The organism is Companilactobacillus zhongbaensis (assembly GCF_003946515.1).
Classification (GTDB): domain Bacteria; phylum Bacillota; class Bacilli; order Lactobacillales; family Lactobacillaceae; genus Companilactobacillus; species Companilactobacillus zhongbaensis.
In genome coordinates, this window is sequence record NZ_RHOM01000001.1 from 1 (window position 1) to 115,343 (window position 115,343).

General features: G+C 40.1%; 114 protein-coding genes and 6 tRNA genes (1 of these 120 running past the window's edge). 105 read left to right on the plus strand and 15 right to left on the minus strand.

Annotation, left to right across the window (positions count from 1 at the left end):
- Positions 1–663 precede the first annotated feature (663 nt).
- Positions 664–1,497 carry a 2-keto-4-pentenoate hydratase gene (locus EKM69_RS00005; RefSeq protein WP_404825380.1) on the minus strand — a complete coding sequence of 278 codons (834 nt, stop codon included), beginning with the start codon at positions 1,495–1,497 and terminating at the stop codon, positions 664–666.
- 552 nt (positions 1,498–2,049) lie between these two features.
- Between EKM69_RS00005 and EKM69_RS00010 the strand changes: the two genes are divergently transcribed.
- The 3 genes from EKM69_RS00010 (at position 2,050) to EKM69_RS00020 (ending at position 4,455) form a co-directional block, all read left to right on the plus strand.
- Positions 2,050–2,697, plus strand: coding sequence for an ABC transporter ATP-binding protein (locus EKM69_RS00010; RefSeq protein WP_125706849.1), 648 nt, complete (start codon positions 2,050–2,052; stop codon positions 2,695–2,697).
- Positions 2,690–3,463, plus strand: coding sequence for an ABC transporter permease (locus EKM69_RS00015; protein ID WP_125706851.1), 774 nt, complete (start codon positions 2,690–2,692; stop codon positions 3,461–3,463). Before EKM69_RS00010 ends, EKM69_RS00015 begins: the two co-directional genes overlap by 8 nt.
- Positions 3,464–3,534: 71 nt before the next feature.
- The gene (locus EKM69_RS00020; RefSeq protein ID WP_125706853.1) at positions 3,535–4,455 is read left to right on the plus strand and encodes a Ppx/GppA phosphatase family protein; all 921 of its coding nucleotides are present in this window, start codon (positions 3,535–3,537) and stop codon (positions 4,453–4,455) included.
- Here EKM69_RS00020 and EKM69_RS00025 read toward each other — a convergent pair.
- Positions 4,452–4,961, minus strand: a complete 510-nt coding sequence (locus tag EKM69_RS00025) for a YbhB/YbcL family Raf kinase inhibitor-like protein (protein ID WP_125706855.1) — start codon at positions 4,959–4,961, stop codon at positions 4,452–4,454. The genes EKM69_RS00020 and EKM69_RS00025 overlap by 4 nt on opposite strands.
- A 38-nt stretch (positions 4,962–4,999) precedes the next feature.
- Here EKM69_RS00025 and EKM69_RS00030 point away from each other — a divergent pair, with 38 nt between their 5' ends.
- The 11 genes from EKM69_RS00030 to EKM69_RS00080 all read left to right on the plus strand — a co-directional run bounded on the left by EKM69_RS00030 (position 5,000) and on the right by EKM69_RS00080 (position 16,794).
- Positions 5,000–5,956: a hypothetical protein gene (locus EKM69_RS00030; RefSeq protein ID WP_125706857.1), complete on the plus strand. Its 957-nt coding sequence runs from the start codon at positions 5,000–5,002 to the stop codon at positions 5,954–5,956.
- A gap of 24 nt (positions 5,957–5,980) precedes the next feature.
- Positions 5,981–6,682: an NAD-dependent protein deacylase gene (locus tag EKM69_RS00035; RefSeq protein ID WP_164505804.1), complete on the plus strand. Its 702-nt coding sequence runs from the start codon at positions 5,981–5,983 to the stop codon at positions 6,680–6,682.
- A 58-nt stretch (positions 6,683–6,740) separates the two neighbouring features.
- The gene (gene metG / locus EKM69_RS00040; protein WP_125706861.1) at positions 6,741–8,762 is read left to right on the plus strand and encodes a methionine--tRNA ligase; all 2,022 of its coding nucleotides are present in this window, start codon (positions 6,741–6,743) and stop codon (positions 8,760–8,762) included.
- Complete coding sequence (locus tag EKM69_RS00045) at positions 8,762–9,526, plus strand: TatD family hydrolase (protein ID WP_125706863.1); 765 nt, start codon at positions 8,762–8,764, stop codon at positions 9,524–9,526. Before metG ends, EKM69_RS00045 begins: the two co-directional genes overlap by 1 nt.
- A 1-nt stretch (position 9,527) precedes the next feature.
- Positions 9,528–10,103, plus strand: coding sequence for a ribonuclease M5 (gene rnmV, locus EKM69_RS00050; protein ID WP_125706865.1), 576 nt, complete (start codon positions 9,528–9,530; stop codon positions 10,101–10,103).
- On the plus strand, positions 10,090–10,980 hold the full coding sequence (rsmA, locus tag EKM69_RS00055; RefSeq protein ID WP_125706867.1) for a 16S rRNA (adenine(1518)-N(6)/adenine(1519)-N(6))-dimethyltransferase RsmA: 891 nt from the start codon (positions 10,090–10,092) through the stop codon (positions 10,978–10,980). The genes rnmV and rsmA overlap by 14 nt, the downstream gene beginning before the upstream one ends.
- An 81-nt stretch (positions 10,981–11,061) precedes the next feature.
- Positions 11,062–11,337: a Veg family protein gene (locus EKM69_RS00060; RefSeq protein ID WP_125706868.1), complete on the plus strand. Its 276-nt coding sequence runs from the start codon at positions 11,062–11,064 to the stop codon at positions 11,335–11,337.
- A 1,053-nt stretch (positions 11,338–12,390) separates the two neighbouring features.
- Positions 12,391–13,233, plus strand: coding sequence for a pur operon repressor (gene purR, locus EKM69_RS00065; protein ID WP_125706870.1), 843 nt, complete (start codon positions 12,391–12,393; stop codon positions 13,231–13,233).
- 72 nt (positions 13,234–13,305) lie between these two features.
- Positions 13,306–14,694, plus strand: a complete 1,389-nt coding sequence (gene glmU / locus EKM69_RS00070; RefSeq protein ID WP_125706872.1) for a bifunctional UDP-N-acetylglucosamine diphosphorylase/glucosamine-1-phosphate N-acetyltransferase GlmU — start codon at positions 13,306–13,308, stop codon at positions 14,692–14,694.
- A 14-nt stretch (positions 14,695–14,708) separates the two neighbouring features.
- Entirely contained in the window at positions 14,709–15,692 is a 984-nt protein-coding gene (locus EKM69_RS00075) for a ribose-phosphate diphosphokinase (RefSeq protein ID WP_125706874.1), read from the plus strand.
- A 700-nt stretch (positions 15,693–16,392) separates the two neighbouring features.
- On the plus strand, positions 16,393–16,794 hold the full coding sequence (locus EKM69_RS00080) for a hypothetical protein (RefSeq protein WP_125706876.1): 402 nt from the start codon (positions 16,393–16,395) through the stop codon (positions 16,792–16,794).
- 308 nt (positions 16,795–17,102) lie between these two features.
- On the opposite strand, the gene mscL is transcribed toward EKM69_RS00080, so the two are convergent.
- Positions 17,103–17,501, minus strand: a complete 399-nt coding sequence (mscL, locus tag EKM69_RS00085) for a large conductance mechanosensitive channel protein MscL (protein ID WP_125706878.1) — start codon at positions 17,499–17,501, stop codon at positions 17,103–17,105.
- Between the two features lie 169 nt (positions 17,502–17,670).
- On the opposite strand from mscL, the gene EKM69_RS00090 reads away from it, so the two are divergent.
- On the plus strand, positions 17,671–18,204 hold the full coding sequence (locus EKM69_RS00090; protein ID WP_125706880.1) for an SLAP domain-containing protein: 534 nt from the start codon (positions 17,671–17,673) through the stop codon (positions 18,202–18,204).
- A 118-nt stretch (positions 18,205–18,322) separates the two neighbouring features.
- Here the strand turns inward: EKM69_RS00090 and EKM69_RS00095 are convergent, their stop codons facing one another.
- The 5 genes from EKM69_RS00095 to EKM69_RS00115 all read right to left on the minus strand — a co-directional run bounded on the left by EKM69_RS00095 (position 18,323) and on the right by EKM69_RS00115 (position 25,109).
- Positions 18,323–19,648, minus strand: a complete 1,326-nt coding sequence (locus EKM69_RS00095; RefSeq protein ID WP_125706882.1) for a cupin domain-containing protein — start codon at positions 19,646–19,648, stop codon at positions 18,323–18,325.
- On the minus strand, positions 19,641–20,501 hold the full coding sequence (locus EKM69_RS00100; RefSeq protein WP_125706884.1) for an SIR2 family NAD-dependent protein deacylase: 861 nt from the start codon (positions 20,499–20,501) through the stop codon (positions 19,641–19,643). The genes EKM69_RS00095 and EKM69_RS00100 overlap by 8 nt, the downstream gene beginning before the upstream one ends.
- 646 nt (positions 20,502–21,147) lie before the next feature.
- Complete coding sequence (locus tag EKM69_RS00105; protein ID WP_125706886.1) at positions 21,148–22,842, minus strand: glycerol-3-phosphate dehydrogenase/oxidase; 1,695 nt, start codon at positions 22,840–22,842, stop codon at positions 21,148–21,150.
- A 111-nt stretch (positions 22,843–22,953) separates the two neighbouring features.
- Complete coding sequence (locus EKM69_RS00110; RefSeq protein ID WP_125706889.1) at positions 22,954–24,294, minus strand: HD domain-containing protein; 1,341 nt, start codon at positions 24,292–24,294, stop codon at positions 22,954–22,956.
- Entirely contained in the window at positions 24,294–25,109 is an 816-nt protein-coding gene (locus EKM69_RS00115; RefSeq protein ID WP_125706891.1) for a lipoate--protein ligase family protein, read from the minus strand. Before EKM69_RS00115 ends, EKM69_RS00110 begins: the two co-directional genes overlap by 1 nt.
- A gap of 60 nt (positions 25,110–25,169) precedes the next feature.
- On the opposite strand from EKM69_RS00115, the gene EKM69_RS00120 reads away from it, so the two are divergent.
- From EKM69_RS00120 to EKM69_RS00145, 6 genes are all read left to right on the plus strand, one after another.
- On the plus strand, positions 25,170–25,610 hold the full coding sequence (locus EKM69_RS00120; RefSeq protein WP_125706892.1) for a DUF1934 domain-containing protein: 441 nt from the start codon (positions 25,170–25,172) through the stop codon (positions 25,608–25,610).
- Positions 25,611–25,656: 46 nt separating this feature from the next.
- On the plus strand, positions 25,657–26,310 hold the full coding sequence (gene rpoE / locus EKM69_RS00125; RefSeq protein WP_125706894.1) for a DNA-directed RNA polymerase subunit delta: 654 nt from the start codon (positions 25,657–25,659) through the stop codon (positions 26,308–26,310).
- Positions 26,311–26,477: 167 nt separating this feature from the next.
- Positions 26,478–28,097, plus strand: a complete 1,620-nt coding sequence (locus EKM69_RS00130) for a CTP synthase (RefSeq protein WP_125706896.1) — start codon at positions 26,478–26,480, stop codon at positions 28,095–28,097.
- 45 nt (positions 28,098–28,142) lie between these two features.
- Complete coding sequence (locus EKM69_RS00135; protein ID WP_125706898.1) at positions 28,143–29,417, plus strand: UDP-N-acetylglucosamine 1-carboxyvinyltransferase; 1,275 nt, start codon at positions 28,143–28,145, stop codon at positions 29,415–29,417.
- Between the two features lie 730 nt (positions 29,418–30,147).
- Positions 30,148–31,647, plus strand: a complete 1,500-nt coding sequence (gene abc-f / locus EKM69_RS00140; RefSeq protein WP_125706900.1) for a ribosomal protection-like ABC-F family protein — start codon at positions 30,148–30,150, stop codon at positions 31,645–31,647.
- Positions 31,648–31,747: 100 nt separating this feature from the next.
- Entirely contained in the window at positions 31,748–31,996 is a 249-nt protein-coding gene (locus EKM69_RS00145) for a type B 50S ribosomal protein L31 (RefSeq protein ID WP_125706902.1), read from the plus strand.
- 23 nt (positions 31,997–32,019) lie between these two features.
- Here the strand turns inward: EKM69_RS00145 and EKM69_RS00150 are convergent, their stop codons facing one another.
- Positions 32,020–33,246: a multidrug efflux MFS transporter gene (locus EKM69_RS00150; RefSeq protein ID WP_125706904.1), complete on the minus strand. Its 1,227-nt coding sequence runs from the start codon at positions 33,244–33,246 to the stop codon at positions 32,020–32,022.
- A gap of 88 nt (positions 33,247–33,334) precedes the next feature.
- Between EKM69_RS00150 and EKM69_RS00155 the strand changes: the two genes are divergently transcribed.
- From EKM69_RS00155 to alr, 4 genes are all read left to right on the plus strand, one after another.
- Complete coding sequence (locus EKM69_RS00155; RefSeq protein WP_125706906.1) at positions 33,335–34,696, plus strand: UDP-N-acetylmuramoyl-tripeptide--D-alanyl-D-alanine ligase; 1,362 nt, start codon at positions 33,335–33,337, stop codon at positions 34,694–34,696.
- Positions 34,697–34,775: 79 nt separating this feature from the next.
- Entirely contained in the window at positions 34,776–36,320 is a 1,545-nt protein-coding gene (locus EKM69_RS00160; protein ID WP_125706908.1) for a DEAD/DEAH box helicase, read from the plus strand.
- Positions 36,321–36,992: 672 nt separating this feature from the next.
- The gene (gene acpS / locus EKM69_RS00165) at positions 36,993–37,349 is read left to right on the plus strand and encodes a holo-ACP synthase (protein ID WP_125706910.1); all 357 of its coding nucleotides are present in this window, start codon (positions 36,993–36,995) and stop codon (positions 37,347–37,349) included.
- A 3-nt stretch (positions 37,350–37,352) separates the two neighbouring features.
- On the plus strand, positions 37,353–38,474 hold the full coding sequence (gene alr, locus EKM69_RS00170; protein ID WP_125706912.1) for an alanine racemase: 1,122 nt from the start codon (positions 37,353–37,355) through the stop codon (positions 38,472–38,474).
- Positions 38,475–38,860: 386 nt separating this feature from the next.
- Here alr and EKM69_RS12200 read toward each other — a convergent pair.
- Positions 38,861–38,957 (minus strand) — tRNA-Sec (locus tag EKM69_RS12200).
- 273 nt (positions 38,958–39,230) lie between these two features.
- On the opposite strand from EKM69_RS12200, the gene prdC reads away from it, so the two are divergent.
- From prdC to yedF (EKM69_RS00250), 16 genes are all read left to right on the plus strand, one after another.
- Positions 39,231–40,532: a proline reductase-associated electron transfer protein PrdC gene (prdC, locus tag EKM69_RS00175; RefSeq protein ID WP_191988674.1), complete on the plus strand. Its 1,302-nt coding sequence runs from the start codon at positions 39,231–39,233 to the stop codon at positions 40,530–40,532.
- Between the two features lie 46 nt (positions 40,533–40,578).
- The gene (gene prdA / locus EKM69_RS00180) at positions 40,579–42,534 is read left to right on the plus strand and encodes a D-proline reductase (dithiol) proprotein PrdA (protein WP_125706915.1); all 1,956 of its coding nucleotides are present in this window, start codon (positions 40,579–40,581) and stop codon (positions 42,532–42,534) included.
- A 20-nt stretch (positions 42,535–42,554) separates the two neighbouring features.
- Positions 42,555–42,866, plus strand: coding sequence for a CBO2463/CBO2479 domain-containing protein (locus tag EKM69_RS00185; protein ID WP_125706917.1), 312 nt, complete (start codon positions 42,555–42,557; stop codon positions 42,864–42,866).
- Positions 42,856–43,581, plus strand: a complete 726-nt coding sequence (prdB, locus tag EKM69_RS12565; RefSeq protein WP_125706919.1) for a D-proline reductase (dithiol) protein PrdB — start codon at positions 42,856–42,858, stop codon at positions 43,579–43,581. The genes EKM69_RS00185 and prdB overlap by 11 nt, the downstream gene beginning before the upstream one ends.
- Positions 43,582–43,651: 70 nt before the next feature.
- The gene (prdD, locus tag EKM69_RS00195) at positions 43,652–44,392 is read left to right on the plus strand and encodes a proline reductase cluster protein PrdD (RefSeq protein ID WP_125706921.1); all 741 of its coding nucleotides are present in this window, start codon (positions 43,652–43,654) and stop codon (positions 44,390–44,392) included.
- Positions 44,393–44,404: 12 nt separating this feature from the next.
- Positions 44,405–44,884, plus strand: coding sequence for a glycine/sarcosine/betaine reductase component B subunit (locus EKM69_RS00200; protein WP_125706923.1), 480 nt, complete (start codon positions 44,405–44,407; stop codon positions 44,882–44,884).
- Positions 44,885–44,896: 12 nt separating this feature from the next.
- A complete protein-coding gene (locus EKM69_RS00205) occupies positions 44,897–45,913 on the plus strand; it encodes a proline racemase family protein (RefSeq protein WP_125706925.1) in 1,017 nt (338 codons plus the stop codon).
- Positions 45,914–45,926: 13 nt separating this feature from the next.
- A complete protein-coding gene (locus EKM69_RS00210; protein ID WP_125706927.1) occupies positions 45,927–46,850 on the plus strand; it encodes a sulfite exporter TauE/SafE family protein in 924 nt (307 codons plus the stop codon).
- 34 nt (positions 46,851–46,884) lie between these two features.
- Entirely contained in the window at positions 46,885–47,907 is a 1,023-nt protein-coding gene (selD, locus tag EKM69_RS00215; protein ID WP_125706929.1) for a selenide, water dikinase SelD, read from the plus strand.
- A gap of 11 nt (positions 47,908–47,918) precedes the next feature.
- Positions 47,919–48,515, plus strand: coding sequence for a sulfurtransferase-like selenium metabolism protein YedF (gene yedF / locus EKM69_RS00220; protein WP_125706931.1), 597 nt, complete (start codon positions 47,919–47,921; stop codon positions 48,513–48,515).
- Between the two features lie 13 nt (positions 48,516–48,528).
- On the plus strand, positions 48,529–48,795 hold the full coding sequence (locus EKM69_RS00225; protein WP_125706933.1) for a DUF3343 domain-containing protein: 267 nt from the start codon (positions 48,529–48,531) through the stop codon (positions 48,793–48,795).
- Positions 48,796–48,804: 9 nt separating this feature from the next.
- Entirely contained in the window at positions 48,805–50,715 is a 1,911-nt protein-coding gene (selB, locus tag EKM69_RS00230; protein WP_125706935.1) for a selenocysteine-specific translation elongation factor, read from the plus strand.
- A complete protein-coding gene (locus EKM69_RS00235; protein ID WP_125706937.1) occupies positions 50,712–51,866 on the plus strand; it encodes an aminotransferase class V-fold PLP-dependent enzyme in 1,155 nt (384 codons plus the stop codon). The genes selB and EKM69_RS00235 overlap by 4 nt, the downstream gene beginning before the upstream one ends.
- Positions 51,867–51,869: 3 nt before the next feature.
- Complete coding sequence (selA, locus tag EKM69_RS00240) at positions 51,870–53,258, plus strand: L-seryl-tRNA(Sec) selenium transferase (RefSeq protein ID WP_125706939.1); 1,389 nt, start codon at positions 51,870–51,872, stop codon at positions 53,256–53,258.
- Between the two features lie 310 nt (positions 53,259–53,568).
- A complete protein-coding gene (gene yedE, locus EKM69_RS00245; RefSeq protein WP_125706940.1) occupies positions 53,569–54,765 on the plus strand; it encodes a selenium metabolism membrane protein YedE/FdhT in 1,197 nt (398 codons plus the stop codon).
- A gap of 5 nt (positions 54,766–54,770) precedes the next feature.
- The gene (yedF, locus tag EKM69_RS00250; protein WP_125706942.1) at positions 54,771–55,025 is read left to right on the plus strand and encodes a sulfurtransferase-like selenium metabolism protein YedF; all 255 of its coding nucleotides are present in this window, start codon (positions 54,771–54,773) and stop codon (positions 55,023–55,025) included.
- A gap of 520 nt (positions 55,026–55,545) precedes the next feature.
- On the opposite strand, the gene cbpA is transcribed toward yedF (EKM69_RS00250), so the two are convergent.
- Together cbpA and EKM69_RS00260 are read right to left on the minus strand one after the other, a co-directional pair.
- A complete protein-coding gene (cbpA, locus tag EKM69_RS00255) occupies positions 55,546–56,208 on the minus strand; it encodes a cyclic di-AMP binding protein CbpA (protein ID WP_125706944.1) in 663 nt (220 codons plus the stop codon).
- A 771-nt stretch (positions 56,209–56,979) separates the two neighbouring features.
- Positions 56,980–57,963 carry an L-lactate dehydrogenase gene (locus EKM69_RS00260; protein ID WP_125706946.1) on the minus strand — a complete coding sequence of 328 codons (984 nt, stop codon included), beginning with the start codon at positions 57,961–57,963 and terminating at the stop codon, positions 56,980–56,982.
- A 147-nt stretch (positions 57,964–58,110) separates the two neighbouring features.
- Here EKM69_RS00260 and pth point away from each other — a divergent pair, with 147 nt between their 5' ends.
- The 21 genes from pth (at position 58,111) to EKM69_RS00365 (ending at position 86,042) form a co-directional block, all read left to right on the plus strand.
- Positions 58,111–58,668 carry an aminoacyl-tRNA hydrolase gene (gene pth, locus EKM69_RS00265; protein WP_125706948.1) on the plus strand — a complete coding sequence of 186 codons (558 nt, stop codon included), beginning with the start codon at positions 58,111–58,113 and terminating at the stop codon, positions 58,666–58,668.
- A gap of 25 nt (positions 58,669–58,693) precedes the next feature.
- On the plus strand, positions 58,694–62,227 hold the full coding sequence (gene mfd, locus EKM69_RS00270; protein ID WP_125706950.1) for a transcription-repair coupling factor: 3,534 nt from the start codon (positions 58,694–58,696) through the stop codon (positions 62,225–62,227).
- Positions 62,224–63,789: a polysaccharide biosynthesis protein gene (locus EKM69_RS00275; protein WP_125706952.1), complete on the plus strand. Its 1,566-nt coding sequence runs from the start codon at positions 62,224–62,226 to the stop codon at positions 63,787–63,789. The genes mfd and EKM69_RS00275 overlap by 4 nt, the downstream gene beginning before the upstream one ends.
- Positions 63,790–63,792: 3 nt before the next feature.
- A complete protein-coding gene (locus EKM69_RS00280; RefSeq protein ID WP_125706954.1) occupies positions 63,793–64,035 on the plus strand; it encodes an RNA-binding S4 domain-containing protein in 243 nt (80 codons plus the stop codon).
- A 101-nt stretch (positions 64,036–64,136) separates the two neighbouring features.
- The gene (locus EKM69_RS00285; RefSeq protein ID WP_125706956.1) at positions 64,137–64,532 is read left to right on the plus strand and encodes an FtsB family cell division protein; all 396 of its coding nucleotides are present in this window, start codon (positions 64,137–64,139) and stop codon (positions 64,530–64,532) included.
- Between the two features lie 22 nt (positions 64,533–64,554).
- On the plus strand, positions 64,555–64,953 hold the full coding sequence (locus tag EKM69_RS00290; RefSeq protein ID WP_125706958.1) for a S1 domain-containing RNA-binding protein: 399 nt from the start codon (positions 64,555–64,557) through the stop codon (positions 64,951–64,953).
- Positions 64,954–65,015: 62 nt separating this feature from the next.
- Positions 65,016–66,323, plus strand: coding sequence for a tRNA lysidine(34) synthetase TilS (gene tilS / locus EKM69_RS00295; RefSeq protein ID WP_225423796.1), 1,308 nt, complete (start codon positions 65,016–65,018; stop codon positions 66,321–66,323).
- Positions 66,323–66,868 carry a hypoxanthine phosphoribosyltransferase gene (gene hpt, locus EKM69_RS00300; protein WP_125706962.1) on the plus strand — a complete coding sequence of 182 codons (546 nt, stop codon included), beginning with the start codon at positions 66,323–66,325 and terminating at the stop codon, positions 66,866–66,868. Before tilS ends, hpt begins: the two co-directional genes overlap by 1 nt.
- 79 nt (positions 66,869–66,947) lie before the next feature.
- The gene (ftsH, locus tag EKM69_RS00305) at positions 66,948–69,164 is read left to right on the plus strand and encodes an ATP-dependent zinc metalloprotease FtsH (RefSeq protein WP_125706964.1); all 2,217 of its coding nucleotides are present in this window, start codon (positions 66,948–66,950) and stop codon (positions 69,162–69,164) included.
- Positions 69,165–69,211: 47 nt separating this feature from the next.
- Entirely contained in the window at positions 69,212–70,096 is an 885-nt protein-coding gene (gene hslO / locus EKM69_RS00310; RefSeq protein ID WP_125706966.1) for an Hsp33 family molecular chaperone HslO, read from the plus strand.
- A 68-nt stretch (positions 70,097–70,164) separates the two neighbouring features.
- Positions 70,165–71,169: a tRNA dihydrouridine synthase DusB gene (gene dusB / locus EKM69_RS00315; protein WP_125706968.1), complete on the plus strand. Its 1,005-nt coding sequence runs from the start codon at positions 70,165–70,167 to the stop codon at positions 71,167–71,169.
- 56 nt (positions 71,170–71,225) lie between these two features.
- Positions 71,226–72,722 (plus strand): lysine--tRNA ligase, encoded by a 1,497-nt coding sequence (gene lysS / locus EKM69_RS00320; RefSeq protein ID WP_125707264.1) that lies wholly within the window; start codon positions 71,226–71,228, stop codon positions 72,720–72,722.
- Positions 72,723–72,990: 268 nt separating this feature from the next.
- Positions 72,991–73,063: transfer RNA gene (locus EKM69_RS00325), tRNA-Val, on the plus strand.
- Between the two features lie 39 nt (positions 73,064–73,102).
- Positions 73,103–73,185, plus strand: a tRNA-Leu gene (locus EKM69_RS00330).
- A gap of 33 nt (positions 73,186–73,218) precedes the next feature.
- Positions 73,219–73,291: transfer RNA gene (locus tag EKM69_RS00335), tRNA-Thr, on the plus strand.
- A gap of 4 nt (positions 73,292–73,295) precedes the next feature.
- Positions 73,296–73,367 (plus strand) — tRNA-Gly (locus EKM69_RS00340).
- Positions 73,368–73,383: 16 nt separating this feature from the next.
- Positions 73,384–73,457: transfer RNA gene (locus EKM69_RS00345), tRNA-Pro, on the plus strand.
- Positions 73,458–74,547: 1,090 nt separating this feature from the next.
- Entirely contained in the window at positions 74,548–77,067 is a 2,520-nt protein-coding gene (locus EKM69_RS00350) for an ATP-dependent Clp protease ATP-binding subunit (RefSeq protein WP_125706970.1), read from the plus strand.
- Positions 77,068–77,323: 256 nt separating this feature from the next.
- The gene (gene rpoB, locus EKM69_RS00355) at positions 77,324–80,944 is read left to right on the plus strand and encodes a DNA-directed RNA polymerase subunit beta (protein WP_125706972.1); all 3,621 of its coding nucleotides are present in this window, start codon (positions 77,324–77,326) and stop codon (positions 80,942–80,944) included.
- A 34-nt stretch (positions 80,945–80,978) separates the two neighbouring features.
- On the plus strand, positions 80,979–84,653 hold the full coding sequence (gene rpoC / locus EKM69_RS00360) for a DNA-directed RNA polymerase subunit beta' (RefSeq protein WP_125706973.1): 3,675 nt from the start codon (positions 80,979–80,981) through the stop codon (positions 84,651–84,653).
- Between the two features lie 564 nt (positions 84,654–85,217).
- On the plus strand, positions 85,218–86,042 hold the full coding sequence (locus tag EKM69_RS00365) for an alpha/beta hydrolase (protein ID WP_125706975.1): 825 nt from the start codon (positions 85,218–85,220) through the stop codon (positions 86,040–86,042).
- On the opposite strand, the gene EKM69_RS00370 is transcribed toward EKM69_RS00365, so the two are convergent.
- Positions 86,043–86,714, minus strand: a complete 672-nt coding sequence (locus tag EKM69_RS00370; protein ID WP_125706977.1) for a prepilin peptidase — start codon at positions 86,712–86,714, stop codon at positions 86,043–86,045. It lies immediately after the preceding gene.
- Positions 86,715–86,952: 238 nt separating this feature from the next.
- Here EKM69_RS00370 and rpsL point away from each other — a divergent pair, with 238 nt between their 5' ends.
- From rpsL to fusA, 3 genes are read left to right on the plus strand one after another with little or no spacing between them, the layout of a single operon-like run.
- On the plus strand, positions 86,953–87,366 hold the full coding sequence (rpsL, locus tag EKM69_RS00375; protein WP_125706979.1) for a 30S ribosomal protein S12: 414 nt from the start codon (positions 86,953–86,955) through the stop codon (positions 87,364–87,366).
- 31 nt (positions 87,367–87,397) lie between these two features.
- Positions 87,398–87,868 (plus strand): 30S ribosomal protein S7, encoded by a 471-nt coding sequence (gene rpsG / locus EKM69_RS00380; RefSeq protein WP_125706981.1) that lies wholly within the window; start codon positions 87,398–87,400, stop codon positions 87,866–87,868.
- 34 nt (positions 87,869–87,902) lie between these two features.
- Positions 87,903–89,996: an elongation factor G gene (fusA, locus tag EKM69_RS00385; protein ID WP_125706983.1), complete on the plus strand. Its 2,094-nt coding sequence runs from the start codon at positions 87,903–87,905 to the stop codon at positions 89,994–89,996.
- Between the two features lie 424 nt (positions 89,997–90,420).
- Here the strand turns inward: fusA and EKM69_RS00390 are convergent, their stop codons facing one another.
- Entirely contained in the window at positions 90,421–91,578 is a 1,158-nt protein-coding gene (locus EKM69_RS00390) for a CPBP family intramembrane glutamic endopeptidase (protein ID WP_125706985.1), read from the minus strand.
- Between the two features lie 281 nt (positions 91,579–91,859).
- On the opposite strand from EKM69_RS00390, the gene rpsJ reads away from it, so the two are divergent.
- The 37 genes from rpsJ (at position 91,860) to EKM69_RS00575 (ending at position 111,658) form a co-directional block, all read left to right on the plus strand.
- Positions 91,860–92,168 carry a 30S ribosomal protein S10 gene (gene rpsJ / locus EKM69_RS00395; protein ID WP_125706987.1) on the plus strand — a complete coding sequence of 103 codons (309 nt, stop codon included), beginning with the start codon at positions 91,860–91,862 and terminating at the stop codon, positions 92,166–92,168.
- Positions 92,169–92,199: 31 nt separating this feature from the next.
- Positions 92,200–92,835, plus strand: a complete 636-nt coding sequence (rplC, locus tag EKM69_RS00400; protein ID WP_125706989.1) for a 50S ribosomal protein L3 — start codon at positions 92,200–92,202, stop codon at positions 92,833–92,835.
- A gap of 17 nt (positions 92,836–92,852) precedes the next feature.
- Complete coding sequence (gene rplD / locus EKM69_RS00405; RefSeq protein WP_125706991.1) at positions 92,853–93,476, plus strand: 50S ribosomal protein L4; 624 nt, start codon at positions 92,853–92,855, stop codon at positions 93,474–93,476.
- On the plus strand, positions 93,476–93,763 hold the full coding sequence (rplW, locus tag EKM69_RS00410) for a 50S ribosomal protein L23 (RefSeq protein WP_125706993.1): 288 nt from the start codon (positions 93,476–93,478) through the stop codon (positions 93,761–93,763). The genes rplD and rplW overlap by 1 nt, the downstream gene beginning before the upstream one ends.
- Before the next feature lie 16 nt (positions 93,764–93,779).
- Entirely contained in the window at positions 93,780–94,613 is an 834-nt protein-coding gene (gene rplB, locus EKM69_RS00415; protein ID WP_125706995.1) for a 50S ribosomal protein L2, read from the plus strand.
- A gap of 34 nt (positions 94,614–94,647) precedes the next feature.
- Entirely contained in the window at positions 94,648–94,923 is a 276-nt protein-coding gene (gene rpsS / locus EKM69_RS00420; RefSeq protein ID WP_125706997.1) for a 30S ribosomal protein S19, read from the plus strand.
- A 19-nt stretch (positions 94,924–94,942) separates the two neighbouring features.
- On the plus strand, positions 94,943–95,296 hold the full coding sequence (rplV, locus tag EKM69_RS00425) for a 50S ribosomal protein L22 (protein WP_125706998.1): 354 nt from the start codon (positions 94,943–94,945) through the stop codon (positions 95,294–95,296).
- A gap of 17 nt (positions 95,297–95,313) precedes the next feature.
- The gene (rpsC, locus tag EKM69_RS00430) at positions 95,314–95,985 is read left to right on the plus strand and encodes a 30S ribosomal protein S3 (RefSeq protein ID WP_125707000.1); all 672 of its coding nucleotides are present in this window, start codon (positions 95,314–95,316) and stop codon (positions 95,983–95,985) included.
- Between the two features lie 3 nt (positions 95,986–95,988).
- Positions 95,989–96,420, plus strand: a complete 432-nt coding sequence (rplP, locus tag EKM69_RS00435; protein WP_125707002.1) for a 50S ribosomal protein L16 — start codon at positions 95,989–95,991, stop codon at positions 96,418–96,420.
- Positions 96,410–96,604, plus strand: a complete 195-nt coding sequence (gene rpmC, locus EKM69_RS00440) for a 50S ribosomal protein L29 (protein ID WP_125707004.1) — start codon at positions 96,410–96,412, stop codon at positions 96,602–96,604. The genes rplP and rpmC overlap by 11 nt, the downstream gene beginning before the upstream one ends.
- A gap of 23 nt (positions 96,605–96,627) precedes the next feature.
- The gene (gene rpsQ, locus EKM69_RS00445) at positions 96,628–96,900 is read left to right on the plus strand and encodes a 30S ribosomal protein S17 (RefSeq protein ID WP_125707006.1); all 273 of its coding nucleotides are present in this window, start codon (positions 96,628–96,630) and stop codon (positions 96,898–96,900) included.
- A gap of 31 nt (positions 96,901–96,931) precedes the next feature.
- Positions 96,932–97,300: a 50S ribosomal protein L14 gene (gene rplN / locus EKM69_RS00450; RefSeq protein ID WP_048704069.1), complete on the plus strand. Its 369-nt coding sequence runs from the start codon at positions 96,932–96,934 to the stop codon at positions 97,298–97,300.
- Positions 97,301–97,332: 32 nt separating this feature from the next.
- Positions 97,333–97,617 (plus strand): 50S ribosomal protein L24, encoded by a 285-nt coding sequence (rplX, locus tag EKM69_RS00455; RefSeq protein WP_125707008.1) that lies wholly within the window; start codon positions 97,333–97,335, stop codon positions 97,615–97,617.
- Between the two features lie 16 nt (positions 97,618–97,633).
- Positions 97,634–98,176 carry a 50S ribosomal protein L5 gene (gene rplE, locus EKM69_RS00460; protein WP_125707010.1) on the plus strand — a complete coding sequence of 181 codons (543 nt, stop codon included), beginning with the start codon at positions 97,634–97,636 and terminating at the stop codon, positions 98,174–98,176.
- 15 nt (positions 98,177–98,191) lie between these two features.
- Positions 98,192–98,377 (plus strand): type Z 30S ribosomal protein S14, encoded by a 186-nt coding sequence (locus tag EKM69_RS00465; protein ID WP_048704063.1) that lies wholly within the window; start codon positions 98,192–98,194, stop codon positions 98,375–98,377.
- 29 nt (positions 98,378–98,406) lie between these two features.
- Positions 98,407–98,805 carry a 30S ribosomal protein S8 gene (gene rpsH, locus EKM69_RS00470; RefSeq protein WP_125707012.1) on the plus strand — a complete coding sequence of 133 codons (399 nt, stop codon included), beginning with the start codon at positions 98,407–98,409 and terminating at the stop codon, positions 98,803–98,805.
- Positions 98,806–98,835: 30 nt separating this feature from the next.
- Positions 98,836–99,366 carry a 50S ribosomal protein L6 gene (rplF, locus tag EKM69_RS00475; RefSeq protein ID WP_125707013.1) on the plus strand — a complete coding sequence of 177 codons (531 nt, stop codon included), beginning with the start codon at positions 98,836–98,838 and terminating at the stop codon, positions 99,364–99,366.
- 25 nt (positions 99,367–99,391) lie between these two features.
- Positions 99,392–99,748: a 50S ribosomal protein L18 gene (gene rplR, locus EKM69_RS00480; RefSeq protein WP_125707015.1), complete on the plus strand. Its 357-nt coding sequence runs from the start codon at positions 99,392–99,394 to the stop codon at positions 99,746–99,748.
- Positions 99,749–99,766: 18 nt separating this feature from the next.
- The gene (gene rpsE / locus EKM69_RS00485; RefSeq protein WP_125707017.1) at positions 99,767–100,267 is read left to right on the plus strand and encodes a 30S ribosomal protein S5; all 501 of its coding nucleotides are present in this window, start codon (positions 99,767–99,769) and stop codon (positions 100,265–100,267) included.
- A 17-nt stretch (positions 100,268–100,284) separates the two neighbouring features.
- A complete protein-coding gene (gene rpmD, locus EKM69_RS00490; RefSeq protein WP_010624907.1) occupies positions 100,285–100,470 on the plus strand; it encodes a 50S ribosomal protein L30 in 186 nt (61 codons plus the stop codon).
- Positions 100,471–100,500: 30 nt separating this feature from the next.
- Complete coding sequence (gene rplO, locus EKM69_RS00495) at positions 100,501–100,941, plus strand: 50S ribosomal protein L15 (RefSeq protein ID WP_125707019.1); 441 nt, start codon at positions 100,501–100,503, stop codon at positions 100,939–100,941.
- Complete coding sequence (gene secY, locus EKM69_RS00500) at positions 100,941–102,236, plus strand: preprotein translocase subunit SecY (RefSeq protein ID WP_125707021.1); 1,296 nt, start codon at positions 100,941–100,943, stop codon at positions 102,234–102,236. Before rplO ends, secY begins: the two co-directional genes overlap by 1 nt.
- A gap of 24 nt (positions 102,237–102,260) precedes the next feature.
- Positions 102,261–102,914, plus strand: coding sequence for an adenylate kinase (locus EKM69_RS00505; RefSeq protein ID WP_125707023.1), 654 nt, complete (start codon positions 102,261–102,263; stop codon positions 102,912–102,914).
- 101 nt (positions 102,915–103,015) lie between these two features.
- Positions 103,016–103,234, plus strand: a complete 219-nt coding sequence (infA, locus tag EKM69_RS00510) for a translation initiation factor IF-1 (protein WP_010624903.1) — start codon at positions 103,016–103,018, stop codon at positions 103,232–103,234.
- Between the two features lie 32 nt (positions 103,235–103,266).
- Positions 103,267–103,383, plus strand: coding sequence for a 50S ribosomal protein L36 (rpmJ, locus tag EKM69_RS00515; RefSeq protein WP_010624902.1), 117 nt, complete (start codon positions 103,267–103,269; stop codon positions 103,381–103,383).
- 21 nt (positions 103,384–103,404) lie between these two features.
- Positions 103,405–103,770 carry a 30S ribosomal protein S13 gene (rpsM, locus tag EKM69_RS00520; RefSeq protein ID WP_125707025.1) on the plus strand — a complete coding sequence of 122 codons (366 nt, stop codon included), beginning with the start codon at positions 103,405–103,407 and terminating at the stop codon, positions 103,768–103,770.
- A 16-nt stretch (positions 103,771–103,786) separates the two neighbouring features.
- Positions 103,787–104,173 (plus strand): 30S ribosomal protein S11, encoded by a 387-nt coding sequence (gene rpsK / locus EKM69_RS00525; RefSeq protein ID WP_010018549.1) that lies wholly within the window; start codon positions 103,787–103,789, stop codon positions 104,171–104,173.
- A 63-nt stretch (positions 104,174–104,236) separates the two neighbouring features.
- A complete protein-coding gene (locus tag EKM69_RS00530) occupies positions 104,237–105,178 on the plus strand; it encodes a DNA-directed RNA polymerase subunit alpha (RefSeq protein ID WP_125707027.1) in 942 nt (313 codons plus the stop codon).
- A 30-nt stretch (positions 105,179–105,208) separates the two neighbouring features.
- On the plus strand, positions 105,209–105,589 hold the full coding sequence (gene rplQ / locus EKM69_RS00535) for a 50S ribosomal protein L17 (protein WP_125707029.1): 381 nt from the start codon (positions 105,209–105,211) through the stop codon (positions 105,587–105,589).
- Between the two features lie 157 nt (positions 105,590–105,746).
- Positions 105,747–106,577, plus strand: coding sequence for an energy-coupling factor transporter ATPase (locus EKM69_RS00540; protein WP_164505800.1), 831 nt, complete (start codon positions 105,747–105,749; stop codon positions 106,575–106,577).
- The gene (locus EKM69_RS00545) at positions 106,553–107,407 is read left to right on the plus strand and encodes an energy-coupling factor ABC transporter ATP-binding protein (protein WP_125707031.1); all 855 of its coding nucleotides are present in this window, start codon (positions 106,553–106,555) and stop codon (positions 107,405–107,407) included. The genes EKM69_RS00540 and EKM69_RS00545 overlap by 25 nt, the downstream gene beginning before the upstream one ends.
- 3 nt (positions 107,408–107,410) lie before the next feature.
- On the plus strand, positions 107,411–108,211 hold the full coding sequence (locus EKM69_RS00550) for an energy-coupling factor transporter transmembrane component T family protein (RefSeq protein ID WP_125707033.1): 801 nt from the start codon (positions 107,411–107,413) through the stop codon (positions 108,209–108,211).
- A complete protein-coding gene (truA, locus tag EKM69_RS00555; RefSeq protein WP_125707035.1) occupies positions 108,208–108,954 on the plus strand; it encodes a tRNA pseudouridine(38-40) synthase TruA in 747 nt (248 codons plus the stop codon). Before EKM69_RS00550 ends, truA begins: the two co-directional genes overlap by 4 nt.
- Positions 108,955–109,079: 125 nt before the next feature.
- Positions 109,080–109,523 carry a 50S ribosomal protein L13 gene (rplM, locus tag EKM69_RS00560; RefSeq protein ID WP_125707037.1) on the plus strand — a complete coding sequence of 148 codons (444 nt, stop codon included), beginning with the start codon at positions 109,080–109,082 and terminating at the stop codon, positions 109,521–109,523.
- Positions 109,524–109,536: 13 nt separating this feature from the next.
- Positions 109,537–109,929, plus strand: coding sequence for a 30S ribosomal protein S9 (rpsI, locus tag EKM69_RS00565; RefSeq protein WP_125707039.1), 393 nt, complete (start codon positions 109,537–109,539; stop codon positions 109,927–109,929).
- Positions 109,930–110,743: 814 nt separating this feature from the next.
- Positions 110,744–111,064 (plus strand): DsrE family protein, encoded by a 321-nt coding sequence (locus EKM69_RS00570; RefSeq protein ID WP_125707041.1) that lies wholly within the window; start codon positions 110,744–110,746, stop codon positions 111,062–111,064.
- Between the two features lie 24 nt (positions 111,065–111,088).
- Positions 111,089–111,658: an SOS response-associated peptidase gene (locus tag EKM69_RS00575; RefSeq protein ID WP_125707044.1), complete on the plus strand. Its 570-nt coding sequence runs from the start codon at positions 111,089–111,091 to the stop codon at positions 111,656–111,658.
- Positions 111,659–111,737: 79 nt separating this feature from the next.
- Here EKM69_RS00575 and EKM69_RS00580 read toward each other — a convergent pair whose 3' ends face one another.
- Entirely contained in the window at positions 111,738–112,730 is a 993-nt protein-coding gene (locus EKM69_RS00580; protein ID WP_125707046.1) for a zinc-binding dehydrogenase, read from the minus strand.
- Positions 112,731–112,980: 250 nt separating this feature from the next.
- Between EKM69_RS00580 and EKM69_RS00585 the strand changes: the two genes are divergently transcribed.
- The 3 genes in view from EKM69_RS00585 to EKM69_RS00595 are tightly spaced (at most 18 nt apart) and all read left to right on the plus strand, a layout consistent with a single transcriptional unit that may run on beyond the window.
- A complete protein-coding gene (locus EKM69_RS00585) occupies positions 112,981–113,976 on the plus strand; it encodes a phosphate/phosphite/phosphonate ABC transporter substrate-binding protein (protein WP_125707048.1) in 996 nt (331 codons plus the stop codon).
- 18 nt (positions 113,977–113,994) lie between these two features.
- Positions 113,995–114,750 (plus strand): phosphonate ABC transporter ATP-binding protein, encoded by a 756-nt coding sequence (phnC, locus tag EKM69_RS00590; RefSeq protein ID WP_125707050.1) that lies wholly within the window; start codon positions 113,995–113,997, stop codon positions 114,748–114,750.
- Positions 114,750–115,343, plus strand: the 5' portion of a protein-coding gene (locus EKM69_RS00595; protein WP_125707051.1) for an ABC transporter permease subunit. Its footprint extends 210 nt past the window's final position; only the first 594 of its 804 coding nucleotides appear in the window; its start codon is at positions 114,750–114,752; the stop codon falls past the right edge of the window. Before phnC ends, EKM69_RS00595 begins: the two co-directional genes overlap by 1 nt.

Below are 115,343 nucleotides of genomic sequence, written 5' to 3' on the forward strand. Positions count from 1 at the left end.
CTGTCCAGAAAGCTCTGGCTTATTCAGAATGCTTAAATTAATGAACCGCCGTATACGGACCCGTACGTACGGTGGTGTGAGAGGTCGGTAGCCTAGCTACCTCCTACTCGATCGGCTGAGGGCTGTATCCCCGGGCCCCTCCGCCTAGGTAGGGCAATCCCCCCTTTGTTTAGTGGGGAAATAGGTGCCTTCCTATTTTTATGCGCAAGATTTGTTCTTTTTGAGCTCTTGGCTGCTTCTCGGTTCGCGGGACTAAAGCTCCGCTCATTTTGTTTCCTGGCGTACCTTTGGATTGCAATCTTTTCCTTTTTTTCTTGTTGGATAAGATCAAATAATTCTTCTTCATTTCTTACTTTCGCTCTTGGCTTGCGTGCTCGATTCTCTCGCACCCTCGCCTTTGTCGTCGGTTTATTCTGTTTCTTATTTATTGTTGTTTTATTTATTTCATTTCTTGCTCTTGTGTCGTTCCTCCACACTCGCTATGGCGGGACTAAAAAACGGCGCTCCTGATTTTTCCGTTTTTGATCAGGGCGTCGTTTTTAATTTTTGAAGGTATGTAATTTTGTACTGTTTTTACAGTATTTTTGGTATTTTTAATTTTTGAAGGTTTGATATTAATGACAGATTTGAAAGTTTGTTACGTTGGTTTGGTTCGTTGTTTTATTAGTTTACTTTGAGGTCGACGTTTCCTAGTCCATTGTCGAAGCTGGCACGCCATGTTCCTTTTTCTAGTGATGGTGGTAGGACGAATGTTCCTGACGATACTCTTTGATCCTTTAGTAGTTGTTTGCCTTGTTCGTCTAGTTTATTGACTAGCCATTGCAAGGACTTCAATGGATTGCCGAGTACTTCGGATGATTTTCCTGATTTTAGATTTTCGTCGTTGTGGTAAAGGGTGGCACTGACGTTTTCTAGGGCCTTTACGTCTTGGAATTTGTTGGTGTCGAACTCTTCGCCGTAGACTACTAGGCCACTGACTGCTCCGTCTGACATTACCATGTATTTGGATAAGCTAGGGAACCAGTCTTTGAATCTTGAATCGGGTACTTCTAGGGCTGGGGCTACGGTTGTTTTGTTCATTAGGTCTTCTAATGTGTCGTTTGGTGAGAGGTCTTCTTTTGCTCTAAAACACATTTCTACTTCTACCAAAGGCTCCATTAAGTCGTCTAGGTTTACTGTAGCCGGAGCTTTTAAAAAACGGTCGCGCATTTCTGCTCCGTATAGGGGTTCTGTTGAGTCGAACATGTCTTGGGTTTCTTTGCTAGTTAGGGATACTTTGTAGCCGCCTACTTCGCCTGGTTTGAGTCTCGTGAATTCATCTTGGACGTTATAAGCTTCTTGTTCGTTGGTTGCGTTGTTGCTCCAATCTGATTCCGTTAAGGGTTCGCGGTTGTTTAGGGCTGTTGATAGGGCGTTTGCGAAGGCCTTTTGGTTATTTGTTAGTGTTGTTTGGTTTTCCTTTACGGTTGTATTTTGTGTCATGAGTGATTCCTCCATAGAATTTATTTTTATTTAGATTTTTAATCTGAATCTGACTGTCGTTTTTAATGCCACTAATGTTGCTTTCCATAGGGAACCACCTCTTTTTGTTTTGATTTTTTAATTTAATAAAAAAACGCCCAATGATGACTATAGAGTCATCAAAGGACGTTTTCGCGTGTTACCACCTTTTATTTATAGCATTATTGCTAATGCTACCTTAAACAAACTGCAAGCAATTTGTCGGCACTGTAATGGGTGCAACCAGCGACTTCTACTTGAGACAACTCTTTTGAATCGCAACTGGCAGGGGATTGAGTTCGGTGTCTTGTTATTGCCTCGCATCGACCGGCAACTTTCTGAAACAGTTCGACCAACTCGTTTCCTGCTGAACGTTTTTTATTAAATTAATGATTGCTTGTAATTTAGTCCTATTTTGGAATGTTGTCAAGGATTAAATTAAAAAAATATTAGAAAATCTAATCTAATGTCATGAGTTATTTTCTGGCTATTAGTAGTAAAAAAAGCTAGAATTTTGTTAATATAAATTTTTTGTAATGGGGTGACATATTGGATAATGTGTTGGAAATTAAGCATTTAAATTATTCGGTAGAAGGTCAAGATATTTTAAAAGATATTAACTTGGATATTCCTCGAGGAACTTATTTAACTTTTCAAGGTCCATCAGGATCTGGTAAGAGCACCTTGATGCGCATTATTGCTTCGATGATCAATGCTACTTCTGGGGAAGTGTTGTTCAATGGTAAGCATTTGAGTGACTATGAACCGACGCTTTATCGGCAAAAAGTTTCTTATGCGTTTCAACAGCCAACTTTGTTTGGTAAGACAGTCAAGGACAATTTGGAATTTCCCTTTTTAGTCCGCGATAAGGAGTTTGACCAAAAATTAGTGACTAGTTATTTAGAGATGGTCAACTTAAATGAGTCATATATCGATAAGAGCGTTAATGACGTATCCGGTGGTGAAAAGCAGCGGATCGCTTTGTTGCGTAATTTGATTTTTCCACCAGAAGTATTGATCACTGACGAGGTCACAACGGGGTTAGATACTGACAACAAAGTTATCGTGCACGATTTGATCGACCGTTTTAACGAGAAACGTGGCGTTACGGTTTTACGAGTCACACACGATGAATCAGAAATTGCTGCAGCAAGTCACAAAGTTACGATTGAAAGTGGGGAGATCAAAGATGTCTGATTTAACAGTTTCGAATACGACTTTAGCCTTAGGATTTGTCTTAGTATTGATTGCCTTAGGTGTCGGCTATAAGGAAAAATTACATTTCAATAAAGATATTATTATCGGTGTCATCCGGGCAATCATTCAATTGTCGATTGTAGGGTACATCTTAAAATTTGTTATTAAGGCTGATGACATCTGGCTGACTTTAGCTTGTTTTGCCATTATCGTCATTAATGCCGGTTGGAATGCTGGTAAACGTGGTCAAGGGATTCCGAAGGCCATTCCGATCTCACTTTTTGCCATTGCTATCGATACAGTTTTGACCGTGACTATTTTAGTAGTGACTGGTTCGATCAAGTTTATTCCAGCACAAATCGTGCCATTTACCGGAATGGTCGCAAGTAATATCATGGTCGCCATTGGTTTGTGTTACCGCAATATGAAAACAACTTTTGCCGACCGTCATCAACAAGTTTTAGAAAAATTGGCTTTGGGAGCTGATATTAAGATGGCTTCCTCTGACATTTTGCGTGAAAGTATCAAGAGCGGTGTTCAACCAACAGTCGATTCAATCAAGACGATGGGGCTAGTTAGTCTGCCTGGTATGATGTCAGGTTTGATTTTTGCTGGGGTCGATCCAGTTAAAGCAATTAAATACCAAATTATGATTTGTTTTATGCTTTTAGGAAGTACTAGTTTGGGCTCGATTATCGCTTGCTATCTAGCTTACAAGCAGTTTTACAATGAGCAAAAACAACTTAATGATGAACTATTTTCATAAGATTACGAAAAATAGCCTACTATGTGGGCTGTTTTTTTTATATAATTGTCCTTAATAGGATGTGATGTAATGTGAAGTTAGCAGTCATTGAAATTGGATCTAACTCCATTAGAACATCAGTTTATCGCTCTTCAAAAAAGAATCGATTCAAAACACTTGACCGTTGGCGTGAACCCGTCAGATTAGGTAAATCGATCGCTCAAAGTCGACTTTTGACAAATGAACAAATAGAAGAAACAATTGATGTTCTAAAAGAATTTCAAAATAGAATTGAAAAATTTGAAGTAGATCGAATTAGTTTGATTGCTACTGCAGCTGTTCGACTAGCCAAGAATCAATCACAATTGATCTTTGCAGTCTTGAAAGAAACGGGCCTCAGACTTGAGGTCATCGATGAAAAAGAAGAAGCATACTACGATTACGTGGCGGTCCGCAACACCATGCGCATCAAAGATGCTTTAATTGTCGACGTTGGTGGCGGTAGTAGTGAAATCAGTCTCGCAAAGAAGGGACGTTTAAAGCAAGGACTCAGTATCCCGATCGGAGCCATTTCGATCTCGGATGTTTATTTAACGAGTGATCCCATTAAAGAAAGTGAGATCGCCAAAGCGCGTAAGGCAATCAACGAGCATCTAGATAGTTTGACCTGGATGAAGACACCGGCTACTTTTGTTGGGCTCGGTGGCACGATGAGAGCTTTAGCAAGTATTTTGAATCGCGAAGGAAAACGGAAGAAGACGCTCCACAACTCAGTGATCTCTTGTGAACAAGTCGATCAATTATTCGAACGCCTTTTACACGTTAATAACGAAGAAAGAAGTCAGATCAGAGAGCTCAGTGATGGCCGATATGAAGTCATTCTCGGTGGTATCTTGATCTTGTCAGAAATCATCAAAAAAACCCCCTCTAAAGAAATCCGTTTTTCGAATTTCGGTGTTAGAGAAGGTTATGTCTTTAATTACTTTTATAAAGCAGCCAGAAATAAGGATTAGGCCCGGCTTGGGATGATCATCTTAGCTTGATCTAAGATGTGACCGCTCATTTTATGGAGCAGTTCATTCATCCAAAAGCCTTCCTGAATGTCGAGGACTGTGTCCAAAGCGTAAGCTTTGATGACATAGTCGTGCGTTTTATCAGGTGGGTAAGGACCATTATATCCGACCATCAAGTCGGGATCGTTGTTGTCAAGCAAGGGACTAGCAGAACTGTTTTTTCCTTGAACGACAGCACCTGTGTCTACACGACTGAAGTTTTCTGGTAGACTTAATTGTGAAACGGGAATGTTAGCTGCTGTCCAGTGGATCCATTCGAAACCACAAACAGGGATCGAATCGGGATCAGTAAAGGTAAAAGCTAACGACTTAGTACCGTCAGGAATTTCTGAAAATTCAACAGGGAAACTAATTATTGGTTTCCCGTTTTTAATTTGATCACCTGTGGCGTATTTACCATACTTGTCAGGCAATGATCCATTGGTAAGTGATACGTTAATTTTCATAGGGATCTCCTTTGTAAATAGATTTGAGAGGTAATAAAATGGAACGAATAAATATTGATGATTTATCTGACAATATTGTAAAACAAATTAAACAAATAGAGCAAACTAGTAACAAAAAAGTCGAAGTATACAGTGACTTTGAAGATCAAAGTATTTTAACTTTGGATCAAGCTAGTCATACGACTGATGACACGACGATCAAAGTAGAGATCACCAATGAAAAGTTTGCTAGTTTCGTGTTATTGCACGAACTCTACCACATTCAATTAGAATTATCAGATCAACCAAAGATCTATACTGCCGTTACTAGCGGTCAAAATGATGTTGACGGTCGGATCCTTTCGACGGCTAACTCAATCTTTGAGACGTTGGAACATTCATTGATCATTGAGAAGCAATTGGACGATGGCAGTTTTGATGCTGAAACTAAAGAAGCATACTTAGCGGGGATCGAAAAGACGTTGAATCCTAATGTTCAGATCGATGCTGCTAATATGACTTTTTTCCGTGCCTTGATTTTGTTTGATGCCGTTATTTTTGGCAAAAAACGGGGCGATGCCGAATGGAAGCGTAACTATACTGATGCTTTCAAGTTCGTGGATAAAGCCGTTAATATTGCTGATAAAAATGATTTAACAGTGCCATTTGAATTTAGACGAGCACTGGTTAATATTTTGGATGCTTACAATGATCTGATCATTTCTAATGGCTATGAAAGCATGAACTACCACGAATATTTATCGATCACACCAGTCGTTTCGAAACACCAGTTACGTCTGAGCTTGAACCAAGTTTATCAGATCAAGCATTCAGTATTTAAGATGCGTGACACTCGCGAAGATGCTTTTCCATTGCTCGCTATTAATGATGGACAAAGCGTTGCTGCATTAGGATTTGACGTCAACAAGGTCAACCCTGAGTTTTATAAAGAGTTTTACCGACAATCAGTGGAAGAGACCTTTGAAGCCAACAATATCGATTATGTAATTAGATAGGGGATGGATTTCATGACAGAGAAGATTGAAGAATTAAAGGAACTAATTGACAAGGCACACCATATCGCCTTTTTGACAGGGGCAGGTGTTTCGACACCATCAGGTATTCCGGATTATCGTTCGAAGAATGGTTTATATAAGAAAGAAAAGTACGATTTTCCTCCAGAATACATGTTGAGCCACGACAATTTGATCAAGCACCCAGATATTTTTCATGAGTTTGTCGTTGAAAACATGTACTTCCCAGAGGCTGAACCTAACGTCATCCACAAGAAGATGGCAGAGATCAGTAATAAAAAAGGCGTTATTGTGACGCAAAATGTTGATAAATTGCACACTAAAGCCGGAGCTAAACATGTGGTTGAGTTCCACGGCAATTTATATGACAATATTCACTGCTTGAAGTGTGGCAAGGAGTTTGATTACAAACGATACATTAAAGATTATCGTCATCACGAAGACGATGGGATCATTCGTCCTGGTACAACAGTACTTTACGGCGAGGGTATCGATCCTAATAACTTACAAAATGCTATCATGGCAGTTTCTGAGGCAGACTTGATCGTCGTTGTCGGAACTAGTTTTAAGGTCTATCCATTTGCAGGACTACTTGAATACAGAAGTCCTAGTGCTAAATTAGTCGCTATTAATAAGGAAAATCTCGGTTTAGATTCTTCCGTTTTAGCAATCACTGATGATGCCGCAAATGTTTTCGACCAACTATAATAAATAGCTTTAAAAATGATATAATTGAAATCAATTTGATTAAGTGGAGGCTCTCTACATGACTACTGGAGACAAACAAACGTTTTACATCACTACGCCAATTTATTACCCATCCGGTAAATTAACGATTGGTAACTCATATACAACAATTGCTGCTGATACTTTGGCAAGATACAAACGTGCCGAAGGATACGACGTATTCTTCTTAACAGGTACTGACGAACACGGTCTAAAGATCGAAGAAAAAGCCGAAGCTAACCACATGCAACCACAAGAATACGTGGACATGATGGCAGCTAAGATCAAGGATCTTTGGAAATTACTCGAGATCTCAAATGACAAATTCATCAGAACAACTGACGATTACCATGTTAAAGCTGTTCAAAACATCGTTGAACGTCTGATCAAACAAGGCGACGTTTATTTAGGTGAGTACACTGGTTGGTATTCAGTCGACGATGAAGAGTACTTTACAGAATCACAATTGGCAGAAGTATATCGTGATAAAGACGGCAAGGTTATCGGTGGTAAAGCTCCATCAGGTCACGAAGTTCAATTAGTTAAAGAACCTTCATACTTTTTCAGAATGGGTAAATATGCTGACAGATTGTTGAAATATTATGAAGACAATCCGACATTTATCGAACCTGAGATCCGTAAGAACGAAATGATCAATAACTTCATCAAACCAGGCTTGGAAGACTTGGCTATGTCGAGAACTTCCTTCAACTGGGGTGTGCCAATTCCTGATGATCCTAAACACGTCGTTTACGTTTGGGTCGATGCTTTGTTGAACTATATTACTGCACTCGGCTATGGTACAGATGATGATTCATTGTTCAAACGTTACTGGCCTGCTAATGTCCAATTCGTTGGTAAGGAGATCGTTAGATTCCATACGATTTATTGGCCAATCATTTTGATGGCCTTAGGTATCGACCTTCCTAAACAAGTCTTCGGCCACGGTTGGTTGTTGATGAAAGACGGTAAGATGTCTAAGTCAAAAGGTAACGTTGTTTATCCAGAAATGTTAGTTGAACGTTACGGACTAGATTCACTACGTTATTACTTAATGCGCGCCATGCCATTTGGTAACGATGGTGTCTTCACTCCTGAAGACTATGTTGACAAGATCAATTACGACTTAGCCAACGACCTCGGAAACTTGTTGAATAGAACTATTTCCATGGTCAATAAATACGAAGACGGTAAAGTAACGACAGTTGAAAACGTAACTGACTTTGATCAATCGTTGATCGATGCATCAAAAGACGCTATTAAAGAATATCGTCAACACATGGACAAATTTGAATTTCCTGAAGCTTTAGCTAGTGTTTGGGCTTTCATCAGCCGTGCCAACAAGTACATCGATGAAACAAAACCTTGGTTATTAGCCAAAGATCCTGAAGCTAAACAAGAATTAGCTGCAGTCTTAGGTCACTTAGTAGAATCACTTCGTTTGATTGCCTTGATGATCAGCCCAGTCATGACACAATCACCTAAGAAGATTTTTGCTCAATTAGGTTTAGATTATGACAAGGATACCGTATTAGAATTTGGCGAAACTTCTGTTGGAACTACTGTAACTAGTGATCCTAAGCCAATCTTCCCACGTCTTGATGCTGATGAAGAAGTAGCTTACATCAAGGGTAAGATGGCTGAAGAACAAGCTAAAAATGGTAACGGTAAGTTGAGTAAGTCAGCTCAAGCAAAGGCTCAAGAACAAAAAGACAACGATGACGGTTTCCCTAAAGAAATTGAATTCGACGACTTTGCTAAAGTAAAAATGGTCGTGACCGAAGTCTTGGATGTTAAGCCAGTTGAAAACTCAGACAAGTTACTCCAATTCAAACTTGACGATGGTACTGGAATTGACCGTCAGATCCTTTCAGGGATGCACAAATACTATCCTGACTATAAAGAATTGATCGGTAAGAAGATCTTGGCAGTCGTTAACTTGAAGCCTCGGAAGATGGTCGGCGAATGGAGTAACGGAATGCTGCTATCAACTGAAAAAGGCGACGAAGTTAAATTAGCTATCGTTGACAATTCACACAAAAATGGAGCTATCTTAGGATAATGAAAATTTTTGATTCACACACACATTTAAACGATGAAGCTTTCCAAGGTCAGACGAAAGAGTACATTGCTAACGCTAAAGAACTCGACGTTGACGAAATGGCCATCATTGGTTCCAACGAAGAATTCAACATCGAAGCGATCCGTCTAGCTCAAAACTTTGAACCACTGCATGCCGTAGTCGGTTGGCATCCAGAATTTGCCAAAGAGTACAACGAAGAGCAATTAGTCAATCAGATCAAATTGCCCGAAGTAGTAGCTATTGGCGAGATCGGCTTAGACTATCACTGGGAAGAAGATCCAGCTCCAGAGATTCAAAAAGCTACCTTGATCAAGCAGTTGGATGTTGCTCAACAATACGACATGCCAGTATCGATCCACTGTCGTGATGCCTTTGACGACATGTATCAGATCTTAAAAGACCACGACATGTCCAAGAGTGGCATCATCATGCACAGTTTCAATGGCGACATTAACTGGTTGAACAAATTTTTAGACTTAGGTTTGCAAATTTCTTATAGTGGAGTAGTATCATTTAAAAATGCTCCGGAAGTTCATGAATCGGCGATCAATACACCACTCGATCGCCTGCTCGTTGAAACTGATGCGCCATATTTAACACCAGAACCTTATCGTGGACATCAAAACCAACCAGCCTACACGAGATATGTCGTTGATGCGATTGCTAAGCTCAAAGACATCTCGCCAGATGAAGTTGCGGAACATACTTTTAATAACGCGAGAAAAGTGTACAAACTAAATTAATATGAAGAAAATACAAGAAATAATCGTAGTCGAAGGAAAATCAGACACGAGCCGTTTACGCGACTGTCTAGGGGATGTCGATACGATTGAAACTAATGGCTCGGCGTTGAGTGAAGAGACGAAAGATCGTATCAAAGTGGCTCAAGAAAAACGCGGAGTCATTATTTTTACTGACCCAGATTTCAATGGCAACAGACTTCGGACCATCATCCAACAAGTCGTCCCAAACGCCAAACAAGCTTTTTTACCTAGGGCTCAAGCAGTTCCGAAGAAAAGCGACGGCAGCTTAGGAATCGAACACGCCAGTGATGCTGACATTAAAAAAGCACTCGAGTCAGTATATTCAATGAACGACATCAACTTTCAAAAGTATGACCAAGGCGACATGGTCGATTTGAAATTGATCGGCGACGTCGACTCAAAGATCCGTCGAGAGTACGTCGGCCAACAGTTGAAAATAGGCTATACTAATGCAAAACAATTTTTGAACCGTTTGAATATGTTTCAAATTGATCCCTTAGTATTACGTCAAGTTGTAAATAATTTTGATAAAGGAAAATCCCATGACACAAAATAGATTAAGCATCTCTGATCCGATCCGCACGAATGACATCATGCGCAAATATAAGCTACGTGCTAAGAAGAGCTTGGGTCAAAACTTTTTAACTAGTGAAAAGGTCTTAGACGATATCGTCGATGCGAGCCAATTGCAGCCAGATGAAATCGCCATCGAGATCGGACCTGGTATTGGAGCACTGACAGAGAAATTAGCGCAAGTAGCAGAACATGTCTACGCCTTTGAGATCGACGACAGTTTAATGCCAGTTTTAGCAGACACACTCAGCTATTACGACAACATCGACGTCATCAACCAAGACATCTTAGACGTCGACTTAGACCAATTCGTCAAAGACCATGGCTTAGAAGGCAAGACCATCAAGGTAGTAGCCAACTTGCCATACTACATCACCACACCGATCATGCTAAACTTGATCAACAGTGACTATCCGTTCAAGTCGTTAGTCTTAATGATGCAAAAGGAAGTAGCACAAAGAATAACGGCTAACCCAGGCCACAGAGAATACGGCTCACTAACTATTGGAGTTCAAACGAGAATGGCCACTAGGATCGACAGAATAGTAGGAAAAAATTCCTTCATCCCAAGACCAAAAGTAGACTCAGCCGTAGTAGTCTTAGAAAGACTAGATCAAGCAAACGAAGGCATAACCGACTTAAAATACTTCAACAAACTAATTTGTTCATCTTTCGCCCAAAAGCGCAAGAGCTTGATGAACAACTTATTAAATTGGCAAGGACGTACCGACGAAAATCGTGCTAAACTAAAACAAGTATTTGCTGATTGCGGACTAGAAGAAAACGTCCGAGCAGAACAAGTATCGATCGCTCAATTCAAAAAAATGGCCACACAATTACAAGAAACTTTTAAAAAATAAAATAACGTTTACATTTTTGTAACATTCTTGAAAAAAAGAAACAAACGTGATATAATTTTGTGCCTAAGGAGTGATTATTATATGCCAACGTCATTACAAACAATCAAGTCAAACTTGGATCAACATCTAGGTGAAAACTTGACGGTAGTTGCACAAGCGGGACGTAAGAAAGTAATTCGTCGTCGAGGAACGTTATCAGAAACATTCCACTCAGTATTCGTAGTCAACCTAGACCAAAATGAAAACTCTTTCGAAAGAGTATCATACAGCTATGCTGACCTACTAACAAAATCGATCGACATCACATTCGACAGTGAAGTCGAAGAGGCAAACGAGGAAGAAGCAGACGCAGAGTAATCATGCTTCTTAGTAAAAAACCACATCATTGATGTGGTTTTTTTGTTTGGTTTTGGTTTTGGGTTTTATAGTGGATGTAGTTTTGGTGGAGGTTCACTGCCGGTTCTGCGGGAGGGTTCCGGAAAACTCGCCGTGGAACGCCATGGGCACCACTCTGAGCTATCCGGGGAGTTCGCCCGGACATCTCACAGCTGGGCCTTTCACTAGGCAATAAATTGCCAAGTGAAATTTCATGGCTGACGGTGATTTTCCTCCACCCTCCCGCAGAACCTAAATTAAACCAAAATCTGGTTGGGGGTGGGGATACGGTACTTATTTATTTTCTACAAAATTGCAGCGATTTGGTTGGATTTCCCTAGCTTTGTGTCAGTCCTACGATTCAGTTTTGTTTTGTTTATCTTGTTGAGTTTTGTTGAGCACCTCATCGGTTGGTATATCTTTCCCTCAAGCACTTCACAAGCGAAGCGATGGTCTTCAAGGAACTTATTCAAATGGCCTTAACCGCCAGTTGTTACGAACAAAACAGGCAGATCAATCAGTAAAATAGTACTCGATAGAAATTAAGAGTTTCACCAAAAAAGATGGACAAGATAGGGAGAGAAGAAGAAATTGTATCAACAAAAAAACGAAGGTAGGCCTGTCAAATCACAAGAGAGAGAGTTTTATACAACCTTAGGTTCTGGGGGGTGGAAGGAATTCGCTGTCAGCCATGAAATTTCACTTAGCGGTTTACCGCTTAGTGAAAGACCCAGCTTTGAAACAAGCGGGTGGTCTTCCCGATTGGTTCAAAGTGGCGTCCATGGCGTTCCACAGCGCAATTCCTGGAACCCCCCAGAACCGGCAATGAACCTCCACAAAAAATCCCAAGCAAAATCCGCCCAACTCCTATCACACACCTAAAAAAAACCTCTAAAAAACCCAAAACCCGAATAAAAACTATCGAACGCCACAAAAAAAGGTTGTAATCCTTAATGAAAAAGCGGAAAATGAGTGAATTGTTGGGAAAAATACTTTATAATTTTATGCATGAATTGTTTTTTAGGAGAATGAACTATGAAAACACGAAGAAGTGAACGATTAATAGACATGACGCGTTATTTGTTGGAGAGACCCCACACTTTGATCTCGCTAGCATTTTTTGCCGACCGCTATGAATCGGCTAAGTCATCGATCTCAGAAGACTTAGGCATCTTACGTCGGACCTTTATGATCCGCGGAACAGGTGTACTTGAGACATTGCCTGGTGCAGGTGGAGGAGTGATTTTTACTCCTGGTATTTCTAAAAAAGAAGCTGTTGAATTCATTGATAACGTCAAACAACGTCTAACAGAGCCTGATCGGATCTTACCTGGTGGCTATGTTTATTTAACGGACTTATTAGCAGAACCAAGTTTATTGAGAACAATTGGTCGCATGATTGCCACACAATATTCGCAAAGCTCGATCGACGTCGTTATGACCGTTGCAACCAAGGGGATTCCGATCGCCCAGAGTGTAGCTAGCTTTTTAAATATTCCATTTGTGATCGTCCGTCGTGATTCGAAGATCACTGAAGGTTCAACCATTAGTGTCAATTATGCTTCGGGGTCATCTGACCGGATCGAAAAAATGGAACTTTCTAAGCGTTCATTAGCTGAAGGCTCACGAGTATTAGTAGTCGATGACTTCATGAAGGGTGGCGGTACTATTAATGGTATGCGCAGCTTGATCAATGAGTTCAACGCTATTTTTGTTGGTGTCACAGTCTTTGCAGAAAATGCTTTGATCGATCCAGAGGTTCGTGACTCTGATGTTACGTCAATTTTTAAGGTCAAAGATATCGATCAAGAAAACAAGATTATTAACATAATTAACGGAGATTATTTAGATAAGACTGATTTCAGTTATTTCGAATAAAAGTAGATTGAGGCTCGGCCTCTAAAAATGCTATTATAGATATATATTTGTCTGACTGAAAGGAAGTTTCCAATGTCTAATCGCTATGTAATAATCCTAGCTGCTGGTATGGGTACAAGAATGAAGTCAAAACTTTATAAAGTACTTCAACCAGTTGCGGGTAAGGCTATGGTCGATCACGTGGTAACCCAAGTCGAAAAGGTCAAACCTGACTTGATCGAGACCGTGATCGGAAATGGTGCCGAAAAGGTCAAAGACTTACTCGGCGACCGTACAAAATACGCCTTGCAAGAAGAACAGTTAGGTACAGGTCACGCTGTACTACAAGCTGAGAAAGATCTTGGTGGTAAAGAAGGTATGACACTAGTAGTTAGTGGTGATACACCTTTACTTACCGCAGACACTTTCCAAAAAATATTCGACTACCACGAAGAACAAAATGCTGCTGTAACTATTTTGACAGCTCACGCTGACGATCCTTTCAGTTATGGAAGAATCATCCGTGACCAAAGAGGTAACGTGGCTAAAGTCGTTGAACAAAAAGATGCAACTGAAGAAGAAAAGGCTATTCAAGAAATAAACACTGGTGTTTACTGCTTTGATAACCAAATGCTCTTTGAAAACTTGCACTCCGTTAACAATGATAACGCTCAAGGTGAATACTACTTACCTGATGTAGTTTCTATTTTGAAATCACAAGGTGAGAAGATCGTTGCTTATCAAATGAGTGACTTGAGTGAATCGATCGGTGTTAATGATCGTGTTGCTTTATCACAAGCTGAGAAATTAATGCAAAAGCGCATTAACGAAGCTCATATGCGTGATGGTGTAACAATCGTTGATCCTGAGAACACTTATATCGACGTCGATGTTGAGATCGGAAACGATACAACAATCGAACCTAACGTTAAGATATTTGGTGATACTAAGATCGGATCAGATTGCCTGATCGGACTTGGCTCCAGATTAAATAACGCTACGATCAAAGACGGAGTAACTGTCATTAGCTCAACTATCGAAAATGCGATCATGCGTGAAGGCAGCAACATCGGCCCGAACTCACATCTTCGTCCTAAAGCTGATATCGGTAAAGAAGTTCATATCGGTAACTTCTGTGAAGTCAAAAACGCTACAATTGGTGATCGTACGAAGATCGGCCACTTGTCATACGTTGGCGATGCCACATTAGGTACAGATATCAATGTTGGCTGTGGAGTAGTCTTCGTCAATTATGATGGCGTTAAGAAATTCCACAGTAACATTGGAGATCGTTCCTTCATCGGTTCAAATTCGAATATCATTGCTCCAGTAGATATGGCAGATCATTCATTTATCGCTGCCGGTTCAACTGTCAACAAAGATATTCCTAAGCACGCAATGGCGATTGCGCGTTCTAGACAAACCAATAAAGAAGATTATTGGGACAAACTACCACTATCAAAAAGTGAAGAATGGAAATAAAAGGTGAGAGATTAATGGCATATAAAGATAATGAACGTCCGCTCAAAATTTTTGCATTAAATTCAAACAAACCTTTAGCAGAAAAAATTGCTAAAGAAGTTGGGATTCCTTTAGGAAAATCATCCGTTACACGTTTTAGTGATGGTGAAATTCAAATCAACATCGAAGAAAGTATTCGTGGAGCTGATGTTTTCTTGATCCAATCAACATCAGCACCAGTTAACGATAACTTGATGGAACTTTTGATCATGGTCGATGCACTTAAACGTGCTTCAGCTCATTTCATCAGTGTAGTTATTCCTTACTACGGTTATGCAAGACAAGATCGTAAATCAAGATCACGTGAACCTATTACTGCTAAATTAGTCGCTAATATGCTTCAACGTGCCGGAGTAAACCGTGTACTAGCCCTTGACTTGCACGCTGCTCAAATCCAAGGATTTTTCGATATTCCTGTTGACCACTTGATGGGTGCTCCATTGTTGGCTGACTATTTCTTGTCAAACCATCTTGAAGAAGATGCCGTTGTAGTCTCACCAGACCACGGTGGTGTTACACGTGCTAGAAAATTAGCAGAATTTTTGAAATCGCCAATTGCAATCATTGATAAACGTCGTCCACGTGCAAACGTAGCCGAAGTTATGAACATCATTGGTAACGTAAAAGGCAAACGTGCCATCATCATCGATGATATGATCGATACAGCTGGTACTATCACATTAGCATCACAAGCATTGATCGATGCCGGTGCTACTGAGGTATACGCAAGTTGTACCCACCCAATTCTTTCAGGCCCAGCTATTGAAAGAATCGAAGCCTCACCAATCAAGAAGTTGATCGTTACTGATTCAATCAATCTTCCACAAGAGAAGGTTATCGACAGAATGGTTCAAGTTTCTGTTGGTCCTCTTATTGGTGATGCTATTCAACGTATTCATAATAATGAACCGGTTAGTCCGTTGTTTACTAATCGTTTCCAGAGAAGTAATAAGAAGTAGAGTTTTAGGATTGGCTTTGAGGTCTTTGTGATCTTGAAGCTTTTTTTGTTTGGGATTTTTATTGTGGTGTAGTTTGGTGTGTGGTTCACTGCCGGTTCTGCGGAGGGTTCCGGGAATTGCGCCGTGGAACGCTGCGGGCCAACTTTGAGCTATCCAAGGAAGACCGCCTTGGACATCTCAAAGCTTGACCTTTTCGTAAGCACGGCCCATGCCGTGCAAACGAAAATTTCGCGGCTGACGGCGAATTCCCTGGATAAAACTCTACTTTGGGGTGGGGGTACGGTACTTATTTGATTTCTGCTTGATTGCTGCGATTTGGTTGGAGTTCCTTATTTTTGGTTTGTTCTTACGATTTTGGTTTGTTTTTCATATCTGTTTGATTTTTTATTTGGGATTTCATCGGTTGGTATTTTGTTTTGTTTTTTTCTTGCTCTTTGAATGCTCCTTCGTCGCTTCAAAATCGCGGTAGTTGAGAATTGTTGAGATTGTATTTTGTTTATCATTTATCATTATTTGATCAATGGTTAATTGCTTTGTTGATTTTCTATATCTTTTTGTGCTGCTTTTAGGATTCCCTCGATCTTTTTGGTTTTATAAATATATTAATATTTAACGAATCTTCAAACCTAATTTTTGTGGGATTGATGATATACTTATTTTATAAATATAATTATAAATTGTTGTAGGAGGGAATGTTTTTATGAAATTTTCTAAGGGTGTTTCTGCCGTTTTGGCTTCTGTGGCTGCTTTGACTTTTGCTGTGGGTCCTTTGTTGTCTGTTGGTTCTGCTCAATCTGCTGAGGCTACTACTATTTGGGATCTTCCTGAAGGTACTACTATGCCTTCTGAAGGTAAGTTGATGGCTTTGAATTATGAGCCTGGTGAGACTACTGTTTTCTTGTGGTCTTTTGATGGTAATAATATTCACTTGAGTAATCGTGGGGTCGCTAATTATTCTTGGTGGTATACCGACAAGTATAGAGTTTATGATGGCGATAAGTATTATCGGGTTTCTACTAATGAATGGGTTAATTATAATGACATGGATCAACTTGAGCTTAATAATGGGGATTGGTTCCTTGGGGCTCAGATTCGTGGATAGGTTTTTGTTGGACGCTGCCTTTGGTGGTGTCTTTTTTTTGGATTAAAAAACCTGATATCTTTTTTGATATCAGGTTGGTTGTGGGGTATTTGTTTGTTGTTAGATCTCTTTTGGTTTGTTGCCAAACTTCTCTTGTTTTGTAACTAAATCTCTTATTCATTGTTACCAAACGTTGCCCGTTTTATAGTGGAAACGAGCTCCGGGAGATAGCGGCCTCCGGTTAACACATGTAGTCGCGGCACGGCTTCGCCGCACCTTGTGCGACTACACGCGTTAATCCTCAGCAGCTGACCATCTCCCTCCGCTCTCTATCTTTTATTCTGTTGCTGTGATTGATATCTCAATAAATCACGTATTTGTTGTAGGTATTCAAGTTGTGGGTCGGTTTCTTGTACGTTGTCGAATTTGCTGGTTGAGCCGTCTCGGCGCATTTTGTTCATGGCTTTTACTACTACGAATACGACGAACATGATGATTAGGAAGTTGATTATGGCGTTTATGAAGTCACCTATTAGGAAATTTGCTCCAAATACGGTAAATTTCATGTCTGTGAGGTCGATTTTACCTATTAATAGTCCGATTAAGGGGTTTAGGATATACGTTGTTAGAGCGCTTATTAGGGAGTTGAAGGCGGCACCTATGATAACACCTACTGCTAGGTCGACTACGCTTCCTCTGGAAATAAATTGACGGAATTCGTTAAACATGTGAATGCTCCTTTTTTTGTTTGCAAAATTAATTATCATTTACTTTACTATCATTTAAAAAATTTTTAAAGTGTTTTCAGATTAATTTGGATGAAAACGATTCAATAGATCTAAATAATGTTATATTTATATATAGTAAGCAAAATATTTATTTAAGGGGTTGCAAAAAATGAAATTATCTAATTTAATCATTGCCGGAGCAGTTGCCATAACCCTAGGCGGACTCACAACCACAACAGTACACGCAACTGCAGATGACAATAACATAAGTGTCAATAATCAATACGATTCTGATGGACAATATAACGGTGACTACCAAGTAATCAACGGAGAAGTCCAAACCAGTGGATTAACAAAACTTTACAATTCAAAAGGTGAACTAGCTAGTCGTTCACTCCAAGCAGGAACATATTGGATCGCTGACAGAATGTTAATGAGTGAAGGTCAACCAACTCTTTATCGAGTATCAACAGACGAATGGGTCAAACCAAGCGATGTAACATTCATCAACCCAATTGGAGCTAGTTTGGTAACAGCTAGAGCCGACGCAAGTCTTTACGACTCAACAGGAAACGTAGCCGGTACATTACCAGCAGGCGTAACGTACAGAACTGATCAAAGAAAGACAGTCAACGGCGTTATCATGTACAGAGTATCAACAGATCAATGGGTAAAAGCCACTGACGTTAATATTGGTAAATAATAACTTTAATTGATTGAAATTTTTTAAAAAATAAATATGCCTTCTGAATTTTCACTTAAAAAGTAAATTCAGAAGGCATTTTTATTTTGATCAGTTTTTATGATGATGTCACAAATTGTTAGGCGTCGGCTGCTAGTCGATTAATAACCTCAGCCTGGCTAGGGAACATTTCAATTAACGCGCTCTTTTGTGGCAGCAATATTTCACCGCTAGAATTGCTAGGAATGCTACCGCTCAATTGTGAGAAGCCAGCACCATTATCATTGAGATCTTCGAAGGCGACAGCTGTTCCTGCTTCAATATAGAAACCGTGCACTTGCTTTTTAGATTTATCCAAGCCTAATTGGACTTGGTAGTATTTGCCGTCTCTAGTAAAGCAGTGGACTAAGGCAGAGTTTCCCAGGGAATACATCCAAGCTTGGCCTTCCTTAAGTAAATGCAAATGTGACATATGCTTAGGGTCGATCGTTAAATAAATTGATAATTCACTAGGCCGGACTCCGCGTTCGATCATGTAAGAAGGGAAGATCTGCTTTAAAAATTCAAGCTGCTCTTTTTGCTCATCGGGAGACAATTCTGCCTGCGGCTTCACCGGTCCTGTAACTTTCAGACCTAGATCTTTGCCAGTAGTCAATTCTTCAAAAGCATCTTCGATCGATGATGAAAAGCCAATCGAGCGTTCACCAATAATCTCAGGAATAGATACTTCTCCTTTATTAATGGTGATGTAGTGACTCTTATTAGTGGCAGCGACCAACTGAGTGCTGGGTCCTTTGATCAATTGGTTGTTAGGACCGATTCCTAATTCAAGAATCAAAAGATTTTTTTCTTGATATTTTTGTACGAAATCAGAAAAACCCTCGAGTTGTGTTTGATCGATCTGTAAATTCTCACTGGCAACATTGAGTGCAAGTGGCTCACCACATTCATCACATTTAGGAAGATCGTCAGCAGTCAAAGTGCCTTGTTGATCTTTTAAATAGATGTCGTGAAGTTGGTCGGTCAGATCAACGACCCCATGTTCTTTAGGATGCGCACTACAAATGCCGTTTAGCCAGTTACCTTCGATTTCAAAAACATTTTTAAAATTGCTTAGTGCAAAATGATGATCTGTGTTGGACGTCCAAATGTAATAAGGCTTATCATCAATAATTTTTGCTAAATAGTCCATCAGTTTGCCAGGTTGGTAGTCATGAGAATAATACTCAGCAACTCTAGCATATGCCCGCCATTTATCTAAGTCGTTAGGATAGTCATAGCCGAAGGCAGTTAGTAGATTAGGGATTTGATATTTGTCGGTTAGATCTCCTAAAACATCACGTAATTTTTGATCATTTGCGAACAAATTTAAACCTTCAGAAATGGAAAAGCCATTACTAGCTGTTACCAAAATTGCGTCCGCATCCTGAATCCATTTTTGAGCTATTTGAATTGATTTAGTCATGCTGACCTCCTTGCACGATACTTGCAGCTTCTTTTAATACCTCGTTAATATCTTCGTTTATCAAAAGCGAACGGTCTTCAATTTCAGGAGCAGTCAGAGCATCCTTAGGATTGATATTAACGTAAAATGAATCAGGCAAATAATGAGTCATTTCCCAAAATGGCTCTTGAATAAACATCGGAGTCATCCGACCGACCCCCATCTCTAAAAACAAAATCTTCTCGCCTTGATGCTTTCCTAAAAAGCGATTAATTTTTTGATATTCATCGTTGTAACGTTTATCTTCCAAAAATTCAGGACTACGTGCCCAAACCACCAGTTCAGAACCATTGACATCACTAGTAGGAAAAAATTCCTTTGGCAAGCGATGATCTTTAATCTTAGGCAATAAATCAGCAACAATCTTGGGCGTAGGATAAAGCTTTTTATCATCACTAGTATCTCGACTTTGAGCAAAATAGTGAGAACCCTGAATTTCACTAACTTGTTCTTCAGGAAAATACTGTTGAAAAAGACCATCCTGATTAGTAGTAATAAAATGAGCAGGCTTACTACCAACCAATGTCCGCAAATAACGATAAGTAGGCTTTTGCGCCGGAGTATCAAAAATCATCTCCCAAGCCAGCAAAATAAAAGCCCAACGCTCCTCCTCAGAATCAAAGCGATTATAAAATCCATTAAAAAGACCTTGAAAATGATACTTATCATAAAAATATTTCATATGCTTCAAAAAAAGAGGACTAGCCTCATACCAAAAATCCATACCAGCAGCATTAGAAAGACCACTACCACCACCAACAAGAATGGCATCAGCATCATCAACAAGCTCCACCAGTTGTTCAGATTTATTCATAAAAAAATCTCCTCTAAAAAAGTATTCTTAACATCAGTACAAGAATATTAATCTTAGAAAGAAAGCAACTTAAGAACAAAAATTACAAACTGTACGTTAATGCACAGAATTAACAAACTGTAGTGGGCTTTTAAAACCGGAAGTGCTCAAACAAGGTAAGCCAATTAAAACTAAGAACGAGGGAAAGCAATGCGATTTCCCAAGGCGAAGCCAAAGGGAAGAGCCAGAAAAAGAGAAAAAAGGATAGCAACCGATGATAAGAAAAATAAAAAATCGAAAAGATAGGGAAGAAGATCAAAATCGTAAGAACGGAGAAGAATAGGGACGAAAAAACTAACTGCGGCAAATTTGTAGAAATAAAATAAGTACCGTACCCCAAACCAAAAGAAGAGTTTATTACCAACCTAGGTTCTGCGGAGGGTGGAGGAAAATCGCCGTCAGCTGTGAAATAAAGGAACGTAAGTGCTAACGCACTTGCGCAACTGGTTCTTGGTGGTGGCTACGCCGCCGAACAACTAAGGAAGCCACGGCGCAATTCCCGGAACCCTCCGCAGAACCGGCAATGAACCTCCCACAAACATCAAAAACAAAAAAAGCTCCTAGAGAAAAACCTCTAGAAGCTCTTAAACAAATAAACTCTTAAAACCTATTCAGCTGCAACATGCTCAGCATAAGCTGCCTTAACATCATGAAGATCAGTCAAAGCAAGCTTACCATCAACTTCTTCTGTCATAGCTTGTTTTGTAGCGTCATCCCAGTTATAGAAGTCAGCCATGTAGTCGATAACAGCATCCTTAACTTCTTTCATGTGGTTGATATCGAATAACATTTGGCTACTACGACGTAGCAAGTAATCGATTGGGTGTTCAACCATTTCGGCTTTTAGACCGTAGTTAAGCATTGCATAGTCGACACGTGGAAGGCCATCTTTTTCACCGTCTGGTAGTAATTCGTAAATGTCAGCGACATTTGAACCATAACGTTGAACTAGTTTTTCTGCATCTTCACGTTCTAGATCGTAGTTAACGATTCCTTCGTGGACCATCTTGTCGAAGTATGTTGACCAGCCTTCGTCACCGCCAACGTCACCACCTGAAAGGATGAGGTTTTCTGTTTGTTGACCTGAGAATTGATAGTCTGTTTCTTCGGCTAGTTGTTCACCAACACGGTCGACGATCTTTTCAGCCATCTTACGGTAACCAGTTAATTTACCACCGGCGATTGATAATAAGCCTGTGTCTGATTGGAAGATTTCGTCTTTACGTGAAATTTCTGAAGGTGATTTTCCTTCTTCTTGGATAAGTGGACGTACACCTGACCAACCTGATTCTACGTCATCTGGTGTAAGTTTTTGTGGAAGTTCAAACATTTGGTTAGCAGCAGCTAAGATGTAAGTTACATCGGCAACTGTGATGTTTGGTTCCTTTGGATCTTCTTCCCAAGTTGTATCTGTTGTTCCGATATAAGTCTTGCCTTCACGAGGAATAGCAAACATCATACGGCCATCATGGAATGGTGTATCGAAGAATAGTGAGTTTGAGATAGGGAACTTAGCATTATCGATAACTAAGTGAACACCTTTTGTAAGGTGAAGATGTTTACCTTTGTTTGAACCGTCCATTTCACGGATCTCATCTACCCATGGTCCACATGAGTTGACGATCTTCTTAGCATGGATCTCGCCAGTTTCACCTGTTTGAACGTCTTCAAATTTCACACCACAAACTTTGTGGTTAGCGTCATATAGTAAACCAGTTACTTTAGTATAGTTGGCGATCAAAGCGCCTAACTCACTAGCTTTTTTGGCTACTTCAAGAGTTAGACGAGCATCGTCAGTTCTGTATTCTACATAAACACCTGAACCTAAGAGTCCTTCTGATTTAACGTAAGGTTCTCTGGCTGTTGTTTCGTCTGGTTCCAACATATTTTTACGTTCAGATTTTTTAACTTGGGCCAAACGATCATAAACGTCAAGACCAACTGAAGTCATGAATGGTCCGTATGTACCACCAGCGTAAAATGGGAGCATCATTTTCAATGGTGTTGTGATTTGAGGAGCATTGTTATAGACAATTGCACGTTCACTACCAACTTCGTGAACTTCTTTAAGAGCAAATTGTGCTAAGTAACGTAGACCACCGTGAACTAATTTAGTTGAACGGCTTGATGTACCTGAAGCAAAGTCACGCATTTCAACTAAACCAGTTTTAATACCACGTGATTGTGCATCCAACGCGATACCACTACCAGTAATTCCGCCACCAATAACAAGCAGGTCTAATTCCTCATTTTGCATTGCTTGTAAATTTTTAGCTCTAGTTTCATTTGAAAATTCTTTCATGAAAGTTCCTCCTCGGGAAAATGTTCTATATACATAATAGTAAAATTTTTCAAAGTTTGAAAGCGTTTTTAATCGAAATGGCTAAATTTTTTAATAATAGAACAAAAAATTCTAAATAATCATATCGTTGTAAATATGTTTCTGAAATTTAATGTATTCTTCACTGAAAATGTCATTTGAATGTTCTTCAAGCATCGCTTTAGGGAAGTAAAATCTTTCATCGCCTAAAATTTTACCGGTCAAGGCGTTCACTAAGCGGCTAAGCGTCGAAAGCTCAATTAATGAACCATCATTTTGCATGATTTCGATCTGCGTTCGGCTCTTGTGCTTTCTTGGGTTATAAACATCGTAAGGTAGATCGTAACTCGTGTTGGTCGAAGTGTAATATTTTTTATCAAAACCGGCAGCTTCAACGATGTCTGCTAACTTAGGCAATTTATCTTGAGTGCCTTCGGAATATTGAGCAGATTTGAAAGGTTTTCTAGTTAGGAACCGGTAAGCAAGGTCTTTTAAGATCTCATCTGGATAGTCGAGCCAGAGGGTGAAGTAAGTGTTTAAGATCCCATCATCTAATGCTAGGTAATCATTGATGGTGACTCGATTTTCAAAAAACGGAACTAGCAAACTGGGCATCTCAAAGCCGTTCATTTGGTTGTGTTCATAGAGATCTTTTGCCCGTTGTAAAAGTTTAGTCAAGACTACTTCCATCCCCCGAGATACTGGGTGAAAATAAACTTGTTGATACATTTGAAAACGTGATAAAACATAGTCCTCAACGGCGTGCATTCCGTTAGCATCAAAGGCGATACCGCCCTTGTAAGGACGCATTACTCGGAGGATCCGTGTTAAGTCAAACATTCCGTATTTAGTGCCGGTGAAATAAGCATCACGTAATAAATAATCCATTCGATCAGCATCGATCTGACTGGAGATCATTTGAACAACTTGTTTATTAGGATATGTTTTAGCGATAACACTAGCTACTTTGTCTGGGAAGTCGTCAGAAACTTGGCGTAAAACTTGATTGATCTCTGTTTCCGGTGAAGTGATTATCTCTTGAGTCCACATTTCGTGATCAGTGTCAAAGATGTGTTCAAACGCGTGAGAATAAGGTCCATGTCCCACGTCATGCAGTAGGGCAGCACACAAGGCAACGATTCGTTCGTTGTCGTCCCAAAGTCCATCGTCTGCTTCTTTAGATGGATAGTTTCTTTGAAAGTTGTCGCAGATCAAGCGGGTGATCTCATAGACCCCCATGCAGTGGGTGAAACGAGAATGTTCAGCCCCTTGGAAAGTGAACGAAGAAGTACCTAGTTGTTTGACTCGGCGTAATCGTTGAAATTCTTTCGTGTTGATCAAGTCTAAGATCACTTTGTGTTGAACGTGGATGTAATTGTGGAGTGGATCGCGAAATACTTTTTCACGCGGAAGCTTTTGAATGTTGTATGTCATTAATTTTCTCCCAGTAGTTTTTTATTTTTGTAGACGAGATCTTCGAGCGTTTTGTTGTAAGCTTCGGCATAAGGAGCTGAGCTGTTGATCAGCTTGAAGCTGTCTTGATCGATGCTATAATCATCATTAGTCAAAGTTTGCAAGATTTTTTGCTTGGCAGTCGCAACAGATAGTGGCTGCTGTGTTAAAATATCTAAGTTTTCCATACAGTGAACGTCAATGTTAGGAAAGTCGATTTTTTCATGGACAGGATAATTACTGATTTCATAAAAATCTTTCATTAGTTGTGAACGTTCTTTTTGATCACCGGTGATGCTGATGTAAGCCATGATGGCAACGGCGTCTCCGGAACGTCTTTGTGAGATCCCTGCGATCTTCTTGCCATCGATACTGAGATCAAACGTACCCGGACAATAAGAACGAGTGACTTCACCAGTTTTGAGTTGATCGGAAAAAGTTTCTTTCATGATCGAATACATTTTGCCATAGGCATCATCGATCGACAGATCATCTTTGTGAGGTAAAAAGAGCGTGAAGTTTAAGACTTCGGGGTCCGTGACAACGCCCAGACCTCCGGAATTTCTGACGTAATAAATGTATTTTTTATCTTCAAGAAAGTCCAAACCAGCTTGCAAGTTGTTGAGGCGTTGGTCTTGGAGACCTAAAATGACTGTAGGTGAGGTCGTCCAAAAATGGGCGACGGCAATTTGTTCCTCTGAGACGAATTGGAGGATGGCACCAGTGTCAGCGAATGGCTCGAGCATCTCTTGGGCGGTTCTAACATTTTGGTCGTATAATATAATTTGCTTATTCAACAGATCACTTCTTTATTTATGTAGTTTATTTATTAATTTTATCATGTGGGGTGTTATATTTTGGAAAATAATCGTATTGATGTGAATGTCGACCTCGACATGTCAGTCTTTCAAGCCGGTGAGATGACTCACACGAAAATATCTGAACCGGGTCGATTCACAAGAATGGGTAATTCCATGTATTTGCAATTTAATGAAAGCATGGAAAATGACGATCATGCTTCTATTTTAGTAAAGATTACTGAAAATGGCGAAATTCATGTCAAAAGAGAAGCAAAAAACACTAACTTATCTTCAATGCTATATTTCACGCACCGTGATCACAATGCTGCCAGTGTTTATACTGAGTACGGTGTCATGCAGATGAAGACTTTTACTAAGGATTCTTTAGTTGAAATCAAGGATCATCCACTTCAAGGAAAAATAAATATTGATTATGACTTGATTTATGATGATAATATAGTAGGTAATTACAAGTTTAGATTGATTTTTACTGTCTAAATAGATATCATTAGTTGTAAGACGCTGTGAAAGGACGTGTACACGTTTGAAACTTGAAAAATTCAAGAATCAAAATAAAGAAGAATTATCAATGATCGAAGTTGCTTATGAGATTCTCAATGAGAATAACAAAGAGGCAATGAACTTCTCTGATATCGTTAATGAGATTCAAACATATTTAGGAAAAACCGACGAACAAATCAAAGATCATTTGCCACAGTTCTATACAGATCTAAACAACGATGGTAGTTTCCTTTCACTTGGTGAAAATGTTTGGGGCTTACGTAAATGGTATCCATTTGATTCTATCGACGAAGAGGTTAACCACCCCGAAGACAACGGTACTGAAAATACACATAAAGCTGCTCAAAAGGTCAACGCCTTCTTAAGTGATGATGAAGAAGATGACGATGTTGTTGATTACGATGACGACAGCGATTTGAAACTATCTGATGATGATGACGACGATGATGGCTCAAGCGACAGCAATGGCCCTGACTTATCTAAATTCACAAACTCAGACTTGTCAGTAGATGACGACGACGACGATGATGACGATGATAGTCTCGATGATGGTATTGAAGGACAATTAACTGAGTTTGACGCCGATGACGACGATTCAGACATCGACTTATCTGATGAAGATGACGACGACGATGATGATGAAGATCTCGACGATGACGACGACTCAAACAAATAAGTTTCACAATTTTAAGATTTTTAGTTTGACGATTGACCCCAATAACAGTATTATATTGTTTGGGCTCTATTAGATAGACTAATTACAAGTTCCCTGTTCTATAAGAATAGGGAGCTTTTTTATTTTTTAGTTAAGAAATCCCTAGATATAATATGTGGAGGAAAGCTATGACGAAGTATATTTTTATTACAGGTGGAGTTGTTTCATCTTTAGGAAAAGGAATTGTAGCCGCATCTCTCGGTAGACTACTAAGAAACCGTGGATTGAAAGTTACAATGCAGAAATTTGACCCATACATTAATGTGGACCCAGGTACAATGAGCCCATATCAACACGGTGAAGTTTATGTAACTAATGATGGTACAGAAACTGATCTGGACTTAGGTCATTATGAAAGATTTATTGATAACGATTTGAACAAGTATTCAAACGTTACAACAGGTAAGATCTACTCAGAAGTAATCCGTCGTGAACGTCATGGAGATTACAATGGTGCAACAGTTCAAGTAATACCACATATTACAGATATGATTAAACAAAAGATAACACGTGCTGCAACTACAACAGACTCAGATGTCATCATCACCGAAGTCGGTGGTACTGTTGGTGATATCGAATCAACACCATATTTGGAAGCTTTGCGTCAAATGAAAGCCGATGTTGGTTCAGAAAACGTTGTATACATCCACACAACTTTAGTTCCATATCTTAAAGCTGCTGGCGAAATGAAGACTAAGCCAACACAACACAGTGTTAAGGAATTACGTGGAATCGGAATTCAACCTAACATTTTGGTAGTTAGAACTGAAAAGCCAATGCCACAAAACATGAAAGACAAGATTGCATCATTTTGTGACGTTGATTCAGAAGCTGTTATTGAATCACGTGATGCTAGCTCAATTTACGATGTTCCATTGAACCTTCAAGCACAAGACTTTGATGACATTGTTTGCCATTACTTGCACATGGAAACGAAGCCAAGTGACATGACTAACTGGAACAAACTAGTTGATCGTATTCACAACTTGAAACACAAGACTAAGATCACATTAGTTGGTAAGTACACTAAATTACAAGATGCTTATATTTCTGTAACAGAAGCATTAAATGCTGCTGGTTATGTATATAATACTGATATTGACATCGAGAAGATTTCTGCTGATGAGATCACTGAAGATAACGTGGCTGACTTGTTGAAAGATACAGACGGTATTATCGTTCCTGGTGGTTTTGGTACACGTGGTTTGGAAGGTATGATCACAACTATCAAATATGCTCGTGAAAACGATGTGCCTTATCTAGGTGTATGTCTAGGTATGCAAATGGCAAGTATCGAATTTGCTAGAAACGTTGTTGGCATTAAAGATGCAACAACAGGCGAAGTTGATCCTGACGCAGAAAACAAAGTTATCGACTTGATGGCTGACCAAAAAGATATCGAAAATGTCGGTGGTACTTTACGTTTGGGTGCATATCCATGTAAACTAAAGGATGGCACTAAAACTGCAGCCGCTTACGACAATCAATCTGTGATCCAAGAAAGACATAGACACAGATATGAATTCAACAACGCTTACCGTAAGCAATTTGAAGAACATGGACTAGTATTCTCAGGAGTTTCACCTGACAACCACTTGGTTGAGATCATCGAGATCCCTGAAAACAAGTTCCACGTTGCTGCACAATATCATCCAGAATTCTTATCTAGACCTACTCAACCAGAAGGCTTGTTCAAAGCATTTATCGGTGCCGCATCTGGTCTTGAAGAAGATAAGTTTATCGGATAATTCGATTTTAATTTGATGTAGTTAATAATAGTTAGGGAAAAACTTATGCAAAAACTTGTAATTAATGGTGGAAAAAAATTATCGGGAGAGGTTACGATCGGTGGTGCTAAGAATAGCACTGTGGCTTTGATTCCAGCTGCTATTTTATCAAGTACACCGGTGGTGTTAGACTCTGTTCCAGAAATCAGAGACGTGGCTAATTTACGTTCGATCTTGTTAGATATGAACGTAACCTCTGAAGTTAAAAATGACGTTTTAAAAATTGATCCAACACAGATTCATTTTGCTGAATTACCAAGTGGTAAAGTCAGCAGTCTCCGTGCTTCATACTATTTCATGGGTGCCATGCTAGGCCGTTTCGGCAAAGCTGTGGTTGGTTTCCCTGGTGGTGATGACATTGGTCCTAGACCGATCGATCAACACATCAAAGGATTTGAAGCTTTAGGAGCTCATGTTGAAAATAAAAATGGCCAGATGGTTATTACTGCACCTGAAGAAGGTCTAAAAGGAGCTAAGATCTTTTTAGATATGGTTTCAGTTGGAGCAACCATCAATGTTATTTTGGCTGCCGTTCGAGCTAAAGGTACAACGGTGATCGAAAATGCTGCCAAAGAACCTGAGATCATTGATCTGGCTACTTTTTTGAACAACATGGGTGCTACTATCCGTGGAGTTGGTACGGAAACTATCCGTATCGAAGGTGTCGATGAGTTGAGATCAAACAACTCTCATACAATTATTCCTGATCGAATCGAAGCAGGAACTTATTTAAGCTTGGCTGCAGCTAATGGCGGTGATATTTTGATCAACAATATCATCAGTGAACATTTGGATGCCTTTTTAGCCAAACTTGATGAAATGGGAGTTAATTTGGAGATCGGTGAAGACAGTATTTACGTTAAACCATCTTCAGAAATTAAGGCTGTTAACATTAAGACCATGCCTTATCCCGGTTTTGCAACTGATTTGCAACAACCGATCACGCCTTTGTTGATGAGATCAAAGGGCGAAGCTATGATCATGGATACGATTTATCCAAAGCGGATTAAACACATATCACAACTTCAAAAGATGGGTGGAGATATTTCGAGTGAAAACGACTTGATCTTCGTCCATGGTGGCTCGAATTTGACTGGCGCAACTGTGTCAGCTGATGAGATCCGTGCTGGAGCTTGTTTAATGATCGCCGGTCTGATTGCCGATGGTAAGACTGTGATCGAAAACGCTGAAAATATTTTACGTGGATATGACCGAGTAGTATGGAAACTTCACCAATTACAAGCCGATGTTGAGTTAGTCGGTAAAGATGATTTGAATTAATGTTTGACTTTATTTGATTTAGTTGTAATATTTAATGAAGATTATTATACAGATTGGAAGTGTGGCCGTTGAGAAATTAAGTTGGTTTTTGATTTTTATATGCTTTTTTTAGTGTGTAATTTGATTTGATCGACTTTTGGTTTCTTGATGGCGTGCTTTCTGAAATTGTTTTGTTTTGGAACGCTATTTTGAGATGGCGTTCTTTTTTTGTCTTTAATGTTTTTTGAGGTTGTATGGGGTGTGGGCGGTTCACTGCCGATTCTGGGAGGGTTCCGAGAATTGCGACCGTGGAACGCCATGGGCACCACTTTGAGCTATCCGGGGAGTTCGCCCGGACATCTCAAAGCTGGGCCTTTCACTAAGCGGTAAACCGCTAAGGAAATTTCATGGCTGACGGTCGAATTCTCTCCACCCTCCCAGAATCTAGGTTTGTTAAACATCATACTCTGGTGGGTGGGTACGGTACTTAGCTTTATAGTGGTTGACTGTTTTGGTTTATTTTTTGGTTCCTAGTCACATCCGTTCCTAGGAGTTTGGGTGTGTGTACTTATCTATTTGATTTTTGTTGGTGAAAATAAAAAGCAAAATCAAAACAAAAGCAGAACTAAGTGCACAAGCAAAATCAAAACCTTTAAGACATTGATCAAGGCTGGTTCGAAAATTCCTTGCGTCATTTTCTTTTTTTATCAAATTACATGCTCACTAAATTTTTTTGTGAGGTGTTGTTTTTATGGGTACTATTCAAATTTCTAATTTAGCTTTTAAATATGATCAGATGGCTGATTGGCTTTTTTCTGGGGTGGATCTTTCTATTGATTCTTCTTGGTCTTTGGGGTTGATTGGTCGTAATGGGCGGGGGAAGTCTTCTTTGTTGCATTTGTTGATGGGGGATTTGACTTTTTCTGGGTCTATTGTTTCTGATCTTTCTTTTTCTTATTATCCGCAGCCGGTGCCTGATTCTTCTTTGTTGGCTCGTGAGGTGGCTGTTTCTGTTGCTGGGCTTGAGGATTATGATGTTTGGCGAGTTGAGACTGAGATGGAGAAGCTTCAGATCGATTTTTCTGTGCTTGATCGTGCTTTTGAGACGCTTAGTCCTGGCGAGCAAACTAAGGTGCTGTTAGCGGCTATGTTTGCCGATGACGGTGGGTTCCAGTTGTTAGATGAGCCTACTAATCATTTGGATATCGAAGGTCGGGAAGTGGTGGCTGATTATTTGCGCGGGAAGCGTGGTTTTATTGTGGTCAGTCATGACCGTGCCTTTTTGAATAGCGTGATCGATCACGTTATTTCGATCAATCGCAATGATATCGATGTCTATCAAGGAAATTTTGATACTTGGGAACGTGAAAAGACGGCTGAAGATGAGTCGGAGCGTCGCGAAAAATCTCAATTGCAAAAAGATATCAAGAAGTTGCGTTTCTCGGCTGCTAAAAAAGAAAACTGGGCGCAACAAACGGAGAAGAGTAAAAGTAAGAATATTAAAATGGATCAGCATACTAATTTGGATAAGGGCTTTTTAGGCCATAAGTCGGCTAAAATGATGAAAAAAGCTGGTAATATCCAAAAGCGTGCTGACAAAGCTATTGAGCAAAAACAAGGTTTGTTGAAAAATATCGAGATCACTGACTCGATATCTTTAAATTACGTGGAAATCAAACATTATGACCAGGTGATCTCGACAAATGATTTTCAAATGGTCAATTCGGCCATTCAAACGCCGTCAGTTAGTTTTAAAGTGAAGACGGGACAAGTTACCGCCTTGCTTGGAAAAAACGGCATTGGCAAGTCTACTATCTTTAAACAGATCATGGGTATCGACCAACCTTTTGAGCAAAAAGGTGAGCTGCAAATAAAAAAATCAATAAAAATTTCATATTTACCACAAGAAACTAAAATTCGTGGTACCATAGTGCAAGTTGCAGAAAAAGAGCAATATGATGTTGAACGGATTTTTTCCAATTTGAGAAAGCTTGGTTTTGAACGCGAGCTGTTCAATGACCCGATCGAATCGATGAGTCAAGGACAGAAACGTAAGGTGTCACTGGCAATCAGTTTGGCCCAGGAAGCCAACTTGTATCTTTGGGATGAACCGTTTAATTATTTAGATGTGATCACACGTGACCAGATCATCGCAGCAATTAGGAAGCAGCACCCAACGATGCTAATAATTGATCACGATATCGGGTTGATCGATGAGATTGCAGACGAAAAAGTCGTCTTGAAAAACTAGAATTATATTGAATATCTTATTTGTTCATGGTAATATTTAATACCGTTAGTAAATTAATCTCTATTTCTGCAAAAGATTTAGGGCAAAGGAGACATTTATAATGAAACAAGGAATTCATCCAGATTACCACCAAGTTGTGTTCATGGATTCTTCAACTGGTAAGAAGTTCTTAGCTGGTTCAACAGTTAACTCAGATGAAACAACTGACTATGAAGGTAAAGAATACCCATTGATTCGTGTTGAAATTTCGTCAGATTCACACCCATTCTACACAGGTAAACAAAAGTTTGCTCAAGCAGATGGACGTATCGATCGTTTCAACAAGAAATATGGTTTGCAAAACAAATAAAGCCATCCTTTCTCGGATGGCTTTTATTTTTTGGCTTTTTTTCGGTGTAAGTGGGTAAAGACCCAGAAGAAATTGACAAAAGCTAAACCACTGGTCGTTAAGAAAACGGCGGAATAGCTTAAGGCACTGGAGACGTATGAACCTAGTAATGGTCCACAGACGTTACCAACTGCTTGAAACGACTGGTTGTAACCGAAGATCCGGCCGGTATATTGATCATCAGTATTTTTGGTCAATAATGTTTGAACTGGTGGGATCAGACAAGCGTCGGAGATCCCGACTAAAAATCTTAAGATTGCCAATTGCCAAATGTTATTAACAAAGGCTTGTGGGATGTATACTAAAATCGCAAATATTAACCCACTGATCAAGATCTTTTCGGTACCGATTCGATCACCCAGAGCTCCAAATCTAGGAGCGGCGATGATGTTGGCGATACCTGGTAAAGCTGCAACAACTCCGGCAATCAAAGTTACTTTGTCGGAACCGTGCATCAACTGGCTAACGTACAAACTAATGATCGGGTTGATCGAGTTATTGGAGATCTGAATGATCATTGTTGTAACAAAGAGTGCCAAAACGGTATTCGAGTTTTTTAAATGACGAAAGATCTCTTTAGTCGATTCCTCTTTTCCCTTGGGAACAGGATGAAAGTCTTCTTTAATGAAGATAACCGTCAAAATGAAGGCTAAGAATAATAATGAACCAGTGATCATAAAAGGTATCCGATATCCGAAATACTGGGCGATGATACCACCGACTAAGGGACCTAACAATGTTCCGGAGATAACTCCGGTATTGAGCGTTCCTAAAGCACGACCACTCTCAGATTTGGGAGCTGTCGATGCGATCAAGGTCGTGGCATTACTGACGAATCCGGAAAAGACACCTTGTAAGAGTCGTAATACTACTAGTTGCCATGGCGCAGAGACGAAAGCTTGTAAGAAAATTACGATCGACATACCTAAAGCAGCACGGATCAGCATTAACTTGCGACCACGGCGGTCAGCTATTTTGCCCCATATTGGAGACATGATCGCCATGACTAAAAATGTTGCTGAAAAGGCGATACCATTCCAAATCACGAGCTGACTTTTTGTGAAATTACCCAAACTATTAATGTATAATGGCATAAAGGGTGTTATCATACTAAAGCCAATACCTGTTACAAAGGTACTAAACCAGAGGACAATTAAGTTTCTTTTCCAATAGTTATTCTCGTTCGGAGCATTTTGTGTATTTGAACTCATAAATACATCAAATCCTTTCTAAGTAAATTAGTATACTCTTTTCGTTTTTTAGGAGAAAATATTTTTTTAGAACTGGGGACTAGTATTCATGAAAATGAAGTTACAAGAAGTTTATTCGGCATTAAAGATTCAGGCAGAAGATATTCCCAACGTCCAGATCACCGGCGTTTGTTTTGATAGTAGAAAAGCCAAGGATGGCGACTTGTTTTTCCCTATTAAAGGTGAAAGGGATGGCCATGACTTTATCGAAAGTGCAATTGCTAACGGCGCCAGTGCGTCCATTTGGCAAAAAGATCATCCGATCGAAAACCACGATATTCCTTACGTCGTAGTTGACGATGTGATGGCTGCTTTTGATCAGTTGGCTAAATATTATTTGAATAAGGTCAATCCTAAGGTGATTGCCGTTACAGGAAGTAATGGAAAGACTACTACTAAAGATATGATTGCGAGTGTTTTGGCTACAGACAATAATGTTGCAAAAACTCCCGAAAATTTTAATAATGAAATTGGCGTTCCGTTCACAATTTTGAACATGCCGATCAATACTGAAATATTAGTAGTAGAAATGGGAATGGATCGTCCCGGTCAGATCGAACATTTGAGTGCAGTCGCTAACCCAGATGTTTCGGTAATTACGATGATCGGGGAGGCACACATTGAGTTTTTCGGAACTCGTGATAAGATTGCCGATGCCAAGATGGAGATCACTAATCATTTGCAAGAAGACGGACTTTTTGTTTATGACGGTGATGAGCCATTGCTAAACGAACGTGCTGAATCGCTGGAACAAAATACCGCTACGTTTGGCAAGAACGACAGCAACACGATTTACACGACTGAGATCAATAGTCACAAAGAGAAGACGACTTTTAAGACTAACTTGTGGCCTGATCTTGAGTTTAGTATTCCGATCATGGGTGACTACAATGTTAATAATGCTATGGCAGCATTGTTGATCGGACGCAGATATCATATTTCTGCAGAGAACATGCAACAAGCACTTGCTAACTTGTACATGACAGAAAACCGGACCGAGTGGGTCAAAGCTAAGAATGGCGCTGATATTTTGAGCGATGTTTATAATTCCAATCCTACAGCTGCGATCGAAGTGCTCGATAACTTGCAAAAATTGTCGACAGGACGTAAAATCATTGTTCTTGGCGACATGTTAGAATTAGGCTCGGCTTCTAAAGAATTGCACGAGTCTTTAGCCGATCATATTGACCCAAATGATTTTGCAAAAGTCTATTTAGTTGGCAAGGAAATGAAAGCATTGTACGATTTACTAGTACAAAAGTATCAACCAGCTGATTTAAGTTGGTATAGTAAGGACCAGTTAGACGATCTAACTGCAAATATTAAAGAAGAATTGAACTCAGATGACACAATTTTGCTTAAGGCAAGCCATGGCATCCATTTAGAAAACGTCTTAAAAGAATTAATTTAAGTGTGTCGGTTGAGTAACATTGAAGAACGTGGTATCGTAGACAGATTATGTTTTTACCATGTTTAAACGGAGGATTTTTGTGAAATTTAGCGAATTAAATTTAGATTCAAAACTACTAAACGCTGTTGATGAGGCCGGATTTGAAGAGACTACACCTATCCAAGCGCAAACTATTCCACTTGTTATGACAGGTGATGACGTTATCGGACAAGCACAAACCGGTACCGGAAAGACAGCCGCATTCGGCTTACCAATTTTAGACGCTGTGGATACATCTTCAAGCGATATCCAAGCTCTTATCATTTCTCCAACACGTGAACTTGCAATTCAAACACAAGAAGAATTGTTCAAATTAGGACGTAATAAGAAAGTTCGTGTTCAATCAGTTTACGGTGGCTCAGACATTAGAAGACAAATTCATTCATTGAAGAACCACCCAAGCATCGTTGTCGGAACTCCAGGACGTATTCTTGACCACATTAACCGTCACACACTTAAGTTACACAATGTTAAAACAGTTGTGCTTGATGAAGCCGATGAAATGCTTGATATGGGATTTGTTGAAGATATCGAAAGTATCTTAACTAACGTTCCTCATAATCATCAAACATTGCTATTCTCAGCTACAATGCCAAAACCAATCATGAAGATCGCTGATAAATTCATGACTGACCCAGAGATCGTTAAGATCAAGTCAAAGGAATTGACTGCTGATAAGATCGATCAATACTTTGTTAAAGCTCGTGATTACGAGAAGTTTGACTTGATGACTCGTATTTTTGATGTTCAAGGACCAGAACTTGCTTTGATCTTCGGACGTACTAAGAGACGTGTTGATGAATTGACACGTGGACTACAAGCTCGTGGATACAACGCTGAAGGTATTCACGGTGACTTGTCACAAGATAAGAGAACTAGCGTTTTACGTAAGTTTAAAGCTGGAAAACTTGATTTCTTAGTAGCTACTGACGTGGCTGCTCGTGGACTCGATATTTCTGGCGTATCTCACGTTTACAACTACGATATTCCTCAAGATCCTGATAGTTACGTTCACCGTATTGGACGTACAGGTCGTGCCGGAAAATCTGGTATTTCTGTAACATTCGTTACACCTAACGAAATGAGCTACTTACGTACGATCGAAAACTTGACTAAGAAACGTATGAAGCCTTTGGCTCCACCAACAGATAAAGAAGTATTGAAGGGTCAAATGGAATCTGTCAAAGAAGACATTAAGAACACTTTGGCTCACGATACTAACTTGGACCGTTTCAAGAATGCTACAGATGAATTGTTGAAGGAATATACACCAGAACAATTAGTGATGGTTTACTTGTCTTCAGCAATCAAAGATGCTGAGAGTGTTCCTGTTAAGATCGCACCAGAACGTCCGTTGCCAAATCGCAAGCAAAGTCATAACCGTTCAGGTCATGGCAAGCGTCATCGTTTCAACCGTGGTCGTCGTGGCGGTGAGAGAAACGAACATCGTGGCGGACGTCGTGATGATCGTCGTGGACATGGCCGTGGTGGCAATGGTAACAATAATAATAATAGTCATAGACGTAGTGAGAATAAGAAGCCTGCTGCTTCTAAGAAGTCTTTTAAGATCAGAACTAATATTTAGATTATTTTTGGTTTGTGATTTATAATTATATTTAATGGAGGGTTGAGCTTTTATTGCTTATGCCTTCCTTTTTTTTGTTTTTGATTTTTTTTTAGGTTGTTGTTTGGTGTGGTGGTTCACTGCCGGTTCTGCGGAGGGTTCCGGGAATTGCGCCGTGGAACGCTGCGGGCCAACTTTGAGCTATCCAAGGGAAACCCGCCCTTGGACATCTCAAAGCTTGACCTTTTCGTAAGCACGGCCCATGCCGTGCAAACGAAAATTTCGCGGCTGACGGCGAATTCAATAATAAATTTTTTGGTGGGACACGGTACTTATTTTTATCTCAATATGTTGTTTTGGTTGGGGTTGTTGTACTTTGCTTTTTCTCGTTCCTAGGATTTTTGTTTCGGTTTCTATCTTTTTTGATTTTTTTTGGTCTTTGATATTTTTTAGTTCAGAAGATTAAGTTCAAAAGATTAAGTTCAAAAGATTTAGTTCAAAAAATTAAGTTCAAAAGATTTAGTTCCTTTCTGTGGAATTATCTCTAATTGCTTTCGCAATTTTCGGAATTAAAATACAAGCGCTTTGTTTTTTTGGATTTGCATTTTGATTTTTTTGTTTTAAAATTAGAATTTACTTGATTTATTACTCGTTTATTTTTTTAAAATTATTTTTACGTTAGGATGTTTTTTTATGATTAAGGGTTTAGGTATTGATATTGCTGAGATTTCTCGGGTTCGTAAGATTTATGGGAAACACCAGAGTTTTTTGGCTAAGATTTTGAATGCTGATGAGATCGAGGTTTTTGAGCATCTTAATACTGAGAAGCAGAAGATGACTTATTTGACTGGACGCTTTTCTGCTAAGGAGGCTTTTACTAAGGCTATGGGTACTGGGCTTGGTAAGATCGGATTTCATGATCTTTCGGTTTTGAATTATGAGTCTGGACAGCCTTTTATTAAGACTGACATTTTTAGTGGAAATATTTTTATCTCGATTTCGGATACTGATGAATTAGTGATTACTCAAGTCATCTTGGAGGATGAATAAATTATGATACCATCACTACATAGACCGGCTACGGTTGAAATCAATATGGATAATTTGAAGTTTAATTTGGAAAGTGAGCTGAAGCAAGTTCCTGCTGGGACTGATGTTTTTGCTGTGGTTAAGGCTAATGCTTATGGCCATGGTTTGGTTAAGGTGGCTAAGGCTGAGATCCAGTACGGTGCTGCCGGACTCTGCGTGGCTACGCTTGATGAGGCTATTGAGATCCGTGATTCTGGTGTTATTGCTCCCATTTTAGTTTTGGGGATCACACCTGCTCGTTACGCTGAGATCGCTAATAAGGCTGATATTTCTTTGACGGTTGGGTCTCTTGACTGGTTGAAGGAAGCTGCTAATGAAGATGTTTATCAACTTAAGATCCACTTAGCTGTTGATAGTGGGATGGGGCGGATCGGTTTTCGTCACCATGACGACTTAGTTGAGGCTTGTCAGTACGTTAAGGATAATTCGAAGTTGTTTATTCCTGAAGGCTTGTTTACGCATTTTGCTACTGCTGACAGTCCGGATGATACTTATTTTGACAAGCAAGTTGCTAAGTTTAAAGAAATGAAAGCTGATCTGCCAATTGATTTTCGTTGGATCCACTGTGCTAACTCGGCTACTGCTTTGTGGCATCAAGATCTTGCCATCAATATGGTCAGATACGGAATTGCCTTGTATGGATTGAATCCATCCCAGACTGATATTGAAAAGATGCCGGTGGAATTAAAGCCAGTGTTGAGCTTACATTCAGAACTAGTTTTTGTTAAAAAAGTTAGTGCTGGTGAAAGTATCGGATACGGTGCTACTTATACGACTGATGAGCCAGAATGGATCGGTACTGTTCCATTAGGATATGCCGATGGCTGGCTGAGAAGAATGTCCGGATTCGATGTTTTGATCCAAGGACAACGGTGTCCGATCGTTGGTCGGGTCTGCATGGATCAATTCATGGTCAAATTGCCACATGACATGCCTTCAGGGACAAAAGTAACCTTGATAGGTAAAAGTGGTAATGAACAAATTACAGCGACTGACGTGGCAGAATATGCCGATACGATCAATTATGAAATTTTGTGTTGCTTAGCCGAACGTTTACCACGGGTATACGTTTCAGGCCGAAACTAGCTCAAAAGGGCAGTATTTTGGAAGTTAGTTACTGGTAACGCTTACACAAAATACCTCACAAACTAAATTAAAAAGCTGAGAAGAATGAAATAAAATTCATTTTCTCAGCTTTTTTTATTTCAATTATGATAAATAAGCCAAAAAATCGGTAAAGAAATTGTGAAAAAATTATCATGGTTAGATATCACAAATTGGTTAATTCACATAATTCATGATGTATATATACCAATTGTTCTTTTCAGAAATAATTATTATTTTTATTAAAATGTATTTGAAAATGAGGGCAATAAAAAAGACCAGATCCTAGAAAAAGGATGGTCTTTTTTATTTGAAAAAAATATAAGTTTTTAGTCTAACTCGAAAGATCTTGAGTTAGTTTATATGCGTGGCGGGAATGTGTGGGAATCGAACCCACCTAAGAAGCTATTAACCCCTCATACTAGTTTTGAAGACTAGAAGGAACACCAGAACCTATCCACTCCCAATTAGATATGTTAGCAATTACATATGAACATGTCAATGAGGAAAAATACTAAATATGATTAACCAAATATTAGATAATAAAATTTTTTCAATCTATTTTTGTTTTCAGAAATTGGGGGAATGTTGTACGAACAACTATGGAAATGTTAACAAAATTCTAATCAGATTAAATGTGAAATTTTTGCTTAAACAAGTTATTCATTTGTGATACTATGAACGTGCGAATGAAAACGGTTGTAGTTCGCGATTCTAGTCAAAGGAGGTGAAAAAATAATGGAAAAAGTCACTATTTTACTAAAACAACATGTTGGCGGACCAGACAAGCCAATTGTCGAAGTTGGTCAACGTGTTAAAAGAGGTGAATTGATTGCGGAACCTGATGGTTTAGGCGCAAATATTCATGCGAGTCTTACTGGTACAGTCACTGACATTACTGATAAAGCAATTATTATTGATGCCGATGAAGAACAAAGTAAGGAAGACTACGTTCACATTCCCGATTCTGACGATTACTTAACTGACATCAAGAATGCCGGTATCGTTGGAGCTGGTGGAGCTGGATTTCCTACTGATGTCAAATTGTCTAATAAGATCCCTGGCGGCTACTTGATTGCTAACGCTGCAGAGTGTGAACCACTACTTTGCCACAATACTCAAGTTGAGGAACGTTATGCTGACCAAATAGTTCGTGGTATGAAATATATGCTCGAGATCACAGATGCCAAAGTTGGTTACATTGCTGTTAAGAAGATTCATCATGCAGCAGTACTCGCACTAGGTAAAGCATGTAAGAATGAACCTAAGATCAAAGTTAAGTTCTTGACTAACATGTATCCTGCAGGTGATGAGCGTGTTATCGTTCGTCAACTACTAGGAATTGTCTTAAAACCTGGTGAGTTACCAATTAAGGCTAACGCAATTATTGATAATACCGAAACTATCAAACGCATTGCAGAAGCAATCGAAGATAGAAAGCCTTTCATTGACAAGGATATTACGTTAGATGGACGTATTAAAGAACGTTCAACCGTATTTGAAAATGTCCCAGTTGGATTACCAGCTAAGAAGTTCATTGATGCAGCAGGTGGTTATATAGTCCCGTATGGCGACATCACAGTTGGTGGACCATTTACTGGACACACCGGAAGCGAAACAACGCCAGTTACGAAGACTACTGGAGCATTCTTAGTCGGAATGCCATATCCTCAAGTTCATAAAAAGATCGGCTTGCTTGAATGCGAATGTGGTGGACAAGAGCCACGCCTTCGTGAGATTGCAAAGAAGATGGGCAGCGAAGTTGTCGAATTTCAACGTTGCAAGCGCATGGTTTTAGTAAATGGAAGATACCGGTGTAGTCTACCAGGGATTTGTCCTGGACAGGCTGATGCAATTCTTGCTATGAAGAAAAAAGGTGCTGAAGCAGTCTTGACTGGAACTTGTCAAGATTGAACAAACACCGTTACAGGTGTAGCTCCTCGTGTAGGAGTTTCAGTATATCATTCAACAGATCATGTACTTAGAGCAGCAGGTCACAGACTATATCGTAAACTTCCAGCAGATTTTCAATCATTATAGGATTTAGTAATCATTATAAGGTTAAAGATTAAGGGAGGAAGACGATATGTCTATTTCAAAAGAAACAGCAATGGATCATATTGATGATCCAGCTGTCCTATGCTGTAGAGCAGAAGGCGGCATCACACTTGAAGCATCAAACCTAGAAAATCCAGATCTATTCCCAGATTATGAAGATTCAGGTTTGTTGGAATTGCCAGACGATGTTCTTAAAATTGGTCAAGTATTAGGAGCAACTTTAAAGAACACTACTGATGCATTGTTACCAATCACACCAGACATGGTCGACAATATTCAAGACATGTCAGACGACTCATCAGATGATGACGCAGCTGACAATGATGATGCTTCTGATGAAGCACAACCAGCAACAAGTACAGATGATCAAGTAGCAACACAACCAGTATCGACAGTTGCACCAGTTACATCAACTGGCGCAGTATCAAACGGAGTTATTAAGATCGACATTGCTAAAGGTGAAGGAATCCATCTCGAAGTTCCAACATCTTCAGTAGCTCAAAGTACACAACCAGCAGCAGTTCAAGCAACTGAAAATGCTTCAGCAGCTTCAGACAATGCTACAACTGCTACTAGTGACGGATCAGCTTCAGAAGACAACTCAGAAGTTGAAACAAAAGTGATCCGTGAACTTGAAAGAGATCATTTCAAGATCGACACCGTTAAATTTGGTGATGAAACATCAATCGACGGTACAACTTTGACGATCAGAACTCCAGAGAACCTTTGCAAAGAGGCTGTTGAAACAGAAAAAATCGTTAAAGACATGACTTTGGAAATTATTACACCCGATGACTATGACAAATATAGTGAAACAATCATGGATGTACAACCAATTGCTACAAAGGCAGAAGGAGAAATCGGTTCTGGCGTAACACGTGTACTTGACGGAGCCGTATTTATGCTCACTGGTACAGATGAAAACGGAATCCAAATTGGTGAATTCGGTTCATCTGAAGGTGAATTAAACAAGAACATCATGTGGAACCGTCCAGGTTCACCTGACAAAGGCGATATTTTGATCAAAGCTCAAGTAACGATCGAAGCTGGACGTAACATGGAACGTGTCGGACCTTTGGCTTCTCACAAAGCCGCTGATATTATTACACAAGAAATCAGAGAAGCTTTGAAGAAGGCTGATGACAGTCTTATCGTTAACAAGGAAACATTAGTTCAAAAGCGTCATCCAAATCAAAAACGAGTAGTAATCGTTAAGGAAATCATGGGACAAGGTGCTATGCATGATAACTTGATCATGCCTATCGAACCAGTTGGTACATTAGGTGCTAAACCTAACGTTGACCTTGGTAACTTGCCTGTCATGCTTTCACCTCTTGAAGTATTAGATGGTGGTATTCATGCTTTGACATGTATCGGACCTGCTTCAAAGGAAACTTCAAGACATTACTGGCGTGAACCTATGGTTACAGCAGCCATGAATGATGAAGATATTGATTTGGTTGGTGTTCTCTTCGTAGGATCACCACAAGCTAACACTGAGAAATTCTATGTATCTAAGAGATTAGGTATGACAGTCGAAGCAATGGACGTTGACGGCGCAATTGTTACAACTGAAGGATTTGGTAACAACCATATCGACTTTGCTTCACACATTGAAGAAATCGGTAAGAGAGATGTGCCAGTTGTTGGTATGTCATACTGTGCTGTCCAAGGTCAACTTGTTGTTGGTAACAAGTACATGGACGCAATGGTTGATAACAACAAGTCAGCTCAAGGTATCGAAAATGAAATCTTTGAAAATAACACATTATGTCCAGAAGACGCAATCAGAGCTCTAGCTATGCTTGAAACTAAGATGGCTGGTGGCAAGATTGAAAAACCTGAACGTAAGTGGAATCCAAACGTCAAAGAAAATAACATCAAAGTTATTGAAAAACATGACGATATTAAGATCGACTTAGAGCCAAATGAACAATCATTACCTAAGAGTAAAAAGAGACTAGAAATTTACGAAAAAGAATAATTGAATGAAGGGTTTTAGGAATGGACAATTACGATAAATTGAATTATGCATCTACCGAAACACTTTTCGAAGGTGTCATTTCGGAAGTGACTGATGCAGGTGTCACAATTGAGTTGAAGGGAAGACTGGGAACATTAGTAATTCCTAAGAGAATGCTGATCAGTGAACACAATCCACAAGTTGGACATGAAGTTGGCTTTCTCATGTCATACCCAGAAGTACTTTCCGAGACCCCAAATGAAAAATATGTGAAAGCTTTTGATGATTACAAACAACATCGCGATGAGATCAAACAGCGCACAGAGGAGAGGAAGGAAAACAATGAGCCTTAAAAAATACGACGGCCTTCAATCAGAAATTTACGTCCCGATTACACCAAAGCCAGTATGGACTCCCGTAACTAAAGAACTTAAAGATATGAATATCGGTATTGCTACTGCAGCTGGTGTTCACTTAAAGAGTGATAAAAGATTTAATCTAGCCGGAGATACATCTTACAGAGAGATCCCTTGGGATACTCCTGCTGAAGATTTAATGGTATCTCACGGTGGATACGATAACAGTGATGTTAACAAAGACATCAACTGTATGTTCCCAATTGACAGATTACGTGAATTGGCAGACGAAGGATTCATCAGAGGACTAGCACCTATCGAATATGGATTCATGGGTGGTGGTGGAGACGTTAACGCCTTCACTGAAGAAACTGGTCCAGAAATTGCTCAAAAACTCAAAGCAGAAGATGTCGATGGCGTCATCTTAACTGCTGGTTGAGGAACTTGTCATAGATCTGCCGTGATCGTGCAGAGAGCAATTGAATCCGCAGGGATTCCTACAATTTTAATAGCAGCTTTACCTCCTGTAGTTCGTCAAAACGGTTCACCTAGAGCTGTAGCACCTCGTGTTCCAATGGGAGCTAATGCCGGAGAACCAAATAACGTCGAAATGCAAACAGGAATAGTTAAAGATACTTTGAAACAGTTAGTGGAAATTCCATCAGCTGGTAAGATCGTACCTTTACCATATGAATACATTGCTAAAGTTTAATCTTTAGATTGTGAAGGAGGGCAAGTTAATGCCCTCCTTTATTATTTATATGAAGTGAGGCAAAGGTCGAATGAAAAAAGACACTTTAACTATTCAAGCTTATTCAATTCAAAAAGTATCATTCAGCGACGACTATCATTTAAGTTCGGGTCATCTGGAGATCCCGGATCATCCACAATTTGAACTTGATGACCGCTTCAAAAGTGTCGACATCAAATTAGTCGACCCAAGAGATTGTCACTTTCAGATCAATACCATCATGGACGTGATGCCTATTTCAACCAAAGTCCTCGGGAAAATGGGTTATGGTTTATCAAATACGCTCACCGGCGTCAATGTCATATTGACCGGAGCCGACGAAACTGGTGTCCAACTACACGAGTTTGGCTCCTCAGATGGTTATTTAGATGAAAAGATCAAGTTTGGCAAGGATGGAACGCCAGATCTTGATGACACGATAATTTTGATTGACGCTGTTCTAAAAAAAGATTTTGAATTCAATCGAGAAACTTGCGAAATGATTTTTAAGATGGCTGATGACTACTTACAACCAATTCGTGCTGAATTGAAGATGTTGAGTGGTAGTCAAGCTACTGAAAGTTTTGATTACGTAGATGAAAAACATCCTGGTAAACCCAAAGTCGCTTTAGTTAAAGAAGTCGCTGGACAAGGAGCAATGTATGACAATATTTTGTTCCCACAAGAGCCAGCCGGCATAACTAAAGGAATTTCGATCATCGACATGGATAATATGCCAGTCTTATTAACGGCTAATGAATATCGCGATGGCGTTATTCACGCCTTAGTTTAGGAGGTAATCAAAATGGGAATAGGTCCTTCAACAAAAGAAACTACCTTACACCATTTCAGAGACCCATTAGTACGGACAGTCGCTCCTGATCCTGACATTGATTTTCAAGGGATCATCGTAGTGGGGACTCCTCAAGACAATTATTTGAAAAATCTCGTAGGGGTTCGAGTTTCTAAAATGCTTGAGTCAATGAGAACGAATGGTGCCATAGTTTCAGCTGATGGCTGGGGCAACTCCGATGTCGATTTCATGAACACGATGAGTGAGATCGATGATAAGGGCATCTCAGTAGTTGGTATGAAATTTATCGGTAAACAAGCAGGCTTCGTCGTCGAAAACGAGTTGACCAAATTCGTTGTCGACATCAATAAGTCTGCAGAAGGAATCGAAACAACAGTAGTAGGTGAAAATAACTTGAGTCAATTAGATGCTCAAAAAGCATTGGGGTTATTGAAACTTAAAATGCGACATGATGGACAAGTTTCACAATAGGGGGAAAAAGTCATGCAATTTAATAAAATGATGACAGCCATCGACTCACATACAGCCGGTGAAGCTGCCAGAATCATCACTAGCGGAGTCCCGTGTCTTAAAGGGAACACTATCGCAGAAAAGAAACAATATTTGATCGATCATTACGACGACATTAGAACAGCCGTGATGTTAGAACCAAGAGGTCACAACGAAATGTTTGGTGCCTTCTTAGTCGAACCAATGAATCCAGAAGCTGATTTTGGGATCATCTTCATGGATACTGGTGGTTACTTAAACATGTGTGGCCACAACACGATTGCTGCCGTTACTTCGATCGTGGAAACAGGAATGGTCGATGTAGCCCCAGATGCAACCGAAAAGAAAGTTGTCTTGGACACACCAGCTGGATTGATCCATGCGGTCGCACACTTGAGTGGTGACCACAAAGTTTCCAGCGTATCGTTCCAAAATGTACCATCATTTTTATACAAAAAAGACGTCGAAGTTGATGTACCAGATATCGGTAAGATCAAACTAGACATCTCGTTTGGTGGTAGCTTCTTCGCAATCCTACCAGTTGCCGAAGTTAATGAAAAAATCGAACCACAAAATTCACAACAATTAGCTAAAGTAGGGATGAAGATCCTTCATGCAGTTAATGATCAAGTTAAAGTTCAACACCCAGTTCTCGATCACATTAAGACAGTCGACTTAGTTGAAATGTACGGTGATCCAAAAGACGCCGAATCAACTAAGCAAAACGTTGTTGTCTTCGGTGATGGTCAAGTTGACCGTTCGCCATGTGGTACCGGAACTAGTGCTAAACTTGCCACCTTACATGCCAAAGGTGAACTAGGCATCGATGAAGAATTCGTTTATGAAAGTATTTTAAAGACGAAGTTTTATGGACGTATCGTCAAAGAAACTAAAGCTGGCGACTTACCAGCCATAATTCCAGAAATTACTGGTTCAGCCTGGATCACAGGTTTCAACCAATTTGTCTTTGACCCAACAGACCCACTATCAAACGGATTCGAATTGAAGTAAGGAGGGAATCAACATGATTTTACGTATTATTCAAATCATCCTAGCAATTTTGCTAGTTTACATCGCTATTTTATTTGGAAGGGACTTGCTCAAACACCGTGGACAAAGCGATGGTAGCATCCCTAAAGCCGGAGTGATCGGCTTTATTACTAACTTTCTTGATGCCTTAGGTATCGGAAGTTATGCTCCAACAACTATGTTATTGAAATTAACTAAGTATCTAAAATCAGATAAATTGATTCCCGGTACATTAACTGTTTCCTGTGCTATCCCAGTTATTGCGGAAGCATTCTTGTTCACTAATACGATCAAGGTTGAAGGAACAACCTTACTTTCAATGGTCGCAGCTGCAGCCGTTGGATCATTCTTAGGTTCAAAATTCATGAGTAAATTCAACGAAAAAATCGTTCGGATCATCATGGGAGTTGCCTTAGTAATTACAGCCATCTTAATGCTTCTATCACAATTGGGAGTATTAAGTGCTTTAGGTAACGGAAATACCGCTATCGGACTTCACGGAACAAGCTTAGTCATTGCCATTGTAGGTAACTTCTTACTAGGTGCCTTGATGACAGCTGGTGTTGGTCTTTACGCACCATGTATGGCTTTAGTTTACATGCTCGGAATGAGTCCAGCAGTTGCCTTCCCAATCATGATGACTTCATGTGCTGTTTTAATGCCAGTTGCAGCTTATGAATTCGTTAAATCTGGTAGTTACAACCGTAACGCCAGTTTAGGTATTACTATCGGAGGTGTCATCGGTGTTGTTGTTGCCGTGCTATTCGTTAAGAGTCTTGACCTTAACGTCTTGACATGGTTGATCATCGTCGTTGTTACTTTCACAGGTTTCCAAATGCTTTATCAAGGACTCAAACAAAAGAACGAAACAGTTCAACAAGCTGAAAAGAACGGTGAGACTAGTTCTGAAACTAAGTAAGTTGAATAATTTTACAGAAATAGAGGGATGAGTTATGGATTCAACTGAAAAATTAATTGTATGTGGTGGATGTAACGCAAAATTAGGCCCGGGGAAGCTTGATACAATTTTAAAGACAATTCATCAAGATAAAAAAGCCGACGTAATGGTCGACTACGAAACAACTGATGACGCTGCAATCATCAAGTTGAATGATGACACTGCAATTATTCAGACAATCGACTTTTTCCCATCCATGGTCACGGATCCATATTTGTTTGGACAGATCGCAGCTACGAATGCTTTGAGCGATATTTGGGCAATGGGGGGCTCAGTCGTTTCAGCATTGAATATCGTTTGTTTCCCACAGGAAATGAACCAAGATATTTTGAAAAACATCTTGCAAGGTGGCTTGGAGAAAGTTACTGAATCAGGCGGCTTTTTAGCTGGTGGTCATTCGATCCAAGATCAAAGACCTAAGTATGGTCTTTCAGTTAACGGGATCGTTGATCCTAAGAAAATCTGGAGAAACGATACTTGCAACCTTGGCGATGACTTGATCTTAACGAAGCCACTCGGTGTTGGTATTATCACTTCGGCTTACAGTGTTGACCAAACGAGTGAGGATGCTTTTGATGGCGCCATCAAGAGCATGACTACTTTGAACAAGTATGCTTCTGAGATCATTCGTGACTATCCAGTTTCCGCATGTACCGACATTACTGGATTTGGCTTACTCGGTCACTTGAACGAATTTTTGGCTGATAAGTATTCTGCAGTCATTGATTCAACATCATTGCCAATCTTGCCACAAGCTTATGAATGTGCTGGTGAATTGCTCGTCACGGGTGGCGGACAACGTAACCGGAAATTCTTAGACGGTAAGATCGACTTCACATTTGATGATTTGGCACTTGAAGAAGTCTTATTCGATCCACAAACTTCAGGTGGTCTCTTATTTAGTATTGATCCTAAGTACACTAAGGAAGTGCTTACAAAATTAAATAAATTAGACCTAAAGAGTGCTAAAATTGGTAGTGTAGTAGAAAAAGAGGATAAAGAAATCAAAGTTATCTAGGGGGATTTAACATGAAAACTATTGATGCATTAGATAAAGTTTGTCCGGCACCGATCATTATGTCGAAAAAAGCTTTAAAAGACGTTGACGAAATCGAGATCCTAGTCAATGATGACATGGCACCAGAAAACTTGAGAAAGTTAGCTGCTCAACAAAATTACGAGTACGGCGTAGAAGAAAACGGCGAAAACGAGTGGAAAGTTCGCCTCAAGAAAACTGCTAAATCTGGACAACCAGAAGCTGCTAAAACCGGATTCAACGAACAAGGAGATTCATATATCGTAGTTATTAATACTGATGTTATGGGTCACGGGGATGAGACACTTGGTCGTAACTTATTGCACAGCTTCGTTTACTCACTAACAGAACAAGATGTTCTTCCAGACAAGATCATTTGTTATAACGGTGGAGTTAAATTAGTTGTCGAAGGTTCAGACTTCTTGACTGACTTGAAGCCATTAGCTGAAGCAGGAGTTGACATCTATGCTTGTGGTGCTTGTCTAGACTTCTTTGGTCTTAAAGACAAAGTTGCTGTTGGTAGTATTTCCAATATGTACGAAATTGTGGACATGATGCGTAAACAAAATCGGATTGTAAGACCAGACTAAGGTGGCGTTTGAAATGGGACATACTTTTGGATTAATGACATTTAACACGACGCATGAGGCGATAACTGTCAAGGATCTGTTGAAAGAACATCCTGAGTTCACGCCCAGTATCATTTCGACACCTGGTAGCATTTCTGCCGGATGTGGGATGAGTGTTAGATTCGATTACACTAAAAAACAAAACATTTTAAAGTTGCTTTCCGATAAGGGATTCACTTACAAAAAGATTTACATCGGCAATCGAGTAGGTGTTAAGAGCACATACGAGGTTGACCAATAGGAGGATATCATGGAAACAATAGGTCAAGATCAAATTATTATTGCGACGGCCGGACATGTTGATCATGGTAAAACAACTTTAATCAAAGCTTTGACGGGTATCGACACAGATACTCTCAAGGCGGAAAAAAAGCGTGGCTTAACAATCAACTTAGGCTTCGCTTTTTTCGATTTACCAAACCATGAACAAGTCGGGATCGTTGATGTTCCCGGACATGAACGCTTTTTAAAGAACATGATTGCTGGTTTGAGTGGGATTGATTTAGTTTTACTAGTCGTTGACGCTGCCGAAGGCATTATGCCGCAAACTAAGGAGCACGTGGAGATCATGTCGTTGCTCGGGATCGATAATTACATCGTTGTTCTCAGCAAGATCGACACGGTCGATGATGAAATGCGCCAACTGGTGACAGAAGATGTTAAGAGTTTCTTGGATGACCACGATATCGAAGCACCGATCGTGCCAGTCGATGCCGTCAGTGGTACGAACATGGACAACTTGATCAAAATCATGGATGAAAAAGTCGAATCGATCAAGAAACCGAAGGATAACGGTATTCCACGGATCAACGTTGACCGAGCTTTTTCAATCAAGGGATTCGGAACTATCATCACCGGGACTTTGCTGGAAGGTCAGTTGACTAAAGACATGACCTTGGAAGCTTTCCCAAGTGGTAAGACGACCAAAGTTAGAAACATTCAAGTTCACGATGAAGACGTTGACAAGGCAATGCCTGGAACGCGGACAGCTATCAACTTGACTAATATCAAAACCGACGATATTAGTCGTGGGGATGTTTTGACGTTACCAGGAAACATTGAACCAACCCACATGTTAGATGTGGACTTCAAACTATTACCAGACAAGAGTTACCACTTAGTTCAATTGTGGAGTCGTGTGCGGGTTTACCTAGGTGCCGAAGAGATCATTGCTCGGGTCGTGCCTTTAGGTGAAGAACACGTTTCCGCTGACAAGGAAAACTACTTACAACTACGACTAGAACGCCCAGTTGCCGTCAAGAAGGGTGACCGTTTCATTTTAAGATCTTATTCACCAATGGTTTTGATCGGTGGTGGAACAGTCCTTGATCCTAATCCAAAGAAACACCGTCGTTACAATGACGATGTCTTGGAACAGTTGTCAGTTAAGGCTTCTGGTAATCAAGAGCAAATCGCGCTCGACTTTTTGATGAATCAATCAGAACTAGGTGCCACTGTCGATGGGATCGCCGACTACTTGAACATCTCAGTCGAGGATGCTAAAGAGATCGTTTCCTTGTTGAAGGAACAAGATCAAGTTACTAGTTTTAGTAAGTTAGTCATCAACAATGATCGCTTGGCTAGCTTCAAAGAAGACGTGGTCTCAGAACTCGACAGTTACCACAAGAAACATCGTCTCGAAAAAGGAATGAACAAAGAAGAGTTACTAGTTCGTTTCAAAGACGTGATCGACGGCAAGACGATGGAGCGGATCCTCGAAACGATGGTTTCTCAAAAACTCATCAAGATCAAAGGTTACATCGTTTCCGACGCCAACTTCGAGGTGAAACTCAACAAGTATCAACAACAAGCTTATGATGAAATTATTGCTGCTCTAAAAGAAACACCTTTGACACCGCCAAATGACGAAGATATCGTTGGGGACGATAAAAACAAGCAAGAAGTGTTTAAGTCATTGATCGGTAATCAAGTAATTAGACTAGGGGAAAGAAATGTCATGCTCAAGTCTGCTTTTGATGACGTGACTCAAGAAGTCATCGCTTATTTGAAAGAAAATGAGACGATGACCTTAGCACAATTCCGTGATCTCACCGGAGCAAGTCGGAAATATGGGATGATGATCTTGGAATACATGGATAAGCAAGGAGTAACACGCCGTCAAGAAAATACCCGAGTTTTGACGAAGAGGGAAAGCAAATGATCTATTTCGATAATTCAGCAACGACCGCAATCAAACCAAAAGCCGTTTCAAAAGCTGTCTATGAAGTATTGAACAGTGGAACATACGGTAATCCAGGACGTGACTCATCGGATTTTTCCGTCCACAGTAGTGATGTCGTCAACCATGCTCGTGAGCAGTTAAAAGAGCTTTTTAACGTGCCTTCGACTGAGCTGATAAGTTTCACTTACAACGTGACGGAAAGCTTGAATACCGTCTTAAAAGGGCTTTTACAAAAGGGCGACCACGCAATTGCTACAAACTATGAGCATAATTCAGTCATCCGTCCACTGGAACAATTGAAGGCTAATCGTGGCGTTGAAGTTAGCTACTTGCCATTCGATAAAAATACTGGTCGCTTGGAAACTGAAAAGCTAGCCGAATTAGTTCAGCCGAACACGAAGTTGCTCGTTTGTACCCACGCTTCTAACGTTACTGGTTACGTGTTGCCGATTGATGAAATCGCTGATTTCTGTCATGAACACAATCTACTTTTCATCGTCGATGCTGCTCAAACAGCTGGTTATGAAGACATCGATATCCAAAAAACAGGTATCGATATTCTTTGTTTCACCGGCCATAAGTCACTCTATGGTCCACAAGGTATCGGTGGTATTTGCTTGCGGAAACCTTTGGAGATCGAACCACTCAAGAGCGGTGGGACCGGAATCCAATCGTTTAACCCAGCTATGCCAGATGAGTTACCAACTCATTTAGAAGCTGGAACGATCAATGTTCCTGGGATCGCCGGCCTATCTGCTGGGGTCAGTTACGTTCTAGATCATGGTACCGAAAATATTCGTGCTGGTGTCAAACATCTAACTGATATGATCCAAGACAAGCTCGCAGAATTCCCTAATATCAAAGTTTACACACCAAGGGATGTTGCCACGACTGGGGTAGTTTCCTTCAACTTGGAAGACGTCAATGCTGCCGATGTTGGGCAATGGCTTTGGGACGAGTATCAAATTGCTTCAAGATCAGGTGCCCACTGTGCACCGAAGGTCCACGAAACTTATGGTACCGTCGAACAAGGGATCGTTCGCTTGTCCTTATCAAGTTTCAACACTGAAGCAGAAGTTAACGTATTGCTGAAAGCAATCGATCAAATGATGACAGAAAGTGAGGCTTAATCCATGGATCAAAAAACTTTATTCCGAAAACTTCCATCGATGAATGATTTATTGAATTCTGAATCAGCTAAAAAATGGGAGCAAGAAGTCGACACTTCTGTCGTCAAAGAGATGATCACCAAAGTTTTGGACGAGACTCGTTCAGGTATCTTGGCAGGAAAAATCACAGAACTACGTGAAAACTTTTTTGATGGTAAGATGGAAAAATTGCTCGATGATCGTCGTGTCAGCGCTTTGCAATCTGTTGTTAACGCCACTGGGGTAGTGTTGCACACTAATCTCGGTCGTGCCAAGCTGGCAACTGAAGCAGAAGCTGCCATTGCTGACGTGGCCAGTCACGCCACCAATTTGGAATACGACATTACTATCGGACAACGGGGCGACCGTTACAAGTACGTCGGTAAATTAGTTTCTGAATTAACTGGTGCGGACGATGCTATCGTTGTTAACAATAATGCCGCAGCCGTCATGCTCGTCTTGAGTACCTTGTTCAATCAAAAGGAAGTTATCATCTCCCGTGGCCAACTAGTTGAGATCGGTGGCTCCTTCAGAGTTCCGGATATTATTACTAGTACCGGCGGTATCTTGAAAGAAGTGGGAACGACTAATAAAACCCATGTCAAAGACTATGAAAATGCCATCAACGAAGAAACCGGTGGGATCCTGCGAGTTCACACGAGTAACTACAAGCTAATTGGTTTCTCGGAAACACCAACAGCTCGAGAACTTTCCGTGGTTTGCAAAGAACACGACTTGCCGTTAGTTAATGACTTGGGAAGTGGCTTGATGATCAATCTTGATCAATATGGCCTCGGTCATGAACCAACTATTTCCGAAGAGCTGGAATACTGTGACTTAGTAATGTTTTCCGGTGACAAGTTGCTAGGTGGACCACAAGCCGGGATCATTGCTGGTAAGCAAAAGTACATCGATCAGATCAAGCACAATCAGTTATTAAGAGCTTTACGTGTCGATAAGATGACCTTATCAGCCTTGATCGCCACATTGAAGCTTTATCGCGATCCTGAAACTGCCATCGAAAAGGTGCCGGTTTTACGGGAATTAACGATGAAAGCTGACCGAGTCTTGGAGAAAGCTAAGAAGTTGCAAAAGATGATCGAGAATCAAACTGATTACGACGCTACTATCGAAGAAGGTACGTCGATGGTCGGTGGCGGCTCGTTCCCTGATGTTCAGCTACCAACTTACTTGATCGACTTGCATGCGCAAAGTTCCGAAACAAAACTCAACCGTCGACTCGAATACGCCAAGTATCCGATCATTACTAGAATCAGCCACGGCAAAGTTTATTTAGACTTACGCTCGATCGACGAAGGTGACTTCGAAAAGATCATCGCCAGTCTCAATGATGTTTCAGCAAAATATGAATAATATTTCACAAAATCTGGAAAATAGCTTCCAGGTTTTTTTATTTGGTGATGAAAATATAGTTAGAAAAACGCTAATAAAAAACCGGATATACTTGATATGAATATATTTATATTGATTTTTTATTTTAACAAAACTTGATTTGTCGCATGATAAGTGGATAATTTCCAGTTTTCACAAATTGATGGAAGTCAATTTTTTTGATGTAGGGAATACCCTAAAATGATTGAAATATCTTCTGAAAGCGGTTTAAAAAGTATCTCTATCTGCTATAATGAATTGGTGAAATAATTTACAAACAGGGGGATTTTTTATGAATCGTTTGAGGAAATCGTGGGACCCGTTGATCGTCGTCCCTATATTAGGCGTGCTCTCTGCTTACTTCTTTGGGTTTACTAGTAAGCAATGGGCTGTTACCGGAGAGTTTACTAGATGGGGCGGACATCTAATGAACTTTGTTGGGGTCGACACTTCGAAGTTTTCCTATTTCAAATTAATTAAGTTCCAAGGAACACCACTTGATCGTATAGACGGGGTTATGATCATTGGTATGTTCATCGGAATGTTCGTTTCCGCATTGATTTCAAACAATGTAAAATTCAGAATGCCACAATCAAAAACGCGTGTCTTTCAAGCCTTGGGCGGTGGAATTTTAGCAGGATTCGGTGCTAGATTAGCTATGGGATGCAACCTAGCAGCTTTCTTTACTGGAATCCCACAGTTCTCACTCCACGCATGGATATTCTCAATTTTTACAGTTTTAGGTACTTACGCTGGTACTAAAATTATTCAAAGACCAATGTTTCAATCAAAGATCAAGATGAAGAAAGTCCACAAGACTACGCTTTACAGTATTCATGACAAAGATCATACGACTAGAAACAATTGGTTGTTAGTCTTAATGGCAGTTTTGATCTTGTTCTTGTTCGTTATCGAATACAACAAGCAATCACTCTTCCCATTAGTATTAGTATTTGGCCTACTATTCGGCTTTTTGCTTGAAAAAGGTCAAGTTTGTTTTACTTCAGGTTTCCGTGACCTTTGGACAGCCGGACGTTCAAATATGACAGTTGCCATTCTTTTAGGTATGGTCATCAGTACTGTCGGAACTTTCGTCTTCATCCAAAACGGAATCCCAGCAACTATTCACTGGGCAGGACTCAACACCGTTATCGGTGGTTTCATTTTCGGTGTCGGTATCGTTATTGCCGGTGGTTGCGAAACTGGTTGGATGTATCGTGCTATGGAAGGTCAAGTTCACTACATGTTAGTGGGTGTTGGAAATGTTCTAGGTTCGATCCTCTTAGTACTAGTTTGGGATCAAATCGCACCATTCCTAGCTTACAATGCTCCAGAAGTTAATTTACTAAAAGTCTTCGGACCATACGGTGGTTTGATTGTGACTTACATCGGTTACGGGATCATGGCTTTGTTGCTCTGGATCTACGTCAGATGGTATTTCAGAAACATTAAGAAACAAGCACCTACAAATATTACACAGGAGGCATAACCATAATGGCTGAAGTTGAAAATAAAAATACAGATTACACGATCGATTATTTTTTGAATCTTGAAGGTGAGCCTTGTCCTTTCCCTGCAATGACAACGGTCAATGCATATAACAATATGAAAGATGGCGAGATCATCGAGATTATTAGTGATTGTCCACAATCAATCAACAACATTCCTGAGGATGCAAAAAACCGTAATCATGAGGTTTTATTGATCGAACAAAATGGTCCTACTTTACGGTATGTTATTCGTAAATAGGTTATTGGATTTTAGCTATCTCTTTTGTAGAGGTGGCTTTTTTTGTTTGTGGTTCACTGCCGGTTCTGTGGAGGGTTCCGGGAATCGCGCCGTGGAACGCTGCGGACCCACTTTGAGCTATCCAAGGGAAACCGCCTTGGACATCTCAAAGCTGGGTCTTTTCGTAAGCACGGTCCATGCCGTGCAAACGAAAATTTCGCGGCTAACGGCGGATTCCCTCCACCCTCCACAGAACCTAAGGTGGTTCAAAACTAATTTTTTTGTGTGGGGTACGGTACTTATATTTGTGTCCTAAGGATGTTTTGGTTTGATGCGTGGGATTTAGATGTGTTTCGTTCTTGAGATTTTGTTTCGTTCTGCCTATCTCTTTGATTTATTTTATTGGGAAGCAGCGGTTGCTATTTAAAAAATGGATTATTAGGATTTAGTATTGGTGTGAAGTTACAACGCTGAATTTCCTGCGTTGATGGGGATTTAAGGCAAATAAAAAAGACCGCTTCTGCGGTCTTTTTTTGCCCTTTTAGAGGGTGTTTTTGTCTAGGATTCTTCCTGATTTTAAGTCGTCGATTTCTGATACTACGAAGCTCTTTCTTTCTAGACGTTTGATGATTTCTTTAAGTGTATCGGTTGATGTGCCTGATGGTAGGGTAAAGAGGGTTCTTCTTACTACTTCATTTGATTTGGCGTCTAATGTGACACAGGCAGCTATTGATACGTATTTGGAGATGATCTTGGACATTTTTACTAGGTCTCCACGATCTCCGGATGAACTGACTGTTAAGACGTAACTACTGATTTCTAGGTTCCATGCGTCTGATAACATGCTTAGTAATCTTGAGTGAGTCAAGATGCCGTAGAACGAGTTTGATTCATCTAAAACTGCGATATATGGCAAGTCTTTGATGTTGAAAAATACTTTGAAAAAAGGCGAGTCAACGTTGATAGTCTTTGTCGCATTTTTCATCAATGTTGTAACTGGCAAACTCATGTCTCCACCACGTGAGATGTGACGATAGATGTGCATCTTGTAAATATTTCCCCTAAATATTTGTCCGCTTTCATCTAAAATCGGAACACATCGAAATCCTGAGTCCTCAAGGACTTTGAGGGCTTCTTCAAGAGTTACGGTTTCTTTAACAGTGGTCAATTTTTCTTTTTTTAGTACTAATGATTTAACTAACATAATCTTTCTCCCATTTGCACTCTGATGTAATTATAATACAGTAGTTTGGCTTAAAACTAAAGTGGAGTGGGATTTTTTGGGTGGTGGTTTGGACCCGGTTCTGCGGAGGGTTCCGGTAATTGCGCCGTGGAACGCTGCGGACCCACTTTGAGCTATCCAAGGTAAACCGCCTTGGACATCTCAAAGCTGGGTCTTTTCGTAAGCACGGCCCATGCCGTGCAAACGAAAATTTCGCGGCTGACGGCGAATTCCCTCCACCCTCCGCAGAACCTAAATGGATGCAAAACTTCCTTGTTGGTGGGGAATACGGTACTTAGTTTTATACAATAAAACTGTTTTGGGGGATTGTGTTACCAATGTTTTGCTCGTTCTTACGACTTTAATTGTGGGATTTATCTAGTAGATTTATTATGAGCATTGGCAAGAAATATCAACTTTGATTTTGAACTTGTTTTTTGTTTCTGCTTTTGACTTTAGTGGCCATCAAATTATCTGAGATAGACATGTGAGATATAGGGTGGTCAGTAGTGCCGATTTGTAGATAATTGCAGTGGAGCTGTCCCCCCTAAAAAAAAGAATTGTTGGTCTCTATTTAGGTGGAGGGACCCGGCAGTGAACCGCAAACCAAATTACTTCCTCAACACTTCTTTGACACTGATCTATTTTTGTTTCCAAATATCTTCTGCTGCTTTTTTCCTCTCACCTGTTATGTTGGTGTGTTTTTGTGCAAAAAAAAAGAACTCCGTTTAATGGAGTTCTTCTTAAGAGATCTTATTGACGACCTTCGATACCTGTAGCTTCAAAACCATCTTTAAGGATCTTCTTCAATGCGTCTGCAGAAGCATGCATTTGTTCTGATTCTTTGTCTGATAATGGAACTTCAAGAATTTGTTTCAAACCGTTACGGTTAACAATTGCAGGTGAACCGATGTATACATCAGAAACACCATATTCGCCATCCATGTAGTTTGATAATGGAAGTACTGTGTTTTCGTCAGAAAGCAAAGCCTTTGAAATTCTTGCAAGAGCAGTACCGATTCCGTAGAATGTAGCACCTTTCTTGTTGATGATATCGTAAGCTGCGTTAACAACTTTCTTGTAGATTTCATCTAATTTAGCATCTGTGATTTCAGGATGTTGTTTCATCCATTCGTCCATTCTTACGCCACCGATTGTAAGGTGTGACCATACAGCGAATTCTGAATCACCGTGTTCACCCATGATGTAGCCATGAACTGAACGAGGGTCAACGCCAACTTCTTCACCGACGAATTTTTGTAATCTAGCTGTATCAAGTGATGTACCTGAACCGATTACTCGTTCCTTAGGGAAGCCTGAAAGTTTCCATGTTGCGTATGTCAAGATATCAACAGGGTTAGCAGCTACCAAGAAGATACCATTGAAGCCTGATTCAACGATTGGGTCGATGATTGTCTTCAAGATGTTCAAGTTCTTGTTAACTAAGTCTAATCTTGTTTCACCTGGTTTTTGTGGAGCACCAGCAGTGATAACTACTAAGTCAGCGTCTTTGGCGTCTGAATATTCACCAGCGTGAATGTTCTTAGGAAAAGTCCAAGGAGTAGCATCTGCAAGGTCCAAAGCGTCACCTTGGATCTTATCTTTAGCGATATCACAAATAACTAGTTCTTGTGCAATACCTTGAAGTGTCATTGCGTATGCGTAAGATGAACCTACCGCACCGTCACCGACTAGAAGTACTTTTTGATGGTTCTTTTCATTTGTTGGAGTCGTCATATAAAATATCATCCCTTCAAAAAATATATTTTGTTGCCGTATTCAATTATACAAATAAACACCATTAATGTACAATGACCTTACGAAATTAGCGAAAATTTTTCTATTATATAATGATATAATTGGTTTTCGAAATGGGGAATTAGAGTGAAATGCATTATTGGACTAGGTAATCCTGGTAAAAAATACGATAAAACTAAACATAACATGGGCTTCATGACTATCGATAAATTGATGGATAGTTACAATCAAACCTCTACTAAGAAAGATTTTGAAGCAGAATATTGTAAATTTAAAGTCGGCTCAGAGACGGTTTTTTTAGTTAAGCCATTAACATTTATGAATGATTCTGGTCGTGCCGTCCGCATGATCAAAGGCTATTTCCAGATCCAAGATGACGAGATCATGGTCATTCAAGATGATCTTGATATGCCTATCGGTAAGATCAGATTAAGAGCCAAGGGTTCTGCTGGTGGTCATAACGGAATTAAGAGTATAATCTCTGCTGTAGGTACACAAGACTTCAAGCGAATCAAGATCGGTATTCAACATCCACAACGCCAAACGGTCGTTAACTGGGTCTTGACGCCTTTTTCAAAAGATGATGCTCCTGCTGCTTTCAACGGTATCGATAACGCTGCCGCAGCTGTAGAAGATTGGATCGATGGAGCTAATTTTGATCAATTAATGAATAAATACAATTAGGTACCTTATTGGAAGGGGGCCAAATGTGAACTTTTTAAAATACATTACGAACCAACTCAATCTCGGGGAATTTATAGAGAACGTTAAACCTGCGACGAAGAATATGTTGACAGGATTGACGGGCTCGACGATTTCCCTTTTTGCATTGGATACGATGAAGAAAACCGACCAGAAAGTCATGGTCGTTGAAAATACTAATTATCATGCTAATAAGCTTTACGATGATTTGAATATTTTGGACACGGAACACGTTCACTTATTCCCAGTCGAAGAAGCCATATCAACCGAGATCGCCACTAGTTCTCCTGAGGAACTGAGCCAACGTTTAGATGCGTTGAGTTTCTTAGTTAGTGATGAACCCGGTATTTTGGTGACTTCAACTTCGGGGATCGAGTACGCTTTGTCAGCTAAAGAACTGTTTGAAGCTTCCCAATACAAATTAGTAAAAAATGAAGAATACAACATGCAAAGTTTGAATTCTACCTTAGTTCAAATGGGCTACACCAAGGAAAAATTAGTCGCTAAGCCAGGAGATTTTGCTATCCGTGGTGATATTGTCGATATTTATCCATTGAACGTTGACGACCCGATCCGGATCGAATTTTTCGGTGATCAAGTTGATCAGATCAAATCTTTCGATACCGAAACGCAACGTAGTATCGACCAATTAGACGAGATCACACTTTGGCCTGCGAAAGATCGGATTATTACCCTGGAACAAGCAGATGCTGGTTTGAAAAAATTGCAAAAGAGTTATGACAAGCAATTAGAGACTGAAGATAAAGATGTCAAAAACAATCTAGAATTGACCTTTGGCGAAACAGTCGATGCCTTGTCCGAAGGAATGCGTCCCGATAACTTAGGATCAGTCGTCGATTTCTTGATCGACAAACCTAGCAGCTTATTTGATTACTTAGGTTCTGACGACATCGTTATTTTCAACGGGTACAATCGTTTGATCGAACAATCAAATGACAATGATTCGGATAATTCTGACTGGTTGACGAGTCAACTAGAATTTGGGAAAGCTTTACCAGAGCAAAAGATCCGTCAAAGTTTTGTTGAGTTGTCCAAAGCAGATCAACACGCGCAAATTTATTTGTCGACTTTCCAACAAGGTATGGGTCGGATGAAACTTGATCAACTGCAAAACGTTGCGGTCAGATCGATGCAACAATTTTTCAGCCAAATGCCTTTATTGAAGTCTGAAGTTGAAAGATGGCAAAAGCAAGAATACACCGTGATGATCTTGATCAGTAACGAGAAACGGATTCAGTCGATCAGCAACACTTTGGTCGATTTTGGGATCAACGCCTCACTGACCACGGCGGAAAAAGTCTTGCCACATCGCACTCAGATCATGAATGCCAGTTTGGGCCTTGGTTTCGAGATGCCCGAGAAAAAAGTTGCGGTCATCACCGAAAAAGAATTGTTCAACAAGCAACCTAAACGTCGTCGCCACCAAACTTTAGCTAACGCCGAACGTTTGAAGAGTTATTCTGAGCTCAAACCTGGTGATTACGTGGTTCACGTTAACCACGGTATCGGTAAGTTTATCGGTATGAAGACGATGGAAGTCGACGGTAAGCATCAAGATTACATCACGATCGAATATCGTGACGATGGTCGGCTTTTTATCCCGGTATCGCAGTTGGACATGGTTCAAAAATACGTTTCTTCAGAAGGTAAGTCACCGAAGATCAACAAGCTAGGTGGCAAGGAATGGGCTAAGACGAAGAGCAAAGTCCAATCCAGTATCGAAGACATTGCTGATGATCTGATTGACTTGTACGCTAAGCGTGAAGCTGAAAAGGGTCACGCTTTCCCTAAAGATGATGAGATGCAGCACGATTTCGACAACGCCTTTCCTTATCCGGAAACTCCTGATCAATTGAGATCGATCGAGGAAATTAAGAGTGATATGGAAAAGTCTCATCCGATGGATCGACTTTTAGTTGGTGATGTTGGTTTCGGTAAGACTGAGGTTGCCTTAAGAGCAGCTTTCAAAGCTGTTGAAGGTGGAAAACAAGTAGTCTTCTTGGCACCAACCACTTTATTGGCGCAACAACATTACGAGACCATGAAAGAACGTTTCGAAGGCTTTCCAGTCAACATCGCTGTCTTGTCACGTTTCCAATCGCGGAAACGTAGTAAGGAGATCGTTGAGGAACTACAAACTGGTGAGATCGACATCGTCGTCGGGACTCATCGACTACTGTCAAAAGATGTTAAGTTCAATGACATCGGCTTGTTGATCATCGATGAGGAACAACGTTTTGGTGTCCGTCACAAGGAAAAGCTCAAGGAATTAAAAGCTAATGTTGATGTCTTGACGTTAACGGCTACGCCAATTCCACGGACATTGAACATGTCGATGCTCGGTGTTCGTGATTTATCATTGATCGAAACGGCACCTAGTAACCGTTATCCGGTGCAAACTTACGTCATGGAACAAAATTTTGACGTGGTAGCCAGTGCCATCCGCCGAGAAATGGAGCGGGGCGGCCAAGTCTTTTACTTGCACAATCGAGTCGAAGACATGGAACAAACGGCTGATCAAATTCAAGCACTCGTTCCGGAAGCACGTATTGCGACTGCTCATGGTCGGATGAATGAGACTCAGATGGAAGGCGTTATTGCTGACTATTTGGAAGGCGACTATGACGTCTTAGTGACAACGACCATCATCGAAACCGGTGTTGATATGCCAAACACTAATACTTTGATCGTCGAAAATGCCGATCGTTATGGGTTGTCACAGTTGTATCAAATTAGAGGACGGGTCGGACGTTCCAGTCGGGTAGCTTATGCCTACTTGATGTATCGTCCTAACAAAGTCTTAACCGAAGTCGGTGAGAAACGTCTCGAGGCGATCAAGAACTTTACCGAATTAGGATCAGGTTTCAAGATTGCCATGCGTGACCTGTCGATCCGTGGTGCTGGTAACTTATTAGGTAAGCAACAGCACGGCTTTATTGACTCAGTCGGATTTGACTTGTATACACAAATGCTTAATGAAGCAGTTGCTCGCAAACGAGGACACACTCGTACTGAAAGAACTAATTCTGAGATCAATCTGGAACTTGATGCCTACATCCCAGCTGATTACATTACTGACGAACGGCAAAAAGTCGAACTCTACAAACGAATTAGACAGATCGATTCAGTTGAGAACTACCAAGAAGTTCGTTCTGAATTGATCGATCGTTTCGGTAAGTATCCGGAAGAAGTTACTAATTTGCTGGATGTCAGTTTACTCAAGGCTAACTTTGATGAGGCATTAGTCCAACGTGTCAGAATGAAAGATGGCAAGATTGCCATTACATTCTCGAAAAAAGCTACTGATTATTTAACAGGAGATTTAGTTTTCAAATTCTTAGAAAATACGACGATGAAAGCTACCGTCAAAAATAATAACGGATCTTTCGTCATCACTTTAGATTCAGCTAGTGTCGGCAAGGATGAATGGTTTGCTCAGTTACAAATTTTTGCTGAGAAGATGGCCATCAAATCCGAGCAGTTGAAGAAGAAGAAAACTAAGCAAGCAAGTGAAGTATGAAAAAAGAAATAGTTTCTAAAGCAATCAAAGGGACTTGGATCCTGACGATTGCTTCGTTTTTATCAGAGTTATTAAGTGCGATTTATCGGATACCACTACAAAATATTGTTGGAGATCGCGGGTACTTTATTTACCAACAAGTTTACCCACTGTACGGGATCTTTTCGGTGTTAGCATTGACGGGATTGCCAGTCGTTTTCTCAAAAATGTTTGCCCAGCAAGAAAATTTACCTGCGCGAAATAAGCTTTTTAAGAACATGTTCTTTACGTTGTTAGTCATCGCCGTTTCCTTGACGGTGATCTTGTGGGGGAGTGCGAAACCGATAGCTGCCTTCATGGGTGATCCTAATTTGTATCAAGGGATCAGAACGGTCAGCTTGGCGTTCTTGTTAGTTCCATTCGAGGCGACCTTGCGAGGTGCCTTTCAAAGTAACTTAGACATGGAACCGAGTGCCATCTCGCAGTTGTTGGAACAATTGTTGCGGATCGTTTTGATTATTATCGCTGCGATGTTGTTCGGTAAGGGGGCCATTGACATTTACCAAATGGGAGCTTTAGCTAACAGCGGGGCTTTTGTCGGTGGTGTCGTAGCGGTCATCGTGTTGGTGATCATCTTTTTTAAAAAGGAACGTAACGTTTTCGTCGATGCTTCTGAGATCAAGTTTAAATTGGAGCGGGGTATTGGATTAGAGATTGTCTTGATCGTCTTTTTTACCGGGATCACGATTTTTTACCAATTCATCGATTCATTCAGCATGATCAGATTGTTAATGCGTACAGGAATGTCGCTACCAGATGCCGAAGTTGCTAAGGGTGTCTTCGATCGGGCGCAACCTTTGATCCAATTGGGTATCATCATTTCAGTATCATTTATTTCGACGATCATGCCCCAATTAAAAAAACGCAATCAAGGTGAAGAGCATAACGAGTTAATCAGACGGATGACACGTGTCTGTTTGACGTTAGCCATCGCTGAAACTGCTGGTTTGATTGCCTTAATGCCAGATATCAACACAATGTTGTTCACTAATTCGACCGGTTCGGTCGCCTTAGCGATTTACATGTGTTCGATCTTCCTCGTATCGACGATCAACTTATTGATCGCAGTTACGAGTGGAGATTCTAGTAAAAATCCAGCTAAATTAGTATTATTTATTTTGTCACTACTGTGTAAGGTCGTTTTAAATATTTTTTTGATTCCGCGATTTTACATTGCAGGTGCTGCGGTTGCAACGGTCATCAGTGAATTGGTAATTTTACTGGGAATTTTGATTGTCTACCACAGCAGCTTGAAATTTTTAGTATTACGAGTGAGTTTCGTTTTGAAAACAGTTTTGGCAGGGGCCATCATGGCCTTGTCGGTTCGGGCATTAGAAGTGTTGTTCGTCCATTTTGTTTTCTTGACTCGTAAGACTTCGGTTCTGATCAATGTTGTTTTGATCCCAGTCGGCATTGTGATATTTATCTTTTTAGTTTGGCAATTCCGATTGCTCAACAAAAAGGAATGGGAGATCCTGCCTTTCGGGAAAAAGTTAACCAAGATTATGAAAATAGAGGAATAGTTAATGAGACTAGATAAGTTTTTAAAGGTCAGTCGGATCATCAAAAGAAGGACCGTGGCCAAAGAATTTACTGACAATGGTCGTGCTTTAGTCAATGATCGTGTGGCTAAATCATCGACTGATGTCAATTTAGGAGACACGATCGAGCTTCATTTCGGTGAAAGAACCATGAAAGTTCGTGTCTTGAGTACGAAAGAAACAACTAAGAAAAATGAATCAGCTGATCTCTATGAGGAAATAAATTAGTTAATTTCTTTAACAAAGTTTAAAAAATATTTAAATTTAACCAAATATCTCTCAAAGTTGGTATACTCAATGTATTGATTTATTACGGGGGATATAGTGGCATGGAGTTAAGAAATTCAGCGAATTCAAAGATCTCGCTGCTTAGCGATAAGCGGGATTCTATTTCTAATGCGGGCAACACACAGTCTAGTTACGAAACTAAAGTCCATCAAAGACGCTTAATCTTCATTGGTGCACTTTTTGCAGTAGTTATTTTGGTGTTCGGTACGCAAATAATTAAATCGCAAAGAGATTATTCTCAAACGAATCAGCAAGTTGAGTTAAATCAGGCGAAGTTGAAGAAACAACAATCGACTCAAAAGGATTTAAAAGTTCAACTGAATCAATTGCAAGACACGTCTTACTTAGAAAAGTACATTCGTGATAAGTATATGTACACCAAGCCAGGGGAACAAGTATACAATCTACCTGTTAATGACATTGGTGTGCAAAAATAGGGAAAGGGAATTTTTAATTTAGATGACAGTTGAAGTAGGATCCAAAACAGAAGGTAAAGTTACCGGCATTACTAATTTTGGAGCGTTCGTAGATCTTGGCGATAACCAAAGCGGCATGGTTCACATTAGTGAAGTCGCTGACAGTTACGTCAAAGATATACACGATGTATTAAAGGTTGGCGACACAGTTAAGGTATTAGTTTTAAACGATAAGAACGGCAAGATCGCCTTATCTATCAAACAAGCTACTGCTAAGCCAAGACCTAGTCATCATCACGATAGAAAACCTAAGCCACAACATCACGTTGAAAGTTTTGACGATATGATGTCAGGCTTCATGAAACAAAGTGAAGAGCGTCTAAGTACATTACGTAAGAATACCGAAGGTAAGCGTGGTGGACGTGGCGGTCGTCGCGGATAAATTTTTAAAAATCAAGGGGGTTGAGACGATGTCTCAACCTTTTTCATTTAGGAGACAAAATTTTGATCAGTCAAGTTAGAAAGATCCTCAAACGCTATCGTGCCAAAAGAGTTTTGATCGCCGTATCCGGTGGAGTCGATTCAATGGTTTTGTGCTACTTAGTCCAGAAGATCCTACCAACCGAAAATATTGGCGTCGTCACAGTTGATCATGACTTGCGTCCACAGAGTGCAACGGAAACTAAATTTGTCGAGCAATACTGTCGAGAACACGATTTGCAGTTTTTTACGACTAAGTGGGATCACGAAGTTCAAGATGTTGGCTTAGAAGCAGCTGCTCGGGACTTTCGCTATGCTTTTTTTGAAAAAGTCATGGAGCAATACAATTTCGATACGTTGCTAACGGCACATCATGCGAATGATTTGTCGGAAAATATTTTGATGAAACTAGTTCGCTCTGGCAATGTTTATGAGGTCACGAGCTTAAAGGATCAGCGCTCATTTGGTAGTGGGCAGTTAGTCAGGCCATTGTTGAATTTCTCAAAAGATGATTTGATCAAACTTGCCGAACACGAGCAATTAAAGTTTTTTGAAGATGAAACTAATTCTGAAGGTATCACGATGAGAAATCGACTCCGAAATGATATTTTCCCGAAGTTGCAGCAAGAAAACGGTCAACTGCTTCGACATTTCAACTTGTTCGACCATCAGCTGACGGCCTTGATCCAATTGGCTCAGAGTAAATTTGATGAGATCGAAGCACAAATGCAACTAGTCAATGATGATGGAATTTCTGGAAAACTTTCGCCTGTCTCACAGTTGAATGGTGAGCAACAAACGCTTTTTTGGGGGAATTTATTCACCCGCAAATTGCCTGAACTTTCGATCAGCAACAAGCAGATCCAACAAATAATTGATGTAAGTCAAGGAAACAAGCCCAATGCTTCGGTAAATTTAGAATATGGTTGGCAATTCTTACGAAGTTATAATGATTTTCAGTTATCTAAGCTAAGTTGCGCCCCAAACGTGAATCTTTTGGTAAAATTAAATCACCAATATCAAATTGGCTCGAAGAATTTTACTCTTAGTGAAGCTAGTCCTGAAGATGCCACTTTTGCGGTTGAAGAAATGCCAAGGCAAATCGTTTTGAGGACCAGGCAAGATGGTGATAAATTAGCAATTGGTTCGCGAAGACACCAAAAGCTCAGTAAACGATTCATCAATCAGAAAATATCTGCGTCCCAACGAGATGAATTACCGGTATTATTATTCGATAATCAAATAGTTTGGGTTGAAAAAATCTACAAGATAAGCGACTATTTAAAAAAGAGCAATAAATTTTTCAAAATTAATTTTAATGAGGTAAAGTAATGAATTCTGATATAGAACGAGTCTTAGTTTCCGAGGAAGAAATTGCTGAGGCTAATCAGCGTTTAGGTGCTCAATTAACTAAAGATTACGAAGGAAAGAATCCATTGTTCGTCTGCATTTTACGTGGTGCTGCCATGTTTATGATGGACTTGATCAAACACGTTGATATTCCGATGGAATATGATTTTATGGACGTCTCAAGTTACGGTGGTGAAAATACCGTCTCAACTGGTGATGTTCGGATCATCAAGGATCTCGATACATCTTTACGCGGTAGGGATGTTGTTATCGTGGAAGATATCATCGACACTGGCTACACATTGGATCGTTTGATCGAGTTGTTTAACACACGTAATGCCAAGTCAGTTAAGATCGTTTCATTTTTAGACAAACCATCACGACGGATCAAACACGTTCACGTTGATTACAACGGCGTTAAGATCCCAGACGAATTCGTTGTCGGTTACGGAATGGATTATGACGAGCGTTATCGTAACTTGCCGTATGTTGGTGTTTTAAAACAAGAGATTTATGCAACAAAATAGTGAAATTAGCAGTAAAATATTATTGTCTTAATATCCACTATGTTACAATATGTAACGTCTAAGTCTTAGGAGGAAACATATGAAAAATAATCGAAATAGGCTAATAAATAATAGCCTGTTTTACATCTTGCTATTCGTAGTGTTGGTTCTTGCAGCAAGTTGGTTTGCCGGTGGACAATCGACAGATTCATCGAAGACTTTAAGCCAAGACCAATTCATTACGCAATTGAAGAAGGGCAAGGTTAAGAGTTTTAAAATTGAGCCAATTGGAGGAGCTTATCAAGTAACTGGTACTTATAAGAAAGCTCAAACTTCAAATACTTCCCAATCAGTTTCATTGTTTGGACGTAGTAATTCATCAAGCTCAAAGGTAACGCAATTTACCTCTGTCGTACTACCTAACAATGATACTTTGAAACGGATCAACAACGCTGCCACAGCACAGAATGTCAAAACTACCGCGGCCGCTAAGTCACAATCTAGCCAATGGGTATACTTGATTATTTCGTTTGTTGTTCCACTACTACTGATCGGATTTGTTTTCTTCGCCTTAATGGGCCGAGGAGGACAAAGCGGTGGTGCCAACCGAGTTATGAGCTTTGGTAAATCCAAAGTTAAGCCTGAAGATCCTAAGAAGAACAAAGTTAGATTCTCAGACGTTGCTGGTGCCGAAGAAGAGAAGCAAGAACTTGTTGAAGTTGTTGACTTCTTAAAGGATCCACGAAAATATGTTTCACTTGGTGCTCGGATTCCATCTGGTGTCCTACTAGAAGGTCCTCCTGGTACTGGTAAGACTTTACTTGCTAAAGCCGTTGCCGGTGAAGCTAAAGTTCCGTTCTATTCAATCTCTGGTTCTGACTTCGTTGAAATGTTCGTCGGTGTCGGTGCATCTCGTGTTCGTGACTTGTTCGAAAATGCGAAAAAAGATGCTCCATCAATCATCTTTATTGATGAAATCGATGCCGTTGGTCGTCAACGTGGTGCCGGAACTGGTGGCGGAAACGATGAACGTGAACAAACATTGAACCAATTGCTTATTGAAATGGACGGATTTACTGGTAATGAAGGAGTCATCGTTATGGCTGCTACTAACCGTTCTGACGTTCTTGATCCTGCTTTACTTCGTCCAGGTCGTTTTGACCGGAAGATCTTAGTAGGTAGACCTGATGTTAAGGGCCGTGAGGCTATCTTGAAGGTCCACTCGAAGAACAAGACTTTCACCGACGATGTAGACTTGAAGGTAATTGCTCAACAAACACCTGGTTTCGTTGGTGCCGACCTTGAGAACTTGCTGAACGAAGCTGCTTTAGTTGCTGCTAGACGTCACAAGACGAAGATCGATTCATCAGATATCGACGAAGCTGAAGACCGTGTTATCGCCGGTCCTGCTAAGAAGAACCGTGTTATTTCCGACAAGGAACGTCACATGGTTGCTTACCACGAAGCTGGACACGCATTGATCGGTTTAGTTTTAAATGATTCTCGAGTAGTTAGAAAGGTTACGATCGTTCCTCGTGGACGTGCCGGCGGTTACGCTATCATGCTTCCTCGTGACGACCAAAACTTGATTACTAAGAAAGAATTAACCGAACAAATTACTGGTTTACTCGGTGGTAGAACTGCCGAAGAAATCATCTTTGGTTCACAATCATCCGGGGCTTCAAATGACTTTGAACAAGCAACTAACATTGCTCGTACAATGGTTACAGAATATGGTATGACCGACCGACTAGGTACAGTTCAACTTGAAAAAGACGGACAACCAGTTGGTTCAGGTGGTTACCGTGCCGAACCTAATTATTCACAAGATACTGCTAAAGCAATCGACCAAGAAGTTAAGCGGATCATTGATGAATCTCATGAGCAAGCTCGTGAGATCATCGAGAGTCACCGTGATCAACATAAATTGATTGCTGAAGCACTTCTCAAGTACGAAACACTTGATGAAAAAGAAATCCTCAGTTTGTTCGATACTGGTAAAATGCCAGCAAACGACAAGAAGGAAGAATATCCAAGTGAAAGTGCTGCTACTTTTGAAGAAGCTAAACGTGCTGCTGAAGCTAAAGATGCTGCAAAGCAAAAGACTGAAGGCAGATCAAATGATGAAGATGACGATCATCACGATGATGATTCAAATTCTGGATCAACATCAGAATCATCAGATTCAACGTCAGCTGACTCAAAAGAAACTACAACAACAAATGATCAACCATCTGAAGATAAGAAAGAAAATGATGATCCTAATAAGATTGAATTTCCTTCCGAAAAAGATGACAATGATAATAAGAACGATTAACGAAAAGCGACTCGCAAGAGTCGCTTTTTCTTACGAAGGAGTTAAATATGACAGATAAACTAATCAAAGCCGTTTCAACAAACGGTAAGTTTCGGGTCTACGTCATCGACGCAACACAGACTGTAGCTGAAGCCCAACAACGTCACGATACTTGGACTAATTCAACTGCTGCCTTAGGTCGGACAATGATCGGTTCGATCTTGATTGCCACTTCGGCACTTAAAGAAGATGAATTAATGACGACTCGGATCGTCGGTGATGGTCCCGCTGGAGCAATCGTCGTTGATGCCGATGCCAAAGGTAATACTAAAGGGTACATCCAAAACCCACACGTTAGTTTGCCATTAAATGATAAGCATCACATCGATGTTCGAGGAGCAGTCGGAACTGCTGGTTCTTTGAGTGTCACTAAAGACCTTCATTTAAAAGAACCTTTTACCGGTCAAACACCGATTGTTTCCGGTGAGATCGGGGAAGACTTTGCATACTACTTAGCTAAGTCAGAACAAATCCCATCAGCAGTGGGCGTTTCGGTTTTCGTTCAACCAAATGAAACAGTCGGAAAAGCCGGCGGCTTTTTGATTCAAACGATGCCAGGTGCAACCGACAAAGATATCACCCAGATCGAAAACAACTTGAAGATCATTCCTAACATTTCCGAGTTGATGAATGAAGGCCTCAGTGTTGAAGAGATCATGGACAAATTGATGAATGGGATCGAAGTCAAAGTACTCGATCAAATCAGTGTTCAATTCAAATGTGATTGTTCAAAAGAAAAATTCTCGAAGTCATTAGCCACATTGCAAGATAAAGAACTCCAAGCCATGATCGATGAAAACCAAGGTGCAGAGGCAGTTTGTAAGTTTTGTAATAACAAATACCAATTCAGTGCTGATGATCTAGCACAAATTATTGCTGAAAAAAATAGCTGATATTTGCCAACCAATTACAATTTTTGATATCATGACAAGTTGTAACTGAAAAAATAGAGGTACTCGTAATGGAATGGAAAATAGGTAACGTTACGATTCCGAATCAAATCGTCGTTGCACCAATGGCAGGGATCACGAATAAGTCATTCAGATTGACTGCCCGTGAGTTTGGTGCTGGCATGGTCGTCTGTGAGATGGTCAGCGATAAAGGAATCCAATTTCGAAATAAAAAGACCCTTGGTATGCTTTCGGTAGATCCTAACGAGCATCCCGTGAGCATTCAACTTTTTGGTGGGGATCAAGAGAACTTAGTCAAGGCTGCTCAGTTTGTTTCTGAGAACACCGACTGTGATATTATTGATATCAACATGGGTTGTCCCGTCAAAAAGGTCACTAAAGAAGATGCCGGATCTAGATGGTTGTTAGATCCCGATAAAATTTATCAAGTAGTCAACGCAATCAGTTCATCTATCGACAAGCCGTTGACCGTTAAGATGAGAACAGGCTGGGACAGTGATCATATTTATGCTGTCGAAAACGCCTTAGCTGCTGAAGCTGGTGGTGCCAGTGCGATTGCTATGCACGGTCGGACGAAAGCTCAATTTTATCAAGGCCAAGCTGACTGGGAGATCCTCCACGAAGTTGCTAGCAAGTTAACAATCCCATTCATGGGTAACGGTGATATCAAAACACCGCAAGATGCTAAATACATGATCGAAGAAGTTGGCGCAGACGCCGCTATGGTCGGTCGTGCCGTCTTGGGTAACTTGTGGAAACTAAACGCGATGGAGCATTACATCGAAACTGGCGAACTGTTACCAGAACCAGAACCTCGTGAAAAAATAAATACAGCTAAAATTCAGCTCGAACGTCTGGTAGACTTAAAGGGTGAGAAAGTCGGAGTTCCAGAATTCCGAACACAAGCTGCGTACTATCTCAAAGGTATCCCTCATGCTGTGCGGACACGTGCCCAAGTCATGGAAGCTGATACCATGAAAGAAGTATTTGATATTCTGGATAAATTTGTTGATAACTACGAGAAGCGCGAAATGAAATCAAGCAAAGCTTCCTAGGAAAAGGGGAAAAGAATTTGAGTAACAAGAAGAAGCTAACTGGCGAAGAAAGACAAATGAATGACCAATTACGAGTTCGCCGTGAAAAACTCCAAGAACTTTATGATGAAGGCGTAGATCCATTCGGCTCACGCTTTGAAAGAACAGCTCTAGCACAAGAGATCCATGACAAATATGGTGATGAAGACAAGGAAACTCTTGAAGAACAAGATCTTCCCGTTGTAATTGCTGGTCGTATGGTCTCAAAACGTGGTAAGGGTAAAGTTGGTTTTGCTGACATCCGTGATCGTTCTGGAAGAATCCAGATCTATATCCGTAAAGATGAAGTCGGCGAAGAAAACTATCACATTTTTAAGCGTTCAGACTTAGGTGACCACTTAGGAATCCACGGTGAGATCATGAAAACTGATATGGGTGAGTTGACGATCAAAGTTAACCACGTAACTATGCTTTCTAAATCACTCCGTCCATTACCTGACAAGTTCCACGGTTTAACTAACGTTGAACAAATTTATCGTCAAAGATATTTGGACTTGATCGCTAACCAAGATAGTTTTGACAGATTCCAAAAGCGGACTAAGATCATTGCTGCTGTGAGAGAATATCTTGATGGCGAAGGATTCATGTCCGTGGAAACACCAGTGTTGAATACTCAAGCCGGTGGTGCCAGTGCCCGTCCATTCATTACTCATCACAACGCCTTAGACATGCAAATGTACTTGAGAATTGCGCTTGAATTGCCATTGAAGCGTTTGATCGTTGGTGGCTTTGAACGAGTTTATGAAATTGGTCGTGCTTTCCGTAATGAAGGATTGGATACACAACACAATCCGGAATACACTAGTTTGGAAACTTACGCTGCATATTGGGATATGACTGATGTCATGAAAGAAGTCGAAGGAATTTTCCGTCACGCAGCTGATAAAGCTTTAGGTACACAAAAGTTCACTTATCAAGGTGAAGAAGTCGATCTAAGCAAGCCTTTCAAACGAATCAAGATGGTCGATGCTATCAAGGAACAAACAGGCGTAGACTTCAGTCAAGATATGTCACTAGAAGATGCTCGTAAGATTGCTGACGAAAAAGGCGTTAAGTATGAAGAATTCTGGGGCGTAGGTCACATCATTTCTGAGTTCTTCGACAATTTCGTTGAAGACACTTTGAAAGAACCTACTTTTGTTTACGAATACCCACTAGAAGTTTCTCCATTAGCTAAGAAGTCAAAAGACAATCCTGACTTCACTGACAGATTCGAATGCTACATCTTAGGTCACGAGTTTGGAAATGCCTTCACTGAGTTAAATGATCCCATCGATCAAAGAGCCAGATTTGAAGCCCAAGCTAAAGAACGTGAACAAGGAAATGACGAAGCCGAACACATCGATGACGATTTCGTCGAAGCATTGGAATACGGTATGCCTCCAACAGGTGGTTTAGGAATCGGAATCGACCGTCTAGTTATGCTATTAACAGATGCACCATCGATTCGTGATGTCATCTTGTTCCCAACTATGAGACCTGAAGACAATTCTGAAAACAATGAAGAAGAATAATCAATAAGTCCACGGAAGTGGGCTTTTTTTTTACGATTTTTCTGGCTTTTTTGACCGTCTTTGATATGATAAATAAATACCGTTTAAAAAGCTGAATTAGCCAATTGATCGAGTTTGATTTAAGACTGTTATCGATTGTCCAAGTAGGGATGAAGGTGGATCAACCACCAGCAAGTTATGCTCGAAAAAAATTGCTAACAAATCGTCAAATTTTTGTTGACAATAATTATCTTCAAACGGTATACTAATATAGTTGTTTCAAAGACATGGAGGATTAGCTCAGCTGGGAGAGCATCTGCCTTACAAGCAGGAGGTCACAGGTTCGATCCCTGTATCCTCCATTAAGCATTTTGCTTAATGGTTTACAGTTTTATAGTTTTGCGGGTGTGGCGGAATTGGCAGACGCGCTAGATTTAGGTTCTAGTGTCCATTGGACGTGAAGGTTCAAGTCCTTTCACCCGTATTGGTTTTAAATTAAATCATAATTGTAAATGTCGCCGACTTAGCTCAGTTGGCAGAGCATCTGTCTTGTAAACAGGGGGTCGGAGGTTCGAATCCTCTAGTCGGCATTTTGCGGAAGTAGTTCAGTGGTAGAACATCACCTTGCCATGGTGGGGGTCGCGGGTTCGAATCCCGTCTTCCGCTTTTAGTGTTAGTTAATCGGGAAATAGCTCAGTTTGGTAGAGCATCACGTTCGGGACGTGGGGGTCGCAAGTTCAAATCTTGTTTTCCCGATTCATATATTGGGATTAGCAATCGTTTTTATAACGGTTGCTTTTTTTATTGCTCCGAGAAGGGTGTATGAGAGTTGGGCGGACAGAGGCGTTTTGCTTGTGCTGGCGTTGGTGATTTTTGGTGGTTGGAGGTTGAGTTAGTAGTTTGGTGTGGTGGTTCAATGCCGACTCCGGGGCCCGGGATACACACACTGGAACGCTGCCGGCATCGATTGGAGCTATCCGGGAAGTTCGCCCGGACATCTCCAATACGAGCCTTCCTCTATGCTCCTTCATCGCCAAGAGGAATCTGGCGGCTGAGTTGTGTATCCCGGGCCCCTCCGTCTAGATAGATCAAATCCCCTTTTGTTTTAGTTGGGGAATAGGTGCTTCCTATTTTTATGCGCTAGATTTGTTCTGGTTGTTCTCCTTGCTGCCTTGCAGTGCGCGGGACTTCGCTCCGCTTATTTTTATTCCTGACGGTTTTTGCTGCCATGATTGTTTCTTTGAGATTCGTTTTCTTCTCTCGGGCTGTCGCTTTGCTCCCGCCTTGGGCTTGTTTTGTTTTATCAATTAATATTTTTAGGATTATTTTTGTCTGTTTTTTTATTGATAATTCTTCGCTGTTGCTTCGCTCCAGCTCAAAGGGTCGGTGGGGTGTCGCCGTTGCTTCGCTCCAGCTCCATCGGCATTAGTAGTTGTTGACTGTTCTTTACTGTGCTTCAATCACATCTCAACACTTCATTAGCTTTTTATTTTCTACATTTATGTTTTATTAAGTCCAATCTCTTTACAATTGTTTTCAAAAACACTAATATTATTATCCTTAAACATTTTATATAGACCTTTTTTGAATTATCTTTCATCTTTCAAGTCTTTATTGATGAAACATATTGAAGTTGTTGGTAAAATATTCATTAAATACATGAATTTATTTTTGAACCAATTTGTTTGAATCGAAGAACAATAATGTTATGGTTGCTTTAGATTCAGGTGGAGTAATGTTTAGGAGATGTTAGAGATCTGATGTGTTTGCGAGTGTTTCACTTGCAATTTTATTTATCAGAATTATACTTTCATCACAAGTAAATAAGTAAGTCGAGGTAACTATTATGGACAAGGTGTTTACTGAAAGCGCGAAAAACGCACTTGTTTTGGCTCAAGAGCAGGCTAAGACATTTCATCATAATGCTGTTGGAACTGAACACATTTTGCTAGGTCTAACTATGGAAAATGATGGTATTGCTGGTATTACTTTGCGTGATTTAGCTGTTAGCGATCGAGACGTTCAAGAAGAAATCGAACATCTTACCGGTTACGGCGACACGTCGGCTAATGCTGCTAGTGGGATTTACCTTCCTTACTCACCTAAGGGACAACAAATCCTTTCCAGTTCTGAAACTGTTTCAAACCAATATAGTTCTAGTCGGATCGGTACTGAACATATCTTGCTAGCTATTTTGGATGATACTGATAATTTAGCAAATAGAATTTTAACTAACTTGGGTCTTAGTTTGACTAAGACTAAGAACTTACTATTAAGTAAGATGGGTATGAGTAACAAGGGTGCTCGTCGTGGCCTTGGTATGAATCAAAAGAAGAAGGCTGTTCAAGCTGGTACTCCTACTTTGGATTCACTCGCCCGTGATTTGACTAAGCTGGCCGCTGACAATCGGGTCGATCCTGTTGTTGGTCGGTCACGTGAAGTCGAAAGAACTATTCAGATCCTTAGTCGTCGGACTAAGAATAATCCTGTTTTAGTTGGGGAACCTGGTGTTGGTAAGACTGCTATCGTTGAAGGACTTGCAGAAGCCATCATCAAAAAGGATGTCCCAGCTGACATGCAAAACAAACGGATCATGATGCTTGATATGGGCTCATTAGTTGCTGGTACTAAGTATCGTGGTGAGTTCGAGGACCGTTTGAAGAAAATCATTGAAGAAATTTATGCTGATAAGCACGTAATTTTATTCATTGACGAGTTGCATACTTTGATCGGTGCTGGTGGTGCCGAAGGTGCTATTGATGCATCTAACATCTTGAAGCCTGCTTTGGCACGTGGTGAGTTGCAATTGATCGGTGCTACAACATCAAACGAATATCAAAAGTACATTGAAAAAGATACTGCTTTGGAACGTCGTTTCGCTAAGGTATACGTTGAGGAACCTACTGCAGAAGAATCAGTTCAGATCTTGGAAGGCTTGAAGCCACGTTATGAACAACATCATGGTTTAACCATTTCTGATGAAGCTGTTAAAGCTGCGGTACGTTTATCAACTAGATACTTAACTAACCGTTTCTTGCCCGACAAGGCTATCGACTTGATCGATGAAGCTTCAGCTAAAGTTCGGATCCACAATTCTGAGAAGAACAATAAGTTGGAACAAATGGTCCTTGCATCGAAGAAATTGATCGATGAAAAGAATACGGCTATCTTGAATCAAGACTTTGCTAAGGCTGCTCAGATTCGTGAAAAGGAACAAGACTTGCAAGCTGATATCGAAGACTACAAGCAAAAGCAAGCTGACGGTAAAGAAAAGAAGCCGGTAGTTACAGAAACTGATATCGCTGAGATCATTTCTGACTGGACTGGTGTTCCAGTAACACAGATCACTAAGAAGGAAAGCGAAAGACTCTTAAATCTTGAAAAAGAACTCCACAAGCGGGTTGTTGGTCAAGACAGTGCTATTAGTGCCGTATCTCGTGCTATCCGTCGTGCTAGAAGTGGTATGAAAGATCCTAACAGACCAATTGGTTCATTCATGTTCCTTGGACCTACTGGTGTTGGTAAGACCGAACTGGCAAAATCAATTGCTGAAGTAATGTTTGGTTCAGAAGACAACTTGATTCGTGTTGATATGTCAGAATACATGGAACAATACAGTACTTCTAAACTAATTGGTTCAGCTCCTGGATACGTTGGCTTTGATGAAGGTGGTCAATTAACTGAGAAGATCAGAAACCAACCTTATTCAGTAGTCTTACTAGATGAGGTTGAAAAGGCCCATCCAGATGTATTCAACATTTTGTTACAAGTCTTAGATGATGGTATTTTAACTGATGCTAAGGGACGCAAAGTTGACTTTAGAAATACGATCATTATCATGACTTCTAACTTGGGAGCTCGTTCTCTAGAGGATGACCGTGAGGTTGGATTTGGCGCTAAAGATGTTAGAACCGACTTTAAAGAGATGCAATCACGTATCGATTCTGAATTGAAGAAATTCTTTAGACCAGAATTTTTGAATCGTATTGATGAAACAATTGTCTTCAAGGCTCTTGATAAAGAGCAACTCAAAGCTATCGCTAAGATTATGAGTAACAATCTTAGAAAGAGACTTGAGGAGAGAAATATCAAACTATCTATTTCTCCATCAGCACATGATGATTTAGTTAAAGATGGATACAATCCAGAGTATGGTGCTCGTCCAATGAGACGGACGATCCAACGTGAGATCGAGGATCCTGTAAGTGAGTTGCTATTAATGAACAACATTACAGAAGGCGATACGATCAAGGTTGGCTCGAAGAAGGGCAAACTTGAGATCAACATTGCCAAACCAACTAAGAAAAATGACAAAACAAATAAGAATTTGAACGATAATAAAAAAAGTGACAAAGTCAAGAATTAATTAAGCTTTTTCCATTGACAAAGTGGATTAAGGCTAGTAATATGGCTCTTGAGATTTAAAGTTCAAAACGCAAACTGCGATCTATTGTCCGCAGCGATGCCGTATAGAAAAAAGCAAAGATGGAAATAAAGTTTCTATTTTTGGTTTTTTTTTGCCCTAAAACAGGTTTTAAAACCGTTTTCAGGCAAAATGTAACGAAACTGTAACATTTCTAACGGCAACTTTTTGAGCAAAAATAAATGTTGAGGTGAAGAATTTGACTTTTCATAACGTAAATTATGGTGCACACCGTGTTCGTCGTAGTTATGCCAAGATCAAGGAAGTACTTCCACTACCAAATCTTATCGATATTCAACAAAACTCATACAACTGGTTTTTAGATGAAGGTCTAAAAGACATGTTTGATGACGTTATGCCAATCGATGACTTTGCTGGAAACCTTTCTTTGGAATATGTTGACTACAAGCTTCTCGAACCAAAATATACAGTTGAAGAAGCTAGACAACATGATGCTAATTATTCAGCCCCATTACACGTTACTTTGAAATTGACTAACCATGAAACTGGTGAAATCAAGACTCAAGACGTGTTCTTTGGTGACTTCCCAATAATGACAGAACAAGGTACTTTCATTATTAATGGTGCTGAACGTGTTATCGTTTCACAATTAGTTCGTTCTCCTGGTATCTATTACAATGCTGATACTGATAAGAACGGTCGTATTAGTTATGGAACAACTGTTATCCCTAACCGTGGTGCTTGGTTGGAATATGAAACTGATGCCAAAGGTTTAGGATATGTAAGAATTGATAGAACTAGAAAACTTTTGATCACTGAATTAGTTCGTGCTCTTGGTTTCGGTTCAGATGCTGAGATCTTAGACATCTTCGACGAAAATGATACATTGAACCGTACTCTTGAAAAGGATGTTCACAAAGATACTTCAGACTCACGTGTTGAAGAAGCTTTGAAGGATATCTATGAAAGACTACGTCCTGGTGAACCTAAGACTGCGGACAGTTCTCGTTCATTGCTTTATGCTAGATTCTTTGACCCACGTAGATACGATTTAGCTGCTGTTGGTCGTTACAAGATCAATAAGAAGTTAAACCTCAAGAATCGTTTGCTCAACCAAACATTAGCAGAAACATTGGCTGATCCTGACACTGGTGAAGTTGTCTTAGCTAAAGACACAGTCATTGACCGTGATGCTATGAACAAGTTGAGTGACTATTTAGATCGTGATGATTTCAAGACAGTTACTGTTCAACCTTCAGACGAAGGTGCTCAAACAGACCCTGTTACACTTCAAATCATCAAGGTTTACTCACAAGATGACAACGAAAAAGTCGTAAACATTATTGGTAATGGTCACATTGATGAACACAACCGTACAATCCAAGTTGCTGATATTTTAGCTGGTTTGAACTACTTCTTGAACTTAAAAGAAGGTATCGGATCAACTGATGATATCGACCACTTGGGTAACCGTCGTATTCGTTCAGTCGGTGAATTACTTCAAAACCAATTTAGAATTGGTTTGTCACGTATGGAACGTGTTGTACGTGAAAGAATGTCAATTCAAGACTCATCAACTGTTACACCTCAACAATTGATCAATATTAGACCAGTAGTTGCTTCAATCAAGGAATTCTTTGGTTCATCACAACTTTCACAGTTCATGGATCAAACTAATCCACTTGGAGAACTAGAACACAAGCGTCGTCTATCAGCCCTTGGACCTGGTGGTTTGACTCGTGATCGTGCCGGATATGAAGTTCGTGACGTTCACTATACTCACTATGGTCGTATGTGTCCTATCGAAACACCCGAAGGTCCTAATATCGGACTTATTAACAACTTGGCTTCATACGCTATCGTTAATAAATATGGTTTCATTGAAACACCATATCGTCGTGTATCATGGGAAACTCACAACGTTACTGATAAGATCGATTACTTAACAGCTGACGAAGAAGATAACTACATCGTTGCTCAAGCTAATACTAAGTTGAACGATGATGGATCATTTGCTGATACAACAATTTTGGCTCGTTACAAAGATGACAACATCGAAACAACGGCTGAAAAAGTCGACTACATGGACGTTTCACCTCGTCAAGTAGTTTCTGTTGCTACAGCATGTATTCCTTTCTTGGAAAATGATGACTCGAACCGTGCCTTGATGGGTGCTAACATGCAACGTCAAGCTGTTCCTTTGATCAATCCACATGCTCCATTAGTTGGTACAAGTATGGAATATATCGCAGCCCATGACTCTGGTGCTGCTTTGATTGCACAACATGCTGGTACAGTTCAATATGTTGATGCTAAGAAGATCACTATCGAACGTGACGATGACGGCACGATCGATGAATACAAAGTTACAAAATTCCGTCGTTCAAATAATGGTAAGTCATACAACCAAAGACCAATCGTTCGTAAGGGGGAAGAGATCAAAGTTGGTGACATCATTGCCGATGGTCCTGCCATGGAAGGTGGAGAATTAGCTCTAGGTCAAAACCCATTGATCGCCTTCATGACTTGGAACATGTATAACTACGAAGATGCTATCGTACTTTCAGAAAAATTAGTTCGTGAAGATGCATATACTTCCATCCATATTGAAGAGTATGAATCAGAAGCACGTGATACTAAACTTGGACCTGAAGAGATCACTCGTGAGATTCCTAACGTTGGTGAAGAATCATTGAAGGACCTCGACGAGTTCGGTGTTATCCGTATCGGTGCTGAAGTTCGTGACGGTGACATCTTAGTAGGTAAAGTTACACCTAAGGGTGTTACAGAATTATCTGCTGAGGAACGTCTATTGCACGCTATCTTCGGTGAAAAAGCTCGTGAAGTTCGTGATACATCACTCCGTGTACCTCACGGTGGTGGCGGTATTATTCAAGACGTTAAAGTCTTCACTCGTGAAGCCGGCGACGAATTGAACCCAGGTGTTAACATGATGGTTCGTGTTTACATCGCTCAAAAACGTAAGATCCAAGTTGGTGACAAGATGGCTGGTCGTCACGGTAACAAGGGTACTGTTTCAATCGTTGTTCCTGAAGAAGACATGCCTTACATGCCAGACGGTACACCAGTTGATATCTTGTTGAACCCAATGGGTGTTCCATCCCGTATGAATATCGGACAAGTTCTTGATCTTCATTTAGGTATGGCTGCTAGAAAACTGGGTATCCACGTTGCAACACCTGTTTTCGATGGTGTTACAAACGAAGAACTATGGGATATCGTTAAAGAAGCTGATATGGATTCAGATGGTAAGTCGATCCTTTATGATGGACGTACTGGTGAACCATTCAAGAACCGTGTAGCGGTTGGTGTCATGTACTACATGAAGTTAGCCCACATGGTTGATGATAAATTGCACGCTCGTTCAATCGGACCTTACTCACTAGTTACACAACAACCACTTGGTGGTAAAGCACAGTTCGGTGGACAGAGATTTGGTGAAATGGAAGTTTGGGCATTAGAAGCTTATGGTGCTGCTTACACACTTCAAGAAATCTTGACATACAAGTCTGATGATATCGTTGGACGTGTTAAGACTTATGAAGCCATTGTTAAGGGTGAAAGTATTCCTAAACCAGGTGTTCCTGAATCATTCCGTGTTCTTGTTAAAGAATTACAAGCTCTTGGACTTGATATGAAAGTTCTTGACAATAACCAAAAAGAAATTGAACTTAGAGATATGGATGACGATGACGATACAGTAAGTATTGACGCATTATCGAAATTTGCTAAGCAACAAGAACAAAAACGTGCTGAAGAAGAAGCTAAGAAGTTAGAATCAGAAGAAGGTAATTCGACTGTACAATCTAACAGTTCACAAGAAACAAAATCAGAATAATAGTTAAAATTTGGCATGTTAGGGAGGTTACCTTTTGATAGACGTTAATAAATTTGAAAGTATGCAAATTGGTTTGGCTTCTCCCGATAAGATCCGTAGCTGGTCTTATGGTGAAGTTAAGAAACCCGAAACAATCAACTACCGTACTTTGAAACCAGAAAAAGATGGTCTGTTCGATGAAAGAATCTTCGGACCAACTAAAGACTGGGAATGTGCCTGTGGTAAGTACAAACGTATCCGCTATAAGGGTATTGTTTGTGATCGCTGTGGGGTTGAAGTTACTCGTTCAAAAGTTCGCCGTGAAAGAATGGCTCACATTGAATTAGCAGCTCCTGTTACACATATCTGGTACTTCAAGGGTATCCCATCACGTATGGGACTAGTTTTGGACATGAGCCCAAGAAACCTTGAAGAAGTTATTTACTTTGCATCATACGTAGTTATCGATCCAGGCGATACAGACCTAGAGAAGAAACAACTACTTACAGAATCTGAATACCGTAAGAAGCGCGAAGAATTTGGTAACAAGTTTGTTGCCAAGATGGGTGCCGAAGGTATCAGAGAACTTCTTAGCCAAGTTGATATGGACGAAGAAGTTAAGAGTTTACGTGAAGTTTTGAAGACCGCTCAAGGTCAAAAACGTACACGTGCAATTAGACGATTAGATATTTTGAGTGCCTTCCAAAAGTCTGGTAACAAGCCAGAATGGATGGTAATGGATGCTATTCCAGTTATTCCTCCAGATTTACGTCCAATGGTTCAACTAGAAGGTGGCCGTTTCGCTACTTCCGACTTGAACGATTTGTACCGTCGTGTAATTAACAGAAACAACCGTTTGAAGAGATTGTTGGACTTAAATGCTCCTAACATCATCGTTCAAAACGAAAAGAGAATGCTTCAAGAAGCTGTCGATGCCTTGATCGATAACGGTCGTCGTGGACGTCCTGTTACAGGTCCTGGTAACAGACCATTGAAGTCACTTTCACACATGCTTAAAGGTAAGCAAGGACGTTTCCGTCAAAACTTACTTGGTAAACGTGTTGACTACTCTGGACGTTCAGTTATTGATGTTGGACCAACACTTAAGTTCTACCAATGTGGACTTCCTCGTGAAATGGCATTGGAATTGTTCAAACCATTCGTAATGCATGAATTAGTTAAAAGAGAGATTGCTTCAAACGTTAAAAACGCCAGAAGAAAGATCGATCGTCAAGATGATGACATTTGGGATGTACTAGAAGACGTAATCAAAGAACGTCCAGTTCTACTTAACCGTGCCCCTACACTTCACAGACTTGGTATCCAAGCCTTCGAACCTGTATTGGTTGATGGTAAGTCAATTCGTCTTCACCCATTAGCTTGTGAAGCTTACAATGCCGATTTTGATGGTGACCAAATGGCTGTCCACGTGCCACTATCAGACGAAGCTCAAGCTGAAGCACGTATGTTAATGCTCGCTGCTCACCATATCCTTGCTCCTAAAGATGGTAAACCTATCGTTACACCTTCACAGGACGTTGTATTGGGTAACTACTACCTTACAATCGAAACAAGACATATGGATGGCGAAGGTAAGATCTTCAAAGACATCAACGAAGTAAAAATGGCCTTGTTAAATGGTGATGTTCATTACCATACAAGAATTGGTATTTCTGTTTCATCAATGCCAAACAAACCATTTAGAGAAGACCAACGTGATAAAGTTATGATCACAAGTGTTGGTAAAGTTATCTTTAACGAAATCTTGCCAGGAGACTTCCCATACTTAAATGAACCTACTGATGACAACCTTATCAATGGTGTTCCTGACAAGTACTTCCTTGAAAAGGGAGCAAATATCGAAGATCGTCTAGATGAGATGGAATTGATCGACCCACTTAAGAGTGGTTACTTAAGTGATATCATTGCTCAAATCTTCAAGATCTATCGTGTTCAAAGAACTTCAGAACTACTAGATGACATGAAGGAATTAGGTTACACGATCTGTACATATTCTGGACTAACAGTTGGTGTTACAGACGTTCCTAACTTAACTGAAAAACCTGAAATCATCGACAAAGCCCACAAACAAGTTGCATCTATTTCTAAGCAATTCCGTCGTGGACTTATCACTGACGAAGAACGACATGATCGTGTTATTAGTGTTTGGAACGATACTAAAGATGAGATCCAACAATTGTTGATCGACTCATTTGATCCGACAAACCCTATCTCAATGATGTCTGACTCCGGTGCCCGTGGTAACATCTCAAACTTTACTCAGCTAGCAGGTATGCGTGGACTTATGGCTGCCCCTAATGGTGGTATGATGGAAATCCCTGTTATTTCTAACTTCCGTGAAGGACTATCAGTTATGGAAATGTTCATGTCGACCCACGGTGCTCGTAAAGGTATGACCGATACAGCCTTGAAGACAGCTAACTCAGGTTACTTAACTCGTCGTCTAGTTGATGTTGCTCAAGATGTTATCGTACGTGAAGAAGACTGTGGAACAGATCGTGGACTTGAAGTAAGTGCTATTACTGAAGGTACTGACATGATCGAACCATTGTTTGACCGTCTAGTTGGTCGTTATACTCAAAAGACAGTTAAAGACCCTGAAACAGGTGACGTAATTGTTCCTCGTGGTGTAATGATGGACGAAGACATGGCTCAAAAAGTCGTAGATGCTGGTGTTAAGACAGTTACAATCCGTTCAGCATTTACATGTAATACAAAACACGGTGTATGTAAGAAGTGTTATGGTCGTAACCTTGCTACAGGTGAAGAAGTTGAAATTGGTGAAGCAGTTGGTACTGTTGCTGCTCAATCAATCGGTGAACCTGGTACACAATTGACTATGAGAAACTTCCATACCGGTGGTGTTGCTGGTGGCGACGATATCACACAAGGTCTTCCTCGTGTTCAAGAAATCGTTGAAGCTAGAAACCCTAAAGGTCTTGCAATCATTTCAGAAGTTGACGGTACAATTACTGCCATCGATGAAAACCCTGCAGAACATACAAAAGAGATCACTGTTGAAGGTAACATTGACTCAAGAACTTACAGTGTTCCTTATACATCAAGTGTTGCCGTTGCCGAAGGTGACGTCATCCAACGTGGTGCTAAGTTAACAACTGGTTCAATTGATCCTAAGGAATTAATCAAGATCACAAGTGTTCAAACAACAGAAAACTACTTACTTGCTGAAGTTCAAAAAGTTTACCGTATGCAAGGTGTTGATATTTCTGATAAGCATTTCGAGGTTATGATCAGACAAATGCTTCGTAAGATCCGTGTTCTTGATCCAGGTGATACAGACGTATTACCAGGTGAATTGATGGACATTTCTCAATTTACAGATCACAACCGTGAGACATTGATCAACGGTGGCATTCCTGCAACAGGACGTCCAGTCTTACTTGGTATTACAAAAGCCTCACTTGAAACAAACAGTTTCTTGTCAGCTGCTTCCTTCCAGGAAACAACAAGAGTTCTTACAGACGCATCTATTCGTGGTAAGAACGATCCACTTCTTGGACTTAAAGAAAATGTTATTATTGGTAAACTTATCCCTGCTGGTACAGGTATGGCTAAGTACAACCATATGGAACCAAAGAAGACAGGCCCAATGGCTGCAAACTCTTTAAACGGTGCCTACACAATTTCTGACATCGAAAAGCAAATGAAGGCTGAAGATGCTAAGAAACAAGAAGAAAGTAATAAATAGTTTTTAAATTAAAAGGTCTAACATTCGTTTTTTGAATGTTAGATCTTTTTTTTGGTAGTAGATTGGGTGGTGGTTCATTGCCGGTTCTGTGGAGGGTTCCGGGAATTGCGCCGTGGAACGCTGCGGACCCACTTTGAGCTATCCAAGGAAAACCGCCTTGGACATCTCAAAGCTGGGTCTTTTCGTAAGCACGGCCCATGCCGTGCAAACGAAAATTTCGCGGCTGACGGCGAATTCCCTCCACTCTTTTGGTGGGGGTACGGTACTTAGATTTATAGTAGTATGTTTGTTTGGTTGGGGAGATTGTGCCTGATTTTTCTTGAGTCTTAAGAGCTTTGCTGCTCGAATTATCTTGTTGATTTTTATTGGTGTTCTTGATGCTTTTAATGAATCATGATTTTACTTTTAGTAGTAACTTGATTATGCTTGATTTTTTCAGCCTTTCTTTCTTGAGAAACTTTGGGAGTGCTATACTGTTGAATAATGAGTGTCATATTTGTGTATGATGCCACGTTCCATTTGGCGGTTTTTTCGCCGTCTGATTTATTTTGGAGGAGGAGACATATGTTAGAGAATCAAACATTAAAGTATCAAGATACTACCTTTGATCTGGATACTTATTTTCTTGATAAGATCAGTGATTTTAAGAAAGAAGTTAAGCATCCTATTGCCATCATTATGCCTGGTGGCGGTTTTAACTTCCACACTGATAGAGAGTCGCAACCTATTGCCTTAAATTTTGCTCAAGCAGGTATTCACGCTGTTGTTTTACACTATCAATTATTAAAAGATGGAAAGTCAGTTTTCCCATTAGCTTTACAAGAGCTCGCTACTACGTTGAATTGGCTCAGTGATCAAGCTGAAGCTAAACAGATCGACTTAGATAAGATCTTATTAGTCGGTTTTTCAGCTGGTGGTAGTATTGTTACTAACTTCAATTCATTAATGACTAACGAAGCTACAAGAAAAGATATTTTCCCAGAAGAACTCAAAACCATGCCTTGTGCTAATATTATTGGCTATTCTGTTACTGATATGACGCTCGGTTGGCCTAAGACTTTGGACGCAGCAGCACAAATGAGTCCAGATCATAAGTTCTGGAAGTCTCAAGACACAGTGACAAAATCGTCTAAGCCAACTTTCATTTGGCAAACTGTGACAGATCAAACGGTCCCAGTTACTAATTCATTGGTTTATGCAACTAAGTTACAAGAAGTCGGCATTCCTTACGAGTTACACTTGTTCTCAAGCGGTCCTCACGGAACAGCCTTAGCTACATATCAAGTCCAAGAACCAGGCGATGATCATTACTTGAATCATCAAGTGTCCAAGTGGTGGCCATTGTGCTTAAACTGGCTCGACCAAATTGGTGTTTTACCAATCGTTTAGTTAATCAATAAAGATCAAATAGACTATCCCTGTCGCTACCGACAAATAAGGGATGAATCTATATGATCTTTTTTTTTGGAAAAAATGGACTACTAAACACAGACAACATGCAAAAAATAAAATGTACACGGCATTAACGTATCCCAGTAAGACGGTCAAAATTGCCAAGACTTCGACATCAGCGATCCCAACCGACTTAGTTGTTATTTGAAAAACGTACATTAAAAAATAGACAAATAGTCCTTCCAATAAGTACAGCTGTGAAAAATGTAATAGGGCAGGGATGATCAATGGTAGGTAATAGTAGGAATAAATATATCCGAACTGAAAGTCTGATAACGCCAGTAGAGTTAGGCTAAAAAATATTGTTAAAAACCAAATTAAACTGTGGCTGAAAATTGCGGCGGATAATAGCATCAAGCCACCGATCAATTCACTCATGGGATACCAGATTTTTATCGGGAAGTTACATTTGCTACATTTACCAAATGCCCCTAAATATCCGACGATAGGGATGGTATAATAAAACGGGATTTGGTTGTGGCAGTTGTCGCAGTTAGATCTTTTGTGAGACCAGACTTGTTGATGAGTAAAATCGCTGACGAAGACGGTCGCAAACGAAACGATGCAAGCACCAATAAAGAAGATCAATACGTAATAAAATAATTGCATTTTAATCACCTCAAAATAGATTACGCAACTTTTTTCAAATTCTTTTTGAATCTAGTCATTTCCGCCGTTGACACTAGGTGAGGTAGATGTTATTCTAATAGACGTGCTTTTATTGGCAGCAAATAAGTATTGTTTATAAATATAAGCTCAAACTGTACGCCACTCTAGTGGTTTATTATTTTTTCAAAATTGTGAACCACCTGGATGTGTGTACTTAAATTTTTAGGAGGAACTCTGAATGCCTACAATTAATCAATTAGTACGTAAAGGCCGTAAGTCACAAAGCTCAAAGTCAGATGCACCTGCTTTGAACTATGGCTACAATAGTATGAAGAAAATTGCTACAAAGAACCCAGCACCTCAAAAACGTGGTGTTGCAACTCGTGTCGGTACAATGACACCTAAGAAGCCTAACTCTGCTCTACGTAAGTATGCCCGTGTTAGACTATCAAACCTTATCGAAGTAACAGCATATATTCCTGGTATCGGACACAACTTGCAAGAGCATAGTGTTGTTCTTGTTCGTGGTGGACGTGTAAAGGATCTACCTGGTGTTCGTTATCACGTTGTTCGTGGTGCTCTTGATACAGCCGGTGTTGATGGACGTATGCAAAGCCGTTCTAAATACGGTGCTAAGAAACCTAAGAAATAATTAGATAAGAATATTAACGGAGGAATTTAATATGCCAAGAAAAGGTAGCGCTCCAAAACGTGACGTTTTGCCGGACCCAATGTATAACTCAAAATTAGTAACACGCTTGATCAATCATTTGATGTATGACGGTAAAAGAGGTACAGCCTCATCAATTCTTTACCGCGCATTTGATATTATTAAAGATAAGACTGGTAACGAACCATTGGATGTCTTCGAAGAAGCCATGAACAATGTTATGCCAGTTCTTGAAGTTAAGGCTCGCCGTATCGGTGGTTCTAACTACCAAATTCCTATTGAAGTACGTCCAGATCGTCGTACAACATTAGGTTTACGCTGGATCGTAAGTTACGCTCGTCTACGTGGTGAACACACAATGGACGCAAGACTTGCAAACGAAATTATGGACGCAGCAAACAATACTGGTGCTGCTGTTAAGAAACGTGAAGACACACATAAGATGGCTGATGCCAACCGTGCCTTTGCTCACTATCGTTGGTAGAATTCAGTAAATCTGAGAGGAGATAAGATTTTTAATGGCTAATAAACGTGAATTTCCATTAGAAGAAACTCGTAACATCGGTATCATGGCCCATATTGATGCTGGTAAGACAACAACTACAGAACGTATTCTTTACTATACTGGTAAAATCCATAAGATTGGTGAAACACATGATGGTGCTTCACAAATGGACTGGATGGCCCAAGAACAAGAACGTGGTATTACTATTACATCTGCTGCTACAACAGCTGAATGGAAAGGTAACCGTATCAACATCATCGATACCCCAGGACACGTTGACTTCACAATCGAAGTTGAACGTTCACTCCGTGTTCTTGATGGTGCTATTACAGTTCTTGATGCTCAATCTGGTGTTGAACCTCAAACTGAAAACGTTTGGCGTCAAGCTTCAACATACGGTGTTCCTCGTATCGTCTTCGTTAACAAGATGGATAAGATCGGTGCTAACTTCGACTACTCAGTTGAAACATTGCACGAACGTCTAGATGCAAATGCACATGCTATCCAAATGCCTATCGGTGCCGAAGACAAGTTCGAAGGCGTTATTGACCTTCTTGAAATGAAAGCTGACCTTTATGACGAAGATGAGCTAGGTACAAAGTGGGATACAGTTGATGTTCCTGACGAGTATAAAGAAGAAGCAGAAGCAAAACGTGCTGAATTGATCGAAGCCGTTGCTGATGTTGATGATGGCATCATGGAAAAATACCTTGATGGTGCTGAAATCTCAAACGATGAGATCCGTAAAGCAATCCGTGAAGCAACAATCAACTTGAAGTTCTTCCCAGTTCTTGCAGGTTCTGCCTTCAAGAATAAGGGTGTTCAAATGTTGATGGATGCCGTTGTTGATTATCTACCATCTCCACTTGAAGTACGTCCTTATAAGGCTACTGATCCTAAAGATGATAGTGAAGTTGAATTGAAAGCTGACGATAGCCAACCATTTGCTGGTTTAGCATTTAAGATCGCTACTGACCCATTCGTTGGTCGTCTAACATACATCCGTGTATATAGAGGATCACTAGAATCAGGTTCATACGTTCTTAACGCTACTAAAGACAAGCGTGAACGTGTTGGTCGTTTGCTACAAATGCACTCTAACCACCGTAAGGAAATCCCTGAAGTGTTCTCTGGTGATATTGCTGCTGTTATCGGTTTGAAGAATACTACAACAGGTGACTCACTTACAGATCCTTCAGATCCATTGATCCTTGAATCATTGGATATTCCAGATCCAGTTATCCAAGTTTCTATCGAACCTGATTCAAAGGAAGATAGAGATAAGATGGATGTTGCTATCCAAAAACTTTCTGAAGAAGATCCAACTTTCCAAGCTGAAACAAATCCTGAAACTGGTGAAACATTGATTGCCGGAATGGGTGAATTGCACTTGGATATCATGGTTGACCGTATGAAGCGTGAATTCAAGGTTGCATGTAAAGTTGGTGAACCTCAAGTTGCTTATCGTGAAACATTCACGACACCAACTAAGGCTCAAGGTAAGTTCGTTCGTCAATCTGGTGGTAAAGGTCAATATGGTGACGTATGGATCGAATTTACACCAAATGAAGAAGGAAAAGGCTTCGAATTCGAAGATGCCATCGTCGGTGGTGTTGTTCCTCGTGAATACATTCCTTCAGTAGAACAAGGATTGAAAGAATCAATGGAAAACGGTGTTCTTGCTGGATACCCATTGATCGATGTTAAGGCTAAGTTGTATGATGGTTCATACCACGAAGTCGATTCATCTGAAGCAGCCTTCAAAATTGCTGCATCAATCGCTCTACGTAACGCAGCTAAGTCTGCTGGTGCTGTTATTCTTGAACCTATCATGAAGGTTGAAATTGTAACTCCAGAAGATTACTTAGGTGATGTTATGGGACAAGTTACAGCTCGTCGTGGACGTATTGAAGGTATGGAAGAACGTGGAAACGCTCAACTTATCAACTCATTCGTTCCACTTTCAGAAATGTTTGGTTATGCCACAACACTTCGTTCAGCTACACAAGGCCGTGGTACTTTCACAATGACATTTGATCATTACGAAAAAGTTCCTAAGTCAATCCAAGCTGAAATTATTAAGAAAAACGGCGGTAACGCTGAATAAATTTAAAAAAAGAGATCGTCCTTTTTGTAGGATGATCTCTTTTTTTTGTGTTTAACTTTTGTTGTGGTGGTATTTTGGGTGGTGGTTCACTGCCGGTTCTGTGGAGGGTTCCGGGAATTGCGCCGTGGAACGCTGCGGGCCAACTTTGAGCTATCCAAGGAAGACCGCCTTGGACATCTCAAAGCTTGACCTTTTCGTAAGCACGGCCCATGCCGTGCAAACGAAAATTTCGCGGCTGACGGCGAATTAAGGTGTTACAAACTTCTTCGTGTTGGTGGGGGTACGGTACTTATTTTTTCTTTCTTAGACTGTTTTGGTTGGATATTCGTATTTATTATTGTTTCAGCCTTACGATTTTTTTCTTCGATTTCTATCTTGTTGATCTTTTCTTGTTTAAAAATCTGTTGGATCATTAATGCTTGTATTAGTAAAAATGTAAATTCCTCTTCGTCTGCTCGTCTTGATGCTTTGCCAATATCAGTACTGCAATGATGACGAAGACTGTTGATTCGATTACTGTGCCAAATATATCGGCTGTGGTGACTTTTCCCGTCATTAGTTGCGTGTCAGTCGTATAGAAGACTAGTATGTCTAATAAACTGTGGAAGAATACTACTAAATAAAAATTGTTAGTGTAAATGTAGATTGCTGCGAAGTAAAATCCTAATGCGAAGGCGAAGATTATTTGGATGGTTGTATTACCTAGGTCTTGACCGGCTAATGCGTTGCTGCCGTGGAGTGCAGCGAACAATAAGCTGCTGATTATTGCTGCATAATAAGTTCTGTTTCTTCTATTATAAAGGTAATTCAAAAGTAACGTTAAAATAGCATATCTGAATATAAATTCTTCGGCGATCCCGGCTTCTAATCCTCCTAAGGTACTCGACCAAGTTATTTTAAGATGACTGAAGTTAAAAGCTATTAAACTGTCTCCGTTAGAAAAAGCATTCCACATGGCAAACCAAACAGTAAAGATGATTATTGCAATGATGATCCACCAATTGCTGGAAGGTAACTTTTTCACGCGAGGGAGATGTTGCTGCCATTGGATCATCATGACTAACAACATCACTACAATGATAATTGCTGCGGAAAACATTGTGTCGGACAAAAGGCGAATTAACTTGTTGCTATTGATGATCGTAGAACCTGTGATCTGATCCAATGAAGTTGATGCTGGGAAAAGAAAACTATAAATAATAATAGCAATGCGGGCGATAATGTTTTTTAGAGGAGCAATTACTACGTAGGTGTAGGGAATATACATTATTGAGGCATACAGTAAAACGATGGCCAACAATGCCGGATTTTGCCAGTCAATAGATTCCTGGGTCAAAATGATCAATTGATTGACGGCTAGGGGGATCAGGAACGGCTGGACTAATAACTGCAGTAATCGATTTACTTTGTCGAATTTAGATCCATCGGGTTTATCGTGGATCAGCAGTCCAAGAAAGTTAACTACTATTATAAGCTCAAATGCTGTGAAGCTTTTAAATATGGCGAAAAACAAAATGATGGTGGAATTTAAAACCAATTGCGTGTAAAATAACCGATGTTGGACTGAATTTGTTTTGAGCATAACATTTCTCCCATAATGATTTATTTCTATTATGCCATAGTGTTAATGCAAGTCAGTTTTTCTCAATTGAAACTAAAAAAATCCTTGATAATGCCGGTCCAATCGTGTATTATAAGAAAAGTGCTTATTTCATAGGAGAAGTATGCGCCTATTGGTATTTAAAAATATCGACGGCATAGAAGTGAGAGGTTGCGACACGCCCGGCCGCTTTGCCACGGCAGAGCTGTTGGATATTTTCACGGAGCCGGTCATCTTGAAAGAGACAAAAAGGAGGTAACCCCATGGCAAGTCAAAAAATTCGCATTCGCTTGAAAGCTTACGAACATCGTATCCTAGATCAATCAGCTGACAAGATTGTGGAAACAGCAAAGAGAACTGGTGCTGAAATTTCAGGACCAATTCCTTTACCAACAGAACGTTCACTTTATACAGTGTTAGCTTCACCACACAAGCATAAAGATTCTAGAGAACAATTCGAAATGCGTACACATAAAAGACTTATTGACATCGTTAATCCATCACCTAAGACAGTTGATTCATTAATGAAGTTAGATCTACCATCAGGCGTAGATATCGAAATCAAATTATAATAAATAAAAATAAATTATTGGAGGTGCAAACATGGCCAGAAAAGGAATTCTTGGTAAGAAAATTGGAATGACTCAAATTTTCACTGAAAACGGCGAATTAGTTCCTGTTACAGTTGTTGAAGCAACACCTAATGTTGTTACACAAGTGAAAACAGCAGAAACAGATGGTTATGAAGCTATTCAACTTGGCTTTGAAGACCGTCGCGAAGTTCTAACTAATAAACCTGCCAAAGGTCATGCAGAAAAGGCAAACACAACTCCTAAACATTACACTCGCGAATTCCGCGATGTGGAAATGGGAGATTACGAATTAGGTGGAGAAGTTACAGTAGATACATTTAATTCAGGTGATATTGTCGACGTTACAGGTACAACAAAGGGACACGGAATGCAAGGTAACATCAAGAGATTCGGACAAGCTAGAGGTCCTGAAACTCACGGTTCTAGATACCACCGTGTTGCTGGTTCAATGGGTGCCATCATCAACCGTGTATTCAAAGGTAAGATGCTACCAGGACGTATGGGTAACAACCGCGTGACAACACAAAACCTAGAAGTTGTTAAGATCGATGCAGACAAGAATGCAATCATGATCAAGGGTAATGTCCCTGGTGCAAACAACTCACTAGTTAAAATCCAAACAGCTGTTAAAGCTAATACAAAATAGGAAGGAGGAACTGAGTTATGACAAAAATCACAGCCTATAAAGACAGCGGTGCTGAAAATGGTACTGTTGAAGCAAATGATTCAATCTTCGGAATTGAACCAAACAACTCTGTAGTTACTGATGCTGTTATTATGCAACGTGCTACTTTGAGACAAGGTACACACGATGTTAAGAACCGCTCTGAAGTACGTGGTGGTGGTAAGAAACCATGGCGTCAAAAAGGAACAGGTCGTGCTCGTCAAGGATCAATCCGTTCACCACAATGGGTTGGCGGTGGTACTGTTTTCGGTCCCACACCTAGATCATATGCATACCATCTTCCTAGAAAAGTTAGCCGTTTAGCATTGAAGTCTGTACTTTCACAAAAAGCTGCTGACGGTAACATGATCGTTATCGACTCAATTTCATACGACAAGCCAAGTACTAAATCATTCGCACAATTACTTACACAAGTTGGTGTTGATGGAAAGGCTCTTGTAGTTGTTGAAGACGGAAATGACAATGTTGCTTTATCAGCAAGAAACATTGATAAAGTTACAGTTGTTGCACCTGAAGGTGTTAACGTTCTAGATGTTATCAACGCTAAGAAATTAGTAGTTACACAAGCAGCACTTTCTAAAATTGAGGAGGTGCTTGGATAATGAGCGCAAGAGACGTAATTATTCGCCCAGTCGTTACTGAAAACTCAATGGATTCAATGGCAGACAAGAAGTACACATTTGATGTTGCTTTAGATGCTAACAAAGTTAACGTAAGACAATCTATTGAAGAAATTTTCGGTGTAAAAGTTAAAAAAGTAAATATCATGAATGTTTCAGGTAAGAAGAAACGCCAAGGTCGTTATGTTGGTTACACAGCAAAACGTCGTAAAGCTATTGTTACACTTACAGAAGATTCAGATGAAATTAAGATTTTTGATGAAGAATAATTAAGGAGGTCAAATAATGGCGATTATCAAGTATAAACCAACCACAAACGGTCGTCGTAATATGACAGGTTCTGACTTTGCCGAGATTACTAAGAAATCTCCTGAAAAGACATTGTTGGACTCACAAAGCCATACAGCTGGTCGTAACTCATACGGTCATATTACAGTTCGTCACCGTGGTGGTGGACACAAGCAACACTACCGTATCATTGATTTCAAACGTACAAAAGATGATGTCGAAGCTACAGTTAAGGCTATCGAATACGATCCAAACCGTACAGCTAACATCGCATTATTACACTATTCAGATGGTGTTAAATCATATATCTTAGCTCCTAAGGGACTTGAAGTTGGACAAAAAGTTCAATCAGGTGTTGATGCAGATATCAAACCAGGTAATGCTCTTCCACTAGAAAACATTCCAGTAGGTACAGTTATTCATAACGTTGAGATGAAACCTGGTAAGGGTGGTCAAATCGGCCGTTCTGCTGGTACATCAATTTCATTACAAGGTAGAAACGGTAAATATTCAATTTTACGTTTACCTTCAGGTGAAGTTCGTATGATCCTATCAACTTGCCGTGCAACAGTTGGTGCTATTGGTAATGAACAACATGAATTAATTAAGATTGGTAAAGCTGGACGTAAGCGTTGGTTAGGATTCAGACCTACAGTTCGTGGTTCAGTTATGAACCCTAACGATCACCCACACGGTGGTGGTGAAGGTAAAGCTCCTATCGGTCATCCATCACCAATGTCACCATGGGGTAAGAAGACCTTAGGTAAGAAAACTCGTTCATCACATGCCAAATCTGAAAAGCTTATTGTTCGTCATAGAAAAGGTAAGTAATCATTTCGCAGGAATAATATAAGGAGGACATAAGATGAGTCGTAGTTTAAAAAAGGGACCATTCGCAGATGCACATCTTCTTAAGAAGATCGATGCACAAGTTGATTCAGACAAAAAGTCAGTTATCAAAACATGGTCAAGACGTTCAACAATTTTTCCTAGTTTCGTAGGATTCACAATTGCAGTTCATGATGGGCGTAAGCATGTGCCAGTTTATATCCAAGAAGATATGGTTGGCCACAAGTTGGGCGAATTCGTACCAACACGTACATTCCATGGACATGGAACAGACGATAAGAAAACTAAGTAATAAGAAGGGAGACTAAATGATGGCAGAACAAGAAATTACATCTGCAACAGCCAGAGTAAAAAATGTTCGTATTGCACCTCGTAAGGCCCGCCTTGTTATTGATTTGATCAGAAACAAGAACGCAGCTGAGGCATTAGCAATTTTGCAATTTACACCAAGAGCAGGCTCTCCTATTATTGCCAAAGCTCTTAAGTCTGCAATTGCAAACGCAGAACACAATTTTGATTTAGATGCACAAAACCTAGTAGTTAGCGAAGCTTTCGTTGACGAAGGACCAACTCTTAAACGTTTCCGTCCAAGAGCTAAAGGTTCAGCATCACCAATTAACAAGAGAACAAGTCATATTACAGTTGTAGTAACAGAAAAAGATTAGTATTGGAGGTAACTTGAGTGGGTCAAAAGATTAATCCAGTCGGATTCCGTGTCGGCGTTATCCGTGACTGGGATGCCAAATGGTATGCAGAAAAAGATTTTTCAACATTCTTACACGAAGATCTTAAGATTCGTGATTACATTGAAAACAGACTTTCAAACGCTTCAGTTTCAAGAATTGAAATCGAACGTACAGCAAAGAATGTTACAATTTCAATCCACACAGCTAAGCCAGGAATGGTTATTGGTAAAGGTGGTTCAGAAGTTGAAAAATTACGTAACGAACTAAACAAATTAGTTAACAGAAACATTCACATCAACATTATTGAAATTAAGAAACCTGATTTAGATGCAAAACTTGTCGGTGAAAACGTTGCTCGTCAACTTGAAGCACGTATCGCATTTAGACGTGCACAACGTCAAGCCGTACAACGTTCACGTCGTGCAGGTGCAAAAGGTATCAAGATTCAAATATCTGGTCGTTTAAACGGTGCTGATATGGCTCGTAGAGAATGGCATACAGAGGGAACTGTTCCTCTTCACACATTGCGTGCAGATATCGATTATGCATGGGTTGAAGCAAAGACTCAATACGGTAACTTAGGTGTTAAAACTTGGATTTATCGTGGTGAAATTCTTCCTGCAAAGCCTAATCATGATCAAGACAACAATGAAGGGAAAGGAGAATAATCTATGCTAGTACCAAAGCGTGTAAAACACCGTCGTGAATTCCGTGGTAAGATGCGCGGAGAAGCTAAAGGTGGTAAGAATGTCGATTTTGGTGAATATGGTTTGAAAGCACTTGATTCAAGCTGGATCACAAATAGACAAATCGAAGCAGCTCGTGTTGCTATGACTCGTTACATGAAGCGTGGTGGTAAGGTTTGGATTAAAATCTTCCCTCACAAATCATACACTGCTAAGGGTGTAGGTGTTCGTATGGGTTCTGGTAAAGGTGCTCCTGCTGGTTGGGTTGCCGTAGTAAAACGTGAAAAAGTCATGTTTGAAATCGGTGGCGTATCAGAAGAAGTAGCTCGTGAAGCCCTAAGACTTGCATCAAACAAACTTCCAGTTAGAACTAAGTTTGTTAAAGCGGAGAAAGTAGGTGGCGCTGATGAAGGCTAGTGAAATCAAAGAGCTAACTGCTACTGAGTTACAAGATAAAGTTAAGCAATACAAAGAAGAGTTATTCAACCTTCGTTTCCAACAAGCTACAGGCCAATTGGAAAACACAGCTCGCTTAAAGGCTGTTAGAAAGAATATCGCAAGATTAAGAACTGTTCAAAATCAAGCAAATAACGATAAATAATAAACAGGAAGGGAGATCTCACGTTGAGCGAAAAAGAAACTCGTAACAATCGTAAAGTATACCAAGGCCGCGTTACTTCAGATAAGATGGACAAGACAATTACTGTTGAAGTTTCAACTTACAAGAAGCATCCAGTTTATGGCAAACGTGTTAAGTACTCAAAGAAGTTCTATGTTCAAGACGAAAAGAACGAAGCTAAAATTGGCGATGTTGTTCGTATTATGGAAACTCGACCTTTGTCAAAGACAAAGCGCTTCCGTTTATTAGAAATCGTCGAAAAAGCAGTTATTATCTAGTATTAAATACTGATGAGAGGAGGACTAATAAGTGATTCAACAAGAAAGCCGTCTAAAAGTTGCAGATAATTCTGGAGCTCGTGAAATTTTAACTATTAAAGTTCTTGGTGGTTCAAACCGTAAAACAGCTAATATCGGAGATATTATTGTCGCTACTGTCAAACAAGCAACACCAGGTGGCGTTGTTAAAAAGGGTGACGTTGTCAAGGCAGTTATCGTAAGAACTGTATCAGGTGCACATCGTACAGATGGTTCTTACATCAGATTTGACGAAAATGCTGCAGTTATTATTAATGCTGATAAAACACCTAGAGGAACTCGTATCTTCGGACCAGTTGCTCGTGAACTACGTGATAGCGATTTTATGAAGATCGTATCATTAGCACCAGAAGTGCTATAAAGAGATCAATTTAATTCAGGAGGTGCTGAATAGTGTTTGTAAAAACTGGAGACAACGTTGAAATTATTTCTGGTGACGATAAAGGCAAGCAAGGTACAGTAATCAAAGCTTTGCCTAGCGAAAACAAAGTTGTTGTTAAAGGCGTACATGTTGTAAAGAAACATTCAAAGCCAACTAACACACAACCTCAAGGCGGAATCGTCGACGTTGAAAGACCTATCGATGCAACTAACGTAAAAGTTGTAAAAGGTTCAGCTAAGAAAACATCTACAGCCAAGAAATCAACAAAATCAACTGATAATAAAGAAGAAAAGTAAGAAAGGAGAAAACTAAATGGTTAATGCATTAAAAGAAAGATATGTAAAAGAAATCACACCATCAATGATGGAAAAATTCAATTACACATCAATCATGCAAACACCTAAGATCGAAAAGATCGTTCTTAACATGGGTGTTGGTGATGCTATTGCTAACTCAAAGAACCTTGATGAAGCTGTTGAAGAATTAGGCTTGATCTCAGGACAAAAACCTTTGATTACAAAAGCAAAGAAATCTATTGCCGGATTCAGACTTCGTGAAGGAATGTCAATCGGTGCCAAGGTAACACTTCGTGGCGACCGTATGTATGACTTCTTGGATAAGTTAATCAATGTCGCTTTACCTCGTGTTCGTGACTTCCGTGGTGTAAATACTCGTTCATTCGATGGCCGTGGTAACTACACATTAGGTCTTAAGGAACAATTGGTTTTCCCAGAAATCGACTATGATAAGGTTAACAAGATTCGTGGATTGGACGTTGTTATCGTAACAACTGCTGAATCTGACGAAGAATCACGTGAACTTCTATCACAAATCGGAATGCCATTTACAAAATAAAGGAGGGTCATTAAATTGGCTAAGAAATCTCAAATCGTACGTAACCATAGACCAGCCAAGTTCTCATCACAAGAATATACTCGTTGCGAACGCTGTGGCCGTCCACATTCTGTATATCGTAAATTTAAACTTTGCCGTATTTGCCTTCGTAATTTAGCTCATGAGGGTCAAATTCCTGGTATGAGAAAAGCTAGTTGGTAAAATTAACTAATAACAAGGAGGTAAATTAAATGGTCATGACAGATCCTATTGCAGATTACTTAACACGTATCCGCAATGCCAATATGGTAAAGCATGAATCTCTAGAAGTGCCTGCTTCAAACATCAAGAAGAGCATGACAGAGATTTTAAAGAACGAAGGATTTATCAAGGATTACGAAGTCATTGAAGACAACAAACAAGGTGTTCTTCGTATTTTCCTTAAATATGGACAAGATCAACAACGCGTAATTACAGGCTTGAAACGTATTTCAAGACCAGGTCTACGTAGCTATGTTGACGCTGATAATGTACCAAAGGTTCTTAATGGACTAGGTATTGCAATTATCTCAACTTCAAAAGGTGTAATTACTGATAAAGAAGCCCGTGCACAACACGTTGGTGGAGAAGTAATTGCTTACATTTGGTAATAATTTTTAAGAACAAGGAGGTGCACAAATTTGAGTCGTATCGGTTATAAAGTAATTGAAATTCCAGAAGGCGTTACAATTACACAAAAAGATGAAAACATTACTGTTAAAGGTCCAAAGGGCGAAATCACAAGAGAATTCGACACACGGATCAAGTTAACTATTGAAGGTAATGAAGCAAAATTTGATCGTGAAGATGACAACTTAAAAGCTCTTCATGGTACAATGCGTGCTAACCTTAACAACATGGTTCTTGGTGTAACAGAAGGTTTCGAAAAGAAACTTGAACTTAGAGGTGTTGGTTACCGTGCTGCTGTTAAAGGCACAACACTAACTCTTACAGTTGGTTACTCACATCCAGTTGATATGGAAGCACCTGAAGGTATTAAAATTGAATCTCCTTCTAATACTGAAATCAACATTTCAGGTATTAGTAAGCAAAAAGTTGGCCAATTCGCCGCTGAGATCCGCGATGTACGTCCACCAGAACCTTATAAGGGTAAAGGTATTCGTTATGTTGACGAATATGTACGTCGTAAAGAAGGTAAAACTGGTAAATAGTAAATAAATCTATGAGGTGAAAATTGTGATTACAAAACCAGACAAAAACAAAGCACGCCAAAAGCGTCAAAAGCGCGTACGTGCTAAAATCTCTGGTACTGCTGAGTGCCCACGCTTAAATGTGTTCCGTTCGAACAAAAACATTTACGCTCAAGTAATTGATGACGTAAAGGGTGTAACGCTAGCAAGTGCCTCAACTCTTGATAAAGAAGTTAAAGACGGTTCAAAAGTTGAACAAGCTGAAGCTGTTGGTGCTTTGATCGCACAAAGAGCTAAAGAAGCTAAAATCAGCGATGTTGTCTTTGATCGTGCCGGATACTTGTATCATGGTCGTATTCAAAGTCTTGCTGAAGCAGCTCGTGAAAATGGGCTAAAATTCTAGAAGGAGGAAACCAAACTTATGACATATATCGATCCATCTCAATTAGAGTTAGAAGATCGCGTTGTTTCAATCAACCGTGTTACTAAAGTTGTTAAAGGTGGACGCCGTCTACGTTTTGCAGCCATCGTAATCGTTGGAGACAAGAATGGCCACGTTGGTTTCGGAACTGGTAAAGCTCAAGAAGTTCCTGAAGCTATCCGTAAAGCTGTTGAAGATGCTAAGAAGAACTTGATCACTGTACCTATGGTCGGATCAACAATTCCTCACGAAGTTATTGGTAGATTCGGTGCCGGTAATATCATGTTGAAACCTGCTGTTGAAGGTTCTGGTATCGCTGCTGGTGGTTCCGTTCGTGCCGTTATGGAATTAGCTGGTGTTGGTGATGTAACAAGTAAATCACTTGGAAGAAACACACCAATCAATGTTATCCGTGCAACAATCGAAGGACTTAAAGAACTTAAAACTGCTGAATCAGTATCAGAAATGCGTGGAATTTCAGCTCAAAACTTGCTTAACTAAAAGAAAGGTGTGTAACTATGGCTAAACTTAAGATTACTCTTATTAGAAGTGCAGCTCACCGCCTTCCTGCTCAACGTAAAACTGTTAAAGAACTAGGACTTGGAAGAGTTAATAGTTCTGTTGTTAAGCCGGATGATCCTGCTATTCGCGGTGCTGTATTAAAGATTGCTCATTTAGTTAGTGTTGAAGAAGTTAAAGATTAATAATTCATTCATAGATTAGGAGGTGCAAGAATGGAACTACATGAACTTAAACCAAGTGCTGGTTCAAGACATTCAAGAAAACGTTTAGGTCGCGGTACTTCAAGTGGTACTGGTAAGACTGCTGGTCGTGGACAAAAAGGTCAATTAGCTAGATCTGGTGGTAAGACACGTATCGGTTTTGAAGGTGGACAAATGCCTTTATTCCGTCGTATGCCAAAACGTGGATTTAAGAATATCAACCGCAAAGAATATGCGATCGTAAATCTTAAAGACTTGAACAAGTTCAGTGATGGTGCTGAAGTAAATCTTCAAACATTGAAGGAAGCTGGAATCGTTAAGAAAGAATTTAACGGTGTTAAGTTACTTGCCAATGGTGAAGTAAAAGCTAAGTTAACTGTTAAAGTTGCTAAAAGCTCTGACGCCGCTACCAAAGCTATCGAAGCTGCTGGTGGCTCAGTCGAGGTGATCTAATGTTTAGAACTATCAGAGATGCTCTAAAGGTTAAAGAAATTAGAAAGAAAATCTTCTTTACCCTTATGTTACTTGTGATTTACCGATTGGGTTCACAAATAACTGTACCAGGTGTTAACGCCGCAGCAATGGACAAGGTCAGTTCAACTGGACTTGTCCCATTGCTAGATACAGTTACTGGTGGTGGTTTATCAAACTATTCCATCTTCTCAATGGGTGTATCACCATTCATCACTGCACAGATCGTTGTTCAATTGTTACAAATGGACATCGTTCCTAAGTTTGTTGAATGGAGTAAACAAGGTGAAGTTGGACGTAGAAAACTGAACCAAGTAACGAGATACCTAACGATCGTGTTGGGCTTTGTACAATCAATCGGTATTACAGCCGGTTTTAATACATTAAGTAGTTTGAATTTGGTTAAAACACCAAATGCACAAGCTTATATTACAATCGGTATTATTCTTACCGGTGGTACAATGTTGCTAACTTGGATCGGTGAGCAAATCACTGATAAAGGTTTAGGTAATGGTGTGTCAGTTATTATCTTCGCTGGTATTGTTGCTAGATTCCCTTCAGGACTCCAACAAATTTACCGTGACTATATCCAAAATGCTGACTCAGCAAACCTTGCCAGAAACATTGGTTTCATTGTTGGATTAGTAATTCTTGTTTTGATCGTTGTTCAGTTCGTTACATACGTACAACAAGCAACACGTAGAATTCCTATTCAATACACAAGACGTGCAGCTGGTAGTGGTAGCGAAAGTTTCCTACCATTACGAGTTAACGTTGCTGGTGTTATCCCAGTTATCTTCGCTAGTTCATTTATTGTTACGCCACAAACAATTTTGATGGCGTTCCAAGCAAATCACAGTGAAGATTCATGGTATCAAGTACTATCAGAAATATTCAGTATGCAAACAACTACTGGATCATTACTTTACACATTGTTGATCGTATTATTTACTTTCTTCTATGCATTCGTACAAGTAAATCCGGAAAAGTTGTCCGAAAACTTGCAAAAACAAGGTGCATATATTCCTGCCGTATGGCCTGGAAATGAAACTATTAAATTTATGAACGGTGTCCTACTTAGATTATCTACAGTAGGTTCGATCTTCTTAGGTTTAGTTTCATTGCTACCATTGCTTGCAGCTAACTTGTTCGACCTACCTCAATCAATTGGATTAGGTGGTACAAGTTTACTTATCATCGTTGGTGTTACAGTTGAGATGGACCGTCAACTTAGAGGTCTGTTGATGAAACGTGAATACGTTGGGTTTATCAGATAAGTAAATTGTTGGGAGATGTGAAGAATGAACATTATATTGATGGGATTGCCTGGTGCTGGTAAGGGTACACAAGCAGAAAGAATTGTAGAAGATTTTGATATTGTCCATATTTCGACTGGTGATATGTTTAGACAAGCTATGGCTGACAAAACCAAAGTTGGTCTAGATGCTAAGTCTTATATCGACAAAGGGGAACTTGTTCCGGATGAAGTTACAGAATCTATTGTCGAAGAACGTTTAGGCAAAGACGATGTTCAAAAAAGCGGATATATGCTAGATGGTTTTCCTAGAACGATCGAACAGGCTAACGCTTTACAGACAATTGCAAAGAATGTAAACAAGCCTATCGATGGCGTAATCTACATAGATGTTAAGCCAGAAGTTCTAGTTGAACGTTTATCTGGAAGATATATTTGCAGAAATTGCGGAGCAACATACCACAAAATCTACAATCCAACAAAGGTCGAAGGTACTTGTGATAATTGCGGCGGTCATGATTTTTACCAACGTGAAGATGACAAACCTGAGACAGTTAAGAACAGATTAAAAGTAAACATCGAAATGAATACTCCACTAATTGATTTTTACGACAAGTTAAACTTGTTGCACAAGATCAATGGTGAACAAGAAATCGATGATGTATATAAAGAAGTTAAAAACGTTTTACAAAGTTTGTAAAACTTTTTAACATTGGTTTATTTACATATGCGTAAAATTGTTGTATAATTTGGCGCTGTATGCAAATGAATTTATCCCGATGATCATGGAGGTTAATATCTTTGGCAAAAGATGATGTCATTGAAGTAGAAGGTACAATTTCAGAAACATTGCCTAACGCAATGTTTAAGGTGAAACTTGAAAACGGAGCTACAGTATTAGCTCACGTTTCGGGTAAAATCCGTATGCACTATATTAGAATTTTGCCCGGCGATAAGGTCACTGTTGAATTGTCACCTTATGATTTAACCAAGGGAAGAATTACATATAGATATAGATAACAATTATTTTAATGGAATGGAGGTTCCTTAATATGAAAGTAAGACCATCCGTTAAACCTATGTGTGAACACTGTAAAGTAATTAAGAGACGTGGACGCGTTATGATTATTTGCTCTGCAGATCCAAAGCACAAACAAAGACAAGGATAATAAAATAGGAGGTGCAACTTAATGGCTCGTATAGCAGGTGTAGATTTACCTCGTGATAAGAGAATCGTTATTGCCCTAACATACATTTATGGTATCGGTAATACTACTGCTCAACACGTACTTAAAAATGCTGATGTTTCAGAAGATGTCCGTACAAGAGACTTAACTCCTGATCAAGAAGATAAGATCCGTGCAGAAATCGACAAGATCCCTGTTGAAGGTGACTTGCGTCGTGAAACAAGCATGAACATCAAGAGACTTCAAGAAATTGGTTCATACCGTGGAATGAGACATCGTCGTGGTTTACCAGTTAGAGGTCAAAACACAAAGAACAACGCTAGAACTCGTAAAGGCAAGAAAGTTTCTATTGCCGGTAAGAAAAAGTAGGATAGGAGGTTAATTCATGGCTCAAAACAAAGGTCGCAAACGTCGTACAAAGAAGCATATTGAAGCTGGAGTTGCACACATTCACTCAACTTTCAATAACACACTAGTAATGATCACTGATGTTAACGGTAATGCCGTTTCATGGTCATCAGCTGGTGCACTTGGATTCAAGGGAAGCCGTAAGTCAACACCATTTGCTGCACAAATGGCTGGAGAAGCAGCTGCTAAAGAATCAATGGAACATGGTATGAAAACTGTCGAAGTAGCTGTCAAAGGACCTGGTTCTGGTCGTGAAGCCGCAATTCGTTCACTACAAGCCACAGGTTTGGAGATTACTGCAATTCGCGACGTCACACCAGTTCCACATAATGGCTCACGTCCTCCAAAGCGTCGTCGTGTATAGTATGGTCTTATACCCATATGTTTTTAGCTACACACATTTCGTTTTGAAAGGGGAACTAACCGAATGATCGAATTTGAAAAGCCAACCATTACACCTGTTGAAGAAAGTAATGATCATGGTAAATATATTGTCGAACCGTTGGAAAGAGGATACGGTACTACATTAGGTAACTCGTTACGTCGTGTATTACTTGCATCATTACCTGGTACAGCGGTTTCTGATATTCAAATAGATGGTGTCTTGCATGAATTCTCTGCAGTTGATGGAGTCATCGAAGACGTTACACAAATCGTGCTTAACGTTAAGAGTCTTTCATTAAAGTCTTATGCTGAAGAAGGTGGCTTAAAGGCCGAAGTAGATATTACTGGTCCTGCTACAGTTACAGCTAAAGACATTAAAGCAGACGATGACTTGGAAATCCTTGACCCTGAACAATACATTTGTACTGTTGCAGAAGGTGGACATTTCCACATGCAAATGACAATTAAAAATGGTCGTGGATATACTCCTGCAGAACAAAATAAAACAGATGAAACACCCATCGGTGTTTTACCAGTTGACTCGATTTTCACACCAGTAGAAAAAGTCAACTATCAAGTTGAAAATACTCGTGTGGGTAAAAGAAACGACTTCGATAAATTGACAATCGATATCTGGACTAATGGATCAATTGGTCCTAGAGAAGCTATTAGTTTGTCTGCTAAGATCCTAACAGAACACTTAACTAGTTTTGTAAATCTTACTGAAGAAGCTAAGAGTGCCGACATGATGATCGAAAAAGAAGAAACACAAAAAGAGAAGAAGCTCGAAATGACAATCGAAGAACTCGACTTATCAGTCCGTTCATACAATTGTTTGAAGCGTGCCGGTATCAATACTGTGCAAGAGCTAACTGAAAAGACTGAAGCAGACATGATGCGCGTTCGTAACCTTGGTCGCAAGTCACTTGTTGAAGTTAAAGAGAAGCTCTCTGATCTTGGATTATCATTAAAGCAAGAAGATTAATTATATCAAATTCAAACAGGAGGTAAACACATGGGCTACCGTAAGTTAGGACGTACAAGTTCTCAAAGAAAAGCAATGCTACGCGATTTAACTACTGATTTAATCATTAATGAACGTATTGTTACTACTCAAACTCGTGCTAAAGAAATCAGCCGTACAACTGAAAAGATGATCACTTTAGGTAAGCGCGGAGATTTGCATGCTCGTCGTTTAGCTGCAGCATTTGTTAGAGATGAAGTTGCTAACATTACTGAAGATGATGACGCAGTAGTAGTACAATCTGCACTTCAAAAGTTATTCAGTGATATCGCACCTCGTTACAAAGAACGTAACGGTGGATACACACGTATCTTGAAGACTGCACCTCGTCGTGGTGATGCAGCACCTATGGTTATTATTGAATTAGTTTAATAATAATATAAAGTTTCATTAATAAAAAATCAGTCATTCTGATGAATTAGTGAGTGTTAAGATGATGGTTACAAGTTTAACTAAGTCTATCTCTGAGATCTCTGGAAACAGGGACACTAATTTGTCGAATGATTTTTTTTTACCCAAAGGTGAGCAAATGGAAAATATTATTTCAATCAAAGATGTTTTTTACAAATATCCCGGTTCTGATAATTATGCAGTCAACGGGATCAGTCTCGATATCAAGGCCAATGAGTGGATCTCGATTGTTGGTAAAAATGGTAGTGGGAAGACTACTTTGACTCGTTTGATCGATGGGCTAGAAGAATGTGAATCTGGTTCGATCGAGATCGATGGCGTCGTTACTGACGAAGACACTATTTGGGACGCCCGTAAGAAGATCGGAATTGTCTTTCAAAATCCCGATCATCAATTCGTTGGGGCAACTGTCGAAGATGATGTGGCCTTTGGGTTAGAAAACCAAGGTATGCCTCGCGATGAAATGATCACAGCAGTTGATCGTGCTTTAAAAATGGTCGACATGCAAGATTTCAAGAAACGTGACCCTCAGTCACTATCTGGTGGTCAAAAGCAGCGTGTGGCGATCGCAGGTGTCTTAGCAATCAAGCCGCAGATCATTATCATGGATGAGTCGACTAGTATGCTTGATCCCGAAGGTCGAAAAACGGTCATCAATTTGATCAAGCAATTGCGGACTGAGCAAAATTTGACAGTAATTTCTATTACGCATGACATTGAAGAGACACAACTTTCTGATAGAATTATAGTATTGAACTCCGGAAAGATCGTGAAGGATACCGTTCCTGCAGATTTGTACAATTTAGGACCGCAACTAATTGAGTATGGGCTTGAAGAACCTTTTACCAACTTAGTTGCTGCCGGATTGCAGGATGTGATTGATTTTGACGGATATATTACTGAGAAGGGACTCATTGCTAAACTATGCGAATTGAATTCGAAAAAGTAACTCATTCTTATGAGTCCAGTAATCCCATGTCTGGGTTAGGGCTAGCAGATGTTTCTTGTACTATTGAAAGTGGGCAATTTACCGCAATCGTCGGGAAAACGGGTAGTGGTAAGTCGACTATGGTCAAACACATCAATGCCTTATTGAAGCCAACTAGTGGTACGATCACAGTCGGTGACCATCAAATCACACCAGAAACTGACAATAAGAATTTAAAACCACTTCGCAAAAAAGTCGGCATGGTTTTTCAATTTCCTGAAAGTCAGTTGTTTGAAGATACCGTTGAAAAAGACATCATGTTTGGACCCAAGAACTTTGGCTTCACGGAAGCAGAAGCTAAGGCTGCAGCCGAAAAGATGATCGAAGTAGTAGGTTTAGGACCAGAATATTTAAAGAAGTCACCCTTCGATTTATCTGGTGGACAAATGCGCCGTGTGGCCATCGCCGGTGTTTTAGCTAGTGACCCTGAGACTATCATTCTGGATGAACCAACCGCCGGATTAGATCCAGTTGGTCGTAAAGAAATAATGGACTTGTTTAAAGCACAGCAACAAAAAGGCAAGACAATTATTTTGATCACCCACAACATGGATGATGTGGCCAATTATGCCGATAAGCTAATGGTCATGCATGACAGTCGTTTAGTTGGGTTGGGTACTCCACAAGAGATTTTTAATGATCACGAATTACTAGAAAAGAATTACATTAGCTTGCCTCAAAGTGCTATTTTTGCTGAGAAGTTAGCTGATAAGGGCTTTACTTTCTCGAAGCTACCAATTACTATCAGTGAGTTGACCGCTGAAATAAAAGAACAAATTCACGGTGATTAATAAATGGATAAACTAATTATAGGGCGTTATTTACCGGGTGATTCACTGATTTATCGCTTAGATCCCCGATTGAAATTTTTAATAACATTTTATTTTATTGGCATCGTCTTTTTAGCCAATAACGTAGCTTCTTATGCATTTTTGCTCGTATTCGTATTATTCGCTGTTTACGTGTCAAAAGTTAACCTGCTGTTCTTTATCAAGGGCCTGCGACCGATGTTCTGGTTGATCTTGTTCACCGTCGCTTTACAAGCATTTTTTACGCCAAGTAATGATCCGATTTGGCACTGGGCTTTTTTGACACTATCCAAAGATGGGTTAGTGATAGCAGCGTATATTTTCATGCGTTTTGTTTTAATTATTTTTATTTCGACGTTGTTGACTTTAACGACAACGCCGATCGAAATTTCCGATTCAATCGAGAGCATTTTGAAACCTCTTAAAGTGGTCAAGTTTCCTGTGACTCAAGTTGCTTTAATGTTGTCGATTGCATTAAGATTCGTCCCATTATTGATCGATGAAACTACCAAAATCATGGACGCTCAACGCGCTCGTGGGGTTGATTTTGGTGAAGGTGGTTTGATCAAACGTATCAAAGCCTTCGTTCCTATCTTGATCCCGCTGTTTGTAAGTAGTTTCTCGATAGCTTACGATCTTGCCATTGCCATGGAATCACGTGGCTACAAAGATGGGGAAGGTCGTAGTAAGTATCGCGTCTTGAACTGGTCGAAGCGTGATAATTGGACGATCGTATTTATGGTTTTAGTCACTGCAATATTATTATTACTACGGAGTTATAGATGACGAATTACAAATTAACTATTGCCTACGATGGTGCAAACTTTCACGGCTTTCAACGCCAACCTAAGTTAAGAACGGTCCAAGGCGTTTTAGAAAAAGCTTTGACGAAGATGGCTAAAGGTGAGCACATTGAGGTCATCGGTTCTGGTCGGACTGATGCTGGCGTTCACGCTTTAGGTCAAGTGATCTCATTTGAATATCCTGGTGAGATTGCAGCAGATAATATGTTAAAAGCGGTCAATTCATTAATGCCGCTAGATGTTATCGTCAAGGACTCTGAGATCGTCGCTGAGGATTTTCATGCCCGTTTTGGGGTAGTTAAGAAGACGTATCAATATCGTGTTGACTGTGGGCATTATACAGATCCTTTTAAACGATTTTATACAGGTCATTATCCTTATTCATTTGAGGTCAATAAGATTCAAACGGCTTTGGATGATTTAGTCGGAGAACATGATTTTTCAAGTTTCGCGGCTTCAGGTGGCGTCATCGAAAATAAAGTTCGGACGATTTATCAGGCAACGGTTGAATATTCTCCAACCAATAATGAACTGATCTTCGAATTTACTGGTAACGGCTTTTTGTATAATATGGTCCGTATTTTAGTCGCTACCTTGTTAGAGATCGGTAATGGTCGTCGTCCTGAACATGATTTATTAAGGTTATTTAAAGTTAAAAATCGTCAAGAAGCTCGCGGAACAGCACCTGCGAGTGGTTTGTATTTAAAAGAAGTTTTTTACAAATAAAATACTTGATCAGTTATTGACTTATCAGCAAATACCAAGTATTATTGTACCTGGTATTGTTTGCCCCACGATAAGCCCCGGAAACTTATTGAGTGTCAAACAGACAATGAACTGGAGGAAAACAAATGCGTACAACACCATTAGCAAAAGCAAATGAAGTTGATCGTAAGTGGTATGTGATTGATGCAGCTGACGTTGCTCTAGGTAGAGTTTCATCAGTTGTTGCAGCAATTCTTAGAGGTAAGAACAAGCCAACATATACACCAAACGTTGATACAGGTGATAACGTTATTATCATCAATGCAGCACAAGTAAAATTAACAGGTAAGAAAGCTAAGAACAAGATCTACTATTCTCATTCAGATCACCCAGGTGGGTTGAAGAGTATCAGTGCTGGTCAAAAGCGTGAAGAAAAACCAGAACTATTCGTAGAAGACTCTATTCGCGGTATGTTACCACATAACACACTTGGTCGTAACCAAATCAAGAAGTTGCATGTTTATGCAGGTTCTGAACATAACCACCAAGCACAAAATCCAGAAATGTTGGATATCAACAAACTAATTTAAGGAGGAAAACATTTTGGCAGAAGTATTTTATGCTGGAACAGGCCGTCGTAAAGATTCAGTTGCACGTGTTAGATTAGTTCCAGGAAACGGTAAGATTACTATCAACAAACGTGATGTCAAAGACTACATTCCTTTTGACAATTTGATTGCTGATATGAAACAACCTTTGGACATTACTGAAACAGGCGCTAACTACGATGTTATCGCAAACGTTAACGGTGGTGGTTTCTCAGGACAAGCTGGAGCTATCAGACATGGTATTGCTAGAGCATTACTTAATGTAGACCCTGATTTTAGATCAGCACTTAAGAGTGCCGGATTCTTGACACGTGACCCTCGTATGAAGGAACGTAAGAAGCCAGGTCTTAAGAAAGCTCGTAAAGCATCACAATTCTCAAAACGTTAATACAAATCTCAAATATTATCATTTTGAAGCACTCGTCTTTTTGGACGGGTGTTTTTTTGTGTTGAAGTTTGTTGAGGTGTGCTTGAGGTGAGAGAGTTTTTGGAAGACAAGAAGCGTTTTGCTTGGTGCAGGTTTGCTAGAGGTGAGAGAGTTTTTAGCAGACGAGAAGCGTTTTTCTTGTGGTGGCGTTTGTGATTTTAGGTGTGTTTGATGTTGAGGTAGTAGTTTGGTTTGTGGTTCACTGCCGACTCCGGGGCCCGAGGATACAGTGGAGGAACGTAAGTGCTGACGCACTTGCGCAACCGAATTTGGTGGTGGCTACACCACCGAACAACCAAGGGCGGGAACGCACCTGACGCGATTTTGAGCTACCCGAGGGAACCACTCGGGCATCTCAAAACTCGGTCTTATTCTAAGCGATAAATCGCTAAGAATAATTTAGGTGCTGAGGTCTGTATCCCCGGGCCCCTCCGTCTAGATAGTGCAACAAGACCCCTTTGTTGTTTATTAGGACCGATTTTTTTGATCAAGTTGGCATTTTTTGTTCGTCCTAGTCTTTTCGGTCTATCTCAGTTTCTAGCTTTATTGGTAAAATCAAAGGCAAAAGCAAGTTCAAAAGATGGCTTGTGTTGATCTTTTTGCTCGCGTGCCGCTAGAGCGCACTCTCGCAGTTGCCTTTTTTTGGTATTGTTTCTTAAATGGAATACGCTTTCTTTTTCATGTTGACTTTGTTCTTCTTAATTTTTACAATTAAGTTAATTGTTGCACAATCTATTTTTAGCTTGTCAGCAAAGTTTTTTAGGAGGGATTTTTTATGAAAATTGGTGTTATTTTGGAGACTAAGGAAGCTGAGAAGGCTTGGAACTCTTTGAGATTTGGCATTGCTGCTTTGGGGAAGGGCAATGAGGTTAAGCTTTTCTTGATGGGCGAAGGTGTTGAGATCGAGAGTATTAAGGATGATCAATTCGATGTTTCTGATAAGTTGGCTGATTTCCAAGATGCTGGCGGTGTTTTGTTGGCTTGCGGTACTTGCATTATGTCTCGTCATCTTGAAGATAAGACTCACTGTCCTATTTCTACTATGATGGACTGTGTTGATATGGTGACATGGGCTGATAATACTGTTACATTTTAATTAGTTCAGTTTGGAGGTCTGTTTATGTGTGGACGATTTATGTTTGAGCCTGAAGAAAATCCTGAGATTGAGCGGATTTATCAGTTGGCTTTGGATGATGGGTTTGAGCCTAAGACTGGTGAGATTTTTCCGTCGGATGATACTGCTTTGATCGTTGCTGGCGATAGACAGGTACGAGTGCTTGCTATGAAATGGGGCTTCCCTGGTTTTAAGCCGGGACAATCGATTATTAATGCTCGTAGTGAGACCGCTTTTCAAAAGCCGATGTTTGCGGACTCGATCAGGCAGCGTCGTTGCGTTTATCCTACTACCGGATTTTTTGAGTGGAATCAGGGTCATCAGAAGTATCGCTTCAATTATGGAGCAGAATCTTCGACTTTGTTTATTGCTGGTTGTTACAAGCAATTTGCTGGGGTACCGCAAAGTGTCTTGTTTACCACAGCGCCTAATGATTCGATGATCCAGATCCATGATCGAATGCCTTTGATCTTGTCGAAAAAGCAGATCAATGCTTGGATCTATGATGACAATTTTGCTCAACGATTTATTTCGTCTGCGATGCCACAATTGACGTCTGCTGAAGTTAATAAATAACATATATATACATAAAAAAAGTGCGATTGGAATATTTTTTCCAGTCGCATTTTTTTGTTTGTTTTTGATTTCTTCTATATTAGTCATCAAAAGTAGCGATGATCTTGCCTGATATTTTTCGGTCAATCAAGTCTTGCAAGCCATTAGCTATTTTTGAAAAAGGAATGGTTTTGGTAATGATAGATTTTAGTTTTTTGTCGGCTAATAACTGGCCTAATTCACTGGCCATTGTCGCTAGGTCGTCGATTTGGGGCTGATTATTGTGTTGGTGGGCTCCTCCTAGATTGACGCTTAAGATGCTTTGACCCATTGCACTGAGGTCGTAATTATCCATTTTGGGTTCTCCAACGATCGTTATTAAGGCACCGTTGTAAGCCAATCGCTCGAGGTCTTTTTGCGCTTCTTCGGGTCCGACTGTGTTGACGATCAAGTCGACTCCGACATTGTTAGTAAAATCGGCAACTTTTTGCGTAGTGTCTTCTGTTTTGTAGTCGATGATCAAGTCGGGGGACAGTTGCTTGACCCAGTCGACTTTATGAGTAGAAACGGTCGTTATTACCGTTAGACCGGCTAATTTGGCTAGTTGAATAGCGGTGCTTCCGACACCACCAGCTCCGGCGTGGATCAAGATCGATTTTTTGCCAGTTAAGTTCATTTTACGGTGGATGGCGGCATAAGCGGTCATTCCGTTGCATAAGACTGAAGCTGCCTCTGAGTAGGAAACGCCATTGGGAATCCGAGCAACATAGTGGTAATTAGCTTTAGCGTATTCAGCAAAGCAGCCATCTTTAGACAAGTCACCATGGTAAAAAACTTTTTCACCGACTTGAAAGTTTTTCGGATTGTTGCGACCGACTTTCACTACTTCTCCGGCGGCGTCTAAACCTAGAACATGGGGGTAAGTCCAGTTGGGGTGATGTCCAGCTACTAACTTGAAGTCTACCGGGTTAAGGCCAACAGCGTGAAGCTTGATCAATATTTCGTCAGCAGAAATGTCTGGTACAGTAACTTCCGTGACCTCTAGTTGAGATATTGTTGTGGCGTTTTGGTTGGGAACTACTAGTGCTTTCATAAGATTCCTCCTCTAATCGTTAATCTTATTTTAACCCAACATGTAAAAACTGGGTGGCAATTGTAAATGTAATGTAAAGCAAATATAAAGCTGATTCTTTACAATGTTTCGAAATCTTTACATTTAATAAACAATGAATATACATTCAATTGATAATCTATTACATGTTCTAAAAAATTGTTATAGGAAAGTTGGTATGTTTTTTATGAAAAAAGGGCGTTTTTTAACGATTTGCTTAGGGGTAATGTTAATGGCCTTATTAGGTGGAACATTAGCCGGATGCTCAGGAAAGAGTAGCTCAGCTAATAGTTCAGATAGCAAGAAGCTATCAATCGTTTTTTATCCAAATGAGTCTGCTAAAGACTATTTAGCTTCACGTAATGAGTTGAAAGCTAAACTTGAAAAAGCAACAGGTAAGAAAGTTGATATTAAGACAACTACAGATTACAACGTTGCAATCGAAGCAATTGCTTCAGGTAAAGCTCAATTGGCTTTCATGGGTGCTGATGGTTATATCAAGGCACGTTCATTGAACAAAGCGGTTGAACCTTTACTAACAGAATCAGGTCCAGATGGTACATTCAAGGGTGCTAGCTACCGTTCATACTTGATGGTTCCAGAAAAAGAAGCCGCTAACTACAAGAAAGATGGCAAGTACAGCATCGAAAACGTTAAAGGCAAGAAGATCTCATTCGTTTCAGCTAGTTCAACATCAGGTTTTGCCGTTCCAACATATGAAATTCAAAAAGAATTCAAGCTTAAGAACAAAGATTCATTCTCAGAAAGTGGCAAGTTCTTCCAAAAAGTTCTTTATGGTAACTCACATCCAGGTTCAGCAGTTAACTTGTTGAAGGGTGATGTTGATGTTGCAGCATTTGATGACATTGATCTAACACCATTTATGAAAGTAACATCAGGTAGCTACTCAGAACCAGGTGCTAAGTTCACAGTTAGAGAAGATGCCGGTGCACCATTTACAGATTTCCGTGGTAAGAGTGTTGTAAGTATCTCAGTTCTACCAGTTCAGAATGGTCCACTTGCAGTAAACACAAAGACACTTAGTGAAAAAGACCGTAAAGCAATTGCTGACTTGTTCACATCAGACGAAGTTGCTAACGATCCTAAGTTGTTCGCAAAAGATGGTTCAAAACAAGCTGCATTGTTCCACAAGAAGGGACCTAAGTCACAACTTCTTAAGGTTGATGACAACTGGTACAAACCTACACACGAATTAATCGGTAAATAGTAAATAGGAGGCATTACGATGCTGGAAGTAAAAAACTTAGCGAAGAGTTACCAAAAGGATAAACCAGCCTTGACCGACATTTCTTTTAAAATTGATCCAGGTAATTTTGTAGCGATAATTGGTCCCTCTGGGGCAGGTAAAACTACAATTCTTAGAAGTCTCAATCAACTTATCAAAGATGATGCTGGCGAAATCTTGCTTGATGGTGAAGATATTCGTTCCGCAAATAAGAAAGAATTAAGAAAACTACGCCGTCAAATTGGAATGATTTTCCAAAACTACAACCTTGTTGAAAGATTGACCGTTTTAGAAAATGTTCTTCATGGTCGACTCGGGTATAAGTCAACACTTGCAGGCGTAATTGGCCGCTACACCGAAGAAGAGAAACGCGAAGCTCTCGACTTGTTAGACAAAGTTGGCTTGTCAGAGTTCGCGTTGCAAAGATGTTCAGAACTTAGTGGAGGACAAAAGCAACGTGTAGGTATTGCACGTGCCTTGATCCAACATCCCAAGGTCATTCTTTGTGATGAACCGATTGCCTCGCTTGACCCGGCATCTGCGCAAAATGTCATGAAACTCCTCAAAGAGTTAACTGAAGAGTTCAACATTATTTGTATTGCTAACTTGCACCAAATCGACTTGGCAAAAGAACATGCTGATCAGATCATTGGTATTCGTCATGGTCAAATGATTTTTAATGATACGGCCGACAAACTATCAAAAGATGCCATTGCCGAATTGTATGGCACTTCAGCAGCTAAGGAGCTAGCATAATGAAGCAACCCAAAGTTACTGCCGCTAGTTATTTAGGTAAGAAACGTCTAGTGCAATCAGGTGTTTTGGCTTTGATCGCTGGTATTTATGCGATCGGCTGTTATATTTTGCAATTTGATACTATCCAAGGTACTTTATCGATCCCAAAGGCGTTTGCCTGGCTAGCTATCAATTTCATGCCGACACAAAGCTCAATGTCTTACTTGCCCCAGATAATGGAGAAGTTATTTGACACAGTTTTGATGTCAATTGCCTCAGTCGTTGTGGCTGCAGTGATCGCGATTTTCTTCGCGATCTTAGGCTCAAAAGTAACAGGTATCAACAAGTTCATGCAAGTTTTAGTCCGCGGAATCGCTTCGTTTTTTAGAAATATCCCGTTAGTAGCTTGGGCAATGATCTTGCTTTTCTCATTCAAGCAAAGTAACTTCACTGGTTTTTTAGCTTTGCTTTTGATGACTATTGGATTTTTGATTCGAGCATTCATGGAAATTATCGAGGACGAAGCTGGTGAAGCTATGATGGCTCTAAAAGCCACTGGTGCCAGCTACTTCCAAGTTATCTTCCAAGCCGTGATCCCACAGATCATCCCTAGT

Coding starts and splice junctions, on each gene's coding strand:
- EKM69_RS00005 (WP_404825380.1), bottom strand. CDS start 1,497: ATGGAGGAATCACTCATGACACAAAATACAACCGTAAAGGAAAACCAA.
- EKM69_RS00015 (WP_125706851.1), top strand. CDS start 2,690: ATGTCTGATTTAACAGTTTCGAATACGACTTTAGCCTTAGGATTTGTC.
- EKM69_RS00025 (WP_125706855.1), bottom strand. CDS start 4,961: ATGAAAATTAACGTATCACTTACCAATGGATCATTGCCTGACAAGTAT.
- EKM69_RS00030 (WP_125706857.1), top strand. CDS start 5,000: ATGGAACGAATAAATATTGATGATTTATCTGACAATATTGTAAAACAA.
- metG (WP_125706861.1), top strand. CDS start 6,741: ATGACTACTGGAGACAAACAAACGTTTTACATCACTACGCCAATTTAT.
- EKM69_RS00045 (WP_125706863.1), top strand. CDS start 8,762: ATGAAAATTTTTGATTCACACACACATTTAAACGATGAAGCTTTCCAA.
- rnmV (WP_125706865.1), top strand. CDS start 9,528: ATGAAGAAAATACAAGAAATAATCGTAGTCGAAGGAAAATCAGACACG.
- rsmA (WP_125706867.1), top strand. CDS start 10,090: ATGACACAAAATAGATTAAGCATCTCTGATCCGATCCGCACGAATGAC.
- EKM69_RS00060 (WP_125706868.1), top strand. CDS start 11,062: ATGCCAACGTCATTACAAACAATCAAGTCAAACTTGGATCAACATCTA.
- purR (WP_125706870.1), top strand. CDS start 12,391: ATGAAAACACGAAGAAGTGAACGATTAATAGACATGACGCGTTATTTG.
- glmU (WP_125706872.1), top strand. CDS start 13,306: ATGTCTAATCGCTATGTAATAATCCTAGCTGCTGGTATGGGTACAAGA.
- EKM69_RS00075 (WP_125706874.1), top strand. CDS start 14,709: ATGGCATATAAAGATAATGAACGTCCGCTCAAAATTTTTGCATTAAAT.
- EKM69_RS00080 (WP_125706876.1), top strand. CDS start 16,393: ATGAAATTTTCTAAGGGTGTTTCTGCCGTTTTGGCTTCTGTGGCTGCT.
- mscL (WP_125706878.1), bottom strand. CDS start 17,501: ATGTTTAACGAATTCCGTCAATTTATTTCCAGAGGAAGCGTAGTCGAC.
- EKM69_RS00090 (WP_125706880.1), top strand. CDS start 17,671: ATGAAATTATCTAATTTAATCATTGCCGGAGCAGTTGCCATAACCCTA.
- EKM69_RS00095 (WP_125706882.1), bottom strand. CDS start 19,648: ATGACTAAATCAATTCAAATAGCTCAAAAATGGATTCAGGATGCGGAC.
- EKM69_RS00100 (WP_125706884.1), bottom strand. CDS start 20,501: ATGAATAAATCTGAACAACTGGTGGAGCTTGTTGATGATGCTGATGCC.
- EKM69_RS00105 (WP_125706886.1), bottom strand. CDS start 22,842: ATGAAAGAATTTTCAAATGAAACTAGAGCTAAAAATTTACAAGCAATG.
- EKM69_RS00110 (WP_125706889.1), bottom strand. CDS start 24,294: ATGACATACAACATTCAAAAGCTTCCGCGTGAAAAAGTATTTCGCGAT.
- EKM69_RS00130 (WP_125706896.1), top strand. CDS start 26,478: ATGACGAAGTATATTTTTATTACAGGTGGAGTTGTTTCATCTTTAGGA.
- EKM69_RS00135 (WP_125706898.1), top strand. CDS start 28,143: ATGCAAAAACTTGTAATTAATGGTGGAAAAAAATTATCGGGAGAGGTT.
- abc-f (WP_125706900.1), top strand. CDS start 30,148: ATGGGTACTATTCAAATTTCTAATTTAGCTTTTAAATATGATCAGATG.
- EKM69_RS00145 (WP_125706902.1), top strand. CDS start 31,748: ATGAAACAAGGAATTCATCCAGATTACCACCAAGTTGTGTTCATGGAT.
- EKM69_RS00150 (WP_125706904.1), bottom strand. CDS start 33,246: ATGAGTTCAAATACACAAAATGCTCCGAACGAGAATAACTATTGGAAA.
- EKM69_RS00155 (WP_125706906.1), top strand. CDS start 33,335: ATGAAAATGAAGTTACAAGAAGTTTATTCGGCATTAAAGATTCAGGCA.
- acpS (WP_125706910.1), top strand. CDS start 36,993: ATGATTAAGGGTTTAGGTATTGATATTGCTGAGATTTCTCGGGTTCGT.
- alr (WP_125706912.1), top strand. CDS start 37,353: ATGATACCATCACTACATAGACCGGCTACGGTTGAAATCAATATGGAT.
- prdA (WP_125706915.1), top strand. CDS start 40,579: ATGTCTATTTCAAAAGAAACAGCAATGGATCATATTGATGATCCAGCT.
- EKM69_RS00185 (WP_125706917.1), top strand. CDS start 42,555: ATGGACAATTACGATAAATTGAATTATGCATCTACCGAAACACTTTTC.
- prdD (WP_125706921.1), top strand. CDS start 43,652: ATGAAAAAAGACACTTTAACTATTCAAGCTTATTCAATTCAAAAAGTA.
- EKM69_RS00200 (WP_125706923.1), top strand. CDS start 44,405: ATGGGAATAGGTCCTTCAACAAAAGAAACTACCTTACACCATTTCAGA.
- EKM69_RS00205 (WP_125706925.1), top strand. CDS start 44,897: ATGCAATTTAATAAAATGATGACAGCCATCGACTCACATACAGCCGGT.
- EKM69_RS00210 (WP_125706927.1), top strand. CDS start 45,927: ATGATTTTACGTATTATTCAAATCATCCTAGCAATTTTGCTAGTTTAC.
- selD (WP_125706929.1), top strand. CDS start 46,885: ATGGATTCAACTGAAAAATTAATTGTATGTGGTGGATGTAACGCAAAA.
- yedF (WP_125706931.1), top strand. CDS start 47,919: ATGAAAACTATTGATGCATTAGATAAAGTTTGTCCGGCACCGATCATT.
- EKM69_RS00225 (WP_125706933.1), top strand. CDS start 48,529: ATGGGACATACTTTTGGATTAATGACATTTAACACGACGCATGAGGCG.
- selB (WP_125706935.1), top strand. CDS start 48,805: ATGGAAACAATAGGTCAAGATCAAATTATTATTGCGACGGCCGGACAT.
- EKM69_RS00235 (WP_125706937.1), top strand. CDS start 50,712: ATGATCTATTTCGATAATTCAGCAACGACCGCAATCAAACCAAAAGCC.
- selA (WP_125706939.1), top strand. CDS start 51,870: ATGGATCAAAAAACTTTATTCCGAAAACTTCCATCGATGAATGATTTA.
- yedE (WP_125706940.1), top strand. CDS start 53,569: ATGAATCGTTTGAGGAAATCGTGGGACCCGTTGATCGTCGTCCCTATA.
- yedF (WP_125706942.1), top strand. CDS start 54,771: ATGGCTGAAGTTGAAAATAAAAATACAGATTACACGATCGATTATTTT.
- cbpA (WP_125706944.1), bottom strand. CDS start 56,208: ATGTTAGTTAAATCATTAGTACTAAAAAAAGAAAAATTGACCACTGTT.
- EKM69_RS00260 (WP_125706946.1), bottom strand. CDS start 57,963: ATGACGACTCCAACAAATGAAAAGAACCATCAAAAAGTACTTCTAGTC.
- EKM69_RS00275 (WP_125706952.1), top strand. CDS start 62,224: ATGAAAAAAGAAATAGTTTCTAAAGCAATCAAAGGGACTTGGATCCTG.
- EKM69_RS00280 (WP_125706954.1), top strand. CDS start 63,793: ATGAGACTAGATAAGTTTTTAAAGGTCAGTCGGATCATCAAAAGAAGG.
- EKM69_RS00285 (WP_125706956.1), top strand. CDS start 64,137: ATGGAGTTAAGAAATTCAGCGAATTCAAAGATCTCGCTGCTTAGCGAT.
- EKM69_RS00290 (WP_125706958.1), top strand. CDS start 64,555: ATGACAGTTGAAGTAGGATCCAAAACAGAAGGTAAAGTTACCGGCATT.
- hpt (WP_125706962.1), top strand. CDS start 66,323: ATGAATTCTGATATAGAACGAGTCTTAGTTTCCGAGGAAGAAATTGCT.
- ftsH (WP_125706964.1), top strand. CDS start 66,948: ATGAAAAATAATCGAAATAGGCTAATAAATAATAGCCTGTTTTACATC.
- hslO (WP_125706966.1), top strand. CDS start 69,212: ATGACAGATAAACTAATCAAAGCCGTTTCAACAAACGGTAAGTTTCGG.
- dusB (WP_125706968.1), top strand. CDS start 70,165: ATGGAATGGAAAATAGGTAACGTTACGATTCCGAATCAAATCGTCGTT.
- lysS (WP_125707264.1), top strand. CDS start 71,226: ATGAATGACCAATTACGAGTTCGCCGTGAAAAACTCCAAGAACTTTAT.
- EKM69_RS00350 (WP_125706970.1), top strand. CDS start 74,548: ATGGACAAGGTGTTTACTGAAAGCGCGAAAAACGCACTTGTTTTGGCT.
- EKM69_RS00365 (WP_125706975.1), top strand. CDS start 85,218: ATGTTAGAGAATCAAACATTAAAGTATCAAGATACTACCTTTGATCTG.
- EKM69_RS00370 (WP_125706977.1), bottom strand. CDS start 86,714: ATGCAATTATTTTATTACGTATTGATCTTCTTTATTGGTGCTTGCATC.
- rpsL (WP_125706979.1), top strand. CDS start 86,953: ATGCCTACAATTAATCAATTAGTACGTAAAGGCCGTAAGTCACAAAGC.
- rpsG (WP_125706981.1), top strand. CDS start 87,398: ATGCCAAGAAAAGGTAGCGCTCCAAAACGTGACGTTTTGCCGGACCCA.
- fusA (WP_125706983.1), top strand. CDS start 87,903: ATGGCTAATAAACGTGAATTTCCATTAGAAGAAACTCGTAACATCGGT.
- EKM69_RS00390 (WP_125706985.1), bottom strand. CDS start 91,578: ATGCTCAAAACAAATTCAGTCCAACATCGGTTATTTTACACGCAATTG.
- rpsJ (WP_125706987.1), top strand. CDS start 91,860: ATGGCAAGTCAAAAAATTCGCATTCGCTTGAAAGCTTACGAACATCGT.
- rplC (WP_125706989.1), top strand. CDS start 92,200: ATGGCCAGAAAAGGAATTCTTGGTAAGAAAATTGGAATGACTCAAATT.
- rplD (WP_125706991.1), top strand. CDS start 92,853: ATGACAAAAATCACAGCCTATAAAGACAGCGGTGCTGAAAATGGTACT.
- rplW (WP_125706993.1), top strand. CDS start 93,476: ATGAGCGCAAGAGACGTAATTATTCGCCCAGTCGTTACTGAAAACTCA.
- rplB (WP_125706995.1), top strand. CDS start 93,780: ATGGCGATTATCAAGTATAAACCAACCACAAACGGTCGTCGTAATATG.
- rpsS (WP_125706997.1), top strand. CDS start 94,648: ATGAGTCGTAGTTTAAAAAAGGGACCATTCGCAGATGCACATCTTCTT.
- rplV (WP_125706998.1), top strand. CDS start 94,943: ATGGCAGAACAAGAAATTACATCTGCAACAGCCAGAGTAAAAAATGTT.
- rplP (WP_125707002.1), top strand. CDS start 95,989: ATGCTAGTACCAAAGCGTGTAAAACACCGTCGTGAATTCCGTGGTAAG.
- rpmC (WP_125707004.1), top strand. CDS start 96,410: ATGAAGGCTAGTGAAATCAAAGAGCTAACTGCTACTGAGTTACAAGAT.
- rplE (WP_125707010.1), top strand. CDS start 97,634: ATGGTTAATGCATTAAAAGAAAGATATGTAAAAGAAATCACACCATCA.
- rpsH (WP_125707012.1), top strand. CDS start 98,407: ATGGTCATGACAGATCCTATTGCAGATTACTTAACACGTATCCGCAAT.
- rpsE (WP_125707017.1), top strand. CDS start 99,767: ATGACATATATCGATCCATCTCAATTAGAGTTAGAAGATCGCGTTGTT.
- rpmD (WP_010624907.1), top strand. CDS start 100,285: ATGGCTAAACTTAAGATTACTCTTATTAGAAGTGCAGCTCACCGCCTT.
- rplO (WP_125707019.1), top strand. CDS start 100,501: ATGGAACTACATGAACTTAAACCAAGTGCTGGTTCAAGACATTCAAGA.
- secY (WP_125707021.1), top strand. CDS start 100,941: ATGTTTAGAACTATCAGAGATGCTCTAAAGGTTAAAGAAATTAGAAAG.
- EKM69_RS00505 (WP_125707023.1), top strand. CDS start 102,261: ATGAACATTATATTGATGGGATTGCCTGGTGCTGGTAAGGGTACACAA.
- rpmJ (WP_010624902.1), top strand. CDS start 103,267: ATGAAAGTAAGACCATCCGTTAAACCTATGTGTGAACACTGTAAAGTA.
- rpsM (WP_125707025.1), top strand. CDS start 103,405: ATGGCTCGTATAGCAGGTGTAGATTTACCTCGTGATAAGAGAATCGTT.
- rpsK (WP_010018549.1), top strand. CDS start 103,787: ATGGCTCAAAACAAAGGTCGCAAACGTCGTACAAAGAAGCATATTGAA.
- EKM69_RS00530 (WP_125707027.1), top strand. CDS start 104,237: ATGATCGAATTTGAAAAGCCAACCATTACACCTGTTGAAGAAAGTAAT.
- rplQ (WP_125707029.1), top strand. CDS start 105,209: ATGGGCTACCGTAAGTTAGGACGTACAAGTTCTCAAAGAAAAGCAATG.
- EKM69_RS00540 (WP_164505800.1), top strand. CDS start 105,747: ATGGAAAATATTATTTCAATCAAAGATGTTTTTTACAAATATCCCGGT.
- EKM69_RS00545 (WP_125707031.1), top strand. CDS start 106,553: ATGCGAATTGAATTCGAAAAAGTAACTCATTCTTATGAGTCCAGTAAT.
- EKM69_RS00550 (WP_125707033.1), top strand. CDS start 107,411: ATGGATAAACTAATTATAGGGCGTTATTTACCGGGTGATTCACTGATT.
- truA (WP_125707035.1), top strand. CDS start 108,208: ATGACGAATTACAAATTAACTATTGCCTACGATGGTGCAAACTTTCAC.
- rplM (WP_125707037.1), top strand. CDS start 109,080: ATGCGTACAACACCATTAGCAAAAGCAAATGAAGTTGATCGTAAGTGG.
- EKM69_RS00570 (WP_125707041.1), top strand. CDS start 110,744: ATGAAAATTGGTGTTATTTTGGAGACTAAGGAAGCTGAGAAGGCTTGG.
- EKM69_RS00575 (WP_125707044.1), top strand. CDS start 111,089: ATGTGTGGACGATTTATGTTTGAGCCTGAAGAAAATCCTGAGATTGAG.
- EKM69_RS00580 (WP_125707046.1), bottom strand. CDS start 112,730: ATGAAAGCACTAGTAGTTCCCAACCAAAACGCCACAACAATATCTCAA.
- EKM69_RS00585 (WP_125707048.1), top strand. CDS start 112,981: ATGGCCTTATTAGGTGGAACATTAGCCGGATGCTCAGGAAAGAGTAGC.
- phnC (WP_125707050.1), top strand. CDS start 113,995: ATGCTGGAAGTAAAAAACTTAGCGAAGAGTTACCAAAAGGATAAACCA.